Source organism: Flavobacterium frigidarium DSM 17623, assembly GCF_000425505.1.
Lineage (GTDB): Bacteria > Bacteroidota > Bacteroidia > Flavobacteriales > Flavobacteriaceae > Flavobacterium > Flavobacterium frigidarium.
In genome coordinates, this window is the sequence record NZ_AUDO01000012.1 from 57672 (window position 1) to 141202 (window position 83531).

Annotated in this window: 73 protein-coding genes and 2 riboswitches (1 of these 75 only partly in view); of the genes, 44 read left to right on the forward strand and 29 right to left on the reverse strand. The window is 34.4% G+C overall.

All coding sequences use genetic code 11. The features are described from left to right. The 5 genes from H603_RS0108955 to surE all read right to left on the reverse strand — a co-directional run. A protein-coding gene (locus tag H603_RS0108955) for a ComEC/Rec2 family competence protein (RefSeq protein WP_026708270.1) crosses the window boundary here: on the reverse strand, positions 1-395 show its 5' portion. It extends 1636 nt beyond the left edge of the window; the window shows 395 of its 2031 coding nt (coding positions 1-395); the start codon lies at positions 393-395; the stop codon falls past the left edge of the window. Positions 396-432: 37 nt separating this feature from the next. Continuing rightward, entirely contained in the window at positions 433-930 is a 498-nt protein-coding gene (locus tag H603_RS0108960) for a C40 family peptidase (protein WP_026708271.1), read from the reverse strand. Positions 931-933: 3 nt separating this feature from the next. After that, a complete protein-coding gene (gene lpxB / locus H603_RS0108965) occupies positions 934-2046 on the reverse strand; it encodes a lipid-A-disaccharide synthase (protein WP_026708272.1) in 1113 nt (370 codons plus the stop codon). 73 nt (positions 2047-2119) lie between these two features. Continuing rightward, positions 2120-2392, reverse strand: coding sequence for a hypothetical protein (locus H603_RS0108970; protein ID WP_026708273.1), 273 nt, complete (start codon positions 2390-2392; stop codon positions 2120-2122). After that, positions 2385-3164 carry a 5'/3'-nucleotidase SurE gene (gene surE / locus H603_RS0108975; protein WP_026708274.1) on the reverse strand — a complete coding sequence of 260 codons (780 nt, stop codon included), beginning with the start codon at positions 3162-3164 and terminating at the stop codon, positions 2385-2387. Before surE ends, H603_RS0108970 begins: the two co-directional genes overlap by 8 nt. Positions 3165-3373: 209 nt before the next feature. Here surE and H603_RS0108980 point away from each other — a divergent pair, with 209 nt between their 5' ends. Genes H603_RS0108980 through H603_RS0108990 form a run of 3 tightly spaced genes read left to right on the forward strand, consistent with a single transcriptional unit; the run spans position 3374 to position 7567 of the window. Beyond that, the gene (locus tag H603_RS0108980) at positions 3374-5596 is read left to right on the forward strand and encodes a carboxy terminal-processing peptidase (RefSeq protein WP_026708275.1); all 2223 of its coding nucleotides are present in this window, start codon (positions 3374-3376) and stop codon (positions 5594-5596) included. Positions 5597-5609: 13 nt separating this feature from the next. Then, on the forward strand, positions 5610-6719 hold the full coding sequence (locus H603_RS0108985) for an ABC transporter permease (protein ID WP_026708276.1): 1110 nt from the start codon (positions 5610-5612) through the stop codon (positions 6717-6719). Positions 6720-6736: 17 nt separating this feature from the next. Further along, positions 6737-7567 (forward strand): DNA/RNA non-specific endonuclease, encoded by an 831-nt coding sequence (locus tag H603_RS0108990; protein WP_026708277.1) that lies wholly within the window; start codon positions 6737-6739, stop codon positions 7565-7567. A 9-nt stretch (positions 7568-7576) separates the two neighbouring features. On the opposite strand, the gene rodA is transcribed toward H603_RS0108990, so the two are convergent. The 6 genes from rodA to purH form a co-directional block, all read right to left on the reverse strand. After that, positions 7577-8812, reverse strand: coding sequence for a rod shape-determining protein RodA (rodA, locus tag H603_RS0108995; RefSeq protein ID WP_026708278.1), 1236 nt, complete (start codon positions 8810-8812; stop codon positions 7577-7579). A 16-nt stretch (positions 8813-8828) separates the two neighbouring features. Then, complete coding sequence (gene mrdA, locus H603_RS0109000; RefSeq protein WP_026708279.1) at positions 8829-10820, reverse strand: penicillin-binding protein 2; 1992 nt, start codon at positions 10818-10820, stop codon at positions 8829-8831. Further along, positions 10817-11323, reverse strand: coding sequence for a hypothetical protein (locus tag H603_RS0109005; protein ID WP_026708280.1), 507 nt, complete (start codon positions 11321-11323; stop codon positions 10817-10819). The genes mrdA and H603_RS0109005 overlap by 4 nt, the downstream gene beginning before the upstream one ends. Further along, positions 11316-12140 carry a rod shape-determining protein MreC gene (gene mreC, locus H603_RS0109010; RefSeq protein ID WP_026708281.1) on the reverse strand — a complete coding sequence of 275 codons (825 nt, stop codon included), beginning with the start codon at positions 12138-12140 and terminating at the stop codon, positions 11316-11318. The genes H603_RS0109005 and mreC overlap by 8 nt, the downstream gene beginning before the upstream one ends. 91 nt (positions 12141-12231) lie before the next feature. Beyond that, complete coding sequence (locus H603_RS0109015) at positions 12232-13260, reverse strand: rod shape-determining protein (RefSeq protein WP_026708282.1); 1029 nt, start codon at positions 13258-13260, stop codon at positions 12232-12234. 54 nt (positions 13261-13314) lie between these two features. Continuing rightward, positions 13315-14841, reverse strand: a complete 1527-nt coding sequence (purH, locus tag H603_RS0109020; RefSeq protein ID WP_026708283.1) for a bifunctional phosphoribosylaminoimidazolecarboxamide formyltransferase/IMP cyclohydrolase — start codon at positions 14839-14841, stop codon at positions 13315-13317. A 197-nt stretch (positions 14842-15038) separates the two neighbouring features. Between purH and H603_RS0109025 the strand changes: the two genes are divergently transcribed. Both H603_RS0109025 and H603_RS0109030 read left to right on the forward strand, forming a co-directional pair. Next, complete coding sequence (locus H603_RS0109025) at positions 15039-16289, forward strand: ABC transporter permease (RefSeq protein ID WP_026708284.1); 1251 nt, start codon at positions 15039-15041, stop codon at positions 16287-16289. 121 nt (positions 16290-16410) lie between these two features. Continuing rightward, positions 16411-17457, forward strand: coding sequence for an NAD(P)-dependent alcohol dehydrogenase (locus H603_RS0109030; RefSeq protein ID WP_026708285.1), 1047 nt, complete (start codon positions 16411-16413; stop codon positions 17455-17457). A gap of 87 nt (positions 17458-17544) precedes the next feature. On the opposite strand, the gene accD is transcribed toward H603_RS0109030, so the two are convergent. From accD to tamL, 3 genes are all read right to left on the reverse strand, one after another. Further along, positions 17545-18399, reverse strand: a complete 855-nt coding sequence (accD, locus tag H603_RS0109035) for an acetyl-CoA carboxylase, carboxyltransferase subunit beta (protein WP_026708286.1) — start codon at positions 18397-18399, stop codon at positions 17545-17547. 57 nt (positions 18400-18456) lie between these two features. Then, on the reverse strand, positions 18457-19524 hold the full coding sequence (gene fbaA / locus H603_RS0109040; RefSeq protein WP_026708287.1) for a class II fructose-bisphosphate aldolase: 1068 nt from the start codon (positions 19522-19524) through the stop codon (positions 18457-18459). 66 nt (positions 19525-19590) lie between these two features. Continuing rightward, positions 19591-22149 (reverse strand): translocation and assembly module lipoprotein TamL, encoded by a 2559-nt coding sequence (gene tamL / locus H603_RS0109045; RefSeq protein ID WP_026708288.1) that lies wholly within the window; start codon positions 22147-22149, stop codon positions 19591-19593. 37 nt (positions 22150-22186) lie between these two features. Between tamL and H603_RS0109050 the strand changes: the two genes are divergently transcribed. Beyond that, positions 22187-22915 carry a TrmH family RNA methyltransferase gene (locus H603_RS0109050; RefSeq protein ID WP_026708289.1) on the forward strand — a complete coding sequence of 243 codons (729 nt, stop codon included), beginning with the start codon at positions 22187-22189 and terminating at the stop codon, positions 22913-22915. A gap of 3 nt (positions 22916-22918) precedes the next feature. On the opposite strand, the gene porT is transcribed toward H603_RS0109050, so the two are convergent. The 4 genes from porT to H603_RS0109075 all read right to left on the reverse strand — a co-directional run bounded on the left by porT (position 22919) and on the right by H603_RS0109075 (position 25925). After that, positions 22919-23635, reverse strand: coding sequence for a type IX secretion/gliding motility protein PorT/SprT (gene porT / locus H603_RS0109055; protein ID WP_026708290.1), 717 nt, complete (start codon positions 23633-23635; stop codon positions 22919-22921). 23 nt (positions 23636-23658) lie between these two features. After that, positions 23659-24390, reverse strand: coding sequence for a bifunctional demethylmenaquinone methyltransferase/2-methoxy-6-polyprenyl-1,4-benzoquinol methylase UbiE (ubiE, locus tag H603_RS0109060; protein ID WP_026708291.1), 732 nt, complete (start codon positions 24388-24390; stop codon positions 23659-23661). 710 nt (positions 24391-25100) lie between these two features. Beyond that, positions 25101-25583 (reverse strand): dihydrofolate reductase, encoded by a 483-nt coding sequence (locus tag H603_RS0109070; RefSeq protein ID WP_026708293.1) that lies wholly within the window; start codon positions 25581-25583, stop codon positions 25101-25103. Positions 25584-25592: 9 nt separating this feature from the next. Beyond that, positions 25593-25925, reverse strand: coding sequence for a 2TM domain-containing protein (locus H603_RS0109075; RefSeq protein ID WP_026708294.1), 333 nt, complete (start codon positions 25923-25925; stop codon positions 25593-25595). A gap of 237 nt (positions 25926-26162) precedes the next feature. On the opposite strand from H603_RS0109075, the gene H603_RS0109080 reads away from it, so the two are divergent. Continuing rightward, positions 26163-26459, forward strand: a complete 297-nt coding sequence (locus tag H603_RS0109080; protein ID WP_026708295.1) for an isoamylase early set domain-containing protein — start codon at positions 26163-26165, stop codon at positions 26457-26459. Here H603_RS0109080 and H603_RS0109085 read toward each other — a convergent pair. From H603_RS0109085 to H603_RS0109100, 4 genes are all read right to left on the reverse strand, one after another. Then, on the reverse strand, positions 26456-27280 hold the full coding sequence (locus tag H603_RS0109085; protein WP_026708296.1) for a thymidylate synthase: 825 nt from the start codon (positions 27278-27280) through the stop codon (positions 26456-26458). The two genes, H603_RS0109080 and H603_RS0109085, sit on opposite strands and share 4 nt — an antisense overlap. A gap of 76 nt (positions 27281-27356) precedes the next feature. Then, positions 27357-27986 (reverse strand): bifunctional nuclease family protein, encoded by a 630-nt coding sequence (locus H603_RS0109090; protein WP_026708297.1) that lies wholly within the window; start codon positions 27984-27986, stop codon positions 27357-27359. A 157-nt stretch (positions 27987-28143) separates the two neighbouring features. Then, entirely contained in the window at positions 28144-29112 is a 969-nt protein-coding gene (locus tag H603_RS0109095) for an electron transfer flavoprotein subunit alpha/FixB family protein (protein ID WP_026708298.1), read from the reverse strand. Positions 29113-29185: 73 nt separating this feature from the next. Then, a complete protein-coding gene (locus tag H603_RS0109100) occupies positions 29186-29932 on the reverse strand; it encodes an electron transfer flavoprotein subunit beta/FixA family protein (RefSeq protein WP_026708299.1) in 747 nt (248 codons plus the stop codon). Between the two features lie 775 nt (positions 29933-30707). Here H603_RS0109100 and H603_RS0109105 point away from each other — a divergent pair. From H603_RS0109105 to H603_RS0109115, 3 genes are all read left to right on the forward strand, one after another. Then, positions 30708-31685, forward strand: coding sequence for a pyruvate dehydrogenase complex E1 component subunit beta (locus H603_RS0109105; RefSeq protein WP_026708300.1), 978 nt, complete (start codon positions 30708-30710; stop codon positions 31683-31685). 70 nt (positions 31686-31755) lie between these two features. Continuing rightward, the gene (locus tag H603_RS0109110) at positions 31756-34242 is read left to right on the forward strand and encodes a DUF5686 family protein (protein ID WP_026708301.1); all 2487 of its coding nucleotides are present in this window, start codon (positions 31756-31758) and stop codon (positions 34240-34242) included. Positions 34243-34549: 307 nt separating this feature from the next. Beyond that, entirely contained in the window at positions 34550-35080 is a 531-nt protein-coding gene (locus H603_RS0109115) for an inorganic diphosphatase (RefSeq protein WP_026708302.1), read from the forward strand. Between the two features lie 223 nt (positions 35081-35303). On the opposite strand, the gene H603_RS0109120 is transcribed toward H603_RS0109115, so the two are convergent. Beyond that, on the reverse strand, positions 35304-35918 hold the full coding sequence (locus tag H603_RS0109120; protein ID WP_026708303.1) for a deoxynucleoside kinase: 615 nt from the start codon (positions 35916-35918) through the stop codon (positions 35304-35306). Positions 35919-36216: 298 nt separating this feature from the next. Then, positions 36217-37467: a methionine adenosyltransferase gene (metK, locus tag H603_RS0109125; RefSeq protein WP_026708304.1), complete on the reverse strand. Its 1251-nt coding sequence runs from the start codon at positions 37465-37467 to the stop codon at positions 36217-36219. Positions 37468-37979: 512 nt separating this feature from the next. Here metK and H603_RS0109130 point away from each other — a divergent pair. The 7 genes from H603_RS0109130 (at position 37980) to H603_RS0109160 (ending at position 46379) form a co-directional block, all read left to right on the forward strand. Next, the gene (locus tag H603_RS0109130) at positions 37980-39254 is read left to right on the forward strand and encodes an O-acetylhomoserine aminocarboxypropyltransferase/cysteine synthase family protein (RefSeq protein WP_026708305.1); all 1275 of its coding nucleotides are present in this window, start codon (positions 37980-37982) and stop codon (positions 39252-39254) included. Positions 39255-39669: 415 nt separating this feature from the next. Next, positions 39670-39864, forward strand: coding sequence for a hypothetical protein (locus tag H603_RS0109135; protein ID WP_026708306.1), 195 nt, complete (start codon positions 39670-39672; stop codon positions 39862-39864). A gap of 180 nt (positions 39865-40044) precedes the next feature. Then, positions 40045-40153, forward strand: a riboswitch (SAM riboswitch). Between the two features lie 80 nt (positions 40154-40233). Beyond that, entirely contained in the window at positions 40234-43620 is a 3387-nt protein-coding gene (gene thrA / locus H603_RS0109140) for a bifunctional aspartate kinase/homoserine dehydrogenase I (protein ID WP_026708307.1), read from the forward strand. Positions 43621-43687: 67 nt separating this feature from the next. After that, complete coding sequence (locus tag H603_RS0109145) at positions 43688-44044, forward strand: hypothetical protein (RefSeq protein WP_026708308.1); 357 nt, start codon at positions 43688-43690, stop codon at positions 44042-44044. A gap of 155 nt (positions 44045-44199) precedes the next feature. Further along, positions 44200-44634: an OsmC family protein gene (locus H603_RS0109150; protein ID WP_026708309.1), complete on the forward strand. Its 435-nt coding sequence runs from the start codon at positions 44200-44202 to the stop codon at positions 44632-44634. 86 nt (positions 44635-44720) lie between these two features. Beyond that, complete coding sequence (locus H603_RS0109155) at positions 44721-45893, forward strand: trans-sulfuration enzyme family protein (RefSeq protein ID WP_026708310.1); 1173 nt, start codon at positions 44721-44723, stop codon at positions 45891-45893. 75 nt (positions 45894-45968) lie between these two features. Then, entirely contained in the window at positions 45969-46379 is a 411-nt protein-coding gene (locus H603_RS0109160) for an RrF2 family transcriptional regulator (protein WP_026708311.1), read from the forward strand. 82 nt (positions 46380-46461) lie between these two features. On the opposite strand, the gene H603_RS0109165 is transcribed toward H603_RS0109160, so the two are convergent. Then, positions 46462-47250 (reverse strand): sulfite exporter TauE/SafE family protein, encoded by a 789-nt coding sequence (locus H603_RS0109165; protein ID WP_026708312.1) that lies wholly within the window; start codon positions 47248-47250, stop codon positions 46462-46464. Between the two features lie 314 nt (positions 47251-47564). Here H603_RS0109165 and H603_RS0109170 point away from each other — a divergent pair, with 314 nt between their 5' ends. The 13 genes from H603_RS0109170 (at position 47565) to H603_RS17115 (ending at position 63063) form a co-directional block, all read left to right on the forward strand. Next, a complete protein-coding gene (locus H603_RS0109170; RefSeq protein WP_026708313.1) occupies positions 47565-48266 on the forward strand; it encodes a phosphoadenylyl-sulfate reductase in 702 nt (233 codons plus the stop codon). A gap of 108 nt (positions 48267-48374) precedes the next feature. Continuing rightward, positions 48375-49274: a sulfate adenylyltransferase subunit CysD gene (cysD, locus tag H603_RS0109175; RefSeq protein WP_026708314.1), complete on the forward strand. Its 900-nt coding sequence runs from the start codon at positions 48375-48377 to the stop codon at positions 49272-49274. A gap of 1 nt (position 49275) precedes the next feature. Next, a complete protein-coding gene (locus tag H603_RS0109180; protein ID WP_026708315.1) occupies positions 49276-50007 on the forward strand; it encodes a DUF2490 domain-containing protein in 732 nt (243 codons plus the stop codon). Positions 50008-50111: 104 nt separating this feature from the next. Then, positions 50112-51356, forward strand: coding sequence for a sulfate adenylyltransferase subunit 1 (locus tag H603_RS0109185; RefSeq protein WP_026708316.1), 1245 nt, complete (start codon positions 50112-50114; stop codon positions 51354-51356). 139 nt (positions 51357-51495) lie between these two features. Continuing rightward, complete coding sequence (locus H603_RS0109190; protein ID WP_026708317.1) at positions 51496-53586, forward strand: HEPN domain-containing protein; 2091 nt, start codon at positions 51496-51498, stop codon at positions 53584-53586. Beyond that, positions 53579-54373 (forward strand): uroporphyrinogen-III C-methyltransferase, encoded by a 795-nt coding sequence (gene cobA / locus H603_RS0109195; protein ID WP_026708318.1) that lies wholly within the window; start codon positions 53579-53581, stop codon positions 54371-54373. The genes H603_RS0109190 and cobA overlap by 8 nt, the downstream gene beginning before the upstream one ends. After that, positions 54360-54941: a precorrin-2 dehydrogenase/sirohydrochlorin ferrochelatase family protein gene (locus tag H603_RS0109200; RefSeq protein ID WP_026708319.1), complete on the forward strand. Its 582-nt coding sequence runs from the start codon at positions 54360-54362 to the stop codon at positions 54939-54941. Before cobA ends, H603_RS0109200 begins: the two co-directional genes overlap by 14 nt. 147 nt (positions 54942-55088) lie before the next feature. Beyond that, on the forward strand, positions 55089-56141 hold the full coding sequence (locus tag H603_RS0109205) for an NAD(P)/FAD-dependent oxidoreductase (protein ID WP_026708320.1): 1053 nt from the start codon (positions 55089-55091) through the stop codon (positions 56139-56141). Between the two features lie 92 nt (positions 56142-56233). Beyond that, positions 56234-56348: riboswitch (SAM riboswitch) on the forward strand. Between the two features lie 243 nt (positions 56349-56591). Next, a complete protein-coding gene (locus H603_RS0109210; protein ID WP_051219254.1) occupies positions 56592-57641 on the forward strand; it encodes a homocysteine S-methyltransferase family protein in 1050 nt (349 codons plus the stop codon). A 164-nt stretch (positions 57642-57805) separates the two neighbouring features. Further along, positions 57806-58324, forward strand: coding sequence for a hypothetical protein (locus H603_RS16660; RefSeq protein ID WP_035675788.1), 519 nt, complete (start codon positions 57806-57808; stop codon positions 58322-58324). A gap of 290 nt (positions 58325-58614) precedes the next feature. Continuing rightward, positions 58615-61308 (forward strand): methionine synthase, encoded by a 2694-nt coding sequence (gene metH, locus H603_RS16665; RefSeq protein WP_084157735.1) that lies wholly within the window; start codon positions 58615-58617, stop codon positions 61306-61308. A gap of 106 nt (positions 61309-61414) precedes the next feature. After that, a complete protein-coding gene (gene metF / locus H603_RS0109220) occupies positions 61415-62371 on the forward strand; it encodes a methylenetetrahydrofolate reductase [NAD(P)H] (protein WP_026708322.1) in 957 nt (318 codons plus the stop codon). Positions 62372-62460: 89 nt separating this feature from the next. Beyond that, complete coding sequence (locus tag H603_RS17115) at positions 62461-63063, forward strand: hypothetical protein (protein ID WP_051219256.1); 603 nt, start codon at positions 62461-62463, stop codon at positions 63061-63063. A gap of 81 nt (positions 63064-63144) precedes the next feature. Here H603_RS17115 and gldA read toward each other — a convergent pair whose 3' ends face one another. Beyond that, on the reverse strand, positions 63145-64041 hold the full coding sequence (gene gldA / locus H603_RS0109230; protein WP_026708323.1) for a gliding motility-associated ABC transporter ATP-binding subunit GldA: 897 nt from the start codon (positions 64039-64041) through the stop codon (positions 63145-63147). A gap of 150 nt (positions 64042-64191) precedes the next feature. Here gldA and H603_RS0109235 point away from each other — a divergent pair, with 150 nt between their 5' ends. The 11 genes from H603_RS0109235 (at position 64192) to kynU (ending at position 76224) form a co-directional block, all read left to right on the forward strand. After that, positions 64192-65445 (forward strand): dicarboxylate/amino acid:cation symporter, encoded by a 1254-nt coding sequence (locus H603_RS0109235; protein WP_026708324.1) that lies wholly within the window; start codon positions 64192-64194, stop codon positions 65443-65445. A 337-nt stretch (positions 65446-65782) separates the two neighbouring features. Then, on the forward strand, positions 65783-66619 hold the full coding sequence (locus H603_RS0109240) for a prephenate dehydratase (RefSeq protein ID WP_026708325.1): 837 nt from the start codon (positions 65783-65785) through the stop codon (positions 66617-66619). Between the two features lie 33 nt (positions 66620-66652). Then, positions 66653-67801 carry a pyridoxal phosphate-dependent aminotransferase gene (locus H603_RS0109245; protein WP_026708326.1) on the forward strand — a complete coding sequence of 383 codons (1149 nt, stop codon included), beginning with the start codon at positions 66653-66655 and terminating at the stop codon, positions 67799-67801. After that, on the forward strand, positions 67802-68659 hold the full coding sequence (locus H603_RS0109250) for a prephenate dehydrogenase (RefSeq protein ID WP_026708327.1): 858 nt from the start codon (positions 67802-67804) through the stop codon (positions 68657-68659). It abuts the gene before it with no gap. A 66-nt stretch (positions 68660-68725) separates the two neighbouring features. After that, positions 68726-69808 (forward strand): bifunctional 3-deoxy-7-phosphoheptulonate synthase/chorismate mutase type II, encoded by a 1083-nt coding sequence (locus H603_RS0109255; RefSeq protein WP_026708328.1) that lies wholly within the window; start codon positions 68726-68728, stop codon positions 69806-69808. 132 nt (positions 69809-69940) lie between these two features. Further along, positions 69941-70921, forward strand: coding sequence for a ribosome small subunit-dependent GTPase A (gene rsgA / locus H603_RS0109260; RefSeq protein WP_026708329.1), 981 nt, complete (start codon positions 69941-69943; stop codon positions 70919-70921). After that, positions 70918-71370, forward strand: coding sequence for a D-aminoacyl-tRNA deacylase (dtd, locus tag H603_RS0109265; RefSeq protein WP_026708330.1), 453 nt, complete (start codon positions 70918-70920; stop codon positions 71368-71370). Before rsgA ends, dtd begins: the two co-directional genes overlap by 4 nt. A 386-nt stretch (positions 71371-71756) precedes the next feature. Further along, positions 71757-72083: a nucleotide pyrophosphohydrolase gene (locus H603_RS0109270; RefSeq protein ID WP_026708331.1), complete on the forward strand. Its 327-nt coding sequence runs from the start codon at positions 71757-71759 to the stop codon at positions 72081-72083. An 80-nt stretch (positions 72084-72163) separates the two neighbouring features. After that, the gene (locus H603_RS0109275) at positions 72164-73387 is read left to right on the forward strand and encodes a 3-phosphoshikimate 1-carboxyvinyltransferase (RefSeq protein ID WP_026708332.1); all 1224 of its coding nucleotides are present in this window, start codon (positions 72164-72166) and stop codon (positions 73385-73387) included. Between the two features lie 196 nt (positions 73388-73583). Further along, a complete protein-coding gene (queA, locus tag H603_RS0109280) occupies positions 73584-74633 on the forward strand; it encodes a tRNA preQ1(34) S-adenosylmethionine ribosyltransferase-isomerase QueA (protein ID WP_026708333.1) in 1050 nt (349 codons plus the stop codon). Positions 74634-74952: 319 nt separating this feature from the next. Next, positions 74953-76224 (forward strand): kynureninase, encoded by a 1272-nt coding sequence (gene kynU / locus H603_RS0109285; RefSeq protein WP_026708334.1) that lies wholly within the window; start codon positions 74953-74955, stop codon positions 76222-76224. Between the two features lie 35 nt (positions 76225-76259). Here the strand turns inward: kynU and H603_RS0109290 are convergent, their stop codons facing one another. Continuing rightward, complete coding sequence (locus H603_RS0109290; RefSeq protein WP_026708335.1) at positions 76260-77822, reverse strand: hypothetical protein; 1563 nt, start codon at positions 77820-77822, stop codon at positions 76260-76262. Positions 77823-78016: 194 nt separating this feature from the next. Between H603_RS0109290 and H603_RS0109295 the strand changes: the two genes are divergently transcribed. After that, positions 78017-78451 (forward strand): YMGG-like glycine zipper-containing protein, encoded by a 435-nt coding sequence (locus tag H603_RS0109295; RefSeq protein WP_026708336.1) that lies wholly within the window; start codon positions 78017-78019, stop codon positions 78449-78451. Positions 78452-78535: 84 nt separating this feature from the next. Here the strand turns inward: H603_RS0109295 and H603_RS0109300 are convergent, their stop codons facing one another. Then, positions 78536-79171: a flavin reductase family protein gene (locus H603_RS0109300; RefSeq protein ID WP_026708337.1), complete on the reverse strand. Its 636-nt coding sequence runs from the start codon at positions 79169-79171 to the stop codon at positions 78536-78538. A gap of 146 nt (positions 79172-79317) precedes the next feature. On the opposite strand from H603_RS0109300, the gene H603_RS0109305 reads away from it, so the two are divergent. Continuing rightward, positions 79318-81702: a penicillin acylase family protein gene (locus H603_RS0109305; protein ID WP_026708338.1), complete on the forward strand. Its 2385-nt coding sequence runs from the start codon at positions 79318-79320 to the stop codon at positions 81700-81702. A 248-nt stretch (positions 81703-81950) separates the two neighbouring features. Then, positions 81951-83288, forward strand: coding sequence for an FAD-dependent oxidoreductase (locus tag H603_RS0109310; RefSeq protein WP_026708339.1), 1338 nt, complete (start codon positions 81951-81953; stop codon positions 83286-83288). A 72-nt stretch (positions 83289-83360) separates the two neighbouring features. On the opposite strand, the gene H603_RS17310 is transcribed toward H603_RS0109310, so the two are convergent. Beyond that, positions 83361-83522 (reverse strand): IS3 family transposase, encoded by a 162-nt coding sequence (locus H603_RS17310; RefSeq protein WP_394359126.1) that lies wholly within the window; start codon positions 83520-83522, stop codon positions 83361-83363. Positions 83523-83531 lie beyond the last annotated feature (9 nt).

The following is an 83531-nucleotide window of genomic DNA, read 5'->3' on the forward strand; positions in this document are numbered from 1 at the left end:
CCAGATGCTTTCTTAGTGCCAATTTTTACTATCGAAGCTTCGTAACGCTGTGAATATGATGTAGTTTTTAATTTGTCTTTGAGAATTAGTACTACGTTTTGGGGTGTTTGAAATGCCTCTGTAAAATGGCTATAATGATCCTTTTTTAAACTGTCATCTTGCACAATAGTAGCGGTAATCCCTAGTAAGAAAGCTGTGAAGTATAAAAAACTAGAATAAAAAATTTTGGATACAATGCTCTTCTTGTAAAAAACGTTTGTGACGAACAAAAGTAATAATGCAGTAAGTACTATTCCAAAAGTAAATGATGTATCTACTGTAATGAATTGTGTAAATAGTATGCCCAGTACTAGCGCAATTGTTATTTGTGTTAAGGGGAAATTAAGTACTTTCATTTTTCTAAAGTACAGAATTTTAATTACATAGCCTTATTTAGTAAATTACTCTATTAATTTGAGCGAAGGTTCTTTGATAATACGGCTCTTTAGTTGAGGATAATATTACGCCCTTTGAAGTAGAGGTGTGAATAAAAAGCAGCTCCTCTTCATAAACTTCAGTAATGATGCCTACATGGTTTATCTGTGACCGGCTATTGGTTTTAAAAAAGATTAAATCTCCTCTTTGTGCTTTCGAAATATCTTTTCCTAGATCAATTCCTGTTTTAGATTGTTGAATTGATGTGCGAGGTAATTTTATATTATAATTTCCATAGAGTGTAAAAACGAGTCCAGAGCAGTCGTATCCTGATTTAGTTGTCCCTGCAGTTTTGTACTTGATACCTATGTTATCTTCTGCTTCTTCAATTATTGATGCTGCAATTTTATTGCTCGTTTTTTCATTCTTTTTTGCAGCAGTAGTAACAATCGCCGAAGAAGATTTGCATGAGTTTAAAACAAGCAGTAAAGCAAAACAATAGAGTAAATTTTTCAAGTTTTATTTTTTTAATTCTGATATAATCAATGATGCTGTCTTTTCACTAGCGCCCACACCTCCCAGTTTTTGCTCTAAAATGGTGTAGTTAGAGAGTAGTTTTTTTCTATAAGAAGGTTCTAAAATCTTTTCTAACTCTTTTTTAATATTCTTGTAATTAAAATCTTCTTGAATTAATTCTGTTACAACTTCTTCGTCCATGACTAAGTTGACAAGCGAAATATATTTAAGAGTAATAATGCGTTTTGCGATTTGGTATGATAGCCAACTACCTTTGTAGCAAACGACTTCAGGTACTTTAAACAATGCTGTTTCTAAGGTCGCCGTTCCAGATGTGACTAGAGCAGCAGTAGCGATGTTTAGTAAATCGTAAGTTTTATTCGAAATAAATTTAATGTTTTTATTGGTGATAAAAGAGGCATAGAATTCATAATCTTGACTAGGAGCTCCGGCAATTACAAATTGATAGTCAGGAAAATCTTTGACAACACTTAGCATTCCTGCAAGCATGCTTGTAATTTCTTGCTTGCGACTTCCAGGTAATATAGCAATAATAGGTTTGCTATCTAAGTCATGTTGCTTTTTAAATGTAGCCTCATCTATTTTTTTTCGGCTTTGGATCGCATCGATTAAAGGATGGCCTACGTAATCTACATGATAGTTATATTTTTCATAGAAAGGTTTCACAAATGGTAACACAACATACATGTGATCCACCGTCTTTTTAATCGTTTCAACCCTGCCTGGTCTTGATGCCCAAACTTGCGGACTAATATAATAGAAGGTTTTAAATCCTGCGGGTTTTGCCCACTTTGCAATTCGTAAATTAAATCCAGAATTATCAATAAATATTAAGGCGTCAGGTCTAAATTCAGCGATATCTTTTTTACAAACATCAATAAATTTCAAAACTGACGATAAATTTTTGATAATTTCAGCAAATCCCATAAAAGCACGCTCCTTGTAGTGAGAAACTAATGTCGCACCTGCTGCTTGCATTAAGTCACCACCCCAGCATCTGATTTCGGCTTGATTGTCTTTCAATAAAATTTGCTTTATTAAATTAGAACCATGTAAATCTCCAGATGCTTCTCCAGCTATAATGTAATATTTCATTTAAAAAATATTTAATAGTAAAATTAAGTTCTAAATAAATTGCTTTCGAAAGCAAAAAATTTTCAGTGTATATTTATAAAAATACGGTGATCAAAGTCAGGATAATCAGTGCAAGAACGACACCTCTAGCTATCAGGTCTTTGTTGTATTTTAACAACGCGGCAAAAATGATTAAATTGGGTATTGAACCTAAAGTTATTAGCTTCCCTAATGATCCTTGTGAATTCATTATTTCGATACCAGCAATAAAAGTATAATCGGTGAGGAGGGTGATAAATAGAAAACTACCTACTAAAGTTCCCGCAAATCCTATTAATAAACCATAAAACAATTCTAATTTATTCATTCCATTTCCAAGTATTAAGTTCTTGAATGCTGTGATGTGCGGTCAAATCAAACTGCACGGGAACCACAGATATGTAGCCATTTGCTAATGCCCATTCATCAGTGTCTTGCCCTTTATCTTGATTGATAAATTCTCCTGCTAGCCAGTAGTAATCTTTTCCCTGCGGCGTTACTCGCTTGTCAAATTTTTCGGCCCAGATAGCTTTCGCTTGACGGCAAATTTTTATTCCTTTAACCGCATCTTTTTTTAGTTTTGGAAAATTTACGTTTAAAACCACGTCTTTTGGCATTCCATTTTCAAGAGCTTCTAAAGTTATTTTTTCTATGAAAGGTTTAATTGTATCAAAGTCGGCATTCCAGTCATAATCTAATAGAGAGAATCCTATTGCGGGAACACCTTCGATACCTGCTTCTACTGCAGCACTCATGGTACCAGAATAGATAACGTTTATAGAGGAATTTGAACCGTGATTCACTCCCGATACACAAAGATCTGGCTTTTTTTTCAAAATTTCGTTCACCGCTAGTTTTACGCAATCTACTGGAGTTCCAGAGCAACTATATTCAGTTATAGCAGCATCTTCTGCAGAAATTTTATTTAAATACAGTGTGCTATTTATAGTAATGGCATGTCCCATAGCACTTTGAGGTTTGTCTGGTGCTACAACGAGTACGTCTCCTATTTTTGACATAACATCGATTAGTGCACGTATGCCTGGTGCCGTAATTCCATCGTCATTTGTTACTAAAATCAAAGGTTTTCTCTTAGACATGTTTTTTTTATTTAATTTAAAGTTGTAAATTCAGCAATAGTGCAAAAATAAGCCTGCTTGCTGCGGAATTACAAACAAAGGAAACAAAATTTATTAACTTGAACCGATAAACCTAAAACAAAAATTCAATTTTATATCTTTAACAAAAATTTATAGGCACCCTGCGGTAGCTGGCATAGTTTTTACCGTAACTTAGTTTAAAAAATTGGATGAATACAATTATTATCTTTATGAAAAGAAATTATAAAATACTCCTTACAATTGTCCTCTTATCTGTGACATTGTTTGCATTTAAAATTAAATCAGGAAACGAACCAGATCCAGATAGGGATAAATTATTATTAGAATTATTAACTTTTGTTATCGAAAAAGGGCACTACAGTCCAGCTGCTATAGATGATGAGTTTTCTAAAGGAATTTATAAAGATTATGTACAAGCCTTAGATCCATCTAAGCGTTTTTTCATGCAGTCTGATATTGATGATTTTGCCAAATATGAATTGCTTTTAGACAATGAAATTATTGATAAGGATTTGACATTTTTTGATCTTACTTACACTCGTTTGATGAAAAGAATGGAAGAGAGTAAAGCGATTTATACAGATGTTTTGAAAGCACCTTTTAATTACAAAGAGGACGAATCATTTAACACAGATTATGAAAAAGCACCTTATGCTAAAAATAGTAAAGAATTAAAAGAAAGATGGCGTAAGCAAGTTAAATTGTCTGCTTTAGCGACTTTAACTGATCGTATTAAAGTTCAAGATGATAATGCTAAAAAATTAGCGGCGGCAACTAATAAAGATAGTATTTCGAAAATAATTGATAAGGCAAAGTCTTATGAGGAACTTGAAAAGGAAACACGTGAAAATGCAAAAAAATCACTAGATGAGTATTTTGGATTTATGAATGATTTAGATAGAGAAGATTGGTTCTCTGTTTATATTAATTCGATTACAGCACGTTTTGACCCACACACAAACTATTTTGCTCCAGAAGAAAAAGAGCGTTTCGATGTAAGTATCAGTGGGAAACTTGAAGGTATAGGTGCGCGTTTACAAAAGAAAAATGATTACACTGAAATATCAGATTTAATTTCTGGTGGACCGGCTTGGAGAGGGAAAGATCTTGAGGCAGGTGATGTAATTATGAAAGTGGCTCAAGGAAATGAAAAACCTGTGGATATCGTAGGGATGCGTCTTGATGATGTGGTGAAAAAAATTAAAGGACCTAAAGGTTCAGAAGTAAGGTTAACCGTTAAAAAAGTTGATGGTACTATAAAAGTTATTTCGATCATTAGAGATATTGTTGAAATCGAAGAAACATACGCAAAGTCTAGTATCGTTATGAAAAACGGTATGAAATATGGGATAATTTACTTGCCTAAATTCTATATTGATTTCGAAAATAGAGATGGTAGAGATGCAGGTAAAGATATCGCATTAGAAGTAGAGAGATTTAAGGCTGCTAATGTAGACGGAATTGTCTTAGATGTAAGAGACGATGGTGGTGGTTCATTATCTACTGTAGTAGATATTGCAGGCTTGTTTATTGAGCAAGGACCTATAGTTCAAATTAAATCTGCTGGTAGAAAAAAAGAAGTTTTATATGATAAAGATGCAAAAATCGAATGGGATAAACCATTAGTGATTGTTGTAAATAGTTTTTCGGCATCAGCCTCAGAAATTTTAGCAGCTGCGATCCAAGATTATAAAAGAGGAGTTATCATAGGGAGTAAACAAACGTATGGTAAAGGAACTGTTCAAAATGTTATTGATTTAAATCAGTTTATGAGAAGTAGTAGTGTAGGTGATCTAGGTGCCTTGAAAACTACAACTCAAAAATTTTATAGAATCAATGGTGGGTCAACGCAACTTGAAGGAGTAAGCAGTGATGTAGTGATGCCAGATAGATACGCTTATTTAAAAATGGGTGAACGTGATGTTGATAATGCTATGCCATGGGATAAAATCGATGCAGCGCCATATAAAGTTTGGGAAAAATCAGCTAATTTTAATACAGCAATTGCTAATAGTAAACAACGAGTAGCAAGTAATCCTCAATTTCAGTTGATGGAAGAAAGTGCTAAATGGGTAGATAGTCGAAGTAAAGACAATACGTATAGCTTGAATATGGATAAATTTAAAGCTGCGCAAAATGACATCGAAGAAAAAGCTAAAAAATACCGTCCACTATCTGATTATAAAAACGATTTGATATTTACTTCACTTCCTTATGAAGTAACCGAAATGAAGAGCGATGCAAGTCTTAAAGAAAAACGTGAAAGATGGCATGAGAGTTTGTCCAAAGATATTTATATCGAAGAAGCTTTAAATGTGTTAGACGATCTTCAAGATGGTACTAACCCTAAAAGAACAGTGACAAAAATAAAAAATGATAAACTAAAAAGTGATAAATTAGCAAAATCATAGTAGTAAATCATAAATGAACAATAATATAACTCAGTCTTTAACAGCTATTGCGCTCCAAAAATTCAAAAAGAATTTTTGGGGCGTTTTTAGTTTTGCCTTTATTTTAATATTAGTACTCACCTCGATATTTGCTTATGTATTAGCACCTGATAAATCAGAAAATGCGAACCAAATGCATTTATCGATTCATTCTAAATCTCCAGGGTTCAAAGTTCAAATATTAACGATTCCATTAAGTCAAAAGCAAGACAATCATTTTAGTGATTATTTTTTTGGTGCAGCCAATACCGTAACTGAAGTTCCGATTACTTCTTATTCGATTACAAACAATAAACTAACATACATTGAATATTCTGACGAGCCATCTTTAAAGATGGAGAAAGAAATAAGCCTAAGTGCATTTTATGACATTAGTACGATTAAAGAAGTTTCGGATAAATACATTAGTACAAGAACTTTTTATTTTGGTACAGATAAATATGGTAGAGATTTACTGAGCCGTATGTTAATAGGTTCACGTGTTTCTATTTCTATAGGGGTGGTCGCTGTAGTAATCTCTCTAATTGTAGGTATATTTTTTGGTGCAATAGGAGGTTATTTTGGAGGAAAAACAGATGCTTTAATTATGTGGATTGTAAATATCATATGGTCAATCCCTACCTTACTATTGGTTATTGCTATTACACTTGCTCTAGGAAAAGGATTTTGGCAGGTCTTTGTGGCTGTGGGGTTAACTATGTGGGTCGAAGTAGCCCGTGTGGTTAGAGGTCAGGTAATAAGCGTTAAAGAAATGCAATACGTTACTGCGGCTCGAGCTTTAGGTTTCAATGATTTTCGCATCATTTTCAATCACATCTTACCTAACATTATAGCTCCTGTAATTGTAATATCTGCGGCTAACTTTGCTAGTGCTATATTAGTAGAAAGCGGACTTAGTTTTTTAGGGTTGGGAGCGCAACCACCTATTCCTAGTTGGGGAAGTATTATAAAAGATCACTATAGCTACATTATTTTAGGTAAGCCATATCTCGCAATGGTACCGGGCCTAGCTATTATGTCGCTCACTCTTGCCTTTATGATGATGGGTAATGCCCTTCGAGATGCATTAGATGTTAAACAATAATCTAAATTTACAGTATTATGAAAAGCAGTATGTTGAAAAGGCTATTATTAATTACAGTTTTAAGTACGATTGTTTTAGCGTCCTGCAAAGAGCAAGAAAAAAGTGTTGATAACGTATCAGATAAGCAATTTAATTCAAAATCTAAGACTTCAAACTTTAATTCATTGACTTTTGATGACTACTTGCCTGCGCCTTCAAAGAATCAAATTGTGGTTCATAAGTATTACACCTTCTCTTATGATAATAATGCGGAACAAGCAGAGTGGTTGGCTTACGAATTAAAAGAAAACTACATTGTAAACAATGACTTTAAAAGGCCTTATTTTATTGAAGATAAATTAGTAAAAGCAAAGTCAGCTGATTGGAGAAATTATAAAAAATCAGGTTATGATCGTGGGCATTTGTGTCCCGCTGGAGACATGGAATTTGACAAAGATGCCTATAATGATACTTTTTACACGTCAAACATTTCGCCTCAAAATCATAACTTTAATGCTGGTGTTTGGAATCGATTAGAGCAAAAAGTGCGTTACTGGGCTGTAAAATATGACGGTGTGAATGTAATCACAGGAGGAGTGCTTAAAAACACTACAAAGACAATAGGAACTGAGAACGTCGTAGTGCCGGATTACTTCTATAAAATTGTTTTTGATGATGATCATAACAAACTTAAAGCGATTGCCTTTTTAATGCCCAATAAAAAGAGTGATGCTCCTTTATATACGTTTGTTGTTTCTATAGATCAAATTGAAGAGATGACCGGAATAGATTTTTTTCCAAATGTTAATGATGATATGGAGAATGCTTTAGAAAAGAATTCAGGATATAAAGATTGGGCTTTAAACTAGCTTATAATTTTACCATTCGTTTACTTTATTAGCATCCATTTTTAAGAAAATAAATAGCAAGATTGTGAATCCCCATAATCCAGATCCACCATATGAAAAGAATGGAAGTGGGACACCAATAGTAGGGAATACACCAACAACCATCGCAATATTTACAAAAAAGTGGATAAAAAGAATTCCAGCAACGCAATATCCATAAACACGACTAAATTTTGTTTTTTGTCTTTCTGCAAGGTAGATTACTCTCAGTAGCAAACCCGTAAATAGTCCAATTACAAAAAGTGATCCTAGAAAACCCCATTCCTCACCCACAGTAGTGAAAATATAATCGGTATGTTGTTCTGGAACAAAACCACCTTTTGTTTGCGTTCCTTCTAGAAATCCTTTTCCAATCCATCCTCCAGAGCCTATGGCAATTTCTGACTGATTTGTGTTGTATCCAATTCCTTTTAAGTCGACAGTTTTCCCAAGTAATATATTAAAACGGTCTCTATGGTGTTGCTTGAACACATTGTCAAAAACATAGTCAACAGACAGTACAAAACCAGAAATAAGAGCAAAAATGATTCCGCTTGCAAGAGGATTTCTGTCTCCTAACCTCGACTTAAAATACACTGCAAAAATGACTAATAGTGATGCTAAAATGATGTAAATAGGTTCGAATATAAGTGTAAGAACAAATAATAGGATTGCAATAAAACCAGTCCATACATACCAAGAAGGTAGACCTTCGCGATAAAGCACTAAGATAAATGCACTATATATTAATGCACTCCCAGGATCTGGCTGTGGTAATATTAAGAAAACGGGTAACAATACGATTGCTAATGCCTGTATTTGTCTATTGACATCTTTTAAATTAATTTGTGAGTCACTTAAATATTTAGCTAGAGCTAATGCTGTAGCTGCTTTTGCAAATTCTGAGGGCTGCAGTGTGAATCCTCCTATGGCGTACCAACAACGCTGACCGGCAATAGTCTTACCAAAAAGAAATAGGCCTGCGAGTAGTATAAGCGCTCCTATAAAAATGATGCTGGCGTATTTTTCATAAAACTTACTATCTACAGCAAGAAGAATAAAAATCAAAGGAATAGTTAGTATTATGAAAATAAGTTGCTTGTCTGAGGTGCCATCTGTAGAAGATAAAGAAGACGAATAAATATTCAACCATCCCATCACTACAAGTGCGGTGTATATAATAATACAAGTCCAATCAAGATTTTTTTTAATACTTTGATTTTTCATTGGCAGTTATTCTCTTTTAGTTTTGTGAAGTAAGGTCTACTTTAGTTGTGTTTTCTGTATTTTTTACTGTTGCTGCAGTGGTAGTTTTAGTTGCCGCCTTAATAGCTGCATTGACAGCATTTTTAATTACTGCATTATCCATTTTAGGGGTTGTTTCGATTGCACTTGCTTCAGACATCCCTCCTAATTTAGCATAACGATCTCTCAAACTAATATTTAGCACTCTCGTTTCTAGATCTACTCTGGAAATCTTTTTTCTTAAATATTTTTCAATCATTAAACTTGCGATTGGTCCAGCGATTGTTGCTCCATATCCTCCATTTTCAACCATTACCGCAATGGCGATTTTTGGATTGTCTTTTGGTGCAAATGCAACAAATATAGAGTGGTCTTCTAGCTTAACTCTTTTTCCGTCGATTTTAGCATAATTTTCTGCAGTACCTGTTTTACCGCAAATATCGATTCCTTCCACTCTCAAACTTCTCGCTGTACCCATGTTATACACGTCAAATAAACCTTGTATAACTGGTTTGTAAAAACGCCTATCGATAGTAGTTTCGTGCTTCTCAGTAAACTTTGGATCAATTGTTCCGCCTTTAATTTTTTTGATGATGTGAGGTGTATAGTAATATCCCTCATTAGCAACCGTTGCCATCATATTTGCTAGTTGTATTGGTGTCATCAAAACTTCTCCTTGTCCAATCGAATTCGAAACAATAGTGGTACTTCTCCAGCCACCATTAGGATATATTTTTTTATACGTTTTTGAATCGGGTACATTTCCTCTTTTTCCGGTAGGTAAATCATAACCCATAAACGATCCTAATCCAAAACTTCTAACATGTTTGCTCCAAATATCAACCGCATTTGCTGGTTTAGTATATTTGTTAATTGTACGCATGTAAACTTGAGCAAAATAGGTGTTGCAAGAGTTATAGATTCCGTTGTTTAAGCTGTGAGGGCCAAAACCGTGACATTTCATGAACCGACCACGTGCATAACTAAAACCGTGATGACACATAAAAGAAGTTTGTTCATCGATAACACCTTCTTGTAAACCAATTAGACCGGTTAAAATCTTAAAAGGCGAGCCTGGAGGGTATTCAGCAAGAAGTCCTCTATCGTATAATGGCTTTGCTATAGAATCATGATATAATAAAGTGTAATTTTTTGATCTTTCGCGTCCTACTAAAATTGAAGGATCATAAGAAGGTGCGGTAACTAATGCGAGTATTTCCCCAGATTTTGGTTCGATTGCAACAATTCCACCTCTTTTATTGATCATTAATTGTTCGCCATACTTTTGTATTTCAGCGTCAAGCGAAAGAGTAATATCCTCACCTTGAACTGCAATAGTGTCAAATTTACCATTTTTATAAGAACCAATTTCGCGATTGTATTTGTCTTTTTGAAAATATTTCACCCCTTTGATACCACGTAAAATCTCTTCATAGCTTTGCTCGACTCCTTGTTTACCAATTAAATCACCACTTTTATAGTATTTGTTTTTCTCGATTATTTTCTCGTTTACTTCCGTAATACCTCCAAAAACATTGGCTCCAAAGTCAACTTCGTAATCTCTTAATGATCTTTTTTGGAAATAAAAACCTTCAAATTTTCTAATTTTTTCTTGGAAGGCTGCAAATTCGCTTTTGTTAAGTTGAGCTAGGAAAACAGATGGTAGGCGAGGGCTATATACTTTTGCTTTAGCAATTTTCTTAATGTAATCTTCTTTCGTGATTTTTAGTAGTCCACAAAATTCTAAAGTATCGATATTTTTTAATTCACGAGGAATTACCATGATATCATAAGATGCCTGATTTGCTACTAACAATTTTCCATTTCGATCATAAATATACCCTCTTTCAGGATAATCATATTTGATTTTTATGGCATTGTTCTCCGACTTTAATTTGAAAGTATCATTGATAACCTGCAAATAAAATATGCGGATTAGTAGCAAAGATGCTGCGATAATTATTAAAGAAGGCAGCAGAAATTTTCTCATCGTTTGTTTGGCTTAATAAGGTATATTATGATAATGCAACTGATAACTGTAAATATCGTACTTAAAAAAGCACGTAGTAAAATGTCTAAGAAGAAACTTATTTGAAAAGCCTCTAATATAAATAGAGTGAAATGATGAATAACAACCGAAATTAATATAAATGAAAATCGTTCAGGTGTCAAGACGTCGTTTAACTTGATTGTTTGGTATTCATAACTCACACCAAAAGAGAACTTAAATATGGAAGGCCTAACAAATGCTAGTACTAAACAAGCAGTGGTATGAATTCCCCCTGAATTTGAAAATACATCCATCATTAACCCTAGTAGAAAACTAGCAATTAATAAACCTGATTTATTACCATTTACTGGATATAAAATAATAAATAAGATGTAAGGTAAAGGCATTATAAAACCTAAAAACCCCATGTTATTAAAAAAGATAATTTGAACGGCTAATAATAAAATGAACCGTGAAATATTGACTAACAAAGTGCTATTCATGTTTCGTGGTTTTTTCTAAATTATTAAATTCTGTTCTGTTTTTACTCTTGATTACGTAGACATGTCCTAGATTAGTCATGTCGTTAAAGAGCTTAACATTGATAGTGTAATAATGTGTTTTATTATCGATCTCTACTTTATCTACAGTACCAATATTGATGTTTTCTGGAAAAATTACTGATTGTCCTCCAGTAACTATGGTGTCACCTTTTCTAATCGCTGCCAGTCTAGGGACATCAATTAATTGAACAAATCCAGTGCTTCTACCATTCCAAATCAAAGAACCAAAGTGATTTGATTTTTTTATTTTTGCGTTTATTTGTGACTTAACATTTAATATGCTGACTACTGTAGCAAAATTCTTAGATGTCTTGTCAATAATTCCAACTATTCCTAAGTTGTTAATCACTCCCATATCAGGCTCAAGTCCTGCATCTGATCCAGAATTTAATGTCAAGAAATTTTCATGAACATTGAATGAATTGCGTATCACTTTAGATACTACGACATCATCTGGTAAAGTCACTTTTAGATTTTGGAATCTTTTTATTGCAGAAGAATCCTTAGTTTTAAACAATAAGCTTTTCAATCTTGCATTTTCTATGGCAAGTGCTTCATTTTGTGTTTTTAAACTCAAGTACTCACTTACGTTATTGATTTTCTCATATACTCCACCACTTAAAAAGTTAGCTGAGCTAATCACCCTGCTTTTATGGTAAGAGTGCGATTGTACAGTAAGAAATAACGAAATGCCTAATAGCAGCAAAAACAGTATGCGATTACTGTTTTTAAATATAAAATTAAATATTTGCTGCATTTGGTATTTGTATTATATTATTTGAAAAATTTCTAAAAGTAGTTATGCATTAAAATGTAACTTTCAATGCACAACTAACTGTTTAGAATTCTTATTTTATCAAGATACTTTTGAATCTTCCTAAATTTTTCAAAGCCATCCCAGTTCCTCTAACAACTGCTCTTAACGGGTCTTCAGCGATGTAAACAGGTAAATCTGTTTTTTGAGAAATTCTTTTATCTAATCCTCTCAACATTGATCCACCACCAGCTAAGTAAATACCAGTGTTGTAAATATCAGCTGCTAATTCAGGAGGCGTTTGCGATAATGTTTCCATTACTGCATCTTCAATTCTTTGAATAGATTTGTCTAATGCTTTTGCTATTTCTCTGTAAGAAACATCTACTTGCTTAGGTTTACCCGTCAATAAATCTCTACCTTGAACTGACATATCTTCTGGTGCTGTTTCAAGATCTTCTATTGCAGCTCCAATTTGGATTTTAATTTTTTCGGCAGTGCTTTCACCCACAAATAAATTGTGTTGTGTACGCATGTAGTAAACGATATCATTTGTGAATACATCACCTGCAATTTTCACAGATTTGTCACAAACGATTCCGCCTAAGGCGATAACTGCTATTTCAGTAGTACCACCACCTATATCTACAATCATATTACCTTTTGGTTGCATGATATCAATTCCTATACCTATAGCTGCTGCCATTGGTTCGTGAATTAAATATACCTCTTTACCATTTACTCTTTCACATGATTCTTTAACCGCTCTCATTTCTACTTCGGTAATTCCAGAAGGAATACAAACAACCATACGTAAAGCTGGAGTGAACATTCTTTTTTTCAATGCTGGTATGCTTTTTATAAACATACTGATCATTTTTTCTGAAGCATCAAAATCTGCAATTACACCGTCTTTCAAAGGTCTTATTGTTTTAATGTTTTCATGTGTCTTACCCTGCATCAAGTTAGCTTCTTTACCAACGGCGATGATTTTACCAGAAATCCTATCTCTGGCAACAATTGATGGGCTGTCAATTACAACTTTATCATTGTGAATGATTAAAGTGTTAGCTGTACCAAGGTCTATCGCGATATCCTCAGTCATGAAATCAAAAAATCCCATAAGTTTTTTAGGGGTTTAAAAGTTAAAAATTAAGAGCGCACAAAGTTAAACAAATTAATGTTTAAAATGACGCGTTCCTGTAAATACCATTGCAAGTTTATTTTCGTTGCAATAATTGATGCTTAATTCGTCTTTTATTGATCCTCCTGGTTGAATTACAGCTGTTATGCCAGCATTTTTTGCAATTTCTACGCAGTCAGGAAAAGGGAAGAAGGCGTCACTGGCCATCGATGCGCCATTTAAGTCAAACCCAAATACTCTTGCTTTTTCAATCGCTTGTAATAATGCGTCTACTCGAGAAGTTTGGCCTGTTCCAGATGAAATAAGAGTGCCATTCTTTGCAAATACAATTGTATTTGACTTGGTGTTTTTGCAAACTTTTGACGCAAAAATTAAGTCTTCTATTTCTTGTTCTGTTGGACTTGTTAGGGTAACGGTTCTTAGATCTTCTTTATTGTCTGTAATATTATTCCTTTCTTGAATTAACAAACCATTTAGACAAGTTCTAACTTGCTTCGAAGGTAATGCAACTTCGTTTTGAATTAAGATAATACGGTTTTTCTTTTCTTGAAGAATTGCAGTAGCTGCTTCATCATATTCTGGAGCGATCACAACTTCACAAAATAATTTGTTTATTTCGTTTGCCGTAGCAACATCAATTTTTGTATTCGAAATCAAAACACCACCAAAAGCTGAAGTTGGATCACATGCTAAAGCCGCCACATAGGCTTCGCTAATATTTGCTCTAGAAGCTAGTCCGCATGCATTATTGTGTTTTAATATTGCAAAAGTAGGTCCGTCATTTTTGAATTCGTTAATTAAATTAACTGCAGCATCAACATCTAATAAATTATTATATGACAATTCTTTTCCGTGTACTTTGTTAAACATTGCTTCAAAGTCTCCAAAGAAAAATCCTTTTTGGTGTGGGTTTTCACCATATCTTAATACTTGACCGTCAGCGATACTTTCTTTATATACTGTTTCATCTGTATTAAAGTAGTTAAAGATTGCTGTGTCGTAGTGAGAAGAAACGTGAAATGCTTTTGTTGCAAGAAGTTTTCTTTCAGGCAAAGTTGTTGCTCCAGTATTTTTAGTAATCATATCTAGTAGTAAACTGTACTCATCTACTGAAGCTACGATTGCTGTGTCTTTAAAGTTTTTAGCAGCTGCTCTAATTAAAGAAATACCACCAATATCTATTTTTTCAATTATATCTGATTCGCTTGCGCCAGATGCTACTGTTTTTTCAAATGGGTATAAGTCAACAATTACTAAGTCAATTTGAGGAATATCAAACTCTTTCATTTGTTGCACGTCACTTTCATTATCTTGGCGGTTTAAAATTCCACCAAATACTTTAGGGTGTAATGTTTTTACTCTACCACCTAGTATTGAAGGGTATGAAGTAACATCTTCAACTGCTACAACTGGAATTCCTAGGCTTTTTATAAAATCCTCTGTACCTCCTGTTGAATAAAGTGTAACATTTTGATCGTTTAGTAGTCTTACAATAGGTTCAAGGCCTTCTTTCGAAAATACTGAAATTAATGCAGATTGAATTGTTTTTGTTGTGTCCATGTGTAGTTATAGTTATAAAATGCAAAAATAGTTTTTTAAAGTTAAAATTAAACTATTTGAAAAAGAGATAATTTGTAAATACAGCGCTTATTTTATATTAATTTTAAAATAAAGGTGGAACGACAGAAGCAAGCGGTATTTTATTAGGTTTACGAAGAATATTTATGGAATTTTACTTTAACAGAAATTAATATATTATGATAGTCTATTTTCGATTATTAAAAGAGAGTTTTGCGTTTGCAATCAATGCGTTAACTAATAATAAGTTGCGTACGCTGCTTTCATTATTAGGGGTCACCATTGGTATTTTGTCTATTATTGCGGTGCTTGCTGCAGTAGATTCTTTAGATCGAAAAATCACTAAAGATTTGAGTAGTTTAGATAAAAATACCATTTATTTAATGCGTTTTTCTTTTGGCCCTTCAGATATTCCGCAATGGAAACGAGAGCAATTTCCTGATGTGACTTATGACGAGTATACTACTTTGAAAAATTCTATTAATAATACAGACCAAGTAGGATATCAATTGTTTGTAAAAAGAGAGAGTTTAAAATATGAATCGAAAACGGTTAGTGATGTAAATGTTGTACCTGTTTCGAATGAATTTATTGATATAGGAGGATTGGAGTTTGATACGGGACGTTTTTATAATGAATCGGAATCTAATTCAGGTACTGCAGTTATTGTTTTAGGAAGTGAGATAGCAGAAGGCCTTTTTGGCCAAATGGATCCTATAGGTAAAAATCTTAGATTATATGGGCAGCGTTTTACCGTTATAGGGGTGCTAAAAAAACAAGGAGAAGGGCTGTTTGGAGATAGTAATGATACTTCTGTATATCTGCCAGTTAACTTCTTGCGAAGATTGTACGGAGATAATAATGATTCAATGACGCCTGTTATATTATTGAAACCCAAAAAAGGAATCGATATGGCAGCGTATAAGGCCGATGTGATTCAAAAATTAAGAGCTGCTCGCGGACTTAGAGCAGGGGAGATTGATAACTTTTTCATCAATGTATTATCAGGTTTTACGGATTTTATTGACGGAATCATTGGTCAAATGAATTTTGTAGGTTGGATAATTAGTGGTTTTTCATTGTTAGTTGGAGGTTTCGGAATCGCAAATATCATGTTTGTTTCAGTAAAAGAACGAACTAATTTAATAGGTATTCAAAAATCACTTGGGGCTAAAAATCACTTCATATTATTTCAATTTTTATTTGAAGCTATAATTTTATCTGTCATTGGAGGGATTATTGGGTTGATCATGGTATGGATTATTTCGATTATTATTACTAATGTTCTTGACTTTGAATTTGTGCTAAGTACGGGGAACATAATACTAGGAACAGTGTTAGCTGCGATTATAGGATTGATATCTGGAATATTACCTGCAATTAGCGCGTCTCGACTGGATCCGGTAGAAGCAATTCGTACAGGAATGTAGGATGTAATAGAGTCTTATGGACCAAAATTTAACCTTTGTTCATCCTATTCATTTATATAATTCTTAACAGTTGCAGACTGCTGTTTTCGTAATTTTGCCACCGAATTAAAATATAATATATATGTCAGAAATTAAAGCTTATGCAGCATATGATGCGGAGACTCCATTGAAACCGTACACTTTTGAAAGAGATGAAATAAAAGAAAAAGAAGTTCAAATCGAGATTCTTTACAGTGGTGTTTGTCACTCAGATATTCACACTGCAAAGGGTGATTGGGGACCAGCTATATATCCATTAGTTCCTGGACACGAAATTGTAGGTCGTATTACTGCAGTAGGTAGTGCGGTAACAAAATTTAAAGTAGGTGAATTAGCAGGTGTTGGTTGTTTTGTAGATTCATGTAGAACATGTCCAAGCTGTCAAGCTGGTGATGAGCAACTATGTGATGAAGGAATGACAGGTACGTACAATAGCTATGAAAGAGGAACAAATATTCCTACTTACGGTGGTTATTCTACAAGTATCACTGTAGACGAGGAATACACTTTACACGTTTCTGATAAATTAGAGCTTTCAGGTGTTGCACCGTTACTATGTGCTGGTATTACTACATATTCTCCATTACGTTACTTAAATGTAGGTAAAGGTCATAAAGTAGGTGTATTAGGATTAGGTGGTTTAGGTCACATGGCAGTTAAGTTTGCAGCTTCATTTGGTGCAGAAGTAACAATGTTAAGTCACTCACCTTCAAAAGAAGCAGATGCTAAAAAATTAGGAGCACATCATTTTGCATTAACTTCGGATCCAGAAGTAATGGCGTCATTGACAAGTAAATTTGATGTTATCTTAAACACAGTGTCAGCTGAGCATGATTACAATGCTTATTTGAACTTATTGAATACTAATGGTACAATGATTATTGTAGGTATTCCTAATTCTCCAGCTATTATTCCAGCAGCAACTTTAGTAATGAAACGTAGAAGTATCATGGGAAGTTTAATTGGTGGAATTGCTGAGACTCAAGAAATGTTAGATTATTGTGCTGAGCACAACATCACATCTGATGTTGAAGTAATCAATATGGATTATATTAACGAAGCTTATGACAGAATGAACAAAAGCGACGTAAAATACCGTTTTGTCATTGATATGGCTTCATTGAAGTAATAATTACAACAACATAGCTTTTACTTAGAGCAAAAAAAATCCCAAGATGTTGAATCTTGGGATTTTTTATTTATTAGAATAACTGAATTATCTAATCGTATTGTTTTGGATTAAATCAATGTATAAATTGACTTTGTCTTTCAATTCTTTTCTTGGAGTAATAAAATCTAAGAAACCGTGCTCAAGTAAAAATTCAGCTGTTTGAAAACCTTCTGGTAAATCTTTTCCTGTAGTATCTCTTACAACTCTAGGTCCAGCAAATCCTATTAAAGCACCAGGCTCAGAGATGTTAATGTCTCCTAACATGGCATAAGATGCAGTCGTTCCTCCTGTTGTAGGATCTGTACAAAGCGAGATGTACGGTAATTTTGCTTCAGCAAGTTGCGCTAATTTTACAGATGTTTTTGCTAACTGCATTAAAGAATAAGCAGCTTCCATCATACGTGCCCCACCAGATTTTGAAATCATGATAAAAGGAAGTTTGTTTTTAATGGCGTGGTTGATTCCTCTTGAAATTTTCTCACCTACAACAGCTCCCATAGATCCACCAATAAAAGCGAAGTCCATACAGCAGATAACAACCTCTTTACCTTTTGATTTACCCACTCCAGTACGCACTGCGTCTTTAAGTTTGGTTTTTTCCATGACGTCTTTTAATCGGTCTGCATATTTTTTTGTATCCACAAAATGCAAAGGATCTTTAGATGTAAGGTTTTTATCTAATTCAACAAACTCGTTGTTGTCGAACAAAATTTCAAAATAGGTTGCGCTACCAATTCTAACGTGAAATCCATCTTCTGGACTTACAAATAAATTGCGTTCTAATTCATCAGCATCAATTACTTTACCGGTTGGTGATTTGTACCAAAGTCCTTTTGGGACATCCATTTTGTCCTCAGTAGCAGTCGTAATTCCTTTTTCTTTTCTTTTAAACCAAGCCATAAATTTAAAGTATAATTGACAGTTGACACTTAGTATTAGTCAACTGTCAATTGTTAATTATAGTGTATTCACATTATTCAAGTCAGCAAAAGCTTGTTCCAATCTTGTGTTGAAAGTTACTTCGCTCTCACGTACCCATTTTCTAGGATCGTAATATTTTTTATTAGGAACATCAGCTCCTTCAGGATTACCAATTTGAGTTTTTAAATAGTCAATATTTTTAACCATGTAATCACGTATTCCTTCAGTGTAAGCAAACTGTAAGTCAGTATCAATGTTCATTTTGATAACTCCGTAGCTAATTCCTTCTCTAATTTCTTCAAGTGTAGAACCTGATCCACCGTGGAAAACAAAATCAACTGGATTGTTTCCTGTGTTGAATTTCTTTTGAACGAAATCTTGAGAGTTTTTTAAAATTTTCGGAGTCAATTTCACATTACCTGGTTTGTAAACACCATGTACATTTCCAAAAGCCGCAGCGATTGTAAATTTAGGGCTTACTTTCATTAGCTCTTCATAAGCAAATGCAACTTCTTCAGGTTGTGTATATAATTTAGAACTATCAACATCAGAGTTGTCAACACCGTCTTCCTCACCACCTGTGATTCCAAGTTCGATTTCTAATGTCATTCCCATTTTGCTCATTCTCGCTAAGTAACCTTTGCAAATTTCGATGTTTTCTTCAATAGGCTCTTCTGATAAATCAATCATGTGAGAGCTATATAAAGGTTTTCCAGTTGCTGCAAAATGCTCTTCTGAAGCATCTAGTAAACCGTCAATCCAAGGTAATAATTTTTTTGCGCAGTGGTCAGTATGCAAGATTACAGTTGCTCCGTAAGCTTCTGCTAATGCATGAATGTGTTTTGCTCCTGCAATTCCTCCAGCGATAGCCGCTTTCTCGTTTGCATTAGACAAACCTTTTCCCGCATTAAATTGTGCTCCTCCGTTAGAGAATTGAATGATTACAGGTGCATTTAATTTAGCAGCTGTTTCTAAAACTCCATTTATTGTACTAGATCCAGTTACGTTAACAGCAGGTAAAGCAAATCCTTTCTCTTTTGCATAATTGAAAATTTCCTGTACTTGATCACCTGTAGCTACGCCTGATTTGATGTTGTGTGCCATTGTAAATTTTTTTTAGTGGTTTTTTATTTTTTAGTTCAAGACTACAAAAATAAGAATTAATTAGCATTAGAACGGGTAATTTATACCAAAATTTAAAACACTGTTTGCAAAGTTATAATCTCTAAACCATTTCTTGTCGGTTTCGTTTGCTGGATCATACGTTTTAAAACCTAAGTCAAATCGCACGACTAGGAAAGTCAAATCGTAACGCAATCCAAATCCAGAGCCTACTGCTAAATCTTTGAAACTTTTAAAACCGTTAAATGTTGATTTTTCATCGGTTACATTATCAAGTACGTTCCATATATTTCCTACGTCACTAAATAAGGCTCCTTTAATATTTCCAGCAATTTTAAATCGGTATTCTGCGCTCAAAGCAATCTTCATGTTGGCTTCGTTAAAATCGTTCACGGCACCACTTCGCCCAGGTCCTAAGCTATAGGGTTGCCATGCTCTGTTGTCATTTGAACCACCAGAGAAGTAACTTCGAGAAAAAGGGATATTATCTGAGTTTCCAAAAGGTATTGCAATCCCAAAAAAGCTTCTTACGGCTAGAATATTCTCATTTGATAAGTCCCAATGCTTAATGTAATCAAACTCTGTTTTAATATACTCTGAATATTCAAGGTTAAAAATCTCGCTATTTCCATCAGCGTTAACTGCTCTATTTGTAGTGCTTGAAAGTAGAGAAAGTAACGATCCAGCAGATTCAATTTTAGTTTTAAATAAATAGAAAGTTTTGTCTTGCAGGTCTTTTTTAGTTGTCTTAGTGAAGGTAAAGCTTGTTGCTAGTATAAAGTCATTTTCGGTTAATCGCACTCTTCTTTCTTCAATACTTTTTACTGATTGATAATCATCATCTGTAGACACTAGAGCAGTTCCATTGTTGATTACTGAATTTGTAAAAGCAGCTGTACCATTATTGATTAGTAAATCGCCATTGGTATCTAAGTTAGCAGCGTCGTTATTATAAGTTTGAGCAATTTCATTCAACGCGTCATAAGACGATCCGTAAACATTAAAGTAATTATCGGGGTTTAAATTTCTAACAAATTGTACGTTAAACAGGTCGAAGCGCGCAGTATTATTTCTCTTTGGATTCCAATTGTAAGTTACAGATCCTGTAAAATTTTCTTTGTCAAGACCAATGTTTGTTTGACGTGCAAAACCTACAGCCATCAAAGTTGACGGAATCATACTTTTTGGAATAATGCGCTCTGTAGAAAAAGGTAAAAATATTCTGGGAATGGTCAGCTTTAAGTCGGCACCATACTCAGACACATTAAAAAATTGATTATTAGGATTGGCTAAATCTTTTGAAGATCCAATATTTGCTCTTCCTGATAAAGACAAAGTTTCTGCTCCATTAAAGACGTTTCGTATCGTTAATGAAGGGCTAAATGAGATTCCAATATCTTGAATATTAGAGTGTGTGACGTCAAAAAAGGCTCCAAAACTGTATTTTTTTCGTGGAGTCAAATATACTTTCGCGATAAGCGAGCTAGCAGTACTATCTCTTTTATCTACTTCATATTGTATACTCGGATAATTAAAAATCTTTAAATTGTTTAAATAACGCGTGGTAAGTACAGTTCTAAAATCAGCAAAAGGCATTCCTTTGTTGATGAAAATAGCATCTGTAATAGCATGGGGCTTGTACTTTAATTTATCATGACTGTATAAATTAAAGTTTTTAAATGTTATACTGTCGTTTATCGTGTTGTCTGTGCGGGTAGAAGAATAGTCGGTGTAAATGTTTACATCGCTAATCTTGTACAACTTAAATTGCTCTGTTCGTGTTGAATCCCTATCTTGGTAAGTATAGTCACCAATGATCATATTCACATCGGCCTTATTCACTTTGTTTATGGTATCTATATTAAAATTCACATAAGTGGGTTGGAAATAATAGGCACCGTTATTTCTAAATTGTACTGCAACTCTGTTTTTTTCTTCATCAAAATTAACAGTTTGATATTGCTCGCCACTTTTTAATAGAGAATTTGCCTTCTGGACTTTATATAATGAGTCTAAAGCAGGAGTACTGATTGACGATGTTATCGAATCTAAAAAGTAAGGTTTTTTAGTAGCTATGATATAATCTATCTTCGCCTTTTTGCCATTAATTGTATCTGTTTTAAAACTTGTTTCAACGTCAAAAAAGCCTTTGTTGAAGTAGTAATACTTCAATCGAGTCACTGATTTAGCCGTTTTGGTGCTATCTATGATCGCTGGGGGTTCTCCTACTTTTTTTAAGAAATCATGAATGCCGTGGTATAAAAAAGATTTACCTAATCGATCAACTTGTTTAGCCGATAAAAATTTTGATTGCCTTTCGTACAAGCCTGGATTATTCTTGAATTTAGCTGCGTAGGTGGAATCTGGATTTAAATTTGCTAAATTGTATAGATGCAAACGCAAAGGATAGCCTAGAATAAAAGTACTGTTAGGTTTTTGATAAAGCTGATTATAAGCGTTTTCCTCGCTAGTGCGTTTGTCATTAACGATAATTCTGTTTTTTGTTAAACGCATTTTTCCATCTGGAACTCTTTTTTCAGTGTTACAAGCAGATATTATTATCCCTATTAGAATAATTAATGATATTTTTGTTGAAATTTTCTTCAAGTGTTTTAAAATATTTAATTCAAAAGTACATATTTTTATGGTTAGTAAAAACCAAATAAAACTTATAACTAGTTTACAGCAAAAAAAGTATCGTTTAGCACATAAATTATTTTTTGCCGAAGGGGTAAAGGTAATTCAAGAGCTGTTAGATTCTAATATTGAGTTGGAACATTTGTACACTACTCAAAATAACTTTGATCATGTTCCTGCAGACAAACTTAGTCTGATTCATGACAATGATTTAAAAAAAATAAGCGCGCTAGCAACTCCTAATACATGTTTGGCACTTTTTAAAATTCCTGTAGAGCGTGAGCTATTAACTTCGGGTCTTATTGTGGCACTTGATGGTGTAAGAGATCCGGGTAATCTAGGTACGATACTAAGGTTGTGCGATTGGTATGGAGTTACACAATTAGTATGTTCAAATGATTCTGTAGATCTATATAATTCAAAGGTGGTACAAGCTACCATGGGTTCTATAAGTCGTGTAAACGTAAAGTATCTTGATTTAGAAGAGTTTTTGGCTACAGCCAAAGTGCCTTTGTTCGGAACCTTTATGGACGGCGACAATATCTATAAGGCCTCATTGCCTGAGGAGGGAATCATTGTCATGGGAAATGAAGCCAATGGGATCTCAGAGGAAATTGAAAGTATCATTAAAAACAGAATTTCGATTCCGCGCTTTGGAGATTTAAAACTAACAGAAAGTTTAAATGTTGCCACAGCTACAGCAATCGTTTTAAGTGAATTTAAACGTAATTATTAATGATTAATGGAAGGTGAAATTAAGTAGTATTGCTCTATTTTTAATCGAATCTATATTGTCAGTAAATTGACCAGGTCCGCCTAGTCCGTCATAATGAATCAATTCATCGCCAATTCCAAAAACACCTCTTACAGAAGGAGAGAAGATGAAGTACTCTGTAAAAATATCGATACCTACACCTAGTTCGTAATTAAATGTCCATTGTTTTAATCGAAGTCTTTCTTCACTTGCATCTAAATCGCTAGCGTTTTGATTGCTCGATAAATTCAGCATTCCCGAAAAACCACCTTCTAAATAAGGGCGAACGTTTCCTGCTCGTAAAGCTGAAAATTTTACTAAAAGAGGTAAATGGATATATGTTCCTATTAACTCTCTTGAATTACCAAATGATGTTGTTGCATCAGGATTAACAAACTCTCTTTTTGAGTAGTATAATCCAGGTTCAAAACGCAGGTGTAAGTATTCTTGTAATCTCAAGTCTCCAATAATTCCCACATTAAAACCTGTCGACTTTAAAGTTTGAATCTCTTGTACCGGTGGCTCTTTATAATCTATTTTGTAATCGAATAAATTAGTTCCTAGGTAAAATCCAAAATGGATAGGCTGACTTTGGAAATTTTCCAAATTAATAATTGGGTTTTTACCAAAAATACTTTTGTTGTATTGTGCATTCCCTTTTAAAAAGAAGGATAAAAGTATAAGTAAGAATATCTTTTTCATAAATATCGAAATGAAATGGGCAATTATTTTTTTGACGCTGTATAGATTGTTGCTACTCCAAAGGTTTGTGGTAGAGCTGCTACATCTATAAACCCAACTTTTCTTAAAATATTGTTCAAGGCTTCGCCGTAAGGGAAGGCTGCAGCTGACTCTGACAAGTAACCATAAGCAACATTGTCTTTAGAAAATAATTTACCAATAAGCGGCAGGATGTTTCTGCTGTAAAAATTATATCCTTGTTTGTACGGAGTTTTGTCTGGTACAGAAGTTTCTAAAATAACGAAAACGCCATTTGGTTTTAAAACTCGCAAGATCTCCGCTAAACCTTTTTCTAATGTTTCGAAATTTCGAACACCAAATGCAACGGTTATTGCATCAAAATAGTTGTCTTCAAAAGGCATTTTTTCTGAATCGCCTAATACCATCTCTATAGTTTTAGAAAGATTTTTTGCAGCAATTTTCTTTTCTCCCACTTCTAACATCCCGGCAGAAATATCCAAACCTATAATTTGAGAAGCTTTTGTTTGAGCCATCAATATAGCAAGGTCTCCGGTACCAGTTGCAATATCTAATATAGTATTCGGATTAGTTTTTGATACAATTTCTAAGACTTTTTTACGCCATTTAATGTCAATTCCAAAAGAAATAACACGGTTTAAGTTATCGTAATTGCCAGAAATAGTATCAAACATTTGTGCTACTTGTTCTTTTTTACCTAGTGTAGAGTCTTTATATGGAGTGATGTTTTTTGACATTTTTTTTAATTTTTACAAATATACTATAATCTGTTTTTATTGGAGTCTAGTTTTTTAAATTCTATAGGGCGAGGAATGCGAAATCAGCTTAAATGACAGAATTTATGATAAATGTTAAATTTTCAAAAAGAGCCAAATATCACTAAAAGTGGGTATTGTGGACTAATGATTTAATAACGAGTTTTACACCATAAAAATATAAGGTATTTTTTCAATGATTAAAAAGGGATTAATGGCTCAAATCAAGTGGTTGTTACTTGCGTTAACTTTATCACTTGTTCTTGTGTGCTGTTTTGACAGAGCTGTGCTAGATCGCAGCAGCATGACTACAACGCAAAATACGTTCTTAGGATTAAATTTGTTTTTGGAAATTTTAATTTTCTTTGTCTTTAGTACCTTCGTGGTATTTGGTATTAAGGGCTTTTTTGAGATGTACTCTCAGAAAACATCTAATGCTATACTCTTCGTTAGCGGAGTGTTTTTAGCATTTGTAATAATTTTGTTATGCTATCAAATATTGTTTCAAGACTAAGTCATTCTTCCCTTCATTGTTTAATTTTTTCTAACAGTTCACCTATAAGTGTGAAATTACTGTTGTTTTAAGCGGCAAAACTTGTAGGATTGTTATCGCCTGCTTATAAAAAGCATTGAAATACCTATAAAAAGACCCTCAGTAAGCAAGTGCTTCTTGAGGGTCTTTTTTATTTATTCTATTTCCTAATGTAGGTTTCGTAAGTGAATTCATATTTGTGGCGTTCATCTGTAGGATGTAATTTTGATTGAATTAATTCCCATTCGTTCAAGTCGATTTCGGGAAAAAATGCATCTGCATCAAAACTGTGATGTACTCTGGTGAGTTCTATTTTGTTAGCCTCAGGTAGTGCTAAGTTATATATTTCTCCACCACCAATAATAAACCGATCTTCGTTCTCGGGGCAGGCAGCAAGTGCTTCTTTTATGTTTCGCACCACTGTGCAACCTTCGGGATTGTAGTTTTCTTGTCGGCTAATTACAATGTGGGTTCTATTGGGTAAAGGTTTTTGTAAACTTTCAAAAGTTTTTCGTCCCATTATTATATGGTGGCCAGATGTGATTTCTTTAAATCTCTTGTAGTCATCCGGTAGGTGCCAAATTATTTTATTGTCTTTTCCTAGCGCATTATTTTCAGCTGCAGCCGCAATCATTGTCGTCATGTTATGGAATTATTTAGTGCTATTACTTTCAATGTGATTTTTTAGTTCACTAATTTTATTTTGTTGCAACAAAACCAAACGGTCTATTTGGTCTCGTTCCCAGTTTTTATTCATGAAGCGATCCGTTATAAAAACCTTTACAAAGTGTAATAAAAATATAAAAATCCAGCCAGTTAATATCCATATAAACAGCGCAGGTTTTTCTACGAACGTGAATAATTTAATGGCAACAAATAGAAATAAACTAACTAGAAATAAAACTACAAAGTGATAATATAGTCCTTTTTTTTGTTTGATCCTTCTGCGAGCATACTCGTAGAGCTCATGTTGTTCTTTTTCCATGTGTTCTTTTTTTTTAAGTTAAAGGTAAAATATAATTTGGAAATTTTATAGTCTTGTAGCGTATTATTCGATTTAGTTTTAGGCTAATTTAATAGTTTGAAATTTATACCGCTATTAAATTATTAATTGTCTTTTATTTTAACATCTAATAGTAATAAAAGGTAAATTTTACAGCTATTTGTCACAGCTGTCAATTTTGTATTTACTTTAGCTTAAGATATTTAAAATGATATAATTATGTCGATTAAGAAACAGTTTGTAAAAACAAAACCAGTATGTAAAGTTACTTTTGTTTTAGCTGGTGGAGATGCTTTAAAAGCCTCTGTTGTGGGAGATTTTAATAGCTGGGATGCTAGTGCGGGAGCACTTACGAAATTAAAAAACGGAAATTTCAAAGGTGTTTTTGATTTAAGTAAAGATGCTACTTATGAGTTCAAGTACTTAGTAGATGACGCTTATGTTAATGAAGAGGAAGCTGATGATTACGTTTGGAATGAGTTTGCAGGATCAGAAAATAGTGTGTTAGTTGTTTAAACTGACACACTTCCTTTTATAGCGTCATGTGGGTTGTATCCCTCTAGCGTAAAATCATCGTAGGTAAAATCAAAGATATTTTTAACATCAGGATTTAAAATCATTTTTGGTAGCGCTCTAGGACTTCTTGATAACTGCAGTTCTAGTTGTTCAAAATGATTATTGTATATGTGTGCGTCTCCAAAAGTGTGAATGAATTCACCATATTGCAAATCACAAACTTGTGCAATCATCATTGTTAAGAGTGCATAAGAAGCAATGTTAAAAGGAACGCCTAAAAAGATGTCGGCACTTCTTTGATATAATTGGCAAGACAGTTTTCCGTCTGCCACATAAAACTGAAAGAATGCATGGCAAGGTGGGAGTGCAGCTTTATTGTTAGCTACGTTTTCTTCGAATGAAATTTTAGTGTTAGGTAGCACAGATGGATTCCATGCTGAGACTAACATTCTTCGGCTATTGGGATTTGTCTTTAATTCAGAAATTAAATCAGTGATTTGGTCGATTTCTTCGCTATTCCAGTTGCGCCATTGGTGACCATATACAGGTCCTAATTCACCATTTTTATCTGCCCAGGCATCCCAAATTTTAACTCCGTTATCTTGTAGGTATTTAATATTAGTATCACCTTTTAAAAACCACAACAATTCGTGAACAATAGACTTTAAATGCAATTTTTTAGTTGTCACCATAGGAAAGCCTTCAGCGAGATCAAATCGCATTTGGTAACCAAAAACACTTTTTGTTCCCGTTCCTGTGCGGTCTCCTTTTTGGCAGCCAGTATCCATGACGTGTTGTACTAAATCTAAATATTGTTTCATTGTAATTGTTGTATTGAAATACTCAAACTATAAATAGCTCTTTGAAGAACTATAAATTATGATTTTAAGCTTGTTGCTATGATTCTCTTTTTGAGATCTCATCTCTAACCTTTGCAGCTTTTTCATAATCTTCGTTTTCGACTGCCTGAGTTAGTAATTCGTTCAGTTCATCAAGACTATTTTTCATGTAAGGTCTGCCTGGTTGATCATCGCTATTCTCTAGTCCAAAAGTTTCAGGATTAGATAAAATATCATCAATTTCTTGATTATCATTATCGCTATCAATTGGATTTGCTTTTAAGAAAATTCCAGCTTTATCAAGGATGTTTTTATATGTAAATATAGGAGCGTTAAATCGCAAAGCTAATGCAATAGCATCTGAAGTGCGCGCATCTATAATTTCTTCAATTTTGTCTCTTTCACAAATAATACTGGAGTAAAAAACGCCGTCTACAAGTTTATGAATAATAACTTGCTTTACTACGATATCAAAACGTTCAGCAAAGTTTTTAAACAAGTCATGTGTTAAGGGACGTGGCGGTTTAATTTCTTTCTCTAATGCTATAGCAATAGATTGTGCTTCAAATGCACCAATAACTATGGGAAGTTTGCGTTCACCATCAACCTCATTTAAGATTAAAGCGTAGGCTCCGTTCTGAGTTTGACTATATGAAATTCCTTTAATTGACAATTTAACTAAGCTCATAATTGCTGTAATGAAAAGTACTAAGTACTTAATTTAAAGTTTTAATGTAGTATTAGATTTGGTGCTTTTTTTACAAAAAAATGAGCATAAAAAAAGCTGCCAAAAACAAAGATACAATTATCTTTTTTGGCAGCTAAATTTTAATAAATAATTATTATTATGCGTTCTGTGCTTTGAAAGCTTTTAACTTCTCAATTAGTTGAGGCACAATCTCAAAGGCGTCTCCTACGATTCCGTAATCAGCAACCTTAAAGAAAGGAGCTTCTGGGTCAGTATTGATTACAAGCTTCACTTTTGATGAGTTAATACCGGCGATGTGCTGGATTGCTCCCGAAATACCAATGGCGATATATAAGTTTGTTGCTACTGGTTTTCCTGTTTGTCCTACGTGTTCTCCATGAGGTCTCCATCCTAAGTCAGAAACTGGCTTAGAACAAGCTGTTGCAGCACCAAGTACTGAAGCTAATTCTTCTACCATTCCCCAATTTTCAGGACCTTTTAATCCACGGCCTGCAGATACTACGATATCAGCATCAGCGATTGAAACTTTACCAGTTACTTTTTCTACAGACGCTACCTTTACTCCAAAGTCATTTTCACCAATAGTTGGGTTGAATTCTTCTTCAGTAGGAGTACTAGCGTTTTCAAAGATTCCGTATGAGTTTTTGGCTAATCCAAGTATTTTTACATCTGTAGTGATTTCAGTTATGTTGAACGCTTTATTTGAAAAAGCATTTCTTTTTACTTGAAAAGGAGTAGTGCTTACTGGAAGTCCAACAACATTTGATGCATATCCTGCATTCAAAGCCACTGCTACTAATGATGATAAGTAGATACTATCTGTTGTAGAAGAAAGTAAAACTACTTTTGTTCCTTCTTTTTCTGCTGCTTGCTTGATAACATCAGCATACGCTTTTGCTGTAAAGCCATTTAGCTTATCGTTAGAAACTTTTAATACTTTATCTACTCCGTATTTTGCTAATTCAGAAACATCTGCTGTGTTCACTGTCAAAGCAGTAACAGTTGTTCCTAAAGTTTCAGCTATTTTTTTTGCATAAGAAGCCAATTCAAAAGCTACCTTCTTGAATTTTCCTTCTGCTGATTCTGCATATATTAATATTGACATAATTTTAATTTTAAAGATTGAAAAATGTAATTATTTAAGACTTCAATTTCGATTTGAAAGAGAAAAACTTTAATTATATTACTTTAGCTTCGTTGTGTAATAAGTTAATCAACTCATCTAAATTATCTGCAGAAACTAGTTTCACCGCTGATTTTGGTGCAGGCTTTTCAAATTTTACCGCTTTAGTTGTAACCGTTGCATCAACTGGTTCAACAACTGCTAATACTTTTGACCTTGCTGTCATAATTCCTCTCATGTTAGGAATACGCAAATCTTTTTCTTCAACAAGTCCTTTTTGACCACCGATGATTAAAGGCAGTGTAGTTGCAACAGTTTCTTTACCACCGTCAATTTCACGTACTGCTTTTACATCGGTACCTTCAACAGTAATATCTGTACAAGAGTTCAAAAAGTTATAACCTAAAATTCCTGCAATCATACCCGGAACCATTCCTCCATTATAATCTAATGATTCTTTACCTGCAATTACTAAATCATAAGCACCATTTTTGATAACTTCTGCTAATTGTTTTGCAACAAAAAATCCATCAGTAGGATTAGCGTTAACACGAATTGCTTCGTTAGCGCCTATTGCTAATGCCTTTCTTAAAGTTGGTTCTGTTTCAGGTCCTCCTACGTTAACAACTGTAACTGTAGCGCCTTGTTTTTCTTGAAACCATATTGCTCTTGTTAAACCAAATTCATCATTTGGGTTAATAACATATTGTACTCCATTGGTATCAAATTCTGAATCGCCGTTGACGAAATTAATTTTCGAAGTTGTATCAGGAACGTGACTAATGCAAACTAATATTTTCATGATTATATTTTTTTATTTTCGTAATTTCTTTTACAAATTTAAAATAATAAATTGAATAAAATACTATGCGTGCATAATATTTTTTCAAAACTATTACGATTTCGCAAGAATTCTAATGGCTTGCTGATTTGTTTCGCGGTTTAGAGTTACACTAAGTCTTTGCTTTTTACTTACCGAAATTCTACTCGCGATGTATTTATTCGAAAGATAAAATTTTTATTCGATAACCTACTCATACTACTAAGGCGTTTTTAATCGAAAAAGTAGGTTATAGTCTATTATCTTTCTCAATAAATGAAAGGAAGTTTCTATAGTATTTTGATATCTTATAATATTTAGCCTTGAACTATCTGTTGGTAGTTATTGAGTTGTAGTTAATTTTCTTTACAATTAGGAGGTTTTGCCTTGTAAAAGGAAGTATTGGTTTTTATAATTAACCTCTAAGGAATTATAGCGAATGAGTCGACAAGCAAATGTAAATGTGCCAATCTATAATTAAAATAAATGGTTTGATCTTAGTACGATATTCTCTCAGAACTATCCGTAGCTTCGGTGTTAATCGCTTTTGAATACAGCGAGTCTTGAGAATCTTTTAATTTGGCAAACTGTGTATTGCGCTTAAAACTGATGTGTTATAAAATGTGCAATCCTATTTTAAAAAGTTAAATGCATCAAATTGATAGTAAATCCTGATATTTTAAATTTAATTTATGCTAAAAAGTGATTTAAAATATTTATTTTTGCTTTTCGAAAAATACACATATATAATATAAATATGAGAACGATACAATTTAGAGAGGCCATTTGCGAAGCGATGAGTGAAGAAATGCGTCATGATGAATCCATTTACTTAATGGGTGAAGAAGTTGCTGAATATAATGGTGCTTATAAAGCATCTAAAGGTATGCTTGATGAATTTGGTGCAAAAAGAGTTATCGATACTCCTATCGCCGAATTAGGTTTTACTGGTATTGCTGTAGGTTCAGCAATGAACGGTTGTCGTCCTATTGTTGAGTATATGACATTCAACTTTTGTTTAGTAGGTATTGATCAAATTATAAATAACGCTGCTAAAATGCGTCAAATGACTGGTGGACAATTTAATGTTCCTATCGTTTTTCGTGGACCAACTGCATCTGCAGGTCAGTTAGGAGCAACACACTCTCAAGCATTAGAAAACTGGTTTGCAAATACTCCTGGTCTTAAAGTTGTAGTTCCATCTACTGTTTATGATGCAAAAGGATTATTAAAAGCAGCTATTCGTGATAATGACCCAGTTATTTTCATGGAATCTGAACAAATGTATGGTGATAAAGGTGAAGTTCCTGATGGAGAATACACAATTCCTCTAGGTGTTGCTGATATCAAACGTGAAGGTACTGATGTAACTATTGTTTCTTTTGGTAAAATTATCAAAGAGGCTCATATCGCTGCAGAAGAATTGGCTAAAGAGGGGATCTCTTGTGAGATTATTGATTTAAGAACAGTTCGTCCTATGGATTATGATACTATCTTAACTTCTGTTAAAAAAACAAACCGTTTAGTAGTACTTGAAGAGGCTTGGCCTTTTGCAAGTGTTGCTTCTGAGATTACTTATATCGTTCAAGAACGTGCTTTTGACTTTCTTGACGCACCTATTCAAAGAATTACAACTGCCGACACTCCAGCGCCATACTCTCCAGTATTGCTAAAAGAATGGTTGCCTAACGCTGATGATGTCGTTAAAGCAGTTAAAAAAGTGATGTATAAATAATACAACACATAATAGTATAAAAGCTTCATCATGCATTAGTGTGGTGAAGTTTTTTTTTTAAAGATTAAATATGAAAAAACACATTTATTTATTTCTGCTGTTTGTATTGTCAGCTACTACAACCTTGTTTGCTCAAACAAAGGTTAGTGGGATTATTGTTGATAAAGACAACCTGCCAATTCCCTACGCAAATGTTGCTTTCAAGGGGTCAAGCGAAGGAATTGTATCTAATGAAGATGGAAAGTTTTACCTAGAGTCGCCTAAAACATACACGGTTTTGATGGCTTCATCTGTAGGTTTCAATGATCGTGAAATTGATTTGCTACAAGCTGTAAATTACAATTTGAGAGTACAATTAGGCGAGGTGCAAACCTTAAATGAGGTGGTAGTATTCACTGGAAAGACTTCCAAAAAAAATAATCCAGCGTTAGATATTCTTCGAAAAATTTGGGAGCGAAAGCGTAAAAATGGGCTGTATCAATTTGATCAGTACCAAATGGAGAAGTATGAAAAAGTCGAATTTGACATGAATACGATTGATAGCGCCTTTAAAAAGAGCAAAATTTTTAGAGGAATGGAATTCATTTTCGATCATGTAGATACTTCTAATGTAACCGGAAAAACATACTTGCCAATATTTATAAATGAAACGCTATCTGAGGTTTATGGTAGTAACAAATTGAATAAGGTCAAAGAAAAAATCAAAGCAAATAAAAATTCTGGATTTAGCGATAACCAGCAAATTTTATCCTTTGTAAAAGATTTATATTCAGATTATGATATCTATAATAATCACCTAACTTTCTTTGATAAGAGTTTTACAAGTCCGCTTTCAAAAACAGGAATTGATGTATACAACTATGTATTGAGAGACAGTGCATATATAGGTAACAAATGGTGTTATAATATTTTGTTTTATCCAAGAAGGAAAAACGAACTAACATTCAAAGGGGATTTTTGGGTGAACGATACGACGTTTGCAATCAAGAAAATTAATATGGCGGTTACTAAAAGTGCTAATATTAACTGGGTAAAAGATATCTATATCGAACAAGAATTTGACGTCCAAAATGATTCTGTTTTCTTGCTGACTCGCGATTACATGATGTCTGACTTTGCTCTTAATAAAAAGGATGAGTCAAAAGGTGTGTATGGAAAACGTACTACATTATATGACAGTCATAAATTTAATATCGAAAAGCCAAACGCCTTTTATAAAGACGAGGTTAATTATATCGATAACGAAGTGTACAATCGCTCCGATGAATATTGGGAAGAAAACCGATTTGAAAACTTGAATAAAGATGAAAAAGGGGTGTATAAAATGTTGGATACATTGCAAACCGTCAAGAAGTTTAAAAACTTGTATAATCTAGTTTCGATATTAGGTAGTGGTTATATTCAAAAAGGGAACTTTGATTACGGACCTATATTCTCCACTTTTGGTTACAACGAAGTGGAAGGTATTCGTCTTAGAGTAGGAGGTAGAACGTATTTTGGTCCTAACGATGCTTGGCGATTACAAGGATACACTGCCTATGGCTTTGATGATGATAAGTTTAAATACGGGATCTCAGGTAAGTGGATGGTTGATAAAAGAAAACGTGTAATTATATCTGCGGGGAACCGTCGCGATATTGAGCAAATTGGCGCTAGTCTAACGACTACAAATGATGTTTTGGGTCGTAGTTTTGCTTCTTCTTCACTGTTTTCTACAGGAAGTAATGGAAAGTTAACCAATATCAATCTAACGAATGTAGGTATCGAAATCGAACCGGTAAAGAACTTGACTTTTCAAACAGGTTTCTCTTACCGTACCTTAGAAGCCGCTTCTGATAGTTTTAGTTTGGATTATTTTACTGATGCCGCTAGAACTGTTGTTGAAAGTAGAGTCAAACAATCTGAGGTGAATTTACAAATAGAGTTTACGCCTAATCGCAAAACAATCGGGTACGGTGTAGAACGTTCAAACGTCGACAGTCCATTTAGTCGTTTCTATGTCAATTATAGCCACGGTTTTAAAGGCTTGCTAGATAGCGATTTTCAGTATGATAAAGTACAGTTGTATTATAAGCAACCTATAATTATAGGTCCATTGGGTCGTTCAAACGTTATTGTAGAAGTGGGTAAAACTTTTGGAACTATTCCGTTAGGTTTAATGAGTGTGATTCCTGGGAACCAGACTTATTTCACAATTGAAAACACGTTTAGTAACTTGAATTTCTACGAATTTGTTAGTGATCAATATGCTACAGTACAGTGGGAACACAACTTTGGTGGAAGGTTATTTTCTAGAATTCCATTCATGCGTAAGTTAAACTGGAGAGAGATAATTGGAGCTAAGGCGGTTTACGGATCGGTTAGTGATGCAAATCGCGCCATCAATGCTTCAGGATTGACGTACACGGCTCCTGAAAATGGATATTGGGAGTATTCTGCTGGTATTGGAAATATCTTTAAAGTATTTCGTTTGGACTTTGGATGGAGAGGGAATTATTTAGATGCTTCAGATGCTCAAAAGTTTACTGTAAAAGGGTCATTCGGATTTTATTTCTAGGAGCTATTTCCAGCTATCCACTGTATCTTTTTAAAAGGATAATTAACCTCTTAAAAAGGATGCCGTTACTATCTGGGCTACTACATTTAGTCTTTACAAAAGATCTCGGTGTTTTAAAGGTACAATAGAAGACATAACCAAAAGTAAAAATGCTTGCTGCATTAACAAATTAGTCCTGAATTAAGGTTTATATGAAGGTATTCAAGTCAGTAGTAAGTAATAGCAGTAATAATTGTTGTAAGAAATAGGATTTTAAACTACTTTTGCAACCGCTATAAAATGAAAAATTAGATAATAACATAATATAATGAGTACAGACAAGATAACCACTTTCGATGTTTTAATCGAAATTCCAAGAGGAAGTAGAAATAAATACGAGTACGATTTTGAAATCAAGAGAATGCGTTTTGATAGAATGCTTTATTCTTCAATGATGTACCCTGCTGATTACGGATTTATTCCTGAAACATTAGCTTTAGACGGAGATCCATTAGATGTATTAGTATTGCTTACTGAGCCTACTTTTCCTGGATGCGTTATGGAAGTGAAACCTATTGGAGTTTTCCATATGGCTGACGATAAAGGACCAGATGAAAAAGTTATTTGTGTACCAGTTTCAGATCCTATCTGGAATTCATTAAATGATTTGTCTGATGTTAATCCTCATTTAGTTAAAGAAATCGAACACTTCTTTCAAGTGTACAAAGATTTAGAAAACAAAACTGTTGAAGTAGGTGGATGGGGCGACGTTAATGAAGCTCATGACATCATTAAAAAATGTACAGACCGTTTCAATGAAATTGAAAACAAACCAGCTGGATTATTTAGTATTAAATAATTGACTGCATACTATATTTAGAAAAGCAATACTCTTTTGAGTGTTGCTTTTTTTTTATGCTAATAGGAAGTTGAATAAGTTTTAGTTTTACGATAATTATAAGTATGTCAAAGATTTTTTAATATACTTTTTGACATTCTTAAGTTTGTAATATTTATTATAAAAAAAGAGGGGTTGCAAATATCTATTTGCAACCCCTCTTTATATTGTGTAGTATAATTTACTAAAATAATCCGTTGATTTCAGCGTCGATTCTATTAAAAATGGTTCCCAAGTCTTCAGGATTATCCACAAAATTGATATTGTCAACATCAATAATCAATAGCTTACCACGATCGTAAGTGTGTATCCAAGCTTCATAGCGCTCGTTTAAACGGCTTAAATATTCGATAGAGATAGAATTCTCATACTCTCGCCCTCTTTTGTGTATTTGTCCCACTAGGTTGGGTATCGAACTCCTTAAATATATCAATAAGTCAGGTGCTTTAACCGTTGATTCCATTAATTCAAATAAAGAAGAATAGTTTTGATAATCACGATTTGTCATCAAACCCATCGCATGTAGGTTAGGAGCAAAAATGTGAGCATCTTCATAGATTGTTCTATCTTGAATAATCTTTTTACCACTCTCGCGTATTTGCATCACTTGACGAAAACGACTGTTTAAAAAGTAGATTTGTAAGTTGAAAGACCAACGCTCCATTTGGTGGTAAAAATCATCCAAATAAGGGTTGTCAACGACATCTTCATAATGTGGTTCCCATTTAAATTGTTTGGCAAGTAAACGCGTTAATGTTGTTTTTCCAGATCCTATATTTCCTGCTACTGCTATGTGCATTACGGTATTGCGATTTTATAATTGATATTTCCTTCTGATGTAAAAATAGCTAAAAATTAGTAGTCATTATAGAAAATTTTCAACGTTTTTTAGAATCAAAATTAGGAATTAATCTGAATTGATTGCTAGCATAATAGCTTGCATCGAATAAAATGAAGGATAATTGAGCAAGATATAAAGCAATCTGGCAGCAGTTTAATTTGTTGCTATGTCTGTGCAAAATTGAGAATAGTAATGAATAAAAAAAAACGGCTACCTTGATGATAGCCGATTAGTATAATTTATTTTAGATCTAATATTATAATCCAAAAGCAGTTTTAACTTGATCAACGAAGTCTAATTTTTCCCATGTGAATAATTCTACTTCAACAGTTTTAGTCAATCCACCTGGAGCAGAGAAAGTTTTAGATACTGTTTCATTTTTACGTCCCATGTGTCCGTAAGCAGCAGTTTCACTATAGATAGGATTTCTTAATTTTAAACGTTGCTCGATAAAGTAAGGGCGCATATCAAAAATAGATTCTACTTTTTTAGCAATTTCTCCATCAGTTAAATTCACCTTTGAAGTACCGTAAGTTTCGATAAAAATACCCATTGGTTTTGCAACACCAATAGCATAAGAAACTTGAACTAAGATTTCGTCAGCTACACCTGCAGCAACTAAGTTTTTAGCGATATGACGCGTAGCATAAGCGGCACTTCTGTCTACTTTACTTGGATCTTTACCAGAGAAAGCACCACCACCATGAGCACCTTTACCACCGTAAGTGTCTACGATAATTTTTCTTCCTGTTAAACCAGTATCTCCGTGTGGTCCTCCAATAACAAATTTCCCTGTTGGGTTAATATGATATTGAATTTTATCATTAAATAAATGTGCGCTCGCTGGATTTTTAGCAATAATTCTCGGAATCAAGATTTCGATAATATCCTTTTTAATTTTTGCAAGCATCGTTTGCTCTTCGTCAAAATCATCATGCTGAGTAGAGATAACAATAGCATCAATCCTTGTAGGTTTGTTGTCGTCGCTGTATTCTAAAGTAACTTGAGATTTTGCATCAGGACGTAAATAAGTGATTTCGCTATTTTCACGTCTTAGCAAAGCTAATTCCTGTAATAATTTATGAGATAGGTCTAATGCTAAAGGCATGTAGTTTTCAGTCTCATTTGTAGCATAACCAAACATCATTCCTTGGTCACCTGCTCCTTGCTCTTCTGGGCTAGAACGGTCTACACCTTGATTAATATCTGCTGATTGCTCGTGAATTGCCGAAAGGATGCCACAAGAATCTGCTTCAAACATATAAGCACTTTTAGTATAACCAATTTTCTTGATTACATCACGTGCAATTTGTTGAACGTCTAAGTATGTATTTGATTTAACTTCTCCAGCCAATATTACTTGACCTGTAGTTACTAAAGTTTCACATGCTACTTTTGAATTAGCGTCAAACGCTAAAAAGTTATCAATTAATGCGTCTGATATTTGATCTGCAATTTTGTCTGGATGTCCCTCACTCACAGATTCTGACGTAAATAAATAAGCCATAATAAATAGTATTTTTAAATTAAGCGAGAAAAAGGAATTGCAACAATAAAAGCTAAAGAAGAGTTTCTGCTTTAGCATTTTTTTTCTACTGAAAAATTTTCAGTATCCATAACGAATTAGTTTCATTATGAAGAGGTTGCAATCAGTTCAAATTTTTCCTCTTTATTAGTGCGCAAAGGTATGAAACGATTTTGAATTGCAAATTAAACTTAACTATTTTTTAGATTAAAATAAGTGATGTCAAAATGTGACTTACGACTTAAAATACTAACACATTTATTATGTTTTGTTAATTCTTCAAATATTATTTGGTGGTTTGGGATTTTGTTTGCAAATTTGGATTATAAATAAGAGATAATGTTAGCTATTAAACAAATGATGTGTATGACGATTAAGGAGAGATCCTGGGAATGCGCTATTGTTTAAAATCTAATTTCACATACGATTTTTAAAAAGCCTCCCAGACATTGGGAGGCTTTTTTTATACCTAATAACCAACTAAAAAAAATATTATGAGCACAAACAAATTTGAAACAAATGCATTGCACGCCGGACATGACGTTACAAAACACGCCGGAACAAGAGCGGTGCCTATTTACCAAACATCATCGTATGTCTTTAATAACTCTGAACATGCAGCAAATTTATTTGCACTGTCAGAGGCGGGATATATTTACACACGTTTAAATAATCCTACAAATGATATTTTAGAACAACGTCTAGCTGCACTTGAGGGAGGAATTGCGGCTGTGGTAACTGCATCTGGAACTGCTGCAATAACGACTGCACTACTAACGATATTAAAAACCGGTGACCACATCGTCGCTTCAAGTAGTTTGTATGGAGGAACTTTCAATTTACTGCAATCTACATTGCCTAGACTAGGAATCACAACCACATTTGTGGATCCTTCAAATCCTGATAATTTTGCCGATGCAGTGACTGATAATACAAAAGTCATTTTTATAGAAAGCTTAGGCAACCCTAAATTAGACGTTCTAGATATTGCAGCTATCGCAGTGCACTCAAAAGCAGCTAGGATTCCGCTAATGGTAGATAATACAGTTGCTTCTCCTTATTTATTAAATCCTATTGTGCACGGAGCAAATATTGTTATTCACTCGCTTACCAAATACATTTCAGGAAACGGGACTTCACTAGGAGGCGCGATTATCGATGCGGGGACTTTTGACTGGAGTAGTGGTTGTTTTCCAGAATTTACTACTCCTAATGCGGGTTATCATGGACTCGTTTACCATGAAGCTTTAGGAGCGGCCGCATTTATAGCAAGAGTACGTATTGAGGGATTGCGAGATTACGGAGCAGCTTTGAGTCCGTTTAATGCTTTCCAAATCATTCAAGGTTTAGAAACATTGGCCGTTCGCGTTCAAAAGCATAGTGAAAATGGTTTGGCTTTAGCCAAGTGGTTAGAATCTCAAGATCAAGTGGCATGGGTTAATTATCCAGGATTAAAATCAAGTAAATATTATGAATTGGCGCAACAGTACTTACCAAAAGGTCAAAACGGATTAGTAACCTTTGGTTTAAAAGGAGGATTTGAAGCAGCAAAAAAAGTTGCAGACAATACAGTGCTATTTTCACTTTTAGCAAATATAGGAGATACTAAATCTTTAATTATTCATCCTGCAAGTACAACGCATCAACAATTGTCAGATGAGCAGCAACTAAGTTCAGGAGTTTCAAAAGACTTAATTAGATTATCTGTAGGCTTAGAAAATATTGAGGATTTAAAAGAGGATTTATTGCAAGTCTTCAACCAACTGTAGTCTTATCATGAGTTGATTATGCTTGGTTTTTAAAGAACTGGTATTCATAGGTTAAGTAAATGTTATAGAATTTTAATCTCAAGTTATAAAATTATTATATGTAGCTTAAAATCGAGTTAAAATATTGATTATCATTAGGAATACAGGATAAAAATCATCAAATTTGCTTCAAGATAATAAAACGATAAATATTAAAGATTTCTAACCGAATATATATAATATGAACAGACATTTTTTTAAAAATAATTATTCTTCGATGAACATTTTATTTATAAAAGTGGGCTGATCATATTCCAAAAGTAAGAGTTACTACAACTTGAACCCTTTTGGTATATTCCAAAAGGGTTTTTTTTTATACAAACAAGCAAGAACATTAATAGCAAAGCAAATACATAACAAATAAAAAAGAAACATTATGAAAGCATTAAACACAGTTACCAAGGCAGTAAATTTTTTGAAAAAATTAAAAACAAGAAAAAACATAATCAACATTTCAGTCGATGATTTAGTTCACCCAAGATTTGGCTTCAATGATAAAGAAATAGGAAAAGCAGCAAATTCATTGCAGTTTTTGATGTATTCTAAGGAAAACGATACTCTTTTTATCTAATTGGTAGTGTCGGCTTTTTATAGTGTTTTACACGCAGGTAATTTCTGAATTGTTAGGTTCAGCGATGTCTTGCGTTTTTTTGTTACAGATTGTTTCTAGCGTGAAAACTAGGCTAATAATATTTGCTTGTTACATAAATTAATAGTTTATTTGCATCATTAAGTTCACATACGTATTGAAATGTTATAAAGAAAGGACGAGGGATTAGACCCGATGAAGCCTTAGCAACCCTTTGAGAAATCGAAGAAGGTGCTGCATTCTACCACTCCCAAAAGTGGAAAGATAACAACGAGAATTTTTCTAGTATTTACCTAGTTTTTTCTTTTTAATATTTCCAAACACAAATCAAAATCAATTAAAGATTTGACATTGGAAAATAAACCAACACACATAACCATACATAATTTCACCACGCACAATGGTGCTATTTATGCAAGCCTTAATTTGAGTTATCAAGTTTTTGGAGCTCCGCTGCATACCGCTCCCATTATTGTGATCAATCATGCCTTAACGGGAAACTCTCAAGTTATTGGAGAATCCGGTTGGTGGAATGATATCGTAGGAATTGACAAGACAATCGACACTAGAAAATATACCATCGTCTCGTTTGATGTGCCAGGAAATGGCTTCAACTCAGTAACTATTGAGAATTATAGAGATTTTATTGCCAGAGATATTGCTCGAATTTTTATCGAAGGACTAAAGTTCTTAAAGATCGATAATCTATTTGCGCTCATTGGCGGCTCTGTAGGTGGAGGCATTGCTTGGGAAATTTTGGCCTTAGAGCCTAAACTAGCACAAAATTTTATTCCCATTGCTACAGATTGGAAAGCAACAGACTGGTTAATTGCGAATTGTTATTTACAAGAGCAAATACTGAACAATTCTAAAAAACCAATTGAGGACGCACGCATACACGCCATGCTGTGTTATCGAACTCCCGAGTCATTCAAAGAGAAATTCAATAGAGACATCAATGTACAACTCGAAACTTTTCAAGTGGAAAGTTGGTTGAACTACCACGGTGAGAAACTAGAAAAAAGATTTCAGCTAGCGGCTTACAAAATGATGAATCAATTATTGAAAACAATTGATATTACTAGAAATCAGGAGTCATTAGAATCAATCATTTCAAAAGTTGATGCTAATATTTACATCGTAGGAATCAACTCTGATTTGTTTTTTACCGCAAAAGAGAATCGAGAGACCTATAACGAAATCAAAAAATTTAAAAATAATGTGTTCTATAGCGAAATTGACTCTGCGCATGGTCATGATGCTTTTTTAATGGAATACGAACAATTAGACAATTTATTAGAAGTTGTTTTCAAAAATAAAAAGCAGATGAAAATAGTAAAATTTGGTGGAAAATCTTTGGCAAACGGCGAAGGAATCGAAACAGTCTTAAATATTTTAGAAGAGAAGGTAAAGCAAGACGAGAAATTTGCAGTAGTAGTTTCTGCTCGTGCAAAAGCGACAGATGAACTGGGTGATATTTTGACAATTGCGGCTAAAAATGGAAATTATAAGCCCTTACTTGAAAGTTTTAAAAACTACCAAAAAGACGGTTTTGATGCAGTTGATTTCTCCGTTGAATTTGATAAACTAGATAAATTGTTTGAAGGCGTAAGCCTAATAGGTGACTACAGTGAAAAAATTAAAGACCAAGTTTTGGCTCAAGGTGAGGTGCTTTCGGCAAAATTACTAGTATTTTTATTGAATCAAAAAAACATTGCTGCAAAATTAGCTGATACCAGAGAGCTGATTATAACAGACTCTAATTTTGGTGATGCACAACCTCTAGAGGCTACTTCGAAAAAGAATATTATCCAAGTTTTCAAAGAAAATAAAGACGCTATTCTAGTGCTTACCGGTTTTATTGGGTCGAATGCGAAACAAGAAACGACTACGCTAGGTAGAAATGGAAGCAATTATACAGCATCATTGATTGCAAATTATATTAACGCAGAAGAACTGCAGAATTTTACACATGTAGACGGAATCTATACTGCTAATCCTGAGCTGGTACTCGATGCTAAAAAGATTGAATCGCTTTCTTATAACGAGGCAAATGAGATGGCTAATTTTGGAGCGAATATTCTGCATGCAAAAACAATTATTCCGTTGTTAGAGAAAAATATTCCACTTCGAATATTAAATACCTTCAACCATGAAAACAAAGGGACTTTAATTACATCTAACTCTAATGCGTCGGGAATTAAAACGCTTTCTGTTTTAGAAAATGTTTCATTAGTAAATTTAGAAGGTAGAGGTTTACTTGGAAAAACGGGAGTTGATGCTCGAATTTTTAGAGTAATGGGTGATAATGATATCAGTGTCAGTATCATTTCGCAAGGTTCATCTGAACGAGGAATTGGCCTCGTTGTCGCCGCTGATAAAGCTTCAAAAGCAATGATTGAACTGGAAAAAGAATTCGAAAATGATTTTTATTCCAAGGATGTCAACAAAATTACGGTGGTTGATAACGTATCAGTTATTTCGATAATTGGGCAAGATTTAAGTACATTTCATAAGCCTTACACAGCGTTGATAAAAAATAAAATTGTTCCTATTTTATTCAACAATACGGTTACAGGTAAAAATGTAAGTTTGGTGGTTAAAAAATCTGAACTTAACAAAGCATTGAACGTAATTCATGGAGAGATTTTTGGCGTAGCAAAAAAAATCAATATTGCTATTTTTGGACATGGTTTAGTGGGTGGAACGCTAATTAATCAAATCTTGGAATCGGCGGAAGCAATTGAAAAAAGAAAAGATGTTAAGTTAAATGTGTTTGCAATTGCAAACTCTAAAAGTATACTCTTAAATAAAAACGGTGTTTCAACAGATTGGAAAAACGAAATCCAAACCAATGGAGTTTCGTATACAATTGATGATGTGATCGCTTATGCAAATGAACATCATCTTGAAAATTTAATTGCTGTTGATAATACGGCGAGCGCTACTTTTGTAGAAAACTATATTTCGCTTGCTGAGAATAGTTTTGATTTAATTTCGTCTAATAAAGTTGCCAATACTTTGAGTTATGGTTTTTATAAAGACTTAAGAACGGTACTTGCTGAAAACCAAAAGAACTATTTGTACGAAACAAACGTAGGAGCAGGGTTGCCATTAATTGATACGATAAAATTATTGCATCTTTCGGGTGAAAACATCACTAAAATTAAAGGCGTTTTCTCTGGAACGTTAAGTTATTTGTTCAATCATTTTTCTGCCAAGGATGTTCCTTTTAGCGAAATATTAAAAGAGGCGATTGATAGCGGATTTACAGAGCCAGATCCAAGAGAAGATTTATGCGGTAATGATGTAGGGAGAAAATTATTAATCCTTGCTAGAGAATTAGATTTACAAAATGAATTTGAAGAAGTGGCTATTCAAAATCTGATTCCGGAACATTTACGTGAAGGAAGTGCTGCTGATTTCTTAACGAAGCTTAAAGAATTTGATTCTATTTATGATAAAATAAAATCAGATCAAAAACCAAACCACGTGCTGAGATACATCGGTGAATTATCGGGAGATTTACAACACGACAAAGGAATTTTGGAAGTAAAATTAGTTTCCGTACCTTCGGATACCGCTTTGGGAGGCTTAAAAGGTTCTGATTCATTTTTCGAAATTTACACAGAATCTTACGGAGACCGACCAATTGTCATTCAAGGAGCCGGAGCCGGATCTGCAGTAACAGCGAGAGGGGTTTTTGGGGATATCTTGAGACTGTCTGATAAAGGGTAATTACAGAGAATAGTTTTTAGTGAATAGTAACCAGTTTTCAGTGATCGGTAAGCAAAAAGAATTTTATATGGATATTATTTTTATTTTAGTAGGAATGAATGTTTCATTGATATTCTTGTTTGATAAAAGTATATTAGATAGCAAAGAATGGTTTCTTAAACTAATAATTTTAAATATCATGTTATTTTTAATTGCTTCGATAAGTCTGTTGATTGGTTTAGGACAGAATACTGTTATTAATGCATTGTTTGTACCACTGCTTGCCCAGATTGTCTATTATGTTTTAAGTAAATTATTCTATTTAAAATATGAAAGAAAAAGTGTTGACACCTATTGGACAATAGAACGATCTTTATTCATTGATGGTTGGTTCAATTGTATATTTTGGATAGTTTCAATTTTGCTATTCTTACTAATATTATAAAGAGTTAACAAATTAAAAATTAGCGTTTAAATCCGTGTTTTGCAAAAGCAAATCCGTTTTATCCGCGCTCAAATAAAATAATAATAATTAAAAGGGACCAACCTTCGGTCTTTGCTTCCTCATCGCCGCGGCGATAGGGTTGGGAAGGGATAACTATGAGAATTACATTAAATAGAATAAACGACAATTTCCATTTCGAATTAAAAAACGAACGTGGGCATATTGTAAACGTAGATAGCCGTCCAGAATTTGGTGGCGATGATCAAGGACCAAGTCCGATGGAGTTAGTATTAATGGGAGTGGCGGGTTGCAGCGCTATTGATATGATTTCGATCTTAAAAAAACAACGTCAAGAAATCACTTCGTTTAAAGCTGAGGTAGAAGGTGAAAGAGTTCAAGTAGACGAAGCAAAACCGTTTAAAGATATCCATTTGGTTTTTTACCTAGAAGGAAACATCAAAGAAGACAAAGCAGCCAAAGCGGCTCAACTTTCTTTCGAAAAATACTGCTCGGTTTCTAAAACCTTAGAACCAACGGCCACCATACATTATAAAGTAGTTTTGAATGGTGTGGAATTAGGTAAAATCTAAAAATAAAATTAATCGTTTGAAGAGGGAGAGAGTGTTGGGATATTAATTTCGAACAACTTTAAACTTTAAACTTTAAACAAAAGAGAATGAACGAAGAACAATTTGGTTTTGAAACAGAAGCTATTCGTACTCAATTAGAACGTACGCAATATTTAGAACACTCGGTTCCATTATACTTAACGTCAAGTTTTGTATTTGAAGATGCTGAAGATATGCGTGCCTCATTTGCCGAAGAAAAAGATCGTAATATCTATAGCCGTTATAGCAACCCGAACACAAACGAGTTTGTAGAAAAAGTGTGTAAGATGGAAGGTGCCAAAGCTGGTTTTGCTTTTGCTTCAGGAATGGCTGCGGTGTATTCAACCATGGCTGCTTTGTTGAAATCTGGCGATCATATTGTTTCTTCGAGTAGTGTTTTTGGGGCGACTCATTCGTTGTTTATGAATTATTTCCCAAAGTGGAATATCGAAACTTCCTATTTCGACATTAACAAACCAGAAACGATTGAAAGTTTAATTACGCTCGAAACAAAGATCCTCTTTGCAGAATCACCAACCAATCCAGCGGTAGATATTATCGATTTGGAATTGTTAGGGAATATTGCCAAAAAGCACAATTTAATTCTAATAATTGACAATTGTTTTGCAACGCCTTATTTGCAGCAACCAATCAAATGGGGAGCGCATTTAGTGGTACATTCAGCTACGAAATTAATGGATGGACAAGGACGCGTGTTGGGTGGAGTTACAGTGGGAGATCCTGAATTGATTCAGAAAATATATTTATTTTCTAGATTAACAGGGCCTTCTTTATCACCGTTTAATGCTTGGGTATTGTCTAAAAGTTTAGAGACTTTAGCCATTCGTTTGGATAGACATTGCGAAAATGCATTGAAAGTAGCGGAGTTCCTAGAACAACATCCGAATGTAAATAAGGTGAAATATCCGTTCTTGAAATCACATCCACAACATGAAATTGCAAAAAAGCAGATGAAAGCAGGTGGTAATATTGTTGCTTTCGAAATAAAAGGTGGTTTAGAAGCAGGGCGAGCTTTTTTGGATAAAATAAAATTGTGTTCGCTTTCACCAAATTTAGGAGATACAAGAACAATCGTGACACATCCAGCATCAACAACGCATACCAAATTATCTGTTGAGGAAAGATTAGCTGTAAGCATTACTGATGGTTTAGTACGTGTTTCAGTAGGTTTAGAAACCGTAGGCGATGTTATTGCAGATTTAAACCAGGCATTGACTTAAAATTGGTATTTGTGATTGACAAATTTAGATTGTAGATTTGGTATCGTTAATGAAATTAATATCAGTCACTAAATTATGCTCTCAAAGAAAACAAAATACGGAATTAAAGCTTTGACTTTTTTGGCTCGCCAAGAAGATCAGAGTCCGGTCGCTATTGCTGATATTGCAAAGAGTGAAAATATTTCGGTAAAATTTCTGGAAAGCATCTTGTTGCTTCTGCGTCATTCAGGATTTCTTGGAGCTAAAAAAGGAAAAGGTGGTGGTTACTATTTGATAAAGGAACCAAAGGATATTAATATGGCTAAGGTGTATCGTATTCTCGAAGGACCAATTGCTTTATTACCATGTGCGAGTCATAATTTTTATGAAAAATGTGAAGATTGTAAAGATGAAGTGGCTTGTGCAGTACGTAAATTAATGACAGAAGTTAGAGATAATACACTTCAAATTTTAGAAAATAATACATTAGCAGATATAGCCTTTTAAATATGAGAGTCTACTTTTTGTTAGAATTTAAAAAGCCCCTTATTACTAAATAATAAGGGGCTTTTTGATATATGATTTTTATTTATGCCATGAATACCAATTTATAACCCACAAAGAACAACATTCCTGCAATCGCATTTCTTAAAAATAAGTCGGGAACTTTACCGCTTAACATGCTTCCTACAAAAATTCCTGGCAGTGATCCCATTAATAATTGTGCCAGTAATCCCAGATCTAAATTTCCCATACTTGCATGACCTAATCCGGCAACTAAAGTCAAAGGAACTGCATGAGCTATTTCGGTACCTACTAATTTAGGTGTTGCTAATAATGGATATAAAAAGAACAATGTTACTGTTCCTAAAGCGCCTGCGCCTATAGAGGTTAATGTTACGGTCGCACCCAATAAAACACCTATCGCTACAGTAAGCCAATTTTGTGTTCGGCTTTCTGTGTGAAATTTGTTTCCAGAATGTTTTTGTGAAATGGCTAATAGTTTCTTTTTGAATAGTACTGCTATCGAAGTTAATAACAGTGCCCAGCCTAAGCTATATTTGATCACTGAGTTCAATGCAGTGATATCTGTTTTAATGCTGTGTAAAATCCATAAAGTAAGTAAAGCTGCAGGCACACTTCCTAATGAAAGCCATCCTGTAATTTTCCAATTAATGTTGTTCTTTTTATGATGAACATAAATACCACCCATTTTTGTAAAAGCAGCATAAAGTAAATCAGTACCAACCGCCGTTGTAGGAGGAATACCAAACCATAATAAAATAGGCGTCATTAAAGAACCTCCACCTACACCTGTGAGTCCTACGATGAACCCCACGGTTAAACCTGCAACTATCAAACCTAATTGAAAATCCATAATTAATTATTTTGGACAAAAATAACTACTATTTTAGTATTATCCTATAGGGGAAGTAGACTAATAGAAATTTTTCTTGAATTTTGCGAAAAGTAGCCTGATTATACATTCTAATTCAGAATTATAAATTTGAACAACTATAATTTTTAGAATAATGTAAGAAATCATCTAAAGAGCTTCATATTAAGGCTTCAGCATAAAAAGCAGCTTAAATAAAATAGTTCTTTTTATTTTTTAGTTGAGATATAAATGTTACTTTTGCGATGTAATCTACTAAACCGATAGGGTAATAGATTTTATAATTAGAAAGAAAAATGAGCACAATAATAGTACAAGCACTAATAGAGAAAACAAAAGACTTTTCGATTGAAGAGACTTTTGCTTTTTTAGCAGATGTATATAAGGATAAAGTAGTTTTTTCTACTTCATTTGGGCAAGAAGATCAAGTGATTACAGCTTTAATTGCAAATAGTAATACTGCGATCAATATTTTCACCTTAGATACGGGGCGTTTATTCCAAGAAACTTATGATGTTTTTCATAGGACACTTAAGAAGTATAAAAAACACATCGAAGTTTATTTTCCTGAAGCCACTGCCGTACAGAATTTATTGAATGCAAAAGGTCCAAATAGCTTTTACGAGTCGGTTGAAAATAGAAAAGAGTGTTGCTTTATTCGAAAAGTAGCGCCTTTGACTAAAGCATTAAAAGGAAATTCAGTTTGGATTACAGGATTAAGGGCCGAGCAATCAGAAAACAGAAATGATTTACATCTTTTTGAATATGACTCAAAATTTGAAATCATCAAGTTCAATCCGCTTTTAAAATGGACTTTGAAAGAAGTGGAAGATTATATAGAGCTTAACAATGTTCCTCAAAATGCTTTGCAAAAAAAAGGATTCGTGAGCATAGGTTGTGCTCCCTGTACTAGAGCAATCGCCGAAGGAGAAGACATCAGGGCTGGAAGATGGTGGTGGGAATCAAGCCATAAAGAATGTGGTTTGCACCAAGGGTAGTAATTAGTGAATAGTAAAGAGTAATTAGAAAAAAATATAAATAGTTAAGGGATTAATTTGGTTTGCAATAACTTGAAACTTTAAACCTGAAACTTTTAAACAAAAAACATGAGTTCAATATTAAAAACAAACGCATTAGAAAGCGAAGCGATATACATCTTTAGAGAAGTAATTTCTCAATTTGATAAGCCAGTTTTGCTTTTTTCTGGAGGAAAAGATTCCATTACATTGGTGAGGTTAGCCCAAAAAGCATTCTTTCCAGCTAAAATTCCTTTTCCGTTATTACATGTGGATACAGGACATAATTTTCCTGAAACAATAGAATTTAGAGACCGATTGGTAAAAGAATTAGGTTTAGAATTAATTGTTCGTAATGTACAAGATGCAATTGACGAAGGAAAGGTTGTTGAGGAAACTGGTAAATACTCTAGTAGAAACAGTTTGCAAACAACCACTTTATTAGATGCAATTGACGAATTCAAGTTTGATGCTTGTATTGGTGGAGCACGTAGAGATGAAGAAAAAGCGAGAGCAAAAGAACGTATTTTTTCTGTTCGTGATGACTTTGGTCAATGGGACGAAAAAAACCAACGTCCTGAATTATTTGATTTATTGAACGGTAAAATTGAAAACGGACAAAACGTACGTGTTTTTCCAATTTCGAACTGGACAGAATTAGATGTTTGGAGTTATATCGAACAAGAACAAATCGAGATTCCATCAATTTACTTTTCACACAAACGTAAAGTATTCTTGAGAGACGGAATGATCTGGTCACACTCTCCTTATGTATACCAGGAAGAAAACGAAGAGATTGAAGAACGCATTGTTCGTTTTAGAACAGTAGGGGATATGAGTTGTACAGCAGCAGTTGATTCTTATGCGGCAACAATCTCAGAAGTAGTAGGCGAAATTAGAGCTTCTACAATATCTGAAAGAGGTGCTCGAATTGACGACAAACGTTCAGAGGCAGCCATGGAGAAAAGAAAACAACAAGGGTACTTTTAGAATGAAGTCCGTGAAATTTCTTTTAGGTGTATTGCTGTTTAGTATTGGAATACAAGCCCAAACTGAAAAAAATGCCGATAAGCAGAGTTTACTTTGGTTTAGATATTACAATCAGCTGGAATTAAATAATAAATGGTCTGTTCATACTGAGATTGATAATCGAATTTTTATAAACCCAGTAACCCAAAACACTTTTGTGAGTCGGCTTCAACTGAGAGATAAGATAACTGATAAGGTGGAGTTAGGTGCAGGTTTTGCTTACTTTTCAGTGGCGACACAAGATCCTGAAGTTAAAACGGGTTTTCATATTCCCGAATATCGTTTGCAACAAGATGCAACGGTAAAGCAGACTTTAGGAAAAGTATATTTGACACATCGGTATATGATAGAGGAACGGTTTGTTCATAATGCAAGTAAAATAATGCTTGAAGATGGGACTACGTTTTACTTGAGATTTAGATACCGAATCCAAGGAGATTACACATTTTGGAAGAAAGAAAAGCACTATCTAAAAGGAATTCTATCGGATGAAATAATGATTAATGGCGGAAACAAGATTATCAAAAACACATTCGATCAAAACAGAATTTACGCAGCAGTTCAAGTGGGAGTTAGTCCGGCCATTGCGTTAGAATTAGGTTACTTAAATAGTTTCCAAGAAAGATCAAATGGGGTAGACTATTTTAATAGAGATATTATACGATTTAGTTTAATCCATAAGGTTAAGATATAAAAGATATTCTCTGATGGGAATTAAATAATAAGACAATAAATTAACATCTCGACTCCCCCTCTTTCGGAGGGGGTTGGGGGGAGGATTTAAACAAAAAATACATAATGGAAGTTTTAAAAATAGCAACAGCAGGAAGTGTAGATGACGGAAAAAGTACATTAATCGGGAGATTATTATACGATACACAATCTTTGACTACAGATAAACTGGAAGCAATAGAAAAAAGCAGCAAGCAAAAAGGATATGATTATTTAGATTTTTCTTTGGCTACTGACGGATTAGTTGCCGAGAGAGAGCAAGGAATTACGATTGATGTGGCTCATATTTATTTTTCTACTGCTAAGAAAAGTTACATTATTGCTGATACTCCAGGTCACGTAGAGTACACGCGTAACATGGTTACAGGTGCTTCAACTTCGCAAGTATCGATTATTTTAATTGATGCGCGTAAAGGAGTTATTGAGCAAACGTACCGTCACTTTTTTATCAATAATTTATTGAGAGTAAAAGAAGTAATTGTTGCTGTTAACAAAATGGACTTGGTTGATTATTCTGAAGAAGTTTACAATAAAATTAAAGCAGACTTTGAAGCGCTAAATGCAAAAAGTACTTTTAAAGAACAAAACGTAAGTTACATTCCATTGAGTGCTTTGACTGGTGACAATGTAGTAGAATCTTTAGGCGGAATGCCATGGTACGAAGGACATACAATCCTAGAACACCTAGAAGCTTTAGAGCCTGCAGATGTGTACGAAAAAGGAAAAGCACGTTTCCCAGTGCAAACCGTTATTCGTCCAAAGACAGAAGAGTACCACGATTTCAGAGGCTATGCTGGTAAATTATACGGGAACAATATTAAAGTTGGAGATGCTGTAACAGTTTTACCTTCTTTAACAGAATCGAAAGTGACCAACATTCACTTTTTCGATAAACAATTTGATGAAGCTTCAGTAGGGTCTTCAATTACAATCGAATTAGAAAATGATATCAATGTAACTAGAGGAGACATGATTGTAAAATCAGTTGAACTACCTAAAGTGGAGAAAGATATCAATACAACAGTTTGTTGGATGGACAGTAAAAAACTAGTTCCAGGGGCAAAATATTTTGTACAACACAACACGAACCGTGTTTTAGCTAAAATCGACAGCGTGAAAAACGTCATTGCAACTGATTTTTCTGGAAGTACAGAAGCATCTCAATTAGCAATAAACGAAATAGGAGAAGTAAATATCAAGTTAAGCAAAGCAATTTATTTTGATGCTTACAACGACAATAAATCAAATGGTGCTTTTATCTTAATCGATGCAGCAACTAATACAACAGCAGGAGTAGGGTTTATAAGATAGTTTAGGCTATCGGCTTTGGGCTGTGTGCCTAGAGCTAATAAATTTGAAGAGATTAACATTGCGTTTTTATCAATAGTTAATAATAAAAAATCACCTAGTAGTCTAAAGCCCAAAGCTCATGGCTCAAAGCTCAAAAAATATGGAAAGTTTTAGAACCGAAATAGAAAATCCGATTGTTCAAAAAGAGATAATCGATTTAGAAAGAAAAATTGCGTTATTCAAAGATGGTAAAATTGATGACGAGCGTTTTCGTAGTCTGCGTTTAGCGCGTGGAGTGTACGGTCAACGTCAAGAAGGCGTGCAAATGATTCGTATCAAATTGCCTTTTGGTAAAGTGACTAGCGAGCAATTAGTGCGTATTACTAAAGTTTCAGATGAGTATTCAACAGGGCGTTTGCACATTACAACGCGTCAGGATATCCAAATTCACTATGTGAGCTTAGATAGAACTCCGGAGCTTTGGGCAAACCTTGCTAAAGACGATATTACACTTCGTGAAGCTTGCGGGAATACCGTACGTAATATTACAGCAAGTGAATTAGCTGGTGTAGATGTTGACGAACCTTTTGACGTGTCGCCATATGCGCATGCGATGTTTCAGTTTTTCCTGAGAAATCCTATTTGTCAAGAAATGGGACGTAAATTCAAAATGTCGTTTTCATCTTCTGATAAAGATACGGCCTTGAGTTATTTACACGATTTAGGATTTATTCCAAAGATTGTAAACGGAGAACGCGGTTTCAAAGTAATGTTAGGTGGAGGATTAGGTTCTCAACCACATCACGCTGAATTGTTATCAGAATTTATTCCGGTAAACCAAATCATCCCAACTACCGAAGGTGTTTTAAGAGTTTTTGACCGTCATGGTGAAAGAGCCAAGCGTTTAAAAGCACGTATGAAATTCCTAATCAAAGACATTGGTCGCGATGAATTTTTGCGTTTAGTTGACGAAGAGAAAAAAGCATTGTCATACCAATCGTACGAAATTGATACGACTGCTTTTGATGCTGCGATTCCAGCAACTTTATTAGAAGTACCTGCAGTTACTATTGATGATACTGCTGCTTATGAAGCTTGGAAACAATCCAATGTGATTGCTCAAAAACAAGCGGGTTATTTTGCGATAGGGATTAAAGTACTTTTAGGAGATTTCTATACTGATAAAGCAAGAGCTTTAGCCGAATTAATTAAAAATTACGGTGCTAATGAGTTGCGTTTTTCATTAAAACAAAACATTGTCTTAAGAAATATAAAAGAAGAAAATTTACCTTTCTTCTATCAAGAATTAGCCAAATTAGATTTTGTAACTCTAGGGTACGATACCATTGGTGATATTACTGCTTGCCCAGGAACAGATACGTGTAATCTTGGAATTGCTAGCAGTACTGGAATTGCCGAAGAGTTAGAAAGAGTTTTGAAATTAGAGTTTCCGCAGTATAAAGAGAATCGCGAAATCACCATCAAAATTAGTGGTTGTATGAATGCTTGTGGACAACACAACATGTCATCAATTGGTTTTCAAGGAATGTCTATCAACTCAGGTAAATTAGTAGCTCCGGCTTTGCAAGTATTGCTTGGTGGTGGAATTTTAGGAGATGGAAAAGGACGTTTCTCTGATAAAGTAATCAAGATTCCAAGTCGTAGAGGGCCAGATGCTTTACGTTTTATTTTAAATGATTTTGAAGCGAATGCTAACGGAAAATCTTTCTTAGATTACTACGATGCTCAAGGAGAGAAGTATTTTTACGAATTCTTAAAACCGTTGGCTGATGTAACTAATCTTACAGAGGAAGATTTCATCGATTGGGGAAATGCTGATAATTATGTAAAAGCGGTTGGAGTAGGAGAATGTGCCGGAGTTGTAATTGACTTGGTTGCTACTTTACTTCTTGAAGCCAAAGATAAGTTGACGTTTGCTCAAGAAGCATTCGAAGATAAAAATTGGGCTGATGCGATTTACCTAGCGTATGCAGGATTTGTAAATGGTGCAAAAGCATTATTATTGGCTGAAAACCAAAAAACGAACCACCACGCTGGAATCATCAATTTGTTTGATACGGTTTTTATCGAAAGTAACAAAATCACTTTAGATTCAACTTTTAAAGACTTGGTATACCAAATCAATCAAAACGAACCTACGGAGGCTTTCGCCAAAAAGTACATACAAGAAGCGATTACTTTCTTTACAGATTTAGAAACGTATAGAGCAAAAGATATAGCAAATGCATAACATTATAAAACCCACAGTAACTTTAGTAGGAGCAGGTCCGGGAGATCCCGATTTGTTAACCGTAAAAGGGGCGAAAGCTTTGGCGCAAGCCGATGTGGTTTTATATGATGCTTTGGCAAATGAAGAATTATTAAGCTATGCTCCTAAAAAAGCATTAAAAATATTTGTTGGAAAAAGAAAAGGATGTCACGCGTACACACAAGACCAAATCAACCAACTAATTGTAGATAATGCCTTGACTTATGGTCATGTCGTTCGTCTTAAAGGTGGTGACCCTTTTATTTTTGGTAGAGGAAGTGAAGAAATAGACTATGTAGAAAGCTTTGGAATTCCTACATTTGTTATTCCTGGAATTTCATCAGCTATTGCCGTTCCAGCTTATCAAGGTATTCCGTTGACAAAAAGAGGAGTTTCAGAGAGTTTTTGGGTAATAACAGGAACGACTTCAAGCCGTCAGTTATCATCAGATATTCATCTTGCAGCACAATCATCAGCTACCGTAGTTGTATTGATGGGAATGAGTAAATTAGAAGAAATTGTTGCTATTTTTCAATCGGAATCCAAAGGAGAAACCGCCATTGCGATCATACAAAATGGAACGACCCCCGAAGAAAAAATCGGAATTGGGACCATTGATACTATTCAAAAAATAGTGGCTGAGCAGCAATTAAGTTCGCCAGCAATTATTGTAATTGGAGCAGTTGTAGGTGATAGTCAAACTAGGAAAGGGTTTTGCAAAGAGTTAAAATCCAATCACAACAAACTATTGGTTTATGGAAAGGAATGAATTATATCCTGTATTTTTAAAACTACACAATATGCAAGTATTGATTGTAGGTGGAGGAAATGTAGGGTTAGAAAAATTAAGCTTTTTATTAAAATCAAGTCCGAATGCAAATGTTGAGGTGGTGGCACCGCGATTTTTACCAGAATTGGTAACTTTGGCAAACAAACACAGCTCTGTGATTTTAACAGAGAAGAAATTTAATCGCTGGATGCTTCGCAAACGCCACATGGTTATTGCATGTACTGATGATTTAAAAGTAAATAAAAGAGTGTACGACTTATCTAGAAAGCGATTTCTAATTTGTAATATTGCTGATACACCGCCATTATGTGATTATTATTTGGGCGGAATTGTGACCAAAGGGAATGTGAAAATTGCCATTTCGACCAATGGGAAATCACCCACAACAGCAAAAAGGTTACGAGAGTTCTTCGAAGAAATTATTCCCGAAGATATTAATAAAATGGTCGAAAATTTGAACGAGTATCGCAAAACCTTAAAAGGAGATTTTGAAGAGAAAGTACAGAAAATGAATGAAATTACAGCTACTTTAAAAAACAAAGAGTAGATAATGGAATAAAGAAAATACAGCAAAGTGTTTGAATGATATTTATCATTTATTTGAGAGATATTCAATCGTTCCTTTGTGAATTAAATATAAATACAACTTTTCCTTGATTTCCGTATAGGATTTAAGGGGCTAATTAATAAGAACATGATTGAAACAGATATCCTTATAATAGGAGCCGGACCAACTGGTTTATTTGCCGTTTTTGAAGCAGGATTATTGAAATTAAAATGCCATATATTAGATGCTTTGCCACAGGCAGGTGGGCAGTTATCAGAGTTATATCCTAAAAAACCTATCTATGATATTCCAGGTTTTCCTGAAGTATTAGCAGGAGATTTAGTAGATAATTTAATGGAACAAATAAAGCAATTCGAGCCAGGATTTACACTTGGAGAACGTGCTGAAACTATTGAAAAACAAGAAGACGGAAGTTTTATTGTAACTTCAAATGAAGGAACAAAGTTCCACGCAAAGGTAATTGCTATTGCTGGAGGGTTAGGAAGTTTTGAACCTAGAAAACCTTTAATCGACGGAATCAATTTCTACGAGAACAAAGGAATTAAATACTTTATTAAAGATCCAGAAGAGTTTAGAGATAAGAGAGTAGTGATTGCCGGTGGAGGAGATTCAGCCCTTGACTGGAGTATTTTCTTGACAGATGTAGCTTCAGAGGTGACTTTGATTCACCGTCGCAACGAATTCCGTGGTGCTTTAGATTCTGTAGAAAAAGTACAGGAACTAAAAGATGCTGGAAAAATTCGCATGATTACACCAGCTGAGGTAGTGGGATTAAACGGAGCCGAGCACATTGAATCGATTGTAATCGAGGAAAACGGAGCTAATCGCACAATTGACACTGATTATTTTATTCCGCTTTTTGGTCTTACACCAAAATTAGGTCCTATAGGAAACTGGGGATTAGAAATAGAAAAAAATGCTATCAAAGTAAACAACGCTTTAGATTACCAAACGAATATTCCAGGAATTTTCGCCATTGGAGATGTGAATACCTATCCAGGTAAATTGAAATTGATTTTGTGTGGTTTCCACGAAGCGACGTTAATGTGTCAAGCGGCCTACCAAATCATCAATCCAGGGAAACGTTATGTATTGAAATACACTACAGTTTCAGGAGTTGACGGATTTGATGGAACTCGTAAAGAAGCACCAAAAGCTGTTGTTAAAGCAATAGTTTAACAAATTCACCTATAGTAGTTAAAAAATTAAGCGCTAATACTTGCGAGTATTAGCGCTTTGTCTTTTCTTTGCAGTGTTCCTATATTTATTGAAAGTTATCACGAAAGGCGGAGGGAAAGACCCAATGAAACCTTAGCAACCCTTTATCTTTAAAGAAGGTGCTACATTCTACTTTATACTGAATTCAGTATCTAAGATAGATAACACAAGAATACTTCTACAGTATTTCTCAACAATTTTCTTGACAACATATCGATATTTTTTTAGAGCAGATCAACGGTGCATTTTAACCACGATCCTTCCTGCTGTACGCTATATCTATTGCGCCGAACACCGGCACAATAGGATGTCGCTTCCATCAGGGCTAAAGAGAAATAATAGTGAACTTTTAGAACTATTAATCAAAAGAATAGATTTAGAATATTTTCTAGATTTAAATTATCATACGTTATGTCAAAAGAGATTAAAGACAGTTTAGGAATTCCCCCTTCGGGGGTTAGGGGGAACATTCACGAAGCCATTAAAAAAAACATACTCATCCTCGATGGAGCCATGGGAACCATGTTGCAGCGTTACAATTTCTCTGAAGAAGATTTTAGAGGCGAACGTTTCAAAGATTTTCCACATTCTTTAAAGGGGAACAACGATTTGCTATCACTCACACAACCTCAAGCGATTAAAGCGGTGCATGCTGCGTATTTTGAGGCTGGAGCTGATATCGTAGAAACCAATACGTTCTCAGGAACCACCATCGGAATGGCCGATTATTTCCTAGAGGAATACGTATACGAATTAAATTATGAGTCGGCTAAACTAGCCCGCGAAGTAGCCGATGAATGGACAGCTAAAAATCCAGACAAACCCAGGTTTGTCGCCGGTTCAATAGGACCAACAAACAGAACGGCAAGTATGTCACCAGATGTAAATGATCCGGGATATAGAGCCGTGACTTTTGATGATTTGCGTATCGCCTACAAGCAACAAGTAGAAGCCTTAATTGACGGCGGAAGTGATTTGTTATTAGTAGAAACTATTTTTGACACATTAAATGCCAAAGCAGCACTTTTTGCTATCGAAGAAGTAAAGGACGAACGCAATATCGATATTCCCATCATGGTATCAGGAACAATTACAGATGCTTCTGGAAGAACACTTTCTGGGCAAACGGTAGAAGCGTTCTTAGTTTCAATTTCGCATATTCCATTATTAAGTGTAGGATTCAATTGTGCTCTTGGAGCCGATTTATTGAAACCGTACTTACAAACATTGTCACAAAATACAGCTTTCAATGTATCGGCGCATCCCAATGCAGGATTGCCCAATGCCTTTGGGGAATACGACGAAACTCCTGAAGAAATGCAATCACAAATAAAAACATATCTCGACGATAATTTGGTCAACATCATAGGTGGATGTTGTGGTACAACCCCAGAGCACATCAGGTTAATTGCAGATATCGCCAAAGATTATAAACCAAGAATTTCTACGGCAGTGATGTAACGTAGAGATGTGATGTATCGCGTATGACATAAGATTTGAGCGAACAGGTTTGAGGTCTCAATAGTTCCCAATAATTGAAAAGGTAAAAAATATTTTCAAAGAGTTAGAATAGGCACGCGCAGGAGAGTATATAATTGAGTAATGTTTGATAATAAAGAATGAATATGTCAGCACATGAATTGGGTCAGATGACCAGTGGCGCTATATTGGTATTGTTTCCTTTATTTATTATTGTTAAGTTAAATGGCGCACTTAAGAAAAGTGAGACTTTGATATTTTTGTTTGTTATAGGTTGGATTTTATATGTTGTTCCAATGGAATTAAGGGGGCATTATAAAAACAATGATATGGTATTGTTTTGGTTGGGAATCATTCCAAATTTTGGATGTGCTTTTGCATTACCGGTCGTAGGTTTTATAAAAAAAGGAATTACAAGTAATAAATCGAAAAAGAGGTTGTTTATTTCGAGTTTTGTAACTTTTATATTGCTTATGATTTATGAGTTAATGGCATTAAATAATAATTTAGAAACATTCGATTGGCTTGATATATTGATGTCAATTCTAGGTTTAATATCGATAAATTTTGTTTTTAATTTATTGAAATTAGAGTGGTTATTTCCTGCTAACGCAAGCGTCTCACTTGTGCCCGTAAAGAGAGTAAAAAGTTCTTTAAAAAAATAAAATGAGTTGATTTTGTCATTTCGACGAAGGAGAAATCACATCAAGTGATTCAGATAATGAGATTCCTCCTTCGTCGGAAAGACAAAAATGAGAAAAAGAGTATTGTTATTAGAACAAAATTGCGTGAGGGATAGCAGCGGAAAGCCCACAGCCTGACGAAGGAAGAGCGAGGACTTATAGCATATAGCCCGACCCGTAGTTTTTACGGAGGGGCACGCCCAAATAAAGAAGAGTTAGAAAGTTACACCTACATGATTTTTAAGATCGTGGAGGATAAATAAAAAATAAAAATGGCAGTAGTAGAAACTAGAAGAAACTTGGTATTAGCGGGATTAGAGCCTTTAATAATTACGCCAGATAGCGTATTTGTGAATATTGGGGAACGTACCAATGTTACGGGTTCTAGAAAATTCTTGAGATTAATCAAGGAAGAAAAATACGAAGAGGCACTAAGTATTGCTAAGGAGCAAGTGGAAGGTGGCGCACAAATCATCGATATTAATATGGATGAAGGAATGCTGGATGGTGAATATGCCATGACAAAATTCCTAAATTTAATTGCTGCCGAACCAGATATTTCGCGTGTACCTATCATGATTGACAGTTCGAAATGGGATATTATAGAGGCGGGACTTAAGGTTGTGCAAGGAAAAAGTGTCGTAAACTCAATTTCGTTAAAAGAAGGGGAAGAACAATTTATCCACCATGCTAAATTGATTAAGCGCTACGGTGCCGCTGCCATTATCATGGCTTTTGATGAGGTTGGACAAGCAGATAATTACGAGCGAAGAGTGGAAATTTGCCAACGCTCGTATGATATATTAGTAAACAAAGTGGATTTTCCTCCACAGGATATCATTTTTGATTTGAATATATTTCCAGTTGCAACTGGAATGGAAGAACATCGATTGAACGCTTTGGATTTCTTTAGAGGGACTAAGTGGGTTCGTGAAAATTTACCACATGCGCATATTAGTGGTGGGGTGAGTAATGTGTCCTTTTCGTTTAGAGGAAATGATACGGTAAGGGAAGCGATGCATTCTGTTTTCTTGTATCATGCCATTCAAAACGGAATGACGATGGGGATTGTAAACCCAGAGATGTTGACCATTTATGATGACATCCCGAAGGATTTATTAGAGCATGTTGAAGATGTAATTTTAAACAGACGCGATGATGCTACAGAACGCTTACTAGACTTTGCCGAAAATGTAAAAGGAGATGTAAAGAGCAATGAAAAAGCGGTTCAAGAATGGCGATCTGGTACCGTTCAAGAAAGAATCACGCACTCGCTTGTAAAAGGAATAGATGCTTTTATAGAACTAGATGTTGAAGAAGCAAGGCAAGCCGCAACCAAACCAATAGAAGTAATCGAAATCAATTTGATGACGGGAATGAATGTGGTGGGTGATTTGTTTGGTTCAGGGAAAATGTTTTTGCCGCAAGTGGTAAAATCAGCACGTGTTATGAAAAAAGCGGTGGCGTATTTATTACCTTATATTGAAGCAAGTAAACAAGCGGGTGATAAGCAAGGGAATGGTAAAATACTTATGGCAACCGTAAAAGGAGATGTCCATGATATTGGTAAAAATATTGTTTCGGTGGTGTTAGCCTGTAATAATTATGAGATTGTAGATCTTGGCGTTATGGTGCCTCCAGAGAAAATTATTGCTGCAGCGATTGAGCATGAGGTTGATATTATAGGGTTGAGTGGTTTGATAACACCTTCGCTGGACGAAATGGTGTATCTCGCCAAAGAACTAGACAAACGCGGAATGAAAATTCCGGTGATGATAGGTGGAGCAACGACTTCGCGTGCGCATACTGCTGTGAAAATTGCACCTCAATATAGAGAAACTGTGATTCATGTTAATGATGCTTCGAGAGCGGTAACCGTAGCTGGAAGTTTGTTGAACAAGGATAGAAAAATTTATGCAAGTGATATTAGAGCAGAATATGACGCATTTAGAGAAACGTTTTTAAACCGCTCTCGAGATAAAAATTTCTTAACTATTGAGCAAGCTCGTAAAAATAAATTGCAGCTAGATTGGGAGAGTTTTACTCCTGTGAAACCAAATGTGATTGGGGAGCAAGTTGTTGAAGTAGAGTTGGATGTTTTGGTTCCTTACATAGACTGGACACCTTTTTTTCGAACATGGGAGTTGTTCGGGAAATATCCAGCAATTTTAACGGATGAAGTAGTTGGGGAGCAAGCGACTTCGGTTTTTGCGGATGCACAAGAAATGTTAGCCGTAATTTTGAAAGAAAAGAAATTGACTGCCAAAGGAATCTACGGAATTTTCCCTGCGAATCAAATCAACGATGATGATATTGAATTAATCCCCCCAGCCCCCGAAGGGGGAGCTGCTACTAAACAGGTGTTTTTGACGCTGCGTCAACAATCCCAAAAAACAAAAGGAGCACCAAATATTGCTTTAGCTGATTTTATTGCTCCAAAAGACAATGGAATTACAGATTATATGGGTGCTTTTTGTGTGACTACTGGTTTTGGTGTTGATGAATGGGCGGCTGAATTCGAAAAAGATTTAGACGATTATAATTCGATTATGGTAAAAGCATTAGCCGACCGTTTTGCAGAAGCTTTTGCTGAATATTTACATGAGAAAGTTCGTAAAGAAATTTGGGGATATGCTTCAGATGAGAACATGAGTACCGAGGCTATGATTGCAGAGGAGTATAAAGGAATTCGTCCTGCGCCAGGATATCCTGCTTGTCCAGACCATTTAGAAAAACCAACAATTTGGAAATTACTAAATGTCGAAAAAGAAATAGGAGTCACCTTGACAGAGAGCATGGCGATGTGGCCAGCATCATCAGTTTCGGGATATTATTTTGGGAATCCGCAAAGTAAATATTTTGGACTTGGAAAAATAAAAGAAGACCAAGTAATAGATTATGCTAAGCGTAGAAGTATTTCGACCGATATGGCAATGAAATGGCTGAACCCGAATATAGCAGATTAATCCCCACCCAGCCTCCCCGAAGGGGAGGAGCCGATGTGGAAAAATAAAAATGTCTAATTAAAAAACACCCAGTCTCCCCTCCTTCGGAGGGGTTGGGGGAGGAAAAATGAAAGTAACACAACATATAGAAGAATCAAATGGGAAAACATTATTCTCATTTGAAATTATACCGCCTCAAAAAGGAAAAGGAATTCAGGAATTGTATGATAATATTGATCCGTTAATGGAATTCAAACCGCCTTTTATTGATGTGACTACTTCGCGCGAGGAGTTTATTTATGTGGACAAAGGAAATGGATTATTAGATAAAAAACTAACAAGAATGCGTCCTGGAACATTGGGGATCTGTGCTTCGATTAAACATAAATACAATGTAGATACCGTTCCGCATGTATTGTGTGGTGGTTTTACAAAGGAGGAAACAGAGTATTTATTAGTAGATTGTCATTATTTAGGAATTAATAATGTGATGGCTTTGCGTGGTGATGCTATGAAAGACGAACAATCATTTGTCCCAAAACCTGGTGGAAATAATTATGCAGTGGATTTAGTGCAACAAATAAAGCTACTTAATGAAGGGAAGTACTTGCATGATGTAATGCATGTAGATAACAAAGCTGATTTTTGTGTAGGTGTAGCAGGTTATCCTGAAAAGCATTTAGAGTCCCCTTCTTTGATTTCAGATTTGAAAAGATTGAAAGAAAAAGTAGATGGTGGAGCAGATTATGTCGTTACTCAAATGTTTTTTGACAATGCTAAGTATTTCGAATTTGTAACCAAAGCGAGAGAAATGGGAATTATGGTGCCTATTATTCCAGGAATCAAACCACTAGCAGTGCAAAGACATTTACATGTTTTGCCACAAATTTTTAGGATTGATTTACCAGAAGATTTAATTGATGCTGTAGATAAATGTAAGACTAACGCCGATGTGAAACAAGTAGGGATAGAATGGGCAATTCAGCAATCTCAAGAATTAAAAGCGGCTGGTGTTCCTGTGTTGCATTATTATTCTATGGGAAAATCAGAGAATATCAGACAAATTGCAAGTGCGCTATTCTAGAACCCTATGTTAGATGGTAGAAGTAGTGGATTTGGCTTAGTGTTGTAATAAAGTCTTATATTGCAAATTATTTACAAATCAATTTGAATATGAAATATTTTTATGGTGCTTTTTTACTAATTGCTTTTACTGCAACTTCTTGTAAAAATGACGAAATTGCAAAAAATCAAGCTGACCCAAGACTATTGGTTCCTTTTACACAGCAAACGGCAGTACAAAATAATAATGGAGCAGTTCCTAGTTCAGTGGCTGGGAATCATAATTTATTTCATGATAGCAATTCGGCTACGACGGCCACTGTTTTAGCGGGAGTGAACCCTGCGCATGGGCAACCCAATCACCGTTGTGATATTGCTGTTGGTGCGCCTTTGAACGCAACGACCACTGCAGCTGCTACAAATAATGTAAGCGTGCAAACTCCCCCGGTAGTTAGCACTACAGCAAGTAATAATGCAACTGCAAAAGGGATCAATCCACCACATGGAGAAAAAAATCACCGCTGCGATATAGCAGTTGGAGCACCATTAAACGCAACTCCTAGTACAACAACGAGTGTTTCTGTGCCACAAGAAAGCACACCGCCAAGTACGCCAATTGTAAAATCAAATGTGATTGCAGGTATTAATCCTGCGCACGGTCTTGAAGGACACCGCTGTGATATTGCGGTGGGTGCGGCGCTTCCTCAGAGTTAGAAAATAGAATTTATAAAAAAAGGCTCTTACAATTTTGTAAGAGCCTTTTTGCTACTGTATGCCTAGGAGTTAACTACAAACTTATTTAGTGATCTCTCTAAATATCGCTTCTAAGTTTTTATTTTTTTGGTTGAGTTGCAATGTTTTCAAACCATTTGCAGTGGCAAAATCAAAAACAACTGAACGCATGTCTTTTTCCGTTTTGAAAGTCAGTTCCCAAATCATGTCGTGGGTGTTTTTAAAACTAACAAGATTTTCCATTTTTGCTATCGCTTGCTCTTCGATTTGATAATCAAATTCTACTTCGATTACTTGTTGTGCTTCTTCAGAAATCAGATTGTCTAACTTTTTGTCAGCGACAATTTTGCCTTTATTGATGATAATCACACGATCACATATTGCCTCTACCTCCTGCATAATGTGGGTTGAGAGGAAAACAGTTTTATCTTTTCCAACATTCTTTATCACACTACGAATTTCATTCAATTGGTTAGGATCTAATCCTGTAGTGGGTTCATCTAAAATTAATACATCAGGATTATGCAGCAGCGCATTTGCCAAGCCTACTCGTTGACGGTATCCTTTTGATAATTGACCAATTTTTTTATGGCTTTCCGTACTTAATCCAGTTAAATTAATAACCTCATCAACTCTGTTTTTCGACACTTTATAAACTTCAGCATTGAAAGACAAATATTCTCTAACGTATAAGTCTAAGTACAAAGGATTGTGCTCTGGTAAATAACCTATAGATTTTTGCACCGCTTTTTGTTGTGTACTAATATCATGGTTATTTACTGATGCCACTCCAGCATCTGCGCTCAAATAGGTAGTTAATATTTTCATTAACGTGGATTTTCCAGCGCCATTTGGACCTAGAAAACCAACAATTTCACCTTTAGCAATAGAGAATGAGACATTGTCTAACGCTTTTTGGCTACCGTAACTTTTAGAAATGTTAGTAACAATTATTGACATGATAAATTATTTGAAACAAAAGTATGAAGAAAATGATTGAGTTGGTATTTTGATTAAGTATTATGTAAAACTCTTTTGTGAGTTCTGTTATTGTAAGTATAAAAGCATTTTTATAAAATTAGATTTTTATATTTATAAAAAATAGAAAGTATGTCAGAGGAAATTTCAAAATCGAAGAGTTTATTTAAAACTTACAGTAGCATCATCTGGTTATTATGCGGAATTATTGCAGGAAGTATTTTAGGTCTTGTCTTTGGTGAAGGTGTATCGGTCATTAAACCGCTAGGCGATATTTTCTTGAATTTACTGTTCACCGCTATTATACCTCTCATCTTTTTTACTATTGCTTCTTCGATAGGAAGCTTAGAAAAATCTGAAAAATTAGGAAGACTGTTTTTTATAATCGTAACAGTATTTCTTGGAACTGTTTTAGTCTCGGCGATCGTGATGATTGCAGGAGTCTTTCTTTTTCCTATTCACCAAGATATTATTGTTTCTAAAATTCCTTTGGAAGAAATGCAAACCATGAGTGGTGGTTCACAAATCACACAGTTGTTAACCGCTAGTGATTTTTATGAATTGTTGTCTCGTAAAAGCATGTTAGCTTTAATCATATTCTCATTCATGATTGGGTTTGCAAGTCTGCGTTCTGGAGAAAAAGGAGAAAGCTTTAGAAGTTTTTTAAATTCAGGTAACGAGGTTATGAAGGAGTTGCTTAATATTATAATGAAAACTGCTCCAGTAGGGTTGGGAGCATATTTTGCCTATCAAGTAGGAATCTTTGGTCCACAATTATTTGGTGCTTATGCAAAACCATTAGGATTGTATTATGCTTTTTGCACTTTTTATTTTATTGTGTTTTTTAGTTTGTATGCATTCATGGCGGGAGGAAGATTGGGATTTACAACTTTCTGGAAAAATAATATTACACCAGCTTTGACAGCATTAGGAACGTGCAGTAGTATTGCCACGATTCCGGCAAATCTTGCAGCTAGTGAAAAAATGGGTGTTCCTAAATATGTTAGAAATGTTGCAATTCCTCTAGGAGCGCCATTGCATAAAGATGGTTCAAGCATGTCGTCAATTATTAAGATTGCCGTGATATTTGCGATGTTTGGTAAAGATTTTACAGATCCCATGACGCTAGTAACTGCATTAGGAATTACTGTAATTGTTTCTGTAGTTGAAGGAGGAATTCCAAATGGAGGTTATATAGGCGAAATTCTAGCAATTACAATTTATGGTTTTCCTATGGAACAGGCGTTACCAGCTGCAATGATCATAGGGACTTTAGTAGATCCTATTGCTACCTTGCTAAATGCTAACGGTGATGTTATATCTTCGATGCTAATTGCAAGAATTTCAGAGGGTAAAAATTGGCTGTCCAACACTGTAAGCACTTAATTTACTTACGTCAGGGCTATTTGTTGTTTTCGATAGTATGGAATTAGGCTATTTTTTTAATTTAAATGTAATTTAAGACTCGTTTTTCCGAGAATTCTTTTTTAGTTTGCCAAAAAGCATATTTTTTTTTGGTGCAGTTAAAATAATGTATACATTCGCAATGTAATCAATACACAAAAAACAAAAATCATGTTGACTAACCGATTTTATTTTAGCAATACTTATTATTTCTTCTGGAAAGAGGATAGGGATTGTCGTATGGTTATTTAATTAGAAAATTAAATTATAATTATAAATATACAATCCCGATGAAAATCGGGATTTTTTTTTGGAAAAAATGGAGATAAAAGTCGCAATACAAGGAATAAAAGGTTCGTTTCATCATCAAGTTGCTCAAGAATATTTTGGGGAGGGCGTAGAAATTGATCCTTGTTTGTCCTTTGAAGAATTGGTAGACAGTCTTTTATCAGGTAAGACAGAACAGGCTGTGATGGCTATAGAAAATTCAATTGCGGGTCCTATTATTCCCAATTATGCTTTAATTGATAAAAATAATTTACATATTATAGGAGAGCATTACCTTCGAATTCATCAAAATTTAATGGTGCTTCCGGGGCAAAAAATAGAAGATATTAGTGAGGTTCATTCACATCCAATGGCGCTTTTACAATGTATGGATTTTTTAAAAAAGCATCCAAATATAAAGTTGGTAGAAGATAAGGATACTGCAGAGACTGCCAGTCGAATTAAGGAGAATTCGATAAAAGGAATCGCGGCAATTGCAAGTAAAACGGCAGCTAAAATGTATGAATTAGATATCATCGCGCCAGAAATTCAAACGATAAATGATAACATGACTCGTTTTGTTATTTTGAAAAAAGAAAATTCATTTGTGCCGCAACATGATATAAACCGTGCTTCAATGAAGTTTGAATTAGATCATAAAAGAGGAAGTCTTGCGGCTGTTTTAAATGTAATGAGCGATTGCAAAATGAATTTAACAAAAATACAGTCATTGCCAAAAATTGAAACGCCATGGAAATACTCCTTTTTTGTTGACGTGACATTCGATAATTATAGCGATTATGCCAAAACAAAATCACTGTTAGAAATCATGGCAGAATATTTTAAAGTTCTGGGAGAATATAAAAATACCAAACCACTAGCAGAGTAAAATAAGAACTAGAAGTAAAGTAATATAGAGATCATGATTAAATTAGCAAAGCGTTTAGATGTTGTAGAAGAGTATTATTTCTCTAGTAAATTGAGAGAAGTAAGACAGCTTGCCGCTGAGGGTAAATCGATTATTAATATGGGGATAGGTAGCCCTGATATGAATCCATCAAAAGCTGTTATTGAAGCAATTCAAACTGCAGTTACAGATGAAAATGCACATCAATATCAAAGTTATCAAGGTTTACCAGAGTTACGCCAGGCAATGTCAGATTTTTATAAAAGTAATTACGATACCGCTATAAATCCGATTAACGAAATTTTACCTTTGATGGGTTCGAAGGAAGGAATTATGCATATTTCATTAGCTTTTTTAAATGAAGGCGATCACGTATTAATTCCTAATCCTGGATATCCTACCTATACATCAGTGACTAACTTGGTGGGAGCAGTGCCAGTTTATTATGATTTAAAACAGAGTAGTAATTGGGAGCCAGACTTCGAAGCATTAGAAAAATTAGATTTAACTAAAGTAAAAATAATGTGGATTGGGTATCCGCACATGCCAACGGGAGCTAGAGGAAGTCTTGCTTTATTTGAGAGGTTAGTGGCTTTTGCTAGAAAGCATGAAATCTTATTAATCAATGACAATCCGTATAGTTTTGTTTTAAATGATAAACCAATGAGTTTGTTGCAAGTTGAAGGAGCAAAAGAGGTAGCATTGGAGCTTAATTCATTAAGTAAAACCTTTAACATGGCAGGTTGGAGAGTTGGAATGGTTTTAGGAAATGCAACAGCTATAGACGCAGTTTTAAAAGTAAAAAGCAACATGGATAGCGGCATGTTTTATGGTGTTCAAAAAGGAGCAATAGCAGCTTTGAATTGCGGGAAGTCATGGTTTGAAGAACAAAATGCTGTATATAAAAAACGAAGAGTACTTACAGAAAAGTTAGCAGAAAAATTAAACTGCGAAGTATATAAAGAAGGTGTTGGTCTATTTGTTTGGGCAAAGTTGCCTGCTGGAGTAGCATCTGCAGAAGCGTTTATAGATGCTATTTTATATGACAAGCATATTTTTATCACACCAGGAACAATTTTTGGAAGTAATGGAGAAGGATATATTCGGTTTTCACTATGTGTAACTGAGGAAAAAGTACAAGAAGCAATAGATAGATTTAATTAGATGAAAATTTACATCATAGGAATAGGTTTAATAGGTGGTTCAATGGGTTTAGATATTAAAGCCTTATACCCAGAGGCGACAATCTACGGAATCGATACTAATAAAAAACATGTTGAAGAAGCAATTGCTTTAAACGTGATAAATTTTGAAGGTGCTATTACAGATTTGGCGAATGCTGATTTTGTCATTGTTTCTGTACCGGTAGATACAGCGTTAAGAGTGTTGCCTGAAGTATTGGATAATATAGGAGAACATACCATTGTTTTTGAAGTAGGTTCTACTAAGAATCCTATTTGCGAGGCGGTTGCGAATCATTCGAAAAGAAGAAATTTTATTGCAACGCATCCTATTGCAGGAACAGAGTTTTCGGGACCTTCAGCAGCGATTACTAATTTGTTTGAAGGCAAAACGAATATCATTTGTGAGGTGGAGCGTACTGCTTTTAAATTGCAGGAGAAAGCTTTGGACTTATTTAAAAGTATGGGAATGCGTATTAGATATATGGATCCAAAATCTCACGATAAACACATTGCTTATGTATCGCACTTATCGCACATAAGTTCGTTTATGTTAGGAAAAACAGTAATCAACAAGGAGAAAGACGAACAAGATATCTTTGATATGGCAGGTTCAGGTTTTGAAAGTACCGTTCGTTTAGCAAAAAGTTCACCAGCCATGTGGACACCTATTTTTAAACAAAATAAGTTGGAAGTAGTGGAAGCATTAGAAGGGTACATAGCCAACTTAACGCAATTTAAGGAATTGCTAATACAAGATGAATACACGGCGATTTTTGACGAAATGCAAAGTGTCAATAAAATAAAAGAAATACTCAACGGAATGCACGTAAAAAAATAGCAGCTGTAGATAAGCTGCTTGTGATTAAAATAGAAACAACTCAAAAAAAAATAAAAAATTAGAAAGATGGAAAACAAGAAAGAAATGAGAAATTGGTTGAATGAATTTAATTTAAATCATCCATTTGTGATAGCAGGACCTTGTAGTGCTGAAACAGAAGATCAAGTATTAAAAATTGCTCATGAATTGAAAGATTCAGATGTAAGTGTTTTTAGAGCGGGTATCTGGAAACCAAGAACACGTCCAGGAGGATTTGAGGGAGTTGGAGAAATAGGATTGAAATGGTTACAAAAAGCTAAAGCAGAAACAGGTTTATTAATGGGGACAGAAGTTGCGACTGCTGCACATTGTAAACTAGCTTTAGAGCATGATATCGATGTTTTATGGGTAGGTGCTCGTACAACAGCAAATCCATTTGCAGTGCAAGAAATTGCAGATAGCTTGAAAGGAACAGACAAAATTGTATTAATAAAGAATCCAGTAAATCCAGATATGGCTTTATGGTTAGGTGGTGTAGAGCGTTTGTATGCTGCTGGAATCAAAAATCTAGGAGTAATTCATAGAGGTTTTTCTACTTACGAAAAAACAAAATACAGAAACATTCCTGAATGGCAGATTGCTATTGAGTTACAAAACAAATTTCCTGATTTACCTTTAATTATTGATCCATCTCATATTACAGGAAACCGTGAAATGATTCTTGAAGTAACTCAAGAAGCTTTAGATTTAAACTACGACGGTATGATCATTGAGACGCATACTGATCCAGACAATGCGTGGAGTGATGCTGCACAACAAGTAACTCCTGATACTTTAAAACAAATTTTCAAAGATTTAAGAGTTAGAAAAGTAAACGATGCTTCGGATGAATTCACTAACAAAATGACAAAATTAAGAGCTAACATTGATGTGCTTGACGCTAACTTATTAGAATTGTTAGGCAAAAGAATGAAAGTAGCTGACGAAATTGGTCAAGTGAAAAAAGACGCTAATGTAGCTGTTTTACAAAATCAACGTTGGAATGAAATACTAGGTAAAATGATCCTTGAAGGTGAGAAAAAAGGACTTTCTGAGGAGTTTGTACTTAGAATGTTCAAGGCAATACATCAAGAAAGTATTGGTCACCAAGATAAAGTGCTTAATGCGTAATTGAAATTGGGTTTTATCATAGTAACCTCCACAGCTTTATAATTAAAGTTGTGGAGGTTATTTATTTAGATATAATAATAAAAACTTCAAATTTTCAAGTTTTAACTTGAAACAAAATTTTACCTTTGTAGCATGACAGGACTCGTTTATAAATCTACAGGAAGTTGGTACACTGTAAAATCAGAACAAGGTGATTTTATAGAATGCCGTATTAAAGGAAAATTCCGTATTAAGGGAATTAAAAGTACTAATCCAATAGCGGTAGGTGATGTGGTAGATTATGAAATAGACGAGACATCTGACGCTATTACAGGAACAATTCACAATATTCATGAGCGAAAAAATTATATCGTACGTAAGTCGGTTAATTTGTCGCATCAAATGCATATTATCGCTTCTAATATTGATCGCGTGTTTTTACTAATTACGGTAAATAACCCTCCAACAACTTTTAATTTTATTGATCGATTTCTAATCACCGCTGAGGCATACGGAATCGAAACTGTTTTAGTGTTTAATAAAATAGATACTCTAGACGAACCTACTCTTGATGAACAATTGTATATGCAATATGTTTATGAACAAATTGGATATAAATGCTTGCGTGTTTCTTCGACAGAGATGAAAGGTATCGAAGCCTTAAAGGAACTAATGTTAGGCAAAGTGAGTATGTTTTCAGGACATTCAGGTGTTGGGAAATCTACTTTGGTAAATGCCATGGAACCTTCTTTACATTTGAAAACCAAGACAATTTCTGATGCTAGTAAGCAAGGTCAGCATACGACAACATTTGCTGAAATGTATGATTTGTCTTTTGGAGCGAGTATTATCGATACTCCCGGAATAAAAGGTTTTGGAATGGTCGATATGGAGCCTTATGAAATTAGCGGTTATTTTCCTGAGTTCTTTAAATTGAAAGATCAATGCAAATTCAATAACTGTTTGCATAAAGAAGAACCTAAATGTGCGGTGAAAGAGGCTTTGGAAAAAGACGAAATCGCTTGGTCACGATACAATAGTTATTTGAAAATTTTAGAAGGCGACGAAGAGCATTATCGTACTGATATTTATAATGAAGATAGGGCAGAAAGTGACAAGACGAGAGGCTTATGAGAGTAGTGATTCAAAGAGTTACATCTGCATCTGTAGTTGTTGATAACAACAGCGTGGCAAATATTGGCATTGGTTTATTGATCTTGGTAGGAATAGAAGCTGCAGATAACCAAGAAGATATTGATTGGTTAGTATCAAAAATTATCAAGATTCGCATTTTCGAAGATGAGAATCAGGTGATGAACAATTCAATCCAAGATATTAACGGTGATATCATTGTAGTAAGTCAGTTTACTTTGCACGCAGCTACTAAAAAAGGCAATCGTCCCTCCTATATAAAAGCAGCAAGACCAGAAATTGCTGTACCTCTTTATGAAAATTTTAATCGAAAATTAGAACTGGAGTTAGGAAAGAAAATCCAAACCGGAATATTTGGTGCTGATATGAAAGTTAGCTTGTTAAATGATGGTCCGGTTACCATTTTAATTGACAGTAAAGATAGAGAGTAATAGTAAAATATTTCAAGACTTTATTGTTTTACAAACCACCTATAACTATAATCTATAAACCACATCGGCAATTTTTTTAACGACATAGCATATTTTGAGGTATTTATAGTACGAAATGTGTAATGTTTAAATAAAGATGTAACAGGTTTTATGTATTAGCATCTTATTATTTATAGAATTTTCTTTCCCAAGATAAACTCAAGTTATAGCACTAAAGATTTATCCTTCTTTTGAAACTTTATTGAAAAATAATTCTATTGTTCTTTATTTAAGTAGCCAATCATGATGTAATTAAGCTATGAGATACAGCAATAAAAAAATAGTAATTAAGTAGTACTTCACCGAGGTTCATAAACTCATTTATACCTTTAAAAAAACATATTAGTATGGAATTAAAAAATGCGCAATTAGACGTAGACAATTGGATCAAAGAACACGGTGTTCGTTATTTTAACGAACTTACAAATATGGCACAGCTTACCGAAGAGGTAGGTGAGGTAGCTCGTATTATTGCTCGTAGATATGGCGAACAGTCAGAAAAAGAAAGCGACAAAAACAAAGATTTAGGAGAGGAATTGGCCGATGTTGTCTTTGTAGTAATGTGTTTAGCTAATCAAACAGGTATTGACTTACAAGCAGCCTTTGATAAAAAGATGGATTTTAAGTCGGTTCGTGACAAAGACCGCCATAAAAACAACGATAAACTAAAATAATGTTATAAGTGCTTACAAAGCTTTGGCAACAATTTTATTTGAAATAAATTTGTAACAATAGATCAATCAATATTTTTAAAATGAATTTACTACTAGAAACAGATCATTCCAATTTAAATGCCATTATAGCTGTAACTGGATCAAAAAGCGAAACGAATAGATTGTTACTGCTACAAGCCTTGTTTCCATCAATTACTTTAGAGAATACTTCAAACTCTGATGACAGTGAAGTGATGCAAAAAGCTTTAAATGGAAACGAACCAATAGTAGATATTCATCATGCGGGTACTGCGATGCGATTTTTAATCGCTTACTTTTCAGTACAAGAAGGTCGCGAAGTTATTTTAACGGGATCTTCAAGAATGCAAGAACGTCCAGTTTTAGTTTTAGTAGATGCTTTGCAACAATTAGGTGCAGAAATCACTTATGAAAACGAAATGGGATATCCGCCAATTAAAATTATTGGTAAAAAAATTACGACTTCAAAGGTGAAAATGAATGCAAATGTTAGCAGTCAATATATTTCGGCTTTATTGCTAATTGCACCGACATTAGATAATGGATTAGAGCTTACCTTAGAAGGGGAAATAACATCTGTGCCATATATCAAAATGACTTTAGGATTGCTGATGGATTTAGGAATCGAAACTAAATTTGAAGGAAATGTCATTACCGTTTTTCCTAAGAAAGATTTAGCTCCTAAAGTGATGACTGTTGAGTCTGACTGGAGTTCGGCTTCTTATTTTTATAGTTTGGTTGCTCTAGCAGATACGGCTTCGATTAGTTTAACCAGTTATAAAGAGAATAGCTTACAAGGAGATTCTGCCTTGGTAAATTTGTATAAAAAATTGGGAGTACATTCTACATTCGAAAACAACAAACTTACGCTGACAAAAATCGCTGGTTTTGAACCTGATTTTGTTGATTTCGAACTTAATAATACACCAGATATTGCACAGACAATTGTGGTCACTTGCTTAGGTTTAGGGATAGGGTGTCACTTAACAGGTTTGCATACTTTAAAAATAAAAGAGACAGATCGATTAGAAGCGTTACGTATCGAATTGACAAAGTTAGGAGCAACAATTATCGTTACTAATGATAGTTTAACATTAGATCCTGCGCGCGTTATTAATCATAATGTAAAAATAACAACATATAACGATCATAGAATGGCAATGGCATTTGCGCCACTAGCATTAAAAGTACCGTTGATTGTCGAAAATGCCGAAGTTGTATCAAAATCATATCCTGATTTTTGGGATGATATGAAGAAATTAAATTTTAAAGTGTCAGAACTTTAATTGAAAACACTAATGTTTCTAGTAAATTGTTCGAGTATATAGTGATTTTTAAATAATAAAACTAAATTAAACACTAAAAAACTTGACAACGCCTGTTTCACAGTCGTATATTTGCATTTGCTTAGTTATTTGGTTTTCAATTAACTTTTTGCCACCCTGCGCATCGTCAAAGGGTTAACTTTAATAAAATAAATAAATGAAATTATCACATTTTCAATTTGATTTACCCAAAGAACTTTTAGCTGAATTTCCTTCTGAAAACAGAGACGAAGCTCGTCTTATGGTTATTGATCGTAAAGCACAAACTATCGAGCATAAAATGTTCAAAGATGTTATTGATTATTTTGATGATGGGGATGTTTTAATCTTAAATAACACTAAAGTTTTTCCAGCTCGTTTGTATGGAAATAAAGAAAAAACTGGTGCTAGAATTGAAGTTTTCTTATTAAGAGAACTTAATGCAGAACAACGCCTGTGGGATGTTTTAGTAGATCCAGCTCGTAAAATCAGAATTGGAAACAAACTATATTTTGGAGATGATGATTCATTAGTTGCTGAGGTAATCGATAACACAACTTCTCGTGGTAGAACATTGCGTTTTCTTTATGACGGTTCTTACGAAGAATTTAGAAAGAAATTAACGGAACTAGGAGAAACTCCAATACCTAAATACATTTCTAGAGATGTTACTCCTGAAGATGCAGAGCGTTATCAAACGATTTATGCAAAAGAAGAAGGTGCTGTAGCAGCGCCAACTGCAGGTTTGCACTTTTCAAGACACTTGCTTAAGAAGTTAGAAATTAAAGGAATTAAATTTGCTGAGGTTACTCTTCACGTAGGTTTAGGGACATTTAACCCAGTTGAAGTAGAAGATTTATCTAAACATAAAATGGACTCTGAGGAATTAAAAATTACTCAAGAAGCTTGTGATATTGTAAATACAGCAAAAGCGCAAAAAAGACGTATTTGCACTGTAGGAACAACATCAATGCGTGCGGTTGAGAGTTCAGTTTCTTCACAAAACACATTGAATCCATTTGACGGTTGGACAAATAAATTTGTTTTCCCTCCTCATGAGTTTACGATTCCTACATGTATGATTACAAACTTTCACACACCTAAGTCTACTTTATTAATGATGGTTTCTGCTTTCTGTGGTCACGATTTAATGAAAAGAGCATATGAGGAAGCAATCAAAGAAGAATACAAATTTTATTCTTACGGTGATGCAATGCTTATCATCTAATACTCCTTAAAAGGTTAATTCAATAAGAAATCTCGCTAGCAATTAGCGGGATTTTTTTTTGGCATATTCTGAAAAAGAACCGGGCTATGCGCTGCAATCTTTTCAAATTTCCGCTATAGCTACAATTAAAAAAGGATTTCCACTACTATCCCTTATGCAGTCTGTTGTTCAAATTTACGATTGTAGTAATTAGGAACGATATTCAGCTAGTGCTAAAGTTGCATATTCGAAAAAATAATTCAGTACAAGTTGTTAAAGCTAAATCAGAGTAGGTATTGCCCATTTATAATTGTTATTTTTACGGGACAAATACAAAATCATGACTTTCGAAAATACACAAGCATTTGCTAAAGAACTAGATTCTCAAGACAAGTTACACAAATATAGGTCTCAATTTATTTTTCCAAAAGTAGATGGAAAGCAGGTAATATACTTTACTGGGAACTCATTAGGTTTGCAACCTACCCGCACAAAATCATACGTGGATGAAGTAATGGATGATTGGGCTAATCTTGCTGTGGAAGGTCATTTTCATTCAGAGAAACCATGGTGGGACTATCATGAACGTTTTGCCAATCCTTTAAGTAAAATTGTTGGTTGTTTGCCATCCGAAGTTTCTGTGATGAATACCTTGACGGTAAATTTACACTTGCTTATGGTTTCTTTCTATAGACCTACTGCTACGAGATATAAAATTATATGTGAGGAAAAAGCATTTCCATCAGATCAATATATGTTTCAAAGTCAAGTTGATTTTCATGGCTATGCGGCAGAAGATGCTATTGTTGAAATAAAACGTCGTGATGGCGAACACAATATTAGATTAGAAGATGTACTTTCAAAAATTGAAGAAGTGGGTGATGAACTGGCCTTGGTTTTAATAGGTGGGGTGAACTACTATACTGGACAAGTGTTTGATATTAAGACAATCACGGCTGCAGGTCATAAAGTTGGTGCTAATGTTGGTTGGGATCTAGCGCACGCAGCTGGAAACATCAAGTTAGAGTTACACGACTGGGATGTTGATTTTGCTGCTTGGTGTAGTTATAAATATATGAATTCAGGACCTGGAAATGCCTCGGGAATATTTGTTCATGAGAAACATCACAATGCTGATTTACCAAGATTTGCAGGATGGTGGGGACATAATAAAGAATGCCGCTTTAAAATGGAACCTAAATTTGACGCTGTAGAAGGAGCAGATGGATGGCAAATTAGCAATCTTCCAGTACTTTCATTGGCACCATATTTAGCATCAGTTGATATGATTGACGAAATAGGAATGGATGCAATTGTAGAGAAAAGAGATAAAATTACAGCGTACTTAGAATTTATATTAGAGGAAATAAGTAGAGAAGTAGGAAGCACATTTGAAATAATAACACCTAAAAATCCAGAAGAAAGGGCAAGTCAATTATCAGTGTTTTTACATGGTGAAGGACGAAGTTTGTTTGACTACCTAATGAAGAATGGGGTAATTACAGATTGGCGCGAGCCTAACGTGATTCGATTAGCTCCTGTTCCTTTATATTGTTCGTTTGAAGATATGTATCATTTTGGTCAAATCTTAAAAAGCGGAATATTAGCATAAAAAAAAGCCTCATTCTACATAGAATGAGGCTTTTTTTAAATTACAATTTGTTTTAAAATTCCAGCTACGTTAAGCCAGAGAAAGTTGAAAAATGATTTTTCAGGAACTCGTTCTGTTTTTACGGTCGTATTTTTAATCTCGCCATCGGTGTCATTTTTTACCACTAAGTTGGCGATGACACTTTTAATTTTACTCTCTTTTGCACGGTCATTTTTTCTAAATAATTTCACTTTCAAATTATGATATTTTAGCGCAGCATTTTCTTCAGAGTTATAGTCATTACCGTTGATTGTAAAATCTAAATAGTCAAAAGTTCCAGTAGTGGTAGCATTGATATAAGGTTTAGTGAACCTTGACAGATCAGCTGTGTTAAGATTTGTGATTTTACCATGAAATTTAAATCCGTCTGTTTTATCCATTATATTAAATGTCCAATTAACTTTAAAAGGTGAGTTGTTCATGAAATTGCAATTAATGTCAATAATCACATCATCTAATTTAGTTTGTTTGTAGCCACTTTGTAGGTGTGTTGCTGTCAAATTAAATTTATCAAATGTGAGCATTCCTGGACCTTTGGCAAAATTTATTTCTTCCTCATATACCAGTTGCGAATTTGTAATAGCAAGTGTATCTACTTTTAAAGGAAACTTCAAATCCCTTAATAATTTATTGTATAAAGGTTTTTTACTCAGGTCATCTGTAGGTAGCTTGTTTCTATAAATATTGGCTGCTAATTTATTAAGAGCGATTTTATTAGCTTCAAAGTAAGGTATACTATCTTTAAAACCCCAGTTTAGATTTGTGATAGAAATAGCATCTGCTTGCAAGGTGAATAAGTCTTTTTCTTTTTCTAGTTTCGATATAAATTCGTGGCGAGTGTATTCAGGAATTAATTTAAACTTACTAATTTTTAAATCTTTTTCGGTTGTCTTAATATTTGCTAGTGAGATGTGGTAAAAGTCATTAGCTCTGTAGTAAACACTATCACCACTAAAACTGTAGGTTTCAAATTGAAAGGGAATTGTTTGGTTTAAGGTTTCCTCATCAATTACGATTCCGTTTACCTCTAAGTGCATATTACTCACATTTAGAATTGGTTTTTTTGTCTTTGTATGTATGATTTTAACGGTTCCTTTATTCATTGTTATTTTTGAAACGGCAATAATCTGTTGGAATGGTGCGACCACCTCTGAACTTATGTTTTTTGAGTCATTAACTGCTGTTTTGTCTTCCTTGTATAATATCACTTCTGGACTGTTGATTGTAATACTGTTGGCTTTAATTTTATCATTGAATAAAATGTCCCATATTTTGAAATCACGTATCTCTACAGAATTAATTTTCGAATAAATCCCTAATTTGTCTACACCCACCTTTGCTTTACTTTTTGGTGTAATAGCAATTCCTTGCGCTGATATATTTTTGTCAATCATATCAATCGTCAAAGTTTGATACGTAATTGAGTAATTTGTTTTATTCTTATCAGCGATAATTAGAGGAAGTTGTTTGTTTACAAAATAATTTGCTGCTACGTTAATCAATACAACTATTGATAATACAACGGCGATTGCGATTATGATTTTTTTGGTCTTAGTCATTATAATTGTGTTTGGAGTGTAAAAGTATTGATTATCAACTTTATTTTACTCATCCTATTTTGTATAACTCTTGTAACATTATGATGTAAATAAAATAGTAGGCTATAATCATATAATATTTTGAGGTAATTTCATAACAATGAGTCCGTAGACTAACCTTTACTTTGTATCCAAATAAATTTAAATTTGATATTATGAAAGCATTATATATTGTTCTAGTTGCCTTAACGGTAGCATCATGTAGAAATCAAGGTGCAGAAGCAACTGCAGATGATGCAAGACAAGTAAGTATTGATTCAATGAAAACGCAAATTGAAAAAGAGCGCATCATTGATTCAGTTGAAACTGCGCTGGCTAAACAAGAAGCTGCAAAAGAAGTGCAAAGAGAAGTTGTTGTTGTAAATCAACCTGCAGCTACTACAACTGCGGCATCAACCACAACTACAACAACCACTGAGAAAAAGGGATGGAGTAGTACAGCTAAAGGCGCGGTAATTGGAGCTGGAGTAGGTGCTGCAACCGGAGCTATTATTAGCAAGAAAAAAGGGACTGGAGCAATAATTGGAGGTTTAGCAGGAGCTGGTGTTGGTGCTGGTACTGGTGCAATTATTGACGGTAAGAAAAAATAATAAATTTACAAACGACATTACTATAATAAACGCTTAGGATTTGCTAGTTCTAAGCGTTTTTTTTTATTTTTTATTCTTTTTAAGCTAAATTATTGATTTTGTAGCTACATTTTTTCTAGCGTATTCATAGCGATTCACTAATTTGGGTAAACAATAACCATCTAAGCCATTCAAACTTATAACATCGGCTTTGTCTAATTGTAGCCAACCGTCTTGATGTTCTAGATTTTCGTTATAGAAAATTTTTTCGATGCTTGCTATAATATGTACCGTGCCATTTTCTTTGATGTGGTATTCGTTAATGTATTTGCAATATAATTGTACGGGGCAATCTTTTACAAATGGTGTGCTAATTGCATCTTTAAATTCAATATTAAGTTTGGTTTTATCAAACTCTGAATCTTCGGGATTATAGTTGGCAGAAGTCTGGTGCGCATCACTAATTATGTCAGCAGTCACGTGATTGACCGTAAAATATCCTGTCTCTTTTATATTTTTATAAGTATCACGCACTACGATTGTAGGGCGCATAATAAATCCTAACATTGCTGGATTACTTCCTAGATGAGTTACACTACTAAAAATAGCTACATTATTTATACCCTCTAGAGATTGCGTGGCGATAAGATTAGCTGACTTATATCCAGTACATGAATTAACCAAATTCAATCTCTTTACTTTTTCCATCTCAGATAAATCTGCAGTAGTGACTTCTTTCATAAATAATGTTTTAGACAAATATAGTTTTGTTTAATTAAAAAATCAAAAATTTAAACAAAATTAAGTTTTGAAAGTCAATTATTAATCACTTTCAGTCATGGTTAAAGTAAAGAAAATTATATTTGTGTGTTTTAAAGGTAATAAATATGAAAATAATTAAGAAGGTAATATTATCGTTAGTGGTTTTGTTCATAATAGTAGCAATTTTATTTACGTTATATGCTTATTATCAGAAGCCACAATACGAAGGCGAAGTCCAATTGAAAAATCTTAAAGGAGACACCACCGTTTATTTTGATGAATTTGGAGTTCCTCATATTTATGCTAATAATGCTAATGACGCCATGGTTGCTTTAGGATATGTACATGCACAAGATAGACTTTGGCAAATGGAGTTGATGCGTAGAATAGTCCCCGGAAGGTTATCAGAAATTTTTGGCGAAGTGGCATTAGAAAATGATCGTTTTTTTGCTGGACTTGGTATTGAAGAAGCTTCAAAAAAAGCCATTGAAGCCTTAGATAAAAATAGTCCAAGTTATAAAATGAGTATGGCTTATTTAGATGGAATCAATCAGTACATGAGCGAGGGAAAAACTCCTATTGAATTTACATTACTAGGTATCGAGAAACAAAATTTTACGCTAAAAGATATTTACAATGTATTTGGTTATATGTCATTTAGCTTTGCAATGGCACAAAAATCAGATCCATTAATGACTGATATTCGAAATAAATACGGAATCGAATATTTGAAGGATTTAGGTTTAGATGGATTGGAAAATACAGTACAAATACAAAATACCAACGAGTTTAAGGACAAGTATGCTTCGATTTCTAAATCTGTTGCGGGAATACTTGATAAATCTGCTGTGCCTCCTTTTATAGGTTCTAATAGTTGGGTTATTAGTGGAGAGAAAACTAAAAGTGGCAAAGTGCTGTTTGCTAATGATCCGCATATTGGGTTTTCGCAACCAGGAACTTGGTATGAAGCGCATATAAAAACACCAGAGTTTGAATTGTATGGCTGCTATCTTGCAGGAACACCTTTTCCGCTTTTGGCACATAATAGAGATTATGCGTATGGATTAACAATGTTTGAAAACGATGATATTGACTTGTACCAAGAAACAAATAATAAAGACAATGATGCGCAATATAAAACGGAAAACGGTTTTGCTAATTACGAAATAAGAGAAAAAAGAATCATAGTAAAAGATGGTGAAGATGTTCTCCTTAAAGTTAAAGTAAGTCGCCATGGTCCTATCATGAACGATATTTTACCAGGTTTAAAAATGAAGAATCCAGTTGCTATGTCATGGGTTTACACGCAGCAACCCATTCAAATCTTAGATGCTGTTTATACTTTGTCACATGCAAAAGATGTAAACGACTTTCAACGAGGTGTTTCACTAATTGCGGCTCCTGGACTTAATATTATGTATGGTGATGCAAAGGGGAATGTTGCTTGGTGGGCAACCGGAAAATTATACAAACATAATAAAGGAGTGAATACCAACTTTGTTCTAGATGGAAGTACTACAAATGATGATATTCAAGAATATCTAGATTTTTCTAAAAATCCAAAAGCAGTCAATCCAGATTGGAATTATGTTTATTCAGCTAACAATCAACCAGCAGCAGTAGATGGCTATTTGTACCCTGGGTATTACCTGCCCGAAGATCGAGCAAAAAGAATTACGACATTACTAGATGAAAATTCTAAATGGGATAAAGAGGCTGTTTCTAAAATGATTACAGATAATACCTCTGCGGTGAGTGTGCTTGTCGCTGCAAGCTTAATTCACAACTTGGAACTGACTAAGCTTAGCGAAAAAGAAGGAGACGCCTTAGAGTACTTAAAAACTTGGACAGGAAGCAACGAACTCGAAGATGTGGCGCCTACAATTTACAATAAATGGGTGTACTATTATTTAAAAAACACATTTGGAGATGAGCTAGGAGCGGAAGGATTTGAGCAATTTTTAAGTACGCATATCATGAAAAAAGTAATTGCGACTCAGATGGAAAATGAGAAATCACTATGGTGGGACAATGTGGATACTAAGGGTAAAAAAGAAACACGAGGTCAAATTGTTTCAAAATCTTTTAAGCAAGCGATCGCGACACTAGAGAATCAAATGGGAGGTACAGTTTCGTCTTGGACTTGGAATAAAGTACATCAAGTCACCTTTGAACATCCTCTAGGAAAAGTGAAATTACTTAGCAAACTTTTTAATGTAGGACCAATCGCTGTTGCGGGCTCAAACGAGGTTATCAATAACCAAATGTTTCATTACAGCGATAAGCAAATGTACAATGTTACCGCTGGTCCTTCTACAAGAAGGATTGTTGACTTTGCTGACATTGAAAATAGCTGGAGTATTTTACCTACAGGGCAGTCTGGAAATCCTTTTAGTAAACATTATGATGACCAAATGGAAATGTACAATAAAGGAGAATTTAGAAAGATGAAAATGAATAAAAAGGAAATCATCGCCTCTAGCTCTAAACTAATTTTCATGCCTAGATGATGATTTTAAAAGTTGGTTGTATAATGATACCATCTAATATAAGTGAACTGCGTGAGGGGTTGAAGTGAAAATCCTTTTTTGAGGAACGATAAAAAGATTGTAGCGGAAGACCCGACCGAAGCTTTTTACGCTGAGGGCACGCCCAAACTAGTATTTAAATGCTTTTAATTGAAAATATTCCTTGATTTATAACGAGTTCTTTGTATTATATACTTATTTTTACGGACTTATAATTAGATTTTTTTTTGATGCAAACTCCACTTAAAATTGCTGTTGTAGGTTCAGGATTAGTTGGCTCACTGCTGGCAATTTACCTTAGAAAAGCAGGTCATTCAGTTCATATTTATGATCGCAGTCCTGATATTCGTAAAATTGTGTTTTCTGGCCGCTCCATAAATCTGGCTATGTCTAATCGAGGCTGGAAGGCGCTTGATGGTGTAGGAGTGGGAGATGCTGTTAGGGAAATTGCAATTCCAATGGATAAACGCGCCATTCACTTAGTTGATAAGCTTAATTTTCAAACTTACGGGCAAGAGGGTGAAGCAATCTACTCTATTTCGAGAGGTATTTTAAATCGAAAGATGATTGATCTTGCTGAAGCTGCTGGAGCCGAATTCTTTTTTGATGAGAAGATCTGGGATGTGACTTTAAAAGATGCGACTTTGCACACTGGAGAAACCGAAAGAGGCGTTTGGGAAGAGAAAAAATACGATATGGTTTTTGGTGCAGATGGTGCTTTTTCTCGAATAAGACACCGCATGCAAAGACAAAGTATGTTTAATTATTCTCAAGAATTTTTAAATATAGGGTATAAAGAACTTAATATACCCGCAAACGCAGACGGAACTCATAAATTAGATAAAAATTCTTTCCATATTTGGCCGCGAGGGGAATACATGCTAATTGCATTGCCTAACCTTGATGGTAGTTTTACTTGCACATTGTTCATGCCTTTTGAAGGTGAAAATTCATTTGATTCTTTGCAAAATGTTAGCGATGTAGCTACTTTTTTTGAGAAGAATTTTCCAGATTCAATTGAGGTTATTCCAATGTTAACTGAAGATTTTTTCAAAAATCCTACAAGTACATTGGTTACTATGAAATGTTTTCCATGGACTTATGATAACAAAGTAGCGTTGATAGGTGACGCATGTCATGCAATAGTGCCGTTTTATGGTCAAGGGATGAATGCTGGTTTCGAAGATATATCTGTATTGTATGAGATGATCGAAAAATATGGTGATGATTGGCAAACGATTTTTTCAGAGTACCAAGATTCACGCAAACCAAATGCAGATGCTATAGCAGAGTTGTCTTACCGTAATTTTATGGAGATGAGCTCTAAAACAGCAGACGACAAATTTTTATTGCAAAAGAAAATTGAGAAATTATTCTCTGAGAGACATCCTGAAAAATGGATTCCGTTGTATAGTCGAGTAACTTTTAGTGATCGTCCCTATGCAGAAGCACTAGCAATAGGCGATTTACAAAATGAAATAATGCAGAAAGTTTTAAAAACTGAAAATATTGAGAATATTTGGGACAGTAAAGAAATTGAGGATAAAATCATCGAACTCTTAGGATAAATAAAGGCTTTAACAATAAATAGAAAAAACCAACATACTAGACTGCACCCAAAAGTTTAGACAAATTTATAATTAATTTTGATAATAGTGAGCTCGATATTGTATCGGGCTCATTTTGTTTAAATTTGATTTAATTCTGTCGTTATTATAATATAATATGTACTCTTTAATCTCTTTTTTTAATTGATTTATAGAGTTGTACTTTTTAAGATAAAACAACTCCGATTTTAGTATTCCAAAGAA

Bases quoted from the DNA above. Each gene is read 5' to 3' on its own strand.
- H603_RS0109095 (WP_026708298.1), bottom strand. From the start codon at position 29,112: ATGTCAATATTAATATATGCAGAATCAGCAGAAGGAAAATTCAAGAAG.
- H603_RS0109025 (WP_026708284.1), top strand. From the start codon at position 15,039: ATGATAGTCTATTTTCGATTATTAAAAGAGAGTTTTGCGTTTGCAATC.
- H603_RS0109305 (WP_026708338.1), top strand. From the start codon at position 79,318: ATGAAAATAATTAAGAAGGTAATATTATCGTTAGTGGTTTTGTTCATA.
- H603_RS0109270 (WP_026708331.1), top strand. From the start codon at position 71,757: ATGGAATTAAAAAATGCGCAATTAGACGTAGACAATTGGATCAAAGAA.
- H603_RS0109070 (WP_026708293.1), bottom strand. From the start codon at position 25,583: ATGACGACAATGATTGCGGCTGCAGCTGAAAATAATGCGCTAGGAAAA.
- cysD (WP_026708314.1), top strand. From the start codon at position 48,375: ATGAGTTCAATATTAAAAACAAACGCATTAGAAAGCGAAGCGATATAC.
- ubiE (WP_026708291.1), bottom strand. From the start codon at position 24,390: ATGTCAAAAAACATCACTCCATATAAAGACTCTACACTAGGTAAAAAA.
- gldA (WP_026708323.1), bottom strand. From the start codon at position 64,041: ATGTCAATAATTGTTACTAACATTTCTAAAAGTTACGGTAGCCAAAAA.
- H603_RS0109135 (WP_026708306.1), top strand. From the start codon at position 39,670: ATGAAAGCATTAAACACAGTTACCAAGGCAGTAAATTTTTTGAAAAAA.
- H603_RS0109120 (WP_026708303.1), bottom strand. From the start codon at position 35,918: ATGCACATAGCAGTAGCAGGAAATATAGGATCTGGAAAAACAACATTA.
- cobA (WP_026708318.1), top strand. From the start codon at position 53,579: ATGCATAACATTATAAAACCCACAGTAACTTTAGTAGGAGCAGGTCCG.
- H603_RS0109005 (WP_026708280.1), bottom strand. From the start codon at position 11,323: ATGAATAGCACTTTGTTAGTCAATATTTCACGGTTCATTTTATTATTA.
- H603_RS0109155 (WP_026708310.1), top strand. From the start codon at position 44,721: ATGAACGAAGAACAATTTGGTTTTGAAACAGAAGCTATTCGTACTCAA.
- H603_RS0109145 (WP_026708308.1), top strand. From the start codon at position 43,688: ATGGATATTATTTTTATTTTAGTAGGAATGAATGTTTCATTGATATTC.
- H603_RS0109015 (WP_026708282.1), bottom strand. From the start codon at position 13,260: ATGGGATTTTTTGATTTCATGACTGAGGATATCGCGATAGACCTTGGT.
- H603_RS0109130 (WP_026708305.1), top strand. From the start codon at position 37,980: ATGAGCACAAACAAATTTGAAACAAATGCATTGCACGCCGGACATGAC.
- H603_RS0109210 (WP_051219254.1), top strand. From the start codon at position 56,592: ATGTCAAAAGAGATTAAAGACAGTTTAGGAATTCCCCCTTCGGGGGTT.
- H603_RS0109180 (WP_026708315.1), top strand. From the start codon at position 49,276: ATGAAGTCCGTGAAATTTCTTTTAGGTGTATTGCTGTTTAGTATTGGA.
- kynU (WP_026708334.1), top strand. From the start codon at position 74,953: ATGACTTTCGAAAATACACAAGCATTTGCTAAAGAACTAGATTCTCAA.
- H603_RS0109185 (WP_026708316.1), top strand. From the start codon at position 50,112: ATGGAAGTTTTAAAAATAGCAACAGCAGGAAGTGTAGATGACGGAAAA.
- H603_RS0109295 (WP_026708336.1), top strand. From the start codon at position 78,017: ATGAAAGCATTATATATTGTTCTAGTTGCCTTAACGGTAGCATCATGT.
- porT (WP_026708290.1), bottom strand. From the start codon at position 23,635: ATGAAAAAGATATTCTTACTTATACTTTTATCCTTCTTTTTAAAAGGG.
- H603_RS0109090 (WP_026708297.1), bottom strand. From the start codon at position 27,986: ATGAGCTTAGTTAAATTGTCAATTAAAGGAATTTCATATAGTCAAACT.
- H603_RS0109235 (WP_026708324.1), top strand. From the start codon at position 64,192: ATGTCAGAGGAAATTTCAAAATCGAAGAGTTTATTTAAAACTTACAGT.
- H603_RS0109150 (WP_026708309.1), top strand. From the start codon at position 44,200: ATGAGAATTACATTAAATAGAATAAACGACAATTTCCATTTCGAATTA.
- lpxB (WP_026708272.1), bottom strand. From the start codon at position 2,046: ATGAAATATTACATTATAGCTGGAGAAGCATCTGGAGATTTACATGGT.
- queA (WP_026708333.1), top strand. From the start codon at position 73,584: ATGAAATTATCACATTTTCAATTTGATTTACCCAAAGAACTTTTAGCT.
- accD (WP_026708286.1), bottom strand. From the start codon at position 18,399: ATGGCTTGGTTTAAAAGAAAAGAAAAAGGAATTACGACTGCTACTGAG.
- H603_RS0109245 (WP_026708326.1), top strand. From the start codon at position 66,653: ATGATTAAATTAGCAAAGCGTTTAGATGTTGTAGAAGAGTATTATTTC.
- metF (WP_026708322.1), top strand. From the start codon at position 61,415: ATGAAAGTAACACAACATATAGAAGAATCAAATGGGAAAACATTATTC.
- H603_RS0109050 (WP_026708289.1), top strand. From the start codon at position 22,187: ATGGTTAGTAAAAACCAAATAAAACTTATAACTAGTTTACAGCAAAAA.
- H603_RS0109075 (WP_026708294.1), bottom strand. From the start codon at position 25,925: ATGGAAAAAGAACAACATGAGCTCTACGAGTATGCTCGCAGAAGGATC.
- H603_RS0109205 (WP_026708320.1), top strand. From the start codon at position 55,089: ATGATTGAAACAGATATCCTTATAATAGGAGCCGGACCAACTGGTTTA.
- H603_RS0109300 (WP_026708337.1), bottom strand. From the start codon at position 79,171: ATGAAAGAAGTCACTACTGCAGATTTATCTGAGATGGAAAAAGTAAAG.
- rsgA (WP_026708329.1), top strand. From the start codon at position 69,941: ATGACAGGACTCGTTTATAAATCTACAGGAAGTTGGTACACTGTAAAA.
- H603_RS0109255 (WP_026708328.1), top strand. From the start codon at position 68,726: ATGGAAAACAAGAAAGAAATGAGAAATTGGTTGAATGAATTTAATTTA.
- metK (WP_026708304.1), bottom strand. From the start codon at position 37,467: ATGGCTTATTTATTTACGTCAGAATCTGTGAGTGAGGGACATCCAGAC.
- H603_RS0109310 (WP_026708339.1), top strand. From the start codon at position 81,951: ATGCAAACTCCACTTAAAATTGCTGTTGTAGGTTCAGGATTAGTTGGC.
- rodA (WP_026708278.1), bottom strand. From the start codon at position 8,812: ATGAAAAATCAAAGTATTAAAAAAAATCTTGATTGGACTTGTATTATT.
- H603_RS0109240 (WP_026708325.1), top strand. From the start codon at position 65,783: ATGGAGATAAAAGTCGCAATACAAGGAATAAAAGGTTCGTTTCATCAT.
- H603_RS0109250 (WP_026708327.1), top strand. From the start codon at position 67,802: ATGAAAATTTACATCATAGGAATAGGTTTAATAGGTGGTTCAATGGGT.
- H603_RS0109170 (WP_026708313.1), top strand. From the start codon at position 47,565: ATGAGCACAATAATAGTACAAGCACTAATAGAGAAAACAAAAGACTTT.
- H603_RS0109165 (WP_026708312.1), bottom strand. From the start codon at position 47,250: ATGGATTTTCAATTAGGTTTGATAGTTGCAGGTTTAACCGTGGGGTTC.
- H603_RS0109100 (WP_026708299.1), bottom strand. From the start codon at position 29,932: ATGAAAATATTAGTTTGCATTAGTCACGTTCCTGATACAACTTCGAAA.
- H603_RS0109290 (WP_026708335.1), bottom strand. From the start codon at position 77,822: ATGACTAAGACCAAAAAAATCATAATCGCAATCGCCGTTGTATTATCA.
- H603_RS0109085 (WP_026708296.1), bottom strand. From the start codon at position 27,280: ATGAAACAATATTTAGATTTAGTACAACACGTCATGGATACTGGCTGC.
- H603_RS0109190 (WP_026708317.1), top strand. From the start codon at position 51,496: ATGGAAAGTTTTAGAACCGAAATAGAAAATCCGATTGTTCAAAAAGAG.
- H603_RS0109030 (WP_026708285.1), top strand. From the start codon at position 16,411: ATGTCAGAAATTAAAGCTTATGCAGCATATGATGCGGAGACTCCATTG.
- H603_RS0108980 (WP_026708275.1), top strand. From the start codon at position 3,374: ATGAATACAATTATTATCTTTATGAAAAGAAATTATAAAATACTCCTT.
- H603_RS16660 (WP_035675788.1), top strand. From the start codon at position 57,806: ATGTCAGCACATGAATTGGGTCAGATGACCAGTGGCGCTATATTGGTA.
- H603_RS0109105 (WP_026708300.1), top strand. From the start codon at position 30,708: ATGAGAACGATACAATTTAGAGAGGCCATTTGCGAAGCGATGAGTGAA.
- H603_RS0108985 (WP_026708276.1), top strand. From the start codon at position 5,610: ATGAACAATAATATAACTCAGTCTTTAACAGCTATTGCGCTCCAAAAA.
- fbaA (WP_026708287.1), bottom strand. From the start codon at position 19,524: ATGGCACACAACATCAAATCAGGCGTAGCTACAGGTGATCAAGTACAG.
- H603_RS0109160 (WP_026708311.1), top strand. From the start codon at position 45,969: ATGCTCTCAAAGAAAACAAAATACGGAATTAAAGCTTTGACTTTTTTG.
- H603_RS0108970 (WP_026708273.1), bottom strand. From the start codon at position 2,392: ATGAATAAATTAGAATTGTTTTATGGTTTATTAATAGGATTTGCGGGA.
- mreC (WP_026708281.1), bottom strand. From the start codon at position 12,140: ATGCAGCAAATATTTAATTTTATATTTAAAAACAGTAATCGCATACTG.
- H603_RS0109275 (WP_026708332.1), top strand. From the start codon at position 72,164: ATGAATTTACTACTAGAAACAGATCATTCCAATTTAAATGCCATTATA.
- purH (WP_026708283.1), bottom strand. From the start codon at position 14,841: ATGGACACAACAAAAACAATTCAATCTGCATTAATTTCAGTATTTTCG.
- H603_RS0109200 (WP_026708319.1), top strand. From the start codon at position 54,360: ATGGAAAGGAATGAATTATATCCTGTATTTTTAAAACTACACAATATG.
- surE (WP_026708274.1), bottom strand. From the start codon at position 3,164: ATGTCTAAGAGAAAACCTTTGATTTTAGTAACAAATGACGATGGAATT.
- mrdA (WP_026708279.1), bottom strand. From the start codon at position 10,820: ATGAGAAAATTTCTGCTGCCTTCTTTAATAATTATCGCAGCATCTTTG.
- H603_RS0109115 (WP_026708302.1), top strand. From the start codon at position 34,550: ATGAGTACAGACAAGATAACCACTTTCGATGTTTTAATCGAAATTCCA.
- H603_RS0109110 (WP_026708301.1), top strand. From the start codon at position 31,756: ATGAAAAAACACATTTATTTATTTCTGCTGTTTGTATTGTCAGCTACT.
- dtd (WP_026708330.1), top strand. From the start codon at position 70,918: ATGAGAGTAGTGATTCAAAGAGTTACATCTGCATCTGTAGTTGTTGAT.
- H603_RS17115 (WP_051219256.1), top strand. From the start codon at position 62,461: ATGAAATATTTTTATGGTGCTTTTTTACTAATTGCTTTTACTGCAACT.
- H603_RS0108990 (WP_026708277.1), top strand. From the start codon at position 6,737: ATGAAAAGCAGTATGTTGAAAAGGCTATTATTAATTACAGTTTTAAGT.
- H603_RS0109080 (WP_026708295.1), top strand. From the start codon at position 26,163: ATGTCGATTAAGAAACAGTTTGTAAAAACAAAACCAGTATGTAAAGTT.
- metH (WP_084157735.1), top strand. From the start codon at position 58,615: ATGGCAGTAGTAGAAACTAGAAGAAACTTGGTATTAGCGGGATTAGAG.